Below are 115343 nucleotides of genomic sequence, written 5' to 3'. Positions count from 1 at the left end.
TAATAAGGATGGATTTCATTTTGCACAAGAGCCGGCATAACAGTTATCTGTGGTAAAAACTCCTCCATCTCCTCGATATACCAGTTTGACAAACCGATGGAGCGGATTTTTCCGTCTTTAACGGCCTGCTCCATAGCCTTGTAGGCATCCACATCCCCCTTTCCGGGATGATGCAGCAGCATGAGATCAATATATCCCAAATTAAGCTTTTCCATAGCCTCATCAATTGCCTCTGCAGCGCGGTCAAACTGACTTGGATACAGCTTTGTGGTTACAAAAATTTCTTCCCTTGGTACGCCGGATTCTCTGACAGCTTTACCTACCTCTGCCTCGTTGTGATACATATATGCAGTATCTATTAATCGAACACCACTCTTCAGTGCTGACACAACAGATTCCACGCATGTATCATCGAGCAGGCTGTAGGTGCCTATACCGGCAACAGGCATCCTGTATCCACTGTTCAGTAAGACAGCAGGAGCCTTGCCATTTTCTCCATTGTCCAAATCAAAGGAGCTGACTGATATATCTGATGATGTTTTAAGCACAAGCTCAAGGCTGTTTAACCATTCTGCGACATCCTCTCTGGATGTATCTGATGAAAATCTTTTGCCTTCTTTCCAGCTTGCACTTTCTGAGCATAGCTCACTTAAATTTTTGTCACTTGAGCCTATACCGCTGCTTCCTGACGTACAGAATGGTACAATTGTCTTTCCTGAAAAGTCATAGCTCTCCAAAAACGTGGAAACAATCTTTGACGCCTGTCCCCACCATATAGGATATCCCAAAATCACAATATCATATTTCTCCATATTTTCCACCTGTCCTGAAATCTCAGGTCTTGCAGAGGGATCATTTTGTTCCTTTGATGTTCTGGAAGAAGAATCATTATAGTTCAGATCTTCACTTGTATAGGGTGTCTGTGCCTGAATTTCATACAGATCCGCATTTAAAACATCTGCAGCGCATTCCGCCAAAACCCTAGTATTTCCTGTAGCCGAAAAATAGGCAACAAGTATATTTGCATCCCCTGAATCAGATCCGTCTTCAGAAGGTGTGCTGATTTCAGGTGCTTGCCTGGAAGGAGCAGCATACTGGATTTTTGAACCCGATTCCCCGGTATCACAAGCAGCGAGCGGAAAAAACAATGTAAAGCTTAAGATAAGTGATAATATTTGTTTCATATTCTATTTCCTCCTTTTCAAATTCCTTGGCCAATGCTTCAAAGTTGCTGACCTTGCGGAGACTTGTTGAGATAACAAGAGCTTTCTTACTCAATATTTACCCTCCTGGCAGCTCTTCTCAAATGATTTATTTATTATTATATATAACACAATTTATTATGTAAAATACTTATACCAAATATTGTTTTATGCTTAAAAGGCATTATCAAAGCAAAAAATGCCCGGCATATTCAACTATACCGAGCAATAATCATCTAAATTCTTCCTGCAGCCTTTTTAAGAAAACTTCTGTTGACTTTGAAAAGACCTGATATTTTTTCCAGACTATATGCCATTGAGCTTCAAGTCCTGGCTCCAGCGGTCGGAAGCATAATACGCTTTCCTCCGATGTGCTGACAATTTTATCAAGACACAGGGCACAACAGATATTGTCCTTTACCAAAAGGGATGCATTGTAAAGAAGTGTGTATGTACCTACAATATTCAGCTTTTCATAATCGTCCATCATCCAGTTTGAAAACGCATTGTCAGTTAATCGTTGACTTGAGCTGATAAGAGGTATACCTTGTAAATCACATGCCTCAATGTAATCTTTCTTTGCCAGAGGATGATCCTTACGCATGAGAAGTCCCCATGTATCAGCTTCAGGTAACAAAATTGAATCATACTTTGAGATATTAGACGGTTCAGCAAGGACACCAAAGTCTATCAATCCATTATCCAGTCGCTCGGTCACATTATCTGCATTTCCACTGAAAAAGTGAAAATGAATGTCAGGATGCTCTTCTCTGATATCTTTAATTACCTTGGACAACAGACTGATTACGTGGGTTTCTCCGCTGCCGATATATATGTCACCGCTTATGCTTTCTCCCGGTGCCACAAGCTCTGATTCCGTTTTTTCCACCAGGTCCAGTATTTCTTCTGCCCGCTTACGAAGAAGCATACCTTCTTCTGTCAATGTGATAGATCTGTTACCACTGCTGCGCAGGAACAGCTTTACACCCAATTCTGATTCTAATTCCATTAGCTGTCGTGAAAGTGTAGGCTGGGTTACATGAAGGATTTTCGCAGCATTTGATATATTTTCCTCTCTGGCAACAGCCAGAAAATAACGTAACACTCTTATATCCATAAGTTTTTCCTCCACTAATATATGTTTTATATTACCACAAGCGATAATGCCTTTCAAGCTAATAACGTCACAAATTTGACATATAAAATACCGGCACAAGTTATTTTGTACCGGTGTTTATACATAAATCTCATTATTCGAAATCGAATGCGTCGATTACCCATTTTTCATCGTATTTTTTAATGTTTAATGTTATGGGCTTACCGACCGCTATGCCGCCTTCCTTAAGCTCAGCACTTGTAAGTTCAATTATGTTGCCTTTAACCTCATATTCATCTTCGGATAGTTTTTCAATTTCCAAAATATCTATCCTTTCCGGCCAAGGGCTTGAAAGCAATCTGCCCGGTGCTTTTGCAGGATTATCAAGCCAATCTTCTATAAGCTTTGACGTAACGTATTCACAGTAATATTTCTCCATATTTTCTTTAATTATATCCTCGGGTGCTAATAATGAAACCATTTTTAACTGTCCGCCGAAATTCTGAACTAAATTTATTACTTCATTTCTTTCTGCCTCATCGCTCAGTTCGTTGCCGGACAAATCCCATTGAATGTTCACAATGTTGTTTTTATCAAATTTCAGCATCTTGTTTGGGAATGTCAGTGCCTGTGTCACAATGCTGTCTTTATCAGGTGAATTCAATATTGCATTAATATATGCAGTACCTGGAGTTACTTCGGTGATGCTGTCTATGGACAGGCTATAACCTCCTGTCGGCTTTTCCCCTGCAGATAAAAGAACATACATCCATTCATCATCCATCAGAAAATAAATTCCCTTTGACATGTAATTTTCGTTGTATAGATTTAATAAAAGCTCATTGTTTAATATGGTTTCCCTGTCAACAATTTCAAATTCTATCGGTCTTTCAACTGCCATAACATCACCTTCCTCTTTAACCTGAGCGGCACGCTGCCAATTATCCCACTGTACGTAAAAGCCTAAATTTTCTGCAACAAATCGCAGCGGCACGAAGTATACTGAATCAACATTTACAGGCGGCATATTTATTTCAGCTTCCTTCTCTGTCAATGTACCGCCGTCATTATTAATTACCTTGGCTGTATTTTTGCCTGTCTGCATTTCTATTATAATATCTTCCTTGTATATTTTAATATAACCCGTATTTAAATCTGTTTCAATCCTTGCATCTAATTTTTCTACGAATTCCAAAGGTATCATGATGCGGTCATTTTCAATAAACGGTTCATCCTTCAATTTTATCCATTCATTATTAAGATGTATTTTTATATCCGAATTTATATTTAAGCTATATGATAAGCCGAATACTGTACTTGTTGAAATAGTTATACAACACAATCCTATAACTAATACTCTTTTCATATTCATATTGACCTCCTATATTATAATAATATTAGTTTATTACTTTATTAGACTGATTAATTTAATTTTTGTTCCAATTTTTTTTGCAATATTATTAAGGGAATTTTAGGGGGGGAGCGTTAGGGACGGATTTTAAAATAACTCTAATGTTGCATTTTTTTTGGCTGTTTTTTCTGCGATTTTAATGACAAAATAACTAATTACATAAAATATAATGCCTACAAGCATTTCTTCTAATAATAACCATACGAATTTATATGTATCATATCCACCAAACAGCATATTTGCCGACTCTATGCTTCGTGTCAGAGGTATGATTTTTGATATTACTTGAAGTGTTTGTGGAAGCTGTGTTATAGGGAAATTCGCTCCGCTGAATATTATTAATATATTTGCTACTAAATTTAGTATAAAATGCATGGAATCTGTTATTAAACCAAATGATGATAAAAACAATGAAAATCCGGTCATTGAAAACATTCCTACTATAATTACAAATAAGAACAGCCATAAATTGATTGATGTAAAATCAACATTAAATATCAGGCTTCCTATCATAAACCCGAAAAATACAGTAATAACCGAAATTATCGCCGGAAAAAATCCCTTCTCCAAAACTATTAACAATTTGCTTACCGGAGATATAATTATTGACCTGATTCTGCCGGTATATCTTTCTTCATCAAATGCTGATCCCAAAGCAAATATACATATATTTGTGCATAGTAAAAACGAATTGCCTACAACCCATTTTGCAAGATTATTTGTATTGAAGCTATAAGCTGCCAATATACAGTAAAATGCTAATGTAATCAGCGGATATAAAGATTCAAGCAATAAAAATTCTTCAAAAGAAATTGCTGCATATCTTATTTTAAAGCTTAACCATGCTTGATTTATAAATCTTTTCATATTTACCTCCATTATTTCTTATTGCATTTCCAATGTTCCCAGTTTTCTAACTTGTTTATTTATTATTTTATAAAGTAAAATTACAATAATCACATAAATTCCTGTGATAAAAACAAGTTTATAAAATGTATCTAAGAATATGGATGCTTCAACTTCACCCGCAACACTCATCCTCAGAAGTTTTACAGCCCATGTAGGCGGTAATGAAAAGCTTATTTTCTGAACCCAATTTGGCAATATGTCTACGGGGAAAACAAATCCACAGACTAAAATTACCGGATATTCAATTAAATTCATGTATAATGTTGTCTTTCTTGACAATGTCAGTAAATAAGCTAAAAATATTGCTATAACTGCAAAGCTTAATATCATTGAAATAAAAGAAATAAGGAATTGATAAGCCTGTGGGGCATAGAAATTACCTTTGAAAAACAACCTTGCCGCAGCAAATGAAACAGCAAATGTAATCAGCGATAGAATTGTATTGCCAAGTATCTTTCCAATTATAACTAGTCTGAAATCTGCAGGGGCCGTATAGATTATCGAAAGAGTTCCGTACCATCTTTCTCTGTTGATATCTCCTGCCGATGAAAAGCAGATGCAGCTCCATATACCCATGAGACCGGCTCCAAGTATTACATAATTTATAAAATTAATTTGTCCGGAATTAATAAACATTTCATACAGAAGTATAGTATTTACCAAAGGATTTGCTAATAAGCAAAATCTAAACATAGGGCGAACAAATGAATTTTTCATTTGCAATGTCATGGTTGTCCATAAAACCTTTAAATTTTTCATAATGGCCTCCATTTTATCGTGATGCTTCCACAAGCTTGATATATACATCCTCTAAGGTTAATTCCTTTTGATTGAAAGATAATATTTTCAAGCCGCTTAACGAGTTCAATATATTCCCGCTTATATCTGCATCTTCTAAATATTTTATAATAAGCTTAATGCCCTTGTCTGTATCTGCTTTCTCGACGGAACGAACACTTTCAAGTTTTTCTATAACATCAATTGTCTCATTAGTTACTTTTTCTAAAACTATTTCTATAGTGTTCATTCCACTTATAATATTTCGTAGTTCTTGAGGTGTTCCAAGTGCTACAAGGTGTCCGTTATTTATGATAGCAATTCTATCGCATAACTCATCAGCCTCATAAAGGTAATGTGTTGTAAGCATTATAGTTTTACCATCTGTTTTTAGCTTTCTGATAATATTTCTTAGGATTTTTGCACCTAAGGGATCTAAGCCGATTGTAGGTTCATCCATAAAAATAATCTCAGGATCATTTATAAGGCCTCTTGCTATTTGAAGCCTTTGGACCATTCCTTTAGAGAATGTTTCCACTAATACATCTGCCTTATTTTTTAAATCTACTAATTCCAACAGTTTATCAATCTGCTTATTTGCCTTAGCTTCATCCATATAATATAGATTAGCAAAATATTTCAGATTATCTCTTGCCGACAGCCTTTTATAAACTCCCATTTCGCCGCCGAAGATGAAATTAATTTTATCTCTGAATTCCTTTTCTTCTCCGTATGTGTTATAGCCTAACACTTTACAAGTTCCTGAACTAGGTGCGAGCAGAGTTATAAGCATTTTAATTATAGTGGTTTTTCCGGCTCCATTTTGCCCTAAGAGTCCAAAAATTTCACCTTTTTTTACTTCAAATGAAATGCCGTCTACGGCCTTAACAATTTCTTTTTTCCTCTTAATCCAACCCTTTGTTATAACAAATTCACGCTTCAGGTCTTTTAATTCAATTAAGTTCTGCATTATTATAGATTCCTTCCTGTTGGTATCAAAGGTTAATAAATAGTTTTATATTTCGATATTAATCTAATTAGATAAATATAGTATAATTTTGATTTAATTTTTTGTCAACAAAAAACTACTAAAATTTTTAATTGAATTTTAGTAGTTTTTATTTTAATTATTTAATATTTATTCCTTAAACAATTCACTCAGATACTTAATAAGGTCATCCAAAGAATTTGTATTTATACTATAATATTTGGAATTTTTAACCCTTTCTTCATTTAAAAGGCCTGCTGTACTCAGCTGCTCTATATGATGGGAAAGAGTTGAATTAGCAATATTTAAGTTCTTTGCTAAATCCACTCCAATCATCGGACCGCTTTTTCGTAAAATTTCTATGATTTTTAATCTGCTTTCGTCTGATATAGCTTTTAGTTTATTAATCGCATCAGTATTTGTAAACTCATTTTTTCCAATTGAATAAATTAATGCCTGATAATCATAGAAAAATCTCATGGCTTTATAGGGTGAAAATACACTTGGTATAAATATAAATTTTTTATATGGACCTCTGTTTTTAAAGGTTTTCCCCATAATTTGCTGTGACACCTCTAAAGGTTCTTCTTTTCCTATACTTTTTTCGAATTTCTTTCTTTCATCATCAAAAATATTATTGATATATTCAATTCCATTTTCAAATTCTGTACCTTGCAAAGCTCTGGCACAACTGAAGAAATCTCTTATAAACATTTCTCTGTTATCAATAAGTGTCTTAAGTCCAATAAAGCTCTTAGTTATATAATTGTTTTTTTCGTATAATTCGCTTAACTTATAAGAATCATGTATAGCAGCCTTTATAATGTCTTTATCAATATCCTCTGAAAAAAGTTTATAGAAAAAGATATCAGCTTCCATATCTAAAAGGTATTTTTCATATTCAACTAAATTTTCGAAATCATTTATCGGAAAATTTAGTTTTTGGCTATCATATAAAAAAAATTCTGATTTTGAATCATCATTAAATAAACAATTAATCTCCTGGTTATTATATAAATCTTTTCTATTAAACAAAAACTCTAAAAGCGGCATACCGCTGTATTTTAGTTCATTTAAGATTTCATGCAAAAATCTATATTTTTTTTTAATTTCTTCTATAAATTCTAAGTTATAGAATTCTAAATATCTCTTATTACCTTCATCAAAAAAAATGCTTGAAATTAAGCTAACCATCTCTATGTTTTTCGAATTATATAAATAGCAATCCTTTGTAATTTCAATCAAGCTCATGATTTTTTATTCCTTAATATCAAATTTTCGAGCAGAAGTTAAAAAAACTCTTTATTTATGCTATCGTATTATTTACCTGCTGTCAATAGTATTATGCTGCTAATCCCAGCTCCAAAGAGCGAATTTATTGTATAGTATCTTGTCATAGAAAGGGGGATATTGTTAACCGTAATGAAATTTAGGTTGACAATACTTTATGCTATAATTTATAATAATGTAAGATTAGTACTTTTCAGAAAATAAAAGTTTTTAAAATAGAGGTGTCAATATTGTCTGTTAAAAATGATGTTTTACATATGCTGGAACAAAATAAGGGTAAAAGCATTTCAGGTCAGGAATTGGCAGAAAATCTGGGCGTTTCAAGAACTGCCGTATGGAAAGCAATAAATTTACTGAAGGAAGATGGCTTCCTGATTGAAGGAATATCCAACAAGGGTTATTCCCTGGCCATTTCTTCTGATTTGTTATCGTCAGAGGGTATTCGTCTTTATCTGAAGGATGAATATAAGGAACTGCCCGTTAAAGTATATAAATCTATAAATTCTACAAATACGGAAGCCAAATTGATGATAATGAATAATGCTGTTCACGGTACTGTTATACTCGCTGAGGAACAGCTGTCCGGCAAGGGACGTATGGGAAGAGGCTTTTATTCTCCTCCAGAATCAGGTATTTACATGAGTATCATATTGAAGCCGAAACTCAATATGAATGATTCTGTACTGATAACTACTGCTGCCGCAGTTGCCGTTTCACTTGCCATAGAAAAAACAACGGGTATTGTAACACAAATCAAATGGGTCAATGACATTTATTTAAATGACAAAAAGATATGCGGAATTTTAACAGAGGCCGTTACAGACATGGAAAGCGGAACTATCGAAAGCGTTGTGGTCGGCATAGGACTAAATATAAAAACAGAATCGTTTCCTGTAGATATAGAAAATACTGCAGGCTCCATATTTAAAATCGGCGAAACAAAATTTATAAGAAATCAATTAAGTGCGGAAATCATAAACAATGTTTTATCTGTCTTAAATGATATTTCCAGCAGAAAATTTATTGAAATATATAAAGAACGGTCCATGATTTTAGGTGAAAGAATAAGATACTTCAGGGATAATCAGTGGTTTGAAGGCTATGCGCAGGATATTGACTCTAATGGTGCACTCATAGTCTTTCACGATAATGGACATAAAGAAATACTAAACTCAGGAGAAATTACCGTAAGGAGAAGCTTATGACAACTATGAAATTAAGTACGAAAGATATTACTCAAATAGGTATGTTTACCGCATTGACGGCAATTGGAGCCTTTGTAAGTATACCGGTGGGACCGGTACCAATAACCTTACAATCTTTCTTTGTATTGTTATCGGGAATTATTTTAGGTTCAAAAAAAGCAATGTATTCACAAATTGCATATTTATTGTTAGGTTTGTCCGGACTTCCTATCTTCTCCAATTTTACCGGTGGATTTCAGGCAGTATTTAAGCCGAGCTTTGGATTTTTAATAGGGTATATCACAATTGCTTTCTTAATCGGAAAAATTACAGAATCAAAATCAAATAATACTAATAATTTAATTCTTGCCGTGTTTTTAGGTACGGTTGTTCTATACATCATAGGTATCCCCTACATGTATTATATTTTAAATATTATGCTTGATAAAAATTTAAATATTATGCAAGTTTTAAATATGGGAATGTTTATGTTTATTCCCGGAGATACAGTCAAAGCTGCTTTGGCAGTTTATGTGGGGAAAAAGATAAAGGGATATAAAGGGATATAAAACGCTTTGTATTCTCAATATAGGTTGTTGAAATAAGTTCATCCTGCTTCGTCGCCGTAACGGTGACGAAGCAGGCGGTCATTTTCAGCGACCTGTTTTTTTTTGCGCTAAACATATTCATACTATCTGCATATAATAAATATTATTATAATACATGATGCTGCAATTAATTTAAGTAGAAGGGTGTGACTATTAAGTTGCGAAAAAGAAATTTAATTTTTTTACATGAATCAAATTTAAATATTTTCCCATTCAGAAAATTAAATACACAATTTCCCGAAGGTGATGCTCCTGCAGTCCCTGCTCCACCTGAGGAAGTACCTGTTCAGGATGTCACGCAAGAAGAAGAAACAGGAGCCGTATCCGTAGGAGTTTATACCGCTTCACGCGCATTACCTGTACAAGATGCGGTAGTAACAGTATTTCATGTGGATGAAAACGGAGATGAGCATGTGCTGGCTCATTATGTAACAGACCGTAACGGACGAATTCCTGATATAATCCTGCCTGTTATTTATAATCCTTCCGATCCTATGGAAAGCACTGAATTTTATTTCAGCACCTATAACCTAAGAGTACAGGCATTTAACTATTATACACAAAATGTGCTGGATATACGGGTTTTTCCGAATACTACCACAAGATTCAACATTGATCTGATACCGGTTGCCGCAGGAGTACCAAGTGATGCAGCTCCTGAACAAACTATTGTTATTCCTCCAAGCCCGGCAGATTTTTCTAATGTAGGAGGTGCTTAATAATGAGTATACAAGTTCCGGGACTTACGGAAGTAGTGATACCAAGTACCATAACAGTTCATTTGGGGCCTCCCGATCAGGAGGCGGAAAATGTTACTGTACCGTTTATAGACTATATTAAAAATGTAGCATCAAGCGAACTGTATCCGACCTGGCCCGAAAATGCATTGCGTGCCAATATTTATGCAATTATATCGGTGGCATTAAATAGGGTTTTTACTGAATGGTACAGGTCGCAGGGATATAATTTTGATATTACGAATACGACTCAATATGATCAGGCCTTTGTAAACAACAGAGGTATCTTTGACAATATTTCCGAAATAGTTGACCAGATATTTGACAGTTACATTGCCAGACAGGGGCAATTAGAGCCGTTATTTGCACAGTTTTGCGACGGGCGAATAGTTCAGTGTCCCGGTTTGTCTCAGTGGGGAACTGTTAATTTAGCGGAACAGAATTTAACACCTTATAACATTCTTCAATATTATTATGGAGAAGATATAAACATAATGACTGACACCCCGTTAGTTGATCTTATAGAAACCTTTCCGGGACCCTTAGTTCTCGGAGACAACAATCCTTATGTATTATCTATGCAAATTTCGCTGAATACTATTGCAACAAACTATCCTGCTTTGCCAAGAATCCCGAATCCAACCGGAACCTTTGATGAAGCGACAGAGGCAGCAGTACGTACATTCCAAAGTATTTTTAACCTTCCGGTTACCGGTGTAGTGGATAAAGCAACCTGGTATCGGATAAGAAGAATATATATAGCCGTTACTAGTTTGGCCGAATTAACCTCAAGAGGAATAGGAATAGGCGAAATACCCGAATTTACTCCCACCCCTATAGAAGGAGTAGTACCGCGAGTCCAGATAGTACAATATTTCCTCAATGTTTTGTCGGCTTTTTATAACACTATACCTTCAGTTGATATAAGCGGTATTCTGGATACTCATACAAGAAATGCGATTATGGAATTCCAAAAAACTTTCAACTTGCCTGTAACCGGAATTGTAGACGAATCAACCTGGAATACAATGTACAACAACGTTATAGGAATATTGGATACGTTACCTCCTTCAGCCATAGCTCTTCCCAGCTTATTATGGCCGGGAACAGTTTACAGCTTAGGTTCCGAAGGACCGGCAGTATATCTTATTCAACAATACTTATCTTATATTGCTTCTGTTTTAGAAGGATTGCCGCCAACAGTTCCGGACGGTATTTACGGTCCTATGACAGAGGAAGCCGTAAGAGCATTCCAGCAATATTTTGGCATCGATGTAACAGGGGTTGTAGACCAATATACCTGGGACAGAATTGTTTTGATTTATCGCCAATTAAGGTTTGGAAACGCTCGGAGTGAAGGTCAATTCCCGGGCAATAATATTGGAGGTTAATATGCACCATAAGCCGTATTATGTAAAAAATTTAATAAAAAAATTGGAAGCAAACGTTGGATATATTGACGTCAATACATCTACAGGATTAGGTGCAATCCCTATAGGCAATGCCGAAGTTTCTGTATACGTATGGAACGAACAGGAAGGGGAAACACTCATAAGGACATTTACCACTGATGAAAGCGGTAAGGCGCCCAGAATTGAACTTCCCGTGCTGCTTTCAAATATAGATTTATCAGGAGAGGGAAGGACGCAATACCATTTAGTTGTTCGTGCACCGAACTATCATACAGTGATAATAATAAATGTTGAAATTTATCCTAACATCGCAAATCAATTCAATGTAAACTTAACCCCGTTAAGACCCGATGAGACCCATCGCGATGAGCGGGTCGATATTCCTATACAAACAAAAAATAAGTAAGGAGGTAAATATGAAAAATAGATTAGCCGCTGCAAATCCTGTTTTAGAAATTCAGCTCTACTTAAATGATATAGCGCAAGTACATCCTGAAATTCCCTTAGTATATCCCACCGGAAGATATGACGACAGAACTCGTAATGCAGTTACAGAATTTCAAAAATTTTTTTCATTGCCTGTGACAGGTGTAGTTGATTTGGAAACATGGAATAAAATTCTCAGTGAGCATAAAAGATGTTCTCATTGTATCAATACTCCAAGCACCGTAGCTTGCTTTCCAAGCAATATAACGGAATTTAAATTGGGAGACCAGAATAATTTTATATATATACTGCAAATTGTGTTAAACAATTTTAAAAGAAAATATGTTAACTATGTGGAGGTTCCTATAACAGGAATTTTCGATGAAAAAACCGAAGAAGCTGTTAAACAGTTTCAACGAATGAGCGATCTTCCTGTTACAGGCGTATTAGACCGGGAAACATGGAATACTTTGAATTTGATAAATAGTACCTGCCGTCTATATGATTAAAGAATAGTCATAAAATTTACTGAGGAGATTATAAGGTGCACATTAAGAAATTGAAAAATAAAAATAAAGTTATACATGCTTTGCAGGAAATAAATATTCCTCCAAGTATACCGGTAATTTCAATACCTACAAATATAACTGTTCATTTAGGTGCGCCAGGAGATGATGCCGAAAATGTAACGGTCCCTTTTATTGATTATATTAAGAATGTGTCTTCGAGCGAATTATATCCTACATGGCCTGATAATTCCTTAATTGCAAATATAATTGCTATTACATCTGTTACATTAAACAGAGTTTATACTGAATGGTACAGATCAAGAGGTTACAATTTTGATATCACTAACGATACCCGTTATGACCAGGCATATGTACATAACAGAGGTATTTTTGACAGTATATCACTTATAACAGATAGAATTTTTAATTATTATATAGCCAGAACAGGGCAAACCTTCCCCATTTATGCAAGATTTTGCGACGGAAGGATATCCGTATGCGATGGATTGCAGCAATGGGGAACGGTGGAATTAGCCGATGCCGGATATATTCCTGAAGAAATACTAAAATACTATTACGGTGAAAATATTGAAATTATAACGAACGCACCTCAAACCGATGTTCCGAGCACCTATCCCGGAGAACCGCTTTCATTAGGTGATTCAAGCTTAAATGTCCTGAAAATGCAAGGTTATTTGGAAAGAATCAGACGTAATTATCCCGCAATATCCGCTATTTCACCAATTGATGGTTTTTTTGGAGAAACGACTGAAGCTGCCGTAAAAACTTTTCAAAATGTTTTTCAATTGCCGCAAACCGGCGTTATAGATGAAGGGACGTGGTACAGAATAATCCGAACTTATACTGCGGTTACCAAATTAGCTGAATTATCAACAGAAGGATTACTGTTTAACGAATTATACGGCATAACATCCGGACAATTTTTAGAAGGTGATGTGAGGCCGGGAGTCGATCTGTTACAATTTGCTTTAAATGTTTTATCGGCATTTTACAACACAATTCCTGCTGTCCCGATTACATCAGTATACGATTATCAAACAAGAGATGCCGTTTTGCAGTATCAAAAAACTATGGACTTAGCACAAACGGGTATTGCCAATGAAGAAACAATAAATTCGATATATAGGACTATAATGGGCATATTGGAAGCAATTCCTCCCGAAGAGGTGTATATTCCTATTTTGCAATGGCCAGGTATAATATATTCATTAGGATATGAATCTCCCGGAGTTTATGTGATTCAAGAAATGTTATCTTATATTTCATTAATAATACCTGCAATCCCTTATATTGAACCCAATGGTATATATGACGAAAATACCCAAAGTGCTGTTACAGTATTTCAAAGCTTAAATGGTTTAGAACCTACCGGAACAGTGGATGAACGAACATGGAATTTAATAGTAAGCGTATACAGACAGCAAAGGTATAGTGGAGTCGCAACTTTACCAACCTTGTAGGCTGAGTGATATTATTATGCTCAAGATGATACAAACGAGCTTTTTCATCAGCCTAAGGGGAGGTTATCAAATCAATAAATACTTCAACTATATCAGGATCAAATTGTGAGCCGGAACACCGTTTTAATTCAGCCGCGGCCTCATCAATACTCATATTTTTCTTATACGGCATACCGTAAATCATATCATCATAAGCTTCAGCTATTGCAATAATTCTTGCCTGAATTGATATTTCCTCACCCTTGAAACCGCCGGGATAACCATTACCATCCCATCTTTCATGATGCTTAAGCACATAATCCGCGATTTCCGAATAATCATTGGACGTACTGAGCATTCTGTACCCGATTTCAGGATGCCTTTTTAGTTCATTGTATTCCTCATAACTTAATCTTTGAGGTTTATTAAGAATATTTTCATCAATTCCCATTTTACCTATATCATGCATTATTCCCGCTAACTTAACTTGTATTGTTTTTTCTTTATCAAAATTAAGCCTTAATGCAATTTTTTCGCAGATTTCACCGACTCTCTTAGAATGGAGCATCTCTCTGTTGCTTTTTTCATACAATGTGTTCATTATAATTTCAATTGTTTTGTTTCGTATGCAGGAGCTTTCATATAGCTTGTGTCTGTACATACGTGCTTCGGCAGATTTAAATACATCATTGAAGCTTTCTTCAATTCTTCTTTTGGTTTTATATCCAAAAGAAATTGAAACGTCAATTCCTCTGACCTTTTCTTTCAGCGCCAGAGAATTTATATTTTTAATAATTTCGACTGCCTTCCATGATTCTGTATTAGGTAAGATTATCAAAAATTCGTCGCCGCCTATCCTCACTAGCTTATCCGTGTTTCTGCAGCAGCCGGCTCTTATTACATCCGTGGCTTTTTTCAATAAATCATCACCTACTGAGTGACCAAACGAATCGTTTGTAAGCTTTAAACCATTCACGTCAGCTAAAATAACCGACATCGGAAGATTTTTTTCGACATCAATTTCTTTAAGATTTTCATCAAAATATCTTCTGTTATAAAATCCTGTCAGCTGGTCACGATAGCTTAAATACAAAACTTCTTCCTGCTTATTCCTTTTTGCGGTTATATCAGTGTGAGTACCGCTGAGCAGTAACGGGCTGCCATCTTCTGTCCATGATATCACCTTGCCTCTGTCTTGTATCCAAACCCAGTGACCGTCTTTATGTCTCATACGGTATTCGTCATCATAGCAATCTATCTTTTTATTATAAAGAAGCATATCCTTGTTCAGCTCCTGTTGTAAATCATCAGGGTGGACCAATCCTATCCATGTATCCTCATTAATTGGAGACAGCTCTTCAAGTGTATATCCCAAAATGCTTGCCCATCTTTCGTTGTAAATACGCTCACCTGTCTGCATATTTAACTCCCATGTACCAATATCAGTTGCCTCAATTATGTTTTCCATACGCCTTCTTGCGTTTTCCAGCTCAATCGTATGAAGTTTCTCTTTTGTTATATCTATTAGATAAGTTACCAAAAATTTTCTGCTAGGTGCTTTTAAATGAATCTTGTACCATTTGTTAACATGTTTATTATATATTTCAAATTCCTGCTGCTTACCCTTGTATATTGCCCTGGCCGCATGCAGCATAAGCTGTTCTGTTTTTTTATTATCAATGCATTCAAAGAATACAGATATATTTTCTCCTATTAATTCCTTTGATTTTAATCCCGACTTCTCTTCAAATATTGAATTAACTTCTATAAATTTATAATCATAAGGTTTATTATTTTCATCATAAATAATTTCAAAAAACGCATATCCGATTGGTAAATCCAAAAATAAGCTTTTGTATGAATTTTCATCAAAGTCGTATTTATTATTTGCTGTATACGTTTGCCGATTTAGCAATGCATTTTTTGTCATTATTCTACCTCCATTAAATTATTAATAATTATCAATATTTAGTATATTGTATCATATTATTCCATATTTTTCAATATTAAGTTATAAAAAAAACCACCTTGTATAAGGTGGAATAGCCCGATTTAAATTTATGGTTCAAAAGCGCTTCTTATCACTAAGACAGGGCTTGGAGCTTCTGCTATTACTCTTTGAGTAACAGACCCGACAAAAAATCTTTTCATTTTAGAAAACCCTCTGCTTCCCATGACTATAAGGTCAAAATTACCACTTTTAGCCTGCTCTATTATTTTTAAATACGGTTCTCCTACCAATACCTCTGTTTCTACCCTGATTCCGTTAAAATCAAGACGTGATATTATCTGGCTCAAAAGCTTTTCCGAGCTTTCAACATAATTGCTTTCCAACTTCTTTTCTAATTCTTCATTGATAATTATTGAGCCATCTACTGCACCCCATAAATTTTCATTTCTGTCTTTTCTTTTGTTTTCAGATGATTTTACCACAGATATCAATTTTATATACGAGTTATTATTTCTTGCTATCTCAATAGCCTTTTTCACGGCAGCAATTGATGCATTAGAACCATCAATAGGAACTAATAACCTTTTCATATGCATCCCTCCTCTTTTTATAATTATATCATAATTATATCCAAATTGGTATTATTTAAACAAAAATCACTCAAAAGAGTAATCAGATTGATGACAAAGTCATCAATCTGATAGGCGAAATTTGCCCTAACCCCGTTTCTCAGAGTCTTTTTTCTGAGAATAGAGGTAGGGCATTCGCAAAGAATTCCCAATGTTTGTAACCAAAGGGAACTAAAACTTTCTTGAGTGCTATTCAACAACCGGCTTGGCAAGATGCTTAAATATAATCCTTACTATATTATATATTGCTATCGTTATTACAACCCACTCTACAAGGAACAGCCAAAAGTAACCCAGTTCAGCCATATACAGCTTAATTCCCGTATATATTGAACCCAAAGCAGTTAATCCATAAACCGATTCGTTATTAAACTGTTTTTTTCTTGCAATAAAAATGTATAATAGAGCTAAAACAAACCATATTACATAATCCCTTATCAATAAAAGTACATATTTTATTTCATCTAAGTTCATTGAATCACTCAAAAGACCGAATATTATGTCTATTATCCAAAATGTTGTTATTATTATGAAAACAAATAATCCTATAGTTAATATATTATTTATCGATTCCTCTTTGTTTAAAGGCTTTAACAGTTTACCGGATAGCTTATTGATTAACTTAGTTTTAAACCTTTTCATTAAAATCCCCCTAATCATATATAAATTTGTCCTTATATAAATATATATTTAATAAGCAATATATATGACTAAATGCAATTTTTTTTTAGAAAACCTAGCTAATTTCTATTTTTACCTTGCTTCCGCCCATGCCTGCTACGGCCGGGGTTACAATAAGCTTAAGAGGTACCCTGCCTTTAATCGACTCAACGTGACTGATAATCCCCACAGACAGCTTATCGTTATGGATTTTTTCAAGTGAATCCATAACCACTTCTAACAGATTGTCATCAAGTGTGCCAAAGCCCTCATCCAAGAAAAAAAGTTCGAGAGGTGCCGTACCCTTTAGCTGAATCTGGGAAGAAAGAGCAAGTGCAAGAGCTAAGGATGCAACAAAGGTTTCTCCGCCCGAAAGTGTCGATGCATCTCTCTGAGCTCCACCATTCTTATAATCCCTGATAAGAAACTTACTATCCTGATCAACCTCTAATCCGTATGTGCCGCCGGAAATTTCTTTTAATCTCCTGCCTGCTTCTATCGACACATATTTAAGCTGATTGGCAGCTACAAATTCAACAAATTTTTTGCCTCTGAATAATTTCTCCAAGTCTCTTAACAAAGCCAATTTATGAGATAAGTCTCCTTTATTTTTTTCAAGTTCTTTTTTGTAAGTTAATTTTTCTGCCGCTTTTTTGGCTTCAGATTCAAGTATTATTTTTTCTTCATTTAATTTATCAAGCATTTCAGCCTTTTCACTTTTCATATTCCGGATATTGACCCACTGCTCTTCTGTCAGGAATCTGCCGTTAAGCTTATTTTTTAAATTTATGGATGCACCTCTTATTTGTGCTAAGGAATTTATATAAGCATCAATTTGCTTTTTGAAATTATCTAATTCGAATTTTTGTACATATTTAATTTTTGCCTCTTCAGCATCCTTTAAGCCCTCTTCCTCCAAGACATTTTTAAGCGAAGAGTTATCCTTTTCGCACCTTTCCTTTAAGCTTATGAGATTCCCCTGTGCTGACATTATTTCATTATTACAATCTTTAAATTGCGTTTCTGCAGCTTCTCTGCTTTTCTCAAGCTTTTCATATTCTTCTGATATCTGATTAATTAAAGCGGATATCTGTTCTTTTGCATCTTCTAAATCCTCGATACCACCGGACTTATTTTTTATACTTTCCGTCTTTTCATCAATGCTTTTATTCTTCTCGTAAATTGTTGTATGCATCTCTTTAAAAAATATTTTGAGCTCATTTAATTTGTTTAATGATTTATCCTTTAATCCAAGTTCTGTTTTTAAACTCTCGCGATGCTCCTTTATTTCCTTTTCAAGCAAGCTGCGTTCATTTTCCTTGTTGTTGATTTCTTCTTTCACTTTTACGAAATCGACAATTTGGAGCTCAGCTTTGACCTTATTCAGTTCTTTTTTCTTTTCCTCAGCTTCATCACTTTTAAGCTTAAGTTCATCCCCCAGCTTTTTTAGCTGAACTCTATTATGGTCTATGGAACTTGTTATCTTATTATATTTCAATAACAATTTGCTTTTTTCTTCCGATAAAGTCCTTATATTTTTTTCAAGCTTAGATTTATCATCGTTGTATCTATTGACTTCTATGATTTGTTTCTGGAAGTCATTTTTTAAATTCTCTAAAGATACTTTTTTATAATCTTCACCCAACTCATTCAACTTAGCTTCGCTTTGTTTTATAATATTTTCTTCTGTAACTAAATTAGTTTGAATTTTGATTATTTCTGCCGTTAATTTCTTTGCTTTTTCTTCTTTGGCATTCAAGCTGTTCCTGTATGTTTCAACATTGAAATCAAATTTTTCTAATTTAATATTTTCCTGATGATGAGATGTTGAACCGCAAACAGGACATACCTCCCCGTCTGAAAGCTCCTGTCTCAATATATGAGCGATATTTTCAGCTTCCTGTCTTTTTAATACGTCCTTTGATGACTCTATTTCTTTACTCAGGACAAGCGCTTCATCTTCCTTAGTTTTTAGCTCGATTTTCAATACATCGGTGTTATTCCTGGCTTTATTGATCAATTCGGTAAATTCCTTATTCTTTTCCCATTTATTTTTTACTTCGTCCAAATTTTCTTTTAATTTTAATAATGTATTTTGGTCTCCGGGACATTTTTCGTTTATGACATTTAGCGCTCTTTCATTACTTTTTAACAATTCATCCTTGTCATTTAATTCTTTGGAGCACATTTCACTTAAAGTTGATTCCTCATTTAGAATATCGCTTATTTCTTTTATTTCTTTGCTTATTTTATTTGTTTGACCGATTAGATTGTCATAGGAGCTTATAAGTAAAAAACCGGCATTAACTTTATCCTTAAATTCTTCAGCTACCTTCAATTGCTCGAATTTGCTTTCCTTGCTGTTAATATTGTCATTTAACTTTAAAATATTATTTTCACTTATCAATAATTGCTGATTTGCATTTTTTATTTCTTCTTCTGTTTTATTTTTAGATTCCTCAAGCCGGAGTTTTTCCGCAGTTAATTTTCCCAGAACACTTTTCTCTTCTATTGCATCAAGGATTTTCTGCTCCTTTACCTTAATAACAGGCAGGTTAATATCTTTTTTATTCTTCGCTTCAACATACAACTGTTCTACACTGTTTTTGTGGTTTTCAATTAATAACGCTTTTTGCTTCAGCTCTGACACTGTTTTAGAAACCGCTTCAATTTGTTTAAGTGTATTTTCGTAAGCTTCGATATAGGGCTTAACCTTGAGTGCACTTTCCCCTTTAATTACTCTGTTGTTAAGTTCTTTAATTTCATTTTCCTGTTCTTTCAGGGATTTTTCCTTCTCATCAATGGATATAAGCTCTTTTTGTAAATCCCATACTTCCTTGCCCTCGTTATATTCTTTTTCGGCCGATGCCAATTCCATAGAAAGATTTTCAATTTGTATTTTTGTTTCATTAAGCAGCTTTTCCGTACTTTCAAGAATTTCATCGCTTACATTCTCAAAGCCCTTCAATTCTCCCTCAAGTACATTCAGGCTTTGTACATCTTTACCGATTCTTAAAGAAAGTTTATTGGAAAGCTTGTCTCCGTATTTTTGAAGATTAAACAATCTCTCAAGCATTTCCCTTCTTTCCTTGCCCTGAAGCTTCAAAAACTCGCTGAAATTACCTTGTGGAAGAACCACCGTTCTCGTAAAGTCGTCTACCTCCAAGCCGATAATTTCCCTGCATTTACTGTCTACCTGCCTTACCATATCTTCCAGAACAATTTCATCCGAAGTAATATCAATAATTTTTGCCGATCGTGTCTTTATACTTCCGGATTTATCTCTTTTAAATTCTCTTTCAACTCTGTAGCGCTTTGCATCCTTTTCTGTTATCTGGAATTCAAAGCATACATTCATAGTATCGCAGTTAATATTCATAAAATTGGAGCTGTCTCTTGGCACGCAGCCGTATAAGCTCAGTATAATACCGTCAAGTATGGTTGATTTACCGCTGCCTGTAGGTCCGAAAATGCCGAATAATCCCCTTTCGGTCAATCTTTCAAAATTGACCTCCTGCAATTCAATAAAACTGTTAAGTCCTTTTATTTTAAGGTTAAGCGGTTTCATTTTCGGATTCCTCCTCATTCAATATTGATAACAATATATCTACCACCTCGTCATCCGGCTCCACATTTCTTTCCTTCATATAAAAACCCCTGAATATTTCTTCGAAAGATTTTTCCATATCAAGGTTGATTTCTTCCATTTCAACAGCTGATATCTTCGGTGCAATTTCAAGAATGTCTTTTTTTAGAACCTTCATCATTTTTATCTCATCTTCTCTTAAGTATCTGTCTGTAGTAATTTCGAGGTAAACCCAGCAATCCTTGTCCTTATTTTCCTCACACATATCTATTGCTTTTTCGATGCTTTCGCATTTCCAGATTTCAATCGGCTTATATATCTTAAATTCCAATTCATCTATACTACATTCTTGCCCTACATGCACATCCAGAACGTAGCATTTTTTCTTAAAGCTTATTTCTTTCTTGTTATAATGAATCGGCGAACCGGCATATCTCGCTTTTTTGTTTGTTCCCGGCACGATCTGAGGTTTATGTATATGACCCAATGCAATGTATTGGGCTTTTTCCGGGAAACAGCTTCCATCAACAATTATGCTTCCTCCAAGCTGTGCATTTCTTTCCGAGCCGGCCTCTTCACTTCCCATTGCAAACAAATGTGACACCGCTATGTTTATGGTATCATCCCTGTATTTTTCGTTAAGCGAGGAAAATAAAAGTTTCATTCTGTCCCCGTAAGATTTTACTCTTTCTTCTTCATTATCCATTGCAGCGTAAAGCACTTCATTTAACCTTTTTTCAGAAGGATACGGAACAGTAATTATAACGGCTTTTTCTCCGTTAATTTCTATCTCCACATAGCCTTCTCCGGCATCAATCACACGATGCTTTCCATATTCACCTATATCAGCTACAGACTTTGGTGTACCAAGCATTATGATCCCGTGGTCTCTTGCAAGAGGTCCTGCCGCAACCAACCTTTCGGGATTATCATGATTGCCCGCAATTACCAAAGTAATTCTTTCTCCGTCAGCCGAAAGCTTTTTCAATGTATCATAAAACATTTTTTCGGCTCTTGCAGGAGGGTTTGCGCTGTCATAAACGTCTCCGGCTATTATAATCATATCTATGTTATGTTCTTTAACTATTTCTATAAAGTCGTTCAAAAAGCTTTCCTGCTCGTCCATTCTGCTCACGCCTTCCAAGCTTTTGCCCAAATGCCAGTCCGAAGTATGCAATATTCTCATTTGTATCCTCCTCGTTTTGTAAATATCGTCATTGTTATGAATAACTCATATCGTCCGCTCATGTCATTGCTATGAATAAACCAATAACGTACATACCTTGTCATTCTGAGCGTTAGCGAAGGATCTCAGATTTTAAAGTTCTGAGATCCTTCGAGCTAAAGCTCTCAGGATGACAAGCCGTAAGATAATCGTAGATAGTATTTAATTTAAAAAGCCTGTCTATTTGCTATATATATAATAGCACATAAACAGGCTTTAAACAATATTTCACTACTCTAATTCAACGGCACCCATATTAAGCTGGTAGTATCTGCCTTTTTGTTCCATTAAATCATCATGGTCTCCTCTTTCGATTATTTCACCATGCTCCAGCACCATAATCGCATTTGAATCGCGGACAGTTGACAACCTGTGTGCTATAACAAAAGTAGTTCTGCCTTCCATCAGCTTATCCATTCCCTCAGAAATCAACTTTTCAGTCCTTGTATCGACTGATGATGTGGCTTCGTCTAATATCAGTATGATAGGATCGGCTACTGCTGCTCTTGCTATTGAGAGAAGCTGTCTTTCTCCCTGCGATAAATTCTGACCGTCGGCAGTAAGCACAGTATTATAACCGTCAGGCAGATTCTTTATAAAATAATGTGCATTTGCAAGCTTGGCAGCCGCTTTAACCTCTGCGTCGGTAGCATCCAGCCTGCCGTATCGTATATTGTCTGCAACAGTTCCTTCAAACAGATGAACATCCTGCAATACTATACTCATTGTACTTCTCAAATCAAATTTATTAATTCTTTTTATATCTATACCATCATAAAGAATTTCTCCGTCATTAATTTCATAAAATCTGTTTATTAAATTGGTAATTGTAGTCTTTCCTGCACCGGTAGAACCTACAAAAGCGATTTTTTGACCCGGCTTAGCATATAAATTAATATTTTTCAAAACCTTTTTATCATGTGTATATCCAAAGTCTACATTTTTAAACGTTATGTACCCCTTTAAAGATACCTTTTCAACTTCACCGTTCTCATTCGGAACAATCCAGCAAAGATTATTCTTGCCTTCACAATCTTCTTGTAATCTTACATCCCCTGTATCTATTTCAGATATTTCATCCAATACATTAAATATTCTTTCAGCTCCCGCCAAAGCAGCAAACAGGGTATTAAGTTGGTTTGATACCATGGTAATAGGTCTTGAAATAGTTCTCGTATATTGCAAGAAGGATGCAATGTTTCCGACGCTGAACCTGTTAAGCATTACCATGTACGCTCCAAGCATTGATATAATCGCATACAATACATATGACAAATTTCCCATAATAGGCATCATCATTACACCGTATGCAGATGCACGAGTACCCGCAATCCTTAAATCCTCGTTCCTTTTATTAAAATTATTTATGACTCGTTCCTCATAATTAAACACCTTAACAACTTTTTGCCCCGTCATTATTTCTTCTATATATCCGTTCATCCCTGCCAAGCTTGCCTGTTGGTAGCGGAAATTGCTTGATGATTTCTGCCCTATTATCTTGATTGCCAAGAACATTACTCCAAGCATTGCTACAACAACCATTGTCATCAAAGGACTTAAAATCAGCATCATTATAAAGGTACCCACAACTGTTATGAATGACATAATGACTTGAGAGGAGCTTTGCTCCAATGACTGGTTAAGCATATCCACATCATTTGTGAATGTTGACATTAAATCACCGTGAGTATGCTTGTCAAAGAAGGAAACAGGAAGCTGTTCCATTTTTGAGAACATTTCTTCACGTATTCTATGCACGGTTTTTTGAGCTAACTTAGCCATGGACAAATTACCTATATATTGGGATATTGCTATAGATACAGCCATTAAAATCATAATAGCTATATACATCAAAAATTTAGACATTACAAAATCGCCGATCAAAGTATCAATAACCGGGCTTAGCATACCATTTATAGCTATTTCAGCCACCGAACCAAGTATAATAAATATAATCCCCGTAAAAAACAATAATTTATTATATTTAAAATAACTGAACAATCTTATCAGTGTTCTTTTAGGATCGGTTGGTCTGAGCTTACCTGAAGCCTTACCGGATGAACTCTTCATTGCTCTCATAGACCTACCACCCCTTTCATCTGTGATTCATATATTTCTTTGTATATCAGAGAAGATTTCATTAATGTATCGTGTTTTCCGATTGATTCTATCTTTCCTTCATTCATAACTACAATTCTGTCTGCATGCTGTATAGATGAAATTCGCTGAGCTATTATGATTGTCGTAACATCGCCGAGCTCATCTTTAAAGCTTTTTTGAATTTTAGCATCTGTTGCCACATCAACCGCACTTGTGGAATCATCTAATATAATTATTTTGGGCGCTTTTAGCAATGCTCTGGCAATAGTCAATCTTTGTTTTTGACCTCCCGAGAAATTATCGCCGCCCTGCTCAACCTTGTGGTCCAATCCGTCACCGTACTTGGAAACAAACTCCCACGCCTGAGATTGCTTCAGTGCATTTATAATTTGTTCATCGGATGCATTTTCATTTCCCCACTGCATATTTTCCCTGATGGTTCCGGAAAATAGTACATTCTTTTGAAGCACAAACGCAATATTGTCTCTCAGCGCTTTTATATTGTAATTTTTTACATCAATACCTCCTACTTTAACTTCTCCTCCCGTTACATCATAAAGTCTGGGTATTAACTGAACCAGCGTTGACTTGGAAGAACCGGTAGAACCAATTATTCCTATTACTTCTCCTGTCTTTATATTCAAATTAATATCTTGCAAGGTTTTTTCCGCACTTCCCGGGTATTTAAAGCTTACATTATTAAAGCTGATTGACCCCTCCGAAATTTCTGAAACAGAATTTTCAATCTCAACAATTTCCGAATCGGTATTTAAAACTTCAACTATTCTGTTTACTGAAGCCGCTCCTCTCATCAGCTGCATGAAAAAGAATGACAGCATCATCAATGACATTAATATTTGAGTTATATATGTTATGAAAGATATTAAATCTCCGCTTCCCATATTTCCTGCAACTATCTGTTTTCCTCCAAACCATAATACCGAAATTATAGTTGAATAAATAATTATTGTTAATGCAGGCATGAAGAAAATAATTATGGATACTGCTTTTAATGCAGTATTTCTTAATGCATCATTTCTTTCTTTAAATTTACCTTCTTCAAACTTCTGTCTGTTAAAGGATTTAACCACTCTGATTCCTATAAGATTTTCTTGAATAATCCCATTAACTTTATCTACCCGAGTTTGCATTTGTAAAAACAAAGGTCTTGCCTTCGATAAAATTATAGTCAGTAAAATTACGGTAACCGGTATGGCAACCATAAAAACCTTAGCTAATGGAGCATTTATCCTCAGTGCCATAATAAGTGCAAATATCATCATAAACGGAGCTCTTACCGCCATTCTCAAGCTCATCATCGTTACCTGCCCCAAAGTGTTGCAGTCGTTGGTCAATCGCGTTATGAGAGATGATACGGAGAACTTATCCAAGTTTGCAAAGGAAAAGCCTTGAACCTTTTTAAAAAGCTCCTTTCTGACCTCAGCAGCAAATCCAAGACCTGCCTTGGCACCGAAGTGTGAGCTTATCACACCTAATATAATACCGAAAACCGCTGCCGAAATCATTATTAGTCCTAGTTTTACTATGTAATTTATATCGTTGTTTGCAATCCCGACATCCACTATCCTCGACATCAGATATGGAATTACAATATCTGCCAATACCTCCAGGATCATTAAAATTGGGCATAGTATTGCGTAAAATAAGTAATTCCTCATAAAAGGTAACAATTTTTTCAATCAATCACATCCTGTCTGTTGTTATTTGTATAAGTATATCATATGCAGTAAATTTGAGCAGTATTAAATATTATCTTCCTCCAATATTAATTTAATCTTAATTTTATCTATTTTGAATTATTTATTTAAAATTATCAAATAATATCCCATAGAAGGAAGTGATAATATGTCGGAAAACAAAAAAAGAGTTATACCATCTAAAGAAGCTAAAATTGCATTAGATCAAATGAAGGCAGAATATGCAAGAGAATTAGCCATTGCAAATCCACAAGCCGAGAACCGCGGTAATCTTACATCAAGGCAAAACGGCTATGTGGGCGGGTATATAAATAAAGATAAGCAGAAAAACAATAAAATAGACCGTATAATATTAGAGTAAAAAGGTTGCAACCTTTTTATTCAGATTTATGACAAAGTCATCAATCTGATAGGCTGTTCAAAAAGTTCATCCTGCAAGGCGCCGGAAGACGGGCAACCGCAGCGTATTCAGACATACGTGAGGATTGACCGGCGCAGCGGCAACGAAGCAGGGGGACTTTTTCAGCAGCCTGAGGTTGCTTGCAACCTTTACTCTAGTATTTTTGCCATATACAGTTCATCATAATATCTTCCATTCATAAATGTAGCTTTTTCTCTTATTCCTTCTATACTAAAACCAACTTTTTTATATAAATTCACCGCTCTTACATTTTCTTTTATTACGGTTAATTCCAGTCTCTTTACATTATTTTCAGCAGCCCAATTTATTATATTTCGAAAAAACATGGAGCCGATGCCCTTGCTGCAATAATCCTCAAGTATACCTATAACTATTGTAGCAACATGTTTTGTCCTGATGAAATTCTCCCTGACGGCAATAGCATACCCAACTATATTTTTATCATCCTTTGCAATATAGCATGCGTCCCCGCTATCTATAACAGCCCCAATATTACCGGAAATTACTTCTTCATCAATATTTCGTTCGCCTTTTTCAACAAGCATGTATTCAGCTTCATTATCAAGCCTATATAAAAACTCACAAAATTCATTAACATCTTCTCTTCTTCTATCACGGATTTCTATTTTCATAACTGTTTCCTTTCTGAATAAAGTTATCTTACTATATATTTTGACATTTTTACACTTACTAAACAATAATCATATACAATTATCGCTTAATAAACTCAGCAAACAGATACAACGGTATATCAGGAATTTTTTCTTCCTCATAAACCTTTGGTTCGAACATATTCTTCAATGAGAATCCTGCGTCTGAAATTTTATTGAAATAATAGGATATCGGTCTGTGATAGTGCATTGTATTGCCCCAAAAAGTTTGCTGCACGGCCTTAGATGTTATATAACCTGATACTTTTTTTGATAATGCAACACCTTCTTCGTTTCGTTCCCAGACAGCCTGATAAAATGCAGGATGAACAATAGAAAAAAAGAATGTACCATCATTTTTAAGAATTCTGTAAAATTCCGAAATAGCATTATCTACAGGGTCAATATCCATTAAAACTAAATTACATAGAACTATGTCAAACTCATTGTTTTGATATGGTATCCGGTTTAAAAGGTTAACATGGTCAAATCTATAAGATTGATACTTAAATTTAGCCAGTTTAAGCATTTCAACCGAACCGTCGCACCCCACTACATGTCCGCCCCTCTGTGACAAAATATGTGTGTGTTCACCATTGCCGCATCCTGCATCCAGTACGTTTTTATTCTTAATATCAAAAAAATAATTTGTAATAAATTCGCGGCAAAAGGCAGCATATTTTGATGCAGCCTCAAATTCAGAATATAATTTAGCAGCCTTGTCCCAATCCTGAATAACTTTATCCAACATATGTACCTCCATTATTATAGGTAATCTCTGTCACTTCTGTTCGTGACATTTTTTAAGAATATATCAAACCCTCCAAATGCCCGGTATCATTAACACACTTCACAATTTGTTTGTTATTTTTGATATCATAATTTACAATACTAATGCTGCAATTATATAATATCTATATGATATTTCTGTATTCTCTTTCCTAATAATTCAGCTTGCTTTCTTCCGAGTTCGTTTAACTCTTTGTCGGTATCTGCATGAAATATTCCGTCTCTGTTAATATTAGTTTGTCCATGCCTTAATAAATAAATATTCATAACCCACCCATATCTATACCTTTAATACTTTAATCACTGTTTTATTGTAACTTATTCCCAATACAAAATCAAATTTTATTCATTAAGCAGATGACGCAAATCTTTTCTTAGAAGTTTCTTGTATTTATATAATGTGCTATAATGAGGGTATGAAGAAAATTTGTATTTTTTGGGGTGAGATAATGACAAATGAATTGATTATCATAAGACCTTCTTATGAATTAAAAGAAGCCATTTGGGAATATCGACAAGAATATTTTGACTTTGGTGAAACTCAGATCAATGGAAGTTGCGGCATAGCTCAAGCTGATAATTTTGATGAATGGCTCAAACTTGTTCTTTCAATTGAAAAAGATAAACTGAGAAAAAATGTCCATGCAAGCACATTTTTTTCCGTCAGAAAAACTGATAATAAGATAATTGGAAGTATTCAATTGCGTCATTCTTTAACTCCCGAATTAGAAAAGCATGGCGGGCATATTGGTTATGGAATTCGTCCATCGGAACGAAGAAAAGGTTATGGGAAACAGCAGCTTTTACTGGCTTTAAATGAAGCATATAATTTAAAGATTCCAAAAGTTATGATTATATGTGATAAAGACAATATTCCTTCGATAAAAACTGCAATTAGCTGCGGTGGTATTTTAACCTGCGAAAATATTTACGAAGGCAAGGCTCAGCAAATCTACTGGATTGATCTCTGCTAATAAGCATTTTCTTCTTTATAATTGTATTACTAATAAATGTTTAGTATATACAGCGATTATTACTTAAAAAAAGCCCGTCATAATCATAAACGGGCTGATGTTGTTTAAAATATGTCTGTTAATTTTAATTCTAATCCATCGAATATTTCGGACTTGGCTGTTTCTGTTTCATCATATACTGTTACTGTTCTTTCCTTGAAGTTGTGTATTGTGACAGTTCTCCCTTTAGGGGAAATTATCCAATACTCATTAACTCCGGATACTTCATACTTATAAAGCTTCGTGAATAAATCCGTATGAGTTGTTGATGGGCTTAATATTTCTAAAACAATCGTCGGAGCACCATTATATCTTTGTTCCGAAAAATTAGAATCATCACAAATTACCGAAATATCAGGAACAAGAATATCTTCCTTCAGTTTTACCTCAATTTCCTGTAATGGTTCACATTCCGTATTGTCAAAATAATCTCCAAACTTTCTGATTATTTTGCCTGAAATTCTTTGATGCTCAATGTTTGGTTTTGACATACAAACTATGCCGTCAATCAATTCATATATGAATCCATCTTCAAAATCAATTTTATAAAATTCATTTATTGTTATATGTTTTTTATCTTGAATTTCAGACATAATTTAATCCCACCCTTCTTTAACACAATTATAGTATAATTTTATATTTTATTCAACCACTACTGCTGTTCCGGATGCGATAATCATCAGCATGTTGTTGGCACTTCCCAATACTTCGTAGTCTACGTCTACTCCTACAACCGCATTGGCACCCATCTGCATCGCTCTGTGCTTCATTTCTTCGATAGCATTTTCTCTGCCCTCTATAAGCTCTCCTTCGTAGGAATTTGATCTTCCGCCGAAAAAGTTTGTAAGACCTGCAGCAAAATCCTTTACAAAATCCACTCCTGAAACTACCTCTCCAAATACTATACCCTTGTACTCTATAATTCTTTTTCCTTCTAAAGTTGGTGTTGTAGATACTATCATTGTAACCTCCATTTTTTATCATTAAATTTTATGTCAGCAACCCCGTCCCCCGCGACACTTCGTCCCCCGCGACACTTTTGTCAGTTAAAGAGGATGCTTTTAGCTGATTCTATGCATTCTTCACCCTTTAAAGCAGTTCCCTGACCTTGTAGTAAGTAGTTGTTGCCTCCTCCCTTGGCATTAATTATGCCTTTGCATTTTTCAAATACTTCCTTTAAAGCAAGGTTTAAATTTTTTGCCTGACCCATAACCAAATTACAAGTGTTATCTTTTTCTGAAACCAATACGGACACATAATTTTCGTCTTCGGTTATTTTAGAACAAATATATCTTAAGTCCTTTATATCACTATTATATTTAGCAAAAACAAATTTAATATTACCTTTTATTACTGCTTCATTTTTTAATTCTCTTGCCTTGTATTCATTAAGTTCATTTGTTAAAAGATTGTAATCCTTTTTAATCATCTTATTTTCTGTCAATATTTTTTCTATATTATCCAAGAGCATATCCGTTCTGCAGGTAAGCATAGATGACAGCTTTGTTAACTCATTATTCTTGTTTATATAATCATCCAAGCCCCTCTTTCCGCATAAAAACTCTATCCTTGTTCCTGATTTATATTTTTCCGTCTTTGTTATTTTTATTATGCCCACTTCACCTGTATTTTTAACATGTGTTCCTCCACAGGCAACCGCATCATAATCTGCAATAGATACTATCCTTAAATTGTCTAATTCGGGTGGCAGTTTTCTTAATTTTAATTCCCGTGCTTCTTTATAATTGTATGTATCTGCTGTCATGGCTTTATTTTCATAAATTATTTTGTTGCTTAACAATTCAGCTTCCACAACCATATCATCAGTAAGTACCTTATCTATATCTATGGTTGTGTAGTTATCGCTCAAATGAAATCCCACTGTCGTTCCGTCATATAACTGTGCAATGGCGTATGACAGTATGTGCTGTCCTGTGTGCTGCTGCATGTAGTCAAATCGGATTCCATAATCTATGGAAAGAGAAGCTCTTCCGCTTACAGGCTCATCGAGCACATGTATTATTTCTTCGCCCCTTTCCTGCACATCAATTACCTTTATACCATTTATGGTTCCCTCATCCTTTGGCTGCCCTCCGGACATGTGAGGATAAAATATCGTTTTGTCTAAAATCACTTCATAATAGTCATCCTTTTGAACACAGCTCACAACCTCTGACTCCATAGATGTGAGATATGAATTTTCTCTATATATTTTTTCACTCGTTTTCAAAGTATTTCTCCAATCGTTTATTCTTTATAGTTATTTTATCAGATTTTAATAAAAAATAAAATTATAAAATTATAAAGAATATTTTATTGTAATTCTATCATTTTAATTATATAATAAGTATAGAATAAGACTATTATTTTGATAGGAGATAATTGTGAAAATAAAACCGTCTACAGCTTTAAGAAATGAATATAACGACATATCCTCATATTGCAAGGAACAGGACCAACCTGTCTATATAACAAAAAATGGTGAAGGCGATTTGGTAGTAATGAGTATAGACTATTACACTCGCAGAGAAGAACAATTGGATTTAAGAGAAAAACTCTTAGAAGCATTGATGAAGAAAATAAGCGGTGAAAAAACTTGTGACTTAGCTGAAGTAGATGAAAGACTGAAGGGTCTCATAGATGGAAATTTATAAAATTACTTTTCTGAAGGATGCATTGTATGACCTTGAAGAAATTATTTTATACATTGCTTCAGACAGCAGGGAAGGAGCTTTAAAGTGGCACAGCATGTTAATGAATAAAATTGATAAGCTTTCGACTTTCCCGAAATGGGTGCTGTTGTACCCGATAAAAAAATATCCGGATTAGGTTTTCGTATGCTGCCTATTGAAAATTATATTATTTTTTATAAAATGTTTGAACAGCATATCCTTAACTTCTTTTGCATATAATATTTCATTGTATTTATAGCACTTTAATTATATAATAAATTATGAAACAAATACATTGTTCAAAAGGAAGGAAGTGAATATATGAATTATAATACAAATATATCTTTTCCGGAGGAGATAGTACTTTCATTAAGGGAAAGTAGCGAAAATATCATTAAGGATATGAAAAGAACGGTAGCTGTAAAATATTATAAGGAAAAAAAATTATCTTTAGGACAATGTTCTGAGCTCGCCGAAATGTCAAAGGAAGACTTCATCCAGTTGCTTGCATCTTATAAAATATCAATATTTAACTTTACAGATGATAACGAATTATTAGAGGATATAAAAAATGCGTAAGATAATAGCTAATTCAACCCCAATAATAGCACTAAATAAGATTGGAAGATTAGATTTGTTGAAGCAGATATATGGAAAAATAATAATACCCTATGCTGTTTATGAAGAGATTATATTAGATTCAAATTTAAAAGAATCTAATGATTTTATTGAAGAAAGTGGCTTTATTAAAATAATTAAGATAAAAAATGAGGAAGCCAAAAAAATATTCGTAGCAAGCCTTCACAAAGGTGAAGTTGAGGTAATGATATTAGCGAAAGAAATAGAAGCTGACTTATGTATAATAGATGATTTGTTAGCCAGAAAATATGCAAGATATTACAAGCTTAATATAACAGGAACTATTGGAGTAATTTTAAAAGCTAAAGAATTAGGTATAGTTACTATAATAAAGCCAATATTAGATGAATTAATCATTTGTGGTATATATATTGATACAAAATTGTATAATAAAGTTTTGGAAATTTCAGGAGAATAATTCCTCCTTTATCTCCCGAATTATCGTAGATACAAAGTTATGAGACCATGTAAATTTACACAATCCCATAACTAATTTTAATTATATTTTTTTCTGTAAATCACATATGAATAAACCATAGGAACTATTACCAACACAGTCACCACCGTAAAAAACAATATCACTTTAAGCTGTGTCGGAAGTATTGCCGAAACCATCATCAATATACCGCCGACAAACCATAGCTTTCCTCCCAGCCTGTGGGTTTTATACCATACATCACTGTCTGCAATAGTCCAGCTCGTGCGTATACCTGCATAGAAGTTTTGTTTAAACTTAGGCATCATGTTACCTATTACGGTAAACAACAGACCTACCCCGAACGGCATAATGGCATTGATATTGAATATTTTCATATTCAGGCTGAATGCTATGGTATATAATTCTATCACCAGCATCAGCAATGAAACTAAAAAGAACAATAAATAATATTGCTTATTAAACTTTTCATATGCGCTTTTCTTTGGATCAATGTTTCTTACGACCTCTGCCAAAATAATCATCATTAAATTTATTGCGGGTGTTAAAAAAATACTTATTCTGTTTGCATAATTATCTACATTTCCGGCTGCATCAAAATGAACAGGTATCATCTCCGGTAAATATCCGTATGAAATAATCGCTATTAAAAGTGATACAACAAAGACTATCCACATTTTAAAGTTATTCTGATTAAATATTTTATTCATTTCTTTCCTCCTTTAGCGAAACCAGCCATGACAAAATTTCTTCGACAACGGATAAATTCAGCTCATAATAAATATACTTCCCCTGTTTATCATCTGTAACCAGACCTGCATTTTTTAATATAGATAAATGGTGGGAAATAGATGCTCCGGTCATATGAAATTTGTCAACTATTTCACCTGCCGTTAATTTTCCGTTTCTTAATAATTCTATAATCTGACGCCTTGTTGGATCTGACAAGGCTTTAAAGCTGTCTTGAAAACTCATTTATCAATCACCGCCCCTTATCATTTAGACATTTGTCTAAATATCTAAATATAGAATACCATTATAATATTAATTTTGTCAATAAAATTTTAAACAATTGACAAACAAAAATAATATGTATATAATATAAATATGATATCAAATTGATATCATAATCTTAATTGAGGTGATTAATATGTCAGAATTAAACAAACAAACTCTCCATAATGAAGAAATAACTCCAAAATCAGAAAACGGAATGATAGTATTAATAGCTAATATAGTGCTTATGATAGCAGCAATTGCTCTGTTTGTTTTTAGTGTCATTTATTTAACCAGACCTGAAAAAACTACTTTTATAGGCGTCACCTTTTTAATTATCGGTGCTCTGTATGCCTTTTTTGCAGGACCCATAATTTTTGGCGGGCTTAAAATTTTAAAGCCTAATGAAGCACTTGTTCTGACTTTATTCGGAAGGTATTACGGAACATTAAAGGGCGAAGGATTTTATTTTGTCAATCCCTTCGTATCTGCAGTAAATAACGGCTCACCGAAGGCAAATACCGCTGCAATCTCGGTTGACACTTCTATACGCGATAAAAGTATGAAAGATGTGAATATACAGCTACCGAACAAAAAAATATCATTGAAAGCAATGACTTTAAATAATGATAAACAAAAAATAAATGATGCATTGGGTAATCCTATAATCATCGGTATAGTAGTTGTCTGGAAGGTTGTTAACACTGCAAAGGCAGTTTTTAACGTAGATAATTATACAGAATTTTTATCGATCCAATGTGATTCTGCTTTAAGAAATATAGTAAGGTTATATCCATATGACACTTTTGGAGATGACAATGAAAAAACACTCAGAGGAAGCAGTCAGGAAATTTCAAGGAAGCTTCAGTATGAAATACAATCAAAGGTAGAAATGGCCGGTTTAGAGATAACTGAAGCAAGAATAACCCATCTGTCATACGCTCCTGAAATTGCTGCGGCAATGCTGCAAAGACAACAGGCATCAGCTATAATTGATGCGAGACAAATGATTGTTGAAGGAGCAGTTGGCATGGTTGAAATGGCTTTGGATAAGCTAAACAAGAACGATATCGTCCAGCTTGATGAGGAAAGAAAGGCGGCAATGGTAAGCAACCTGTTGGTTGTTCTATGCGGAAACAAGGATGCTCAGCCAATAGTAAATTCAGGATCTTTATACTAGGGTTATCGTTTTGGACAAAAAAGATAAAGAAAAAAAGCAATTACTTTTACGGTTATCGCCTACGCTTTGGGAAGAGCTTGCCGCTTGGGCTGAGGATGATTTTCGTTCCATCAACGGACAAATAGAATATTTGCTGAACGAATGCGTAAAGCACAGAAAGCGAACAAATAATAAAAAGAACGCGGAATAAAAAAATCTGGTATCCCCAGATTTTTTTGATTCTTACATTCCTCTTCCAAACATAGGTTGACTTTCTCTTTTTCTTTCAAGAACTTTCTGTAAATGCGACTTTTCTTCCTTTGATATAATTGCCATTTCCTCGGCAGCCATATCAGGATACAATCTTTGTAATTCTGACACAAATAATACTGCATCTCTTTCAGCTTGCTCAGCAATTTCAAATATTTGACTCTTATCCCACATTTTCTTTGCCTTCTCAATCAGCTCATCGTCAAAAGGATTATTAGCTTCAATCAATAAATCCATATACTTAGCATCACTTTCCTCAAGTTCAATTTCAATGTTTTTCTCGAATCTTTTTAACAATGCATTGTAAATTTTTTCGTGTTTTTCTTCATCTTGTGCCAAAAGTTCAAAAAATTTTTCACCAATTCTTGCCTCTTCAGCTATTGCTCTATAAAATTTTGTCGCTCCCGCTTCGTTTTCCGCTATAGTTTTAATTAAATTTGCTCCGTTCCATTTTACTGTCATATTACATCCTCCTTATAAATATTTATAGATTAAATACCCAACTGAGTAAATTTAAAACATAAATATCAATAAAATCAAGATTGATTTTAAAATAACCAAGATTGATTTTTTATAAAAACTATAGTAAAATGTGGATATATTAAATTACAGTTATGGAGGGCGTTATGGAAAAGCAATTGATCAAAAAATTTATTGCCGGTATATTAACTATATGCATAATTACAGCTTTCCTCTTTTCTGTAATCTATATTAATTTACATACATCTCATAGCTGCACCGAGCATGTGTGCTCGATATGCGAAAATCTTAATTTTGTACACAAGATTTTAAAATATGTAGGCATGTCAGTCAGGTCGTTTTATGCAGTCTCTCTCAGCCACATTTTAATTTTATTGTGTAACATACTTTTCTTATACTCAATTAACAAACACACTACATTAGTAAATTTAAAGGTAAGACTTGATAATTAAATCGCCAAATTATTTACAAAGCTTATAACTAAATAATTTGGAGGTTTACAATGAAAAAAATATTAACAGTCGTTTTGGTTATGCTTTTGGTCATAGCCCTATTTGGATGTACCCAAAATCAAAAGGCTTCTGATTTAAATGAAAATGATAATAATAATGAGAAAATAAAAATAGTAACTACACTTTTTCCGCAATATGATTTTGCACGTCAAATCGCAGGAGATAAGGCGGATATTGCTCTGCTGCTTCCTCCCGGAGCGGAAAGTCACTCTTTTGAACCTACTCCCGGTGATATTATAACTATAGGTAATGCTGATATGTTTATTTATACCGGAGAATATATGGAGCCGTGGGCAGACAGGATAATTCAAAGCATCGAAAATGAAAAGCTGAATATTTTGGATGTTTCAAACGGTATAACGCTTGTTAAAGAAGAGCACGACCATGATCATGAAGACGAGGATCATGAACATGAAGATGCTGACCATGAACATGAAGATATTGATCATGAACATGAAGATGAAGACCATGAACATGAAGATATTGATCATGAACATGAAGATGAAGACCATGAACACGAAAACGAAGAACACGGTCATAGCCACGAATATGACCCTCATATATGGACCAGTCCTGTTATAGCAAAGAAAATGGTTGATAACATTGCTGCTTCACTTTGTTATGTAGATCCTGAAAATGCTTCATATTACAAGGAAAATGCAGAAAATTACAAAAAACAACTGGATGAGCTAGATGCTGAATTTTCTGAAATAGTAAAGAATGGCAAGCATAATAAAATCTATTTTGGAGGAAGATTCGCCCTCTACTATTTCACGGAGGAATACGGATTGGAATATATGTCTGCCTATGACAATTGTTCCTCGGAAACCGAACCAAGTGCCCATGATATTGCTAAAATAATTGACGAAATGAAGGAAAATAAAATATCTGTAATATATCATGAAGAGCTTACGGATCCTAAGATTTCAAGAAGTATTTGTGAAGATACCGGAGCTGAAATGCTTTTGTTCCATTCGTGCCACAATGTATCGAAGGACGATTTTAATAAAGGCGTAACTTATTTGGATCTGATGAGTCAAAATGCAGAAAATTTAAGGAAAGGACTTAACTGAAATAACCATGACAAAATTGATTAGATGTGATAATTTGAATTTTTATTATGATAGGCACCAAGCGGTGAAGGATGTAAGTTTTTGTGTTAACGAAGGTGATTATTTATCTATCGTAGGTGAAAACGGCTCCGGGAAAAGCACATTGATGAAAGGACTCTTAGGACTTAAGAGTCCCTCCTCGGGAGAAATTTCATTCAATGAAATCAAGCAAACCCAAATCGGTTATCTTCCTCAACAAAATCCGGTAAAATTTGATTTTCCCGCTTCCGTATATGAGGTTATTCTGTCGGGTTGTCTAAGCTCAAGAGGACTAAAACCATTTTACAGCAGAAAGGATAAGCTAAAAGCCGCTGAAAATATGGAAAAACTGGGGATAAGCAGTTTGTCAAAAGCATCCTACCGTGATTTATCAGGGGGTCAGCAGCAAAGGGTTCTTCTTGCAAGAGCTCTATGTGCTACGGAAAAGCTTTTGTTGCTGGACGAACCTGTTTCAGGACTTGACCCTCTTGTAACCTCAGAGCTGTACCAACTTATATATAAGTTGAATAAGGATTATGGAGTTACAATAATTATGATTTCTCACGATATTTTAAGCTCTGTAAAATACTCAAATGTAATTTTACACATGAATACATCCTCCTTGTTTTTCGGGCACGTTACAGAGTACAAAGAAACAGCTGTTTACAAACGAATGATTGGGGGTAATGAAAATGATTAATATTATTGCCGAGCTGCTGTCATATACTTTTATTACCCGCGCATTGCTGGTTGGGATTTTAGTTTCACTATGTGCAGCCATACTGGGTGTAAGCTTGGTATTAAAAAGATATTCAATGATTGGTGACGGGTTGTCTCATGTAGGATTTGGATCCTTGTCAATAGCAATGGCTTTTAATCTGGCACCTCTTCAGGTTTCAATACCCATTGTGGTGCTTGCAGCTTTTTTTCTTTTGAGAATCAGCGAAAGCAGTAAAATCAAAGGTGATGCCGCGATTGCATTGATTTCCAGCAGTTCATTGGCAATTGGTGTAATTGTTACGTCACTTACCACGGGTATGAATACGGATGTGTGCAATTACATGTTTGGCAGCATTCTTGCGATGCAAAAAAGCGACGTTTATCTAAGTGTAACATTATCAGTTATTGTATTGATTCTATACGGCATATTTTACAACAAAATATTTGCGATTACATTTGATGAAAACTTTGCAAAGGCGACAGGCATCAAGGCGGGAAGATACAATATGCTTGTGGCACTGTTAACTGCACTTACAATTGTTATAGGAATGAGGCTGATGGGTGCATTGCTTATATCCAGCTTAATTATATTTCCTTCATTGACATCTATGAGAATATTCGGAAGCTTTAAGGGTGTAATAATAACCTCCGCCATATTATCGGTTATATGCTTTTTTATCGGTATTGTTATTTCCTTCCAATACAACATACCTGCCGGAGCAAGTGTGGTAGCTGTAAATCTATTGGCATTTATTGCAGCTTCCTGTTTTGTGGCTATAAGAAAGATCGGAGTGAATTCAAAATGAAAATAATATTTTTAACACTTATAACTATTTTTATATTTACAGGCTGCAGCAGCAATAAAACAATTGATGCAGAGCCGCCAATTAACGAACAAAATATTGAAGACAGTTCAAATGATTATAAAACAGCTGTTGAGCACATAATGGATAATGCATTGTTAGATTCCATGAAAAATTCCGAGGATGGTGTGATTACAATAAGGGAAAAGCTGTTTATTGCACAAACCAATGATATTTATCTTAACCCTGAAGATTATATGGACAAAACAATAAAATGGGAAGGAATTTACACCGAAGTCACAAATCCCGTATCAAACCAGGAATATAAATTCGTTATACGATACGGTCCCGGATGCTGCGGATACGACGGAACAGCAGGATTTGAAATATTGTACGACGGCGAGCTTCCCGAAAAAAATGATTGGGTTGAGGCAGTAGGTAAAATTGAAATGGTAGAGGAAAACGGAGAGGAATTTATTGCCATACGTCTTTCTGAGCTTACGATAATGGATGTTCGCGGTCAGGAATTTGTTGCAAATTAATATTTGATGACAATAAGGCTGTTTGAATCCTGAATTATGTGTTAAACTGCTTATTATGGGTAAAATACATGTAAGTTATATGATGGAGGAAGTATGAATACAAAATTGACAAAGCTTTTAAAAATTAAATATCCTATAATTCAAGGGGCCATGGCCTGGGTATCAGATGCGAACTTAGCTGCAGCAGTTTCAAATGCAGGCGGCGCAGGAGTCATTGCTACAGGCGGAAGAAATTTAACCTGGGTTAAGGAGCAGATAGACTTGGCTAAATCATTGACTGATAAACCCTTCGGTGTGAATATAGTGCTCATGGATAATGATAAGGATGATAAAATTGATTTAATCTGCAAAGAAAAAGTTGCCTTTGTTACTTTAGGTGCCGGTAACCCTGTGCCCTACTTTGAAAAATTAAAAGAAGCTGAAATTATAGCAATTCCCGTTGTGCCGAATTTAAAATTAGCTAAACGCGTTGAAGAAAAAGGTGCTGATGCACTGATTATTGAAGGTATGGAAGCAGGAGGGCACATTGGGAAACTTACAACATTATCTCTGATGACGCAGGTTGTACCTGAGATCAATATACCTGTAATTGCTGCGGGAGGTTTTGCAGACGGAAGAGGATTAGCTGCCGCACTAATAATGGGTGCATCAGGAATTCAAGCAGGTACGAGATTTTATGCTTCAAAAGAGTGCAGCGCCCATATAAATGCCAAAAATAAAATTGTTGAGGCCGGTGATACCGATACGGAGATTACAGGTTATCTGCGAGGTCATTCTGTAAGGGGCATAAAAAATAAAATGACTGAAAAATACATAGAGTTAGAAAAAGAACATGCTCCTTATGAGCAATTGCATGACTTAATTGCGGGAACAAGCAGAAAAGCACCTATAGATGGAGATGTTGAATGGGGTCTCGTTCAGGCAGGACAAAGCTTATCGGTTATCAAATCTGTAGACAGCTGTGAAGATATAATTAACAATATGATTAATGATGCTAAAAATGCTTTTTTAAAAATAAAATTCTGAAAAAATTAATATAAAATATAAATCCTGTTATGTCATTCTGAGAGTTTTAGCTCAAAGGATCTCATAACTTCAAAAGCTGAGATTCTTCGCTAACGCTCAGAATGACAGTGTTGTAACTATATTTTTTAATCATTTCGGTTTATTGGAAATAATTTTTAAGGATATAAAAAATCTTTCTGCAAAAAATAAACTCGAGGTGATTAATTTGAAAATGACAAACAGAGTTTGGATCGGAGTAGGTTTAGCAGCTGCGGCAGTCGCAGTTACTCCGGTGGTAAGAAATATGGCAAATAACAAAACCTTAAGCAATGCTTTATCAATGAATCAAAGTAAAAATTCAATCCACTAATCATCTTAAAAGGTAACCCGTTTGGGTTATCTTTTTTGATTTATCTGCTGTTTTATCGATTTTCACGCCTTAATTGCAATTAATCATTCGTTTTATTACGAATAATTTTCAAATATTGCTATTGATTGTTGTCGATTTTTAAGATACAATATTTATGAACTAATCAAAATATTGTAATATTAAAAATCGAAAGGGGAAATATGTTTACCATAGATAAATATGTTGTTGCTGAAAGCTTAGAAGAAGCATATGAATTAAACAAAAGCAAGCGAAATGCTATAATCGGCGGAATGCTGTGGCTCAGGATGGGAAGAAAAAAAATCCGGACTGCCATTGATTTATCTGCTTTAAATCTCAATAAAATAGATGAAGATGACGAAAGCTTCAAAATAGGATGCATGTGCACATTAAGAGATCTGGAAACACACGAAAATCTTAATAAATCATTTAATAATATTTTCCACAAATCATTAAAACACATTGTTGGAGTTCAAATGAGAAACCTTGCTACAATAGGCGGAAGTATTTATTCACGTTTTGGTTTTTCAGACATATTAACAGCACTCCTGTCCTTGGACAGCTATGTTGAATTGTTCAAAGGGGGTATCATTCCTTTAAATGAATATGTCAACATGCCCCTTGACAATGATATTTTAATGAAAATAATTATAAATAAAGACGGAAGAAAAGCTGCATGCAACAGCCATCGTATAAGTGCAACTGATTTCCCTGTTCTTACCTGTGCAGTTGCAAATAAAGAAAATGAATGGTTTGTAGTTGTCGGCGCAAGACCTATGAAAGCTAAGTTAAGTACATTTAATTTAAATAACAATTACGAAAAGGATGACATAGATAACGCAGTGTTAAAGATTATCGATAATATTTCTTTTGGGACAAACATTCGCGGCAGCAAAGAATACAGACAAATACTTGCCGACGCACTTATAAAAAGAAACATTGACGAAATTTTGAACGGAGGATATTATGCAGATTAAATTATGGATAAACGATAAAGAGTATGTAGATGATATATCGCCGGATACAATCCTTCTTGATTTTTTAAGATCAAAGGGATGCCTCAGCGTAAAGCGCGGTTGTGAAACCTCCAACTGCGGACTTTGTACCGTATTACTGCAGGGAAAACCGATTTTATCATGTTCAACATTGGCAGTAAGGGCAAATGGTCTTAAAGTCACTACCATAGAGGGAATACAGGATGAAGCATCAGAGTTTGGCGGATTTTTAGCTGATGAGGGTGCGGAGCAGTGCGGTTTTTGCAGTCCCGGATTTATAATGAACGTAATTGCTATGAAAAACGAATTGAAAAATCCTACCGAGGATGAAATAAAGAATTACCTCGAAGGTAATTTGTGCCGCTGCACCGGATACATGGGACAGCTGAGAGCGGTAAAAAAATACTTGGAAAAATATTCGGATATGAAGAAAGGAGCATAACATGAGGTACGTAAATAAGCCTGTAAGAAAAAAGGACGCAATGTCATTGGTAACAGGAAAACCTGTCTATACTGATGATATAACGCAGGGCAGCAGCCTTGTAGTTAAATTACTCAGAAGCCCTCATGCACATGCTCTCATAGAAGAAATAAATACAGAAAGAGCAAAAAAGGTTTCGGGTATAGAATGTGTTTTAACTTATGAGGATGTTCCCGAATCAAGATTTACTACCGCAGGTCAATCTTATCCTGAACCGAGCCCCTATGATAGATTAATTCTTGATAAAAGATTAAGGTGCGTGGGCGATCCTGTAGCCATAGTTGCTGGATTGGATGAAAAATCGGTTGATAAAGCGCTGTCGTTAATTAAAGTAAAATACAATCTCCTTGAACCGCTTCTTGACTTCAGAAAGGCAAAGGACAATGAAATTTTGATTCATCCCGAAGATAACTTCGTGAGTCTGGTAGAAGTCGGAGCCGATAATAAAAGAAACTTATGCTCCTCCGAAAGCATGAATATAGGAAATGTTGAAGAGGAATTGAAGAAGTGTGCTCATGTAATAGAAGAGACATATCACACAAAGGCCAACAATCAAACTATGATGGAAACTTTCAGAACCTATACGAGCATTGATGCGTATGGAAGGCTGAATGTTATAAGCTCTACCCAGATTCCGTTCCACGTAAGACGTATACTTTCTAATGCCCTGCAGATTCCTAAATCGCAAATACGTGTTATTAAGCCAAGAATCGGCGGCGGTTTCGGTGCAAAGCAATCTGTAGTGAGCGAGTTGTTTCCTGCCATAGTAACATGGATAACAAAAAAACCGGCAAAAATGATTTATTCCCGTAAGGAAAGCTTTACAAACGGAAGCCCCCGTCACGAAGCGGAAATAAAAATACGTCTCGGTGCCGATGAAAACGGCATTATTAAAGCAATACACATGTATTCATTATGGAATGCCGGTGCTTACGGCGACCACGGTCCTACTACAGTCGGATTGTCCGGACACAAGGCAATGACCATATATAATGCAAATGCATATAAATTTGATTTTGACGTTGTTTATTCAAACACCATGGGAGCAGGTGCTTACAGAGGCTACGGAGCAACGCAGGGATTCTTTGCTTTAGAATCTGCCGTAAATGAACTGGCTGCTAAGCTGAATATGGACCCTACGGTTTTAAGAATGAATAACATGCTTACAGAAAGCAGTGTCGGTAAAACAATGCCTACCTATTATAACGAAGAGTTAAAAAGCTGCACCCTGGATAAATGCTTAAAAAAAGCAAAGGAAATGATAAGCTGGGATGAAAAGTACCCCTGCAGAGATATGGGTAACAATAAGGTTCGTTCCGTGGGATGTGCCGTGGCTATGCAAGGTTCGGGAATTTCTTCTGTGGATGTCGGCGCCGTTGAAATAAGATTGAATGATGACGGATTCTACACCTTAATGATTGGTGCTACCGATATGGGTACAGGCTGCGATACAATACTTGCCCAAATGGCTGCTGATTGCATGGACTGCGAATATGACAGCATCGTTGTTCACGGTGTTGATACGGACCTTTCTCCATACGACACCGGCTCATATGCTTCAAGCACCACTTATATAACCGGCATGGCTGTCGTTAAGGCGTGTGAGTCCCTTAAAAATAAAATAATTGATGCAGGAGCAAAAAAACTAGGCTGTTCCGTTGAGTATGCAGATTTTGACGGAAAATCAGTTTGTAACATAAAAAATAACGAAAGTATTTCATTGATACAATTAGCAAACGACAATTATGTAGGATCAAATAATTATTTATCAGCAAGTGAATCTCATTATTCTCCTACTTCTCCGCCCCCTTTCATGGCAGGTTTGGTAGAAATTGAGGTTGATAAGCTTACAGGCAAGGTAGACATAATAGATTATGTAGGAGTTATTGACTGCGGAACCGTTATAAATCCTAATCTTGCGAGGGTTCAGGCAGAGGGCGGAATCGTACAGGCTATGGGTATGGCTATGTATGAAGATATAATTTATGACAGAAACGGCAGGATGCTGAACGATTCGTTCATGCAATACAAAATACCTTCAAGGCTGGATGTTGGAAATATAAGAATTGATTTTGAATCAAGCTATGAACCATCAGGTCCTTTTGGAGCTAAATCAATAGGCGAATTAGTAATAAACACTCCCCCTCCGGCAATAGCAAATGCTGTTTATAATGCAACGAAGGTTAATATCAGAAGCTTACCTATCACCGGCGAAAAGGTTATGATGGGTATGCTGAAAAATGCATAATATATGAAATTCAAAAGATGAGATTCCTCGCTATCTCTCAGGACGACTCATACTGTCATTCCGAGTGTAGCGAGGAATCTCATCTTTTCATCAGCCTATAATTTCTTCTATGCTTAAAATCCCATAAAACCAAAATTTAAATTTAACGGGGAAATCAGGCAGATTGCTTATTTCGACGTTAAAATCCGTACTGATGGATTCGAGAAAATTCACCTTTGCAATCCTTAACAAATTATCATTTAAATCATATAATCTATATTCATGTCTCAAGTCATTTTTAACAGGCATGTTGGAGCTGAAATGCAGTATAAACACATCTTTGTGAAGCAGGCTATCGTATACAATATTGTAATTCTTAATGTAATTCTTGTCATGAAAAAACATTTCAGGCTGAACCTTATACAATTTGTTTTTACCGAATAAATTGCATGCTCTTTTATAATCTGCATTACATCTGAAAATTATATTTTTCAGCTTAATTATAGGAACAGGCTCGTCAATTAACAATTCCATATTTTCCAGGACCGCATCTGCATTGAAAAGGACTGCTAAGTCATTATAAATTAAATCTTCATTAAACAAAAGGTACACGGGTATATTCAGTCGATTCATAATATTGTAATTATTCTTCTCAACAAAATAAAACCGTGTACATCTCTTAATCTTATCAGAAATATTATTAATTTCCTCTTCATCTAAAACATCTTCAAACTCGATGTTATTTGCATAGCATAAGGATCTGCTGCAAAGATAACCAATACTTATAATAGAATTTAAATTTGAAAAGTCAGTAAAATGAAGAGGACCTATAAAATTATATTTATCTTTTACCCTTTTAACCGTTTCACTTATCTGTTCATGATCTTCATTCACAATAATCCCCCCAATATAAACAGTAGCAAATATCTTTTACTATAATTTATATTGGAGAAGGTTTTTATTTATGTGATTAAATAAAATATTATTTAACGGATGATGCAGATAAAACCAAGGATAAATATTTTTCTTCCGTCGTTGCTCCTCTTGATGTTAAAACTATAGGCACTTTTGCACCGACTATCATCCCTGCCATCGTACCGTTGGCAAATTCCAGCAATGCCTTGCTCATTATATTGCCTGTTGTAATATTCGGAGCAATTAATATGTCGGCTTCTCCGGTTACAGGACTTTCATATCCCTTTATTTTAGCTGATTCCTTATTAAATGTTAAATCAACAGATATCGGTCCTTCAACGATGCAATTTTTAATTTCACCGTTCTGATTCATTTTTTTGAGATTGTCTGCATCTACCGCCTCAGGCATTTTGGGGTTAACTGTTTCTACTGCCGCTAAAACCGCTACCTTTGGCGATTCATAGCCCATCGCCAAAAATACATTAACTACATTTTCAATAATTTGTTTCTTTTCATCAAGATTAGGATACATCATCATTCCGCCGTCAGTAACAGCTATTAGCTTATGATAGGCAGGAATTTCTAAAATTGCCACATGGGACATTACGCTTCCTGTCCTCAGTCCTTTTTCTTTATTTACAACAGCCTTTAATAAATCCGCTGTTTGCAGCTTTCCTTTCATAATGAAATCAGCTTTGCCTTCATTTATTAATTCAACGGTTTTTTCTGCAGCTTCCGTATCATCCGATGTATGGATTATTTTATTCTCATCAAAATTAACAGAAAGATTATCAAGCATTTTTACTATTTTTTCCTTGTCGCCTATTAATACAGGCTCAACCAAATTATCATTTACAGCTTTAAATACTGCTTCTAAGGTATGTTCGTCATGTGCTGCTGCTACAGCAACTCTTTTTTTTGTATCGTTATTTTGGACCTTAGCAATTAATTCTTTAAAGTTTTTTAATTCCATACTTCCTCCACAATAGTTAATCTCATATAATCAATGATATTATACCAATAATTATATAATTGTTCAAATAACTTTTGTATGGTTTGCAAAATTAAATGTTCTTTACATTTAATGCCCTGAAAGAATTTAATACGGCTATAAAGGTAACGCCTACATCCGCGAATACCGCAGCCCACATCGAAGCATAACCGGCTGCGCTCAATAAAAGAATAAATGCTTTAATTCCTATTGCGAATACAATGTTTTGAGTAGCGATTCTCAACGTCTTTTTTGAGATATTTATTGCTGTTGCTATTTTAGAGGGCTCATCCGTCATTATAACTATATCAGCTGCTTCTATAGCCGCGTCTGAACCTAATCCACCCATTGCTATGCCTATATCGGCTCTTGCCAATACCGGAGCATCATTTATGCCGTCACCGACGTATGCAACCTTTCCTTTGTTGTTATAAATTATTTCTTCAATTTTTTCCACTTTGTCAACCGGCAGGAGCTCCGTATATACTTTATCTATTCCAAGCTCTTTAGCTGTTTCTTCTCCAATTTGCTTATTGTCACCGGTGAGCATAATTGTTTGCTTTATTTTTAATTCTTTAAGCTTTTTAATCGCCGCTGCGGAATCTTCCTTAACTTCATCCGCTATCAATATATATCCTGCGTAATCACCGTCAATAGCTACATGCACAACGGTTCCGCTTATATTCTCTTTTGAAAAACCGATATTTTCCTTAACCATTAATTTTTCATTGCCCGCAAGAATCTTCTTGCCGCCTACCACGGCAGAAACGCCATGTCCGGGTATTTCTTCAACATCTTTAATTATATCATTTACTATTTCTTTGTTATAAGCACGCTTTAATGATAATGAAATGGGGTGATTCGAATAATTTTCGGCATAAGCAGCATATTTCAAAAGTTCATCCTCACTTATATCCTTTGCATTTACTTCTCTGACGTTGAATACACCCTTCGTTAAAGTGCCCGTTTTATCAAAGACAACAGTTTCTGCCTGCGCCAATGCTTCTAAGTAATTGCTTCCCTTTACCAAGATGCCTTTTTTAGAGCTTCCTCCAATTCCCCCGAAAAAGCTTAAAGGAACTGAAATAACCAATGCACAAGGGCAGGAAACAACTAAAAATGATAAGCTTCTGTATATCCAATCCTTAAATATTTCCCCTTCAATTATAAGAGGGGGGACAATTGCAAGAATAGCGGCAATTATCACGACAGCAGGAGTATAATACCTTGCAAACTTAGTAATAAATCTCTCCGACTTTGATTTTTTGCTGCTTGCATTCTCCACTAAATCAAGAATTTTACTTACTGTCGATTCTCCGAATTCCTTTGTTACCTCAACAGTTATCAAACCATTTACATTAATAAATCCGCTTAAAATGTCACTTCCTGCGATAACTTCTCTCGGAACCGATTCTCCTGTCAGCGCAGATGTGTCCAGCAATGATACTCCTTCTGTAACCTTACCGTCAAGAGGCACCTTTTCCCCCGGCTTAATAACAATAATGTCACCAACCATAACATCGTCAGGGTCTTTTTTAACTAATTCCTCTCCCACCTTTACATTTGCGTAATCGGGGCGAATGTTCATTAAATTAGCTATGGATTTTCTTGATTCTCCCACAGCATAAGCCTGGAATGCTTCTCCTACCTGATAAAACAGCATAACAGCCACACCCTCGGGAGCTTCATTTATTAAAAATGCTCCGATTGAAGCTATTGCCATCAGGAAATTTTCGTCAAATACATTTCCTCTGAAAATATTTCGAATTGCTCTTTTTACAACATCTCCGCCTGCTAAAACATAACTTATTAAAAACAATATCCATTTGAGCACTTCACCTTCTGCGATGAAGCCGGATACAAAAAACAGAGCGCTTATTATCAATCTATAAATTAACTTTTTCATGTTCTCCCCTTATGCGGTCTTGAATATTACATCCGGCTCGTATTTATTTACAATCTTCCTTGCAGTTTCAATTACATCCTGCATTTTATCGTCTTCTGCTTCGATGGTTAATTTTGTTGTCATTAAATTAATTGATGCACTCTCTACTCCGGTAAGCTTATTTATGTCATTTTCAATTTTAGCTGCGCAGTTTGCGCAATCTAATCCTTCAAGTATAATTTTCTTTTTCATAACGTCCTCCCAATTTATATAAACTTAATTTATTCTTTAATATGTTCCATACCTGTTTCAAATATAGCCTTTACGTGATCGTCCTTCAGTGAGTAATATACGACCTTGCCTTCTTTTCTGAACTTAACTAAATTCGCTTGCCGAAGTGACTTAAGCTGATGAGATATTGCCGACTTTGTCATATTTAACAAAACTGCTATATCACATACACACATTTCATTTTCATCCAATGCCCATATGATTCTGACTCTTGTGCTGTCGCCTAAAACCTTAAAAAAATCCGCTAAATCATACAGATCATCTTCATTCGGCATCCTCTTTCTCACTTCTTCCACTACATCAGAGTGCAATACATCACAATCACAAATGATATCTTCTCTATCCATATTTTCCTCCTTTCATTAGTTGAACAGTTGTTCAATCGTTAAATTGATTATAGTTGAATGAGCGCTCAATTGTCAAGAGATATTTTAAAAATATTATGATTTCTGAAAATGTAAAAAGAGCACCTAAGTGCTCTCAGATTGATGACAAAGTCATCAAGATGGTAGGCTGTTGAAAAAGTTCATCCTGCAAGGCGCCGGAAGACGGGCAACCGCAGCGTATTAGACATACGTGAGGATTGACCGACTGAACGGCAACGACGCAGGGGGACTTTTTCAGCAGCCTGAGAGCACCTAAGTGCTCTCAGAATGATAGAATATGAAATTTATTTTTGCAGTAACCTGAGTTTTAACGTCCGGAATTCATCCATCCGGAAAAATCTATTATTTCCGATTGAGATAATATTGCACCGGTTTCTTCGAATTCTACAATTTCATCATCCTCCAACCCTTCTCCCCTAGGCATCTCTTCCGGAGTCGGACTTGATGTTCCTTCATATAAATTCGTTAATGAATCCTTCGCAATATTTCCGCTTTTATCCACTACCCAAAACCTGCTGAACGGTGAAATCCTTCCTGCTTTTAAATTATATTTTTTAATAATTTCTTCATCTAAAGGTATTAACCCATCTTCTGTTTTTAAAAATAATTCCTGCATGCTGCCTCCCATCAATACTATTGCTGTTAGTATTGCCTGAAAAGGCCAAATTCATTAAAAATTATACTATTTCTTCATTATTGTATACTTCACCGCCGGCGTTTGGTAAAATACCGTAAAGTTGTGTCCACAAAGTCTTATATTTAACTGCCTGTGCATGCATTTTGCTGACATCTTCCGAAAGCTGCTTTACCACCTTTCCCGGCATTCCAACAACCAAAGAATGTGGTGGTATCACATCATTTTCTTTTATCAATGCACCTGCTGCAATTATACTGCCTCTGCCTATTTTTGCTCCGCTTAAGACAATGGCTCCCATACCAACCAAGCAGTGATCTCCTACTTCACACCCATGAAGTATGGCACCATGCCCAACCGTCACATAGTCACCGATAAAAACATCTTTTTTATCCTCAACATGCAGAACAGAGTTATCCTGAATGTTTGTATATTTACCTATGTGAATTTTATTAATATCTCCTCTTGCAACTACATTGTGCCATACACTGCTGTATTCTTCCATTACTACGTCACCTACTAACTGTGCTCCCTCTGCTATGTATGATTTTTCGCTTATTACAGGCATTCTGCCTCTAAATTCCTTTAACATATAACTGACTACCTCTCTTTTCTTTTTTACTATTCGTAACGATTTGTCATCCCGAGCGATAGTGATGGATCTCAGGACTTCAAAAACTGAGATTCTTCGCTGACGCTCAGAATGACAGAAAGCACACAATATTCGCATATTCATAAAATTATGATATAAGCTATTGAAGATATGCGATTTCCATTATATAATTGATTATCAAATTATTACATGTCTTATCAGGAGTAATTTATGAATGCTTTAGTTATAAAAATTATTGCTCTTTCCACTATGATAATTGACCACTATGGTGCTGTCTTCCAAAGCGGAATTGATATTTACAGAATAATAGGAAGATTAAGCTTCCCTATTTATTGCTTTTTATTGGTTGAAGGTTATTTCAACACATCCAATGTTAAGAAGTATGCTTTAAGATTATTAATATTTGCTTTTATTTCCGAAATTCCTTTTGACTTGGCATTCTTTAATGAAATAGGCTTCGTTCATCAAAATATATTTTTTACATTATTTTTAGGACTTGTGACTATTTACATAATCGACGATAAAAGCATCAATTTAAAATACGTCAAATATGCTGCAATACCTGTATCTTGTATATTGGCAATAGTCTTAGCCGTAGATTACAATATAATAGGAATTATTTATATATTATCATTTTACTATACAAAAAAACATACAAAATTAAAAAGATTTTCATTAATCGGACTAATTATGGCTTCAGCAAATTTGGGCGCATATATACTTCAGCAATTTTCACTTCTCGCGTTGCCTGTTGTATATTTTTATAACGGAAAACCCGGTCCGAAAAATAGATTTCTGCAAGTGTCTTTTTACGCGGCATATCCATTACATCTGTTGTTATTTTACATAATTAAAAGTCGCTTCCTCTTTTAATTACCTCCTTCATCTTGGCCATTATTCTTTCATAGCTGCCGGATGAGTGAGGAACTAAGCAATTTGAGCAATCCTTTATTCCATGATTTTTAATATAATTTCCTCCGCATTCATCCTTCAGCATGTATAATGGACAATAGCAAAAAAGGCAATTGAAATTTTCTTCGTCATTTGTTTTATGGCACGGGAAATACTCGCATTTGTTATTTTGAAAAAACTTATAATTTTCTGTACTCAACTTATACTCCTATAAATTTTTTTATATATTCTATCATAAGTGCAAGACGCTTATCGTCTTGCTTCACACCGATACAATAAATACATAATCGGACAAAGGCCTAAGTCTTTGTATCCTTGATAATATTTATTATAACACAATAAAAGCTTGAGAGGAATACCCAAGCTTTTATTGCAAACATACTTATTGGATTCATGAAAAAAGATAATTGCAAAACATTATTTATGACCAATAATTTATGTTACCATATATATTATAGTAATATTATTGAATTTTGTCTATGTTAATTATGTAACAAGTTTATGGATATTATTTGAAGAAAGTATAATCAGCTGTACTTAGGCTGATTATACATCTTTGCGATAATATTGAACTTTTAACGCTTCAAGGCAATAGCAGCATTATTTATTTATGACATATGTTACATATGCTTAATATAATTCTTAACAAGGAATCCTTCTTGATTGATAAAAATTAATATATTGAATATTTTTTCAAAAATAGATTCAGGCATTCCGGAGGCGGACTGAAACCCAAATCAGATATTTAACAGAAAATTTTAATTGTATTTATATTTATAATATTGTAGAATAATTGTACATATTAACCGAAAGGAGTGTTGTATTATGAATTACAATAAATTAATGTATAGTGCGGTAACCCCGGAGGTGAATAAAAGCCTCCAATGATGAGTACAAAATTTCAGGAGGATAATAATTGAACAAAATTAATATGAAGGAATACGGACTCAACGAAAGATTTATCAATGAGTCAACTTTATACGAAAATCAAAGTATAGGAAGAATAGTTTCGCAAGACAAGGGTTTATATAAATTAATTTCCGAAAAAGGAGAATTAAGAGCTCAGGTTTCAGGAAAATTTCGCTACAATGCCGCAGGTATATCAGATTATCCGGCTGTAGGCGATTTTGTAATGTTTGACGAAAACGAAGGCGGCAACGCAATAATAAATCATGTCTTGACAAGGAAAAGTGCTTTTATCAGAAAAGCTGCAGGTACATCCAATAATGAACAAATTGTTGCTTCAAATATAGATACTGTCTTTATCTGTATGTCGCTTAATAATGATTTTAACGGCAGAAGATTGGAAAGGTATCTTGGTGTAGCATGGGATAGCGGCGCAACGCCGGTCATTGTTCTTACAAAGGCTGATATATGCAGTAATTATGATGATGCAATTGAAGAACTTGAAGATATTGCATTGGGTGTTGATATAATTGTAACCTCAAGCTTAAATGATGATATTCTATCAGTAAAAAAATATATCGAAGCAGGCAAGACAATAGCCTTTATCGGTTCATCCGGTGTAGGGAAAACAACCCTCATCAACAAGCTTATAGGTGAGGAGATTTTCGAAACACAGGGCTTAAGAAACGATGACAGAGGCAGACATACCACTACATCAAGAGAGTTGATTTTATTGCCTTCAGGCGGTGTTGTAATAGATACGCCGGGTATGAGAGAGCTTGGCTTAGAAGGCGCCGACCTTTCAAAAGCATTCTCTGATATCGATGAACTGTCGAAGGAATGCAAATTCAATGATTGCACTCACACCAAGGAACCGGGATGTGCCGTAAAACAAGCCGTTGAAAACGGACTTTTGTCGGAAGACAGGTTAGCAAGCTATTTTAAGCTTAATAAAGAATTAGGATACGATAACTTGAATTCTAAACAGATAGAGCAAAAGAAGCTCAACGAAATGTTTAAAAGTGTCGGTGGAATGAAAAGTTTCAAAAAAATGATAAAAAATAAAAAAAATATTAAGTAAGAGCATTTTGGGGACATCCCCAAAATGCCTTTGTTTTATATGTTGTATTTTTTCATTTTTCTCCAGAGGGTAGACCTGCTTATACCTAATTCCTCGGCTGCCTTTTGTATTGATAATTCATTATTCTTTAAGGCATTCACTATTCTGTCCGCTTCCCATCTTTCAAGATTTTTATCAGACTGTGCGGCAGTGGCGTTTTCTGCTTCTATCTTGATTTGATTGTTATTATTAAGAAAATCTTCAATAAGCTGGTCGAAATCATATAAGGTTCCCTGATATCGAAGCATAACACAAATTCTTTCAACAAAATTTTGTAATTCTCTTATATTTCCATACCATTGATAATTTTCTACCTTTTTCATAACTTCATAAAATCTGTCTAAATAATTTATATAATCTTTCCCTAGATTTCTTTCAAAGAAAAATCTGCTTAAAAGGATAATATCTCCTTTTCTTTCTCTCAGAGGCGGAATAGATAAATTCAGCACACCTATTCTATAGTATAAATCTTCTCTGAATGTTTTTGCCTTAACAGCCGCAATCAAATCCTTGTTGGTGGCTGTTATCACCCTGACATCAACAGGCAATCTGACCGTTGAACCGACCTTTCTTATTTCCTTTTCCTGCAAAACTCTTAGAAGCTGCGCCTGAATTTCTATAGGAATTTCGCCTATCTCGTCTAAAAATATTGTTCCCTTGTGGGCAAGCTCAAACAATCCCATTTTTCCGCCCTTTACCGCACCGGTAAATGCTCCTTCCACATAACCAAAAAGCTCAGATTCCAATAAATTAGAAGACAATGAGGCACAGTTTATCGCTACAAAGGGTCCATCACAGCGACTGCTTGAATTATGAATGCTTTGAGCAAACAATTCTTTACCTGTCCCCGTTTCTCCCCTGATCAGTATTGTTGAATCAGAAGAAGCATAACTTTTTGCTATTGATATAGTATTATTTAATATACTTGATTCTCCCTTAATATCTTTAAAGCTGTACTTGGCATATAAACCCTTTTCATTCAAACTTCTTCTTATTTTATTTTCACTTTCCTGGATAACTTTAACATCCTGAAAAGTTGCCACAACCCCTTTAACCTCATTATTTACTATTATAGGGATCCTATTGGTTGAAACCAATGTACCGTTCATATCCATCAGCTGGTTTAATTCTTTATCCTTTAAAGATAATGAATTAATCATGTCCGTATTTCGCACTATTTGTTTAATATTCTTGCCTAATGCATATCCCGGGCTGACCTTTGCTATTTTCTCAGCTATATGGTTGATTACATCAATGGTTCCGTTTTCATCAATGGCTATAATAGCATCATGTGTAAAATTAAGAACCGCCTTATATCTTTCAAGCTGTATTTTTAAATCGTTCTGCTTTTGCAATTCTTCTTTCTGAATTTGCAGAATTTGCTTTGCCGTATCTATGGCATTATTTATTGCTGCTTCAGAATTCTCAATTGTAATATGCTTCAATTTATAAATATCGGCATATTTTTGTGTCATAACTCCGCCTATGCCTAAAACAGCTCCGTGCTTCAATGCGTTTTTCACCTGAATTTCACAATCCTTATCTGTTTTAAACGTATAAAATTTTGCATCTATATCCAGCATTCTGCATATGCTCTTTACATCTTCGATCATTTCGCCATAAGTAAAAAAAGCTACTACACCATTTGCATTTTTAGCTATTTCTATTGAGTCAATATAATCGGACAGTGAAACATTAATTGCAATAACAGATACATTAAGTTTTGCTTCATTTATTGCAGCAGCTGTACCCTTCCTGCTTATTAATATTCCGGCACCGTTATTTACTAAATTTCCTGCAATATTTATAGCATCACTTAAAGCGTCTTCTTTTGAAACCGGAACAAAGACATTTATATCTTCATTTCTTTGCTTAATAATTTTCAAGGTTCGCTTAGCTAACTGCTCCGTAGGAGCTATCAACGATATTTCCGTAACCTTTTTGGAGCTTTTTTTCTCTTTTTTTGCAGTCAAAACGAACATCCTTTCATACGTTAATAAGTAAATTATAATATAGTTAATTTATTAAGTCCAGCAAATCAGCAGGTAACCAAAATTTTATATTTAGTGTCGGTCTCTTATGCTGTAAGTGAAAGCAAGGGACGAACACCTCGCTGAAAAATCATTCAGCTAAAGGTTCGTCCCCAAAATTCCTATACATCTTTAATTAATACATTGCTGGTCATTTTGAATATTAACTAAATGCCCGCTAAAGTTTCCGTTTATTATACTTTTTTCATACCTTGCAGCTTCAATTAATTTTTCGACATCTATGCCTGTATCATATCCCATATCATTCAGCATATATACCAAATCTTCAGTTGCCGTATTACCTGATGCACCCGGTGCAAACGGACAACCTCCCAATCCTCCCAATGTTGATTGAACTTTTGCTATGCCTGATTCTATGGCAGCCAAGGTGTTCACCATACCCATATTTCTTGTGTCATGAATATGAGCCTGGAATTCTACTTGCGGAAATTCCTTTACTGCAGCTGAAACAATCTCTCTCACTTGTTTCGGATTTGCTACTCCTATAGTATCCGCCAAAGACATTTCCTTTACACCCATATTTGCTACTCTGTCTAAGAATTTTAACACTGTATCTGTTGAATATTTTCCTTCAAAAGGACAGCCAAATACTGTTGCAACATCCACACACACGCTTAAATCCTTGTATGTGTCCATAATTGTTTTCAATTCAGCAAATGATTCATCATGTGTTCTGTTAATATTTGCTTTATTGTGACTTACGCTTAACGAAACAACGTACGAAACCTTTCTAAGTCCCAGTTCGTATGCACTTCTTGCTCCGTAAAGATTCGGAACCAATGCAAAGAAATCAAAATCAGAATATTTTTCTAATAATATTTTCGTTAATTCACCTGAATCTTTCAATTGAGGTATAGCTTTCGGGCTGACGAAGGATGTATGCTGTATGTGCTTAACCCCTGCGTCTATTAAATCTTCTATAACCTTTAATTTTTGCTCAACAGGTATATAATCTTTAAGATTTTGAAACCCGTCCCTTGGTCCAACTTCTACTATTTTAATCTTATTCATAATATACTCCCTTTTTAAATTAGAATACACCTTTTTCAATATATTCTTCTATTAATTCTTTACTTAAACCAATAAAATCTTCATATACATCAAAATTATGCTGACCTAATATTGGTGCAGGAGTTCTTATTTCAGCCTTTCTGTCACTGAATTTAATATGATCACCTGTAAGCGTTGTTTTTCCGGCAACAGGATGTTCTACTTCAACAAACATTTCTCTCGCTACTGCAATATGCGGATCCTTTACTACCCTGTCAATTGTATTTATCGGGCATGACGGAACTCCTACATCTAACAGGTTGTCAACTATTTCATCCACACCGTATTGAATTGTCCATGCTTCAATTAACGGTTTTAATTCCGCATGATTTTTTACTCTTTGAGCATTAGTTGCAAATTTTTCATCTGTTAATAATTCAGGTTGCTGCATAGCGTCAACTAAAAGCTTAAATAACTTGTCATTTCCACATCCTATTATTACATCTCCGTCTTTTGCCTTGAAAGAATCGTATGGATATGCTGATTCATACCTGTTTCCTATTTTTTCGGGTATTCTTCCTGTAGCAAGATAAATTTGAGTTATAATTTCCAATGAAGAAACAACAGAATCAACTAATGCAACATCTACTTTTTGCCCCTCACCTGTTTTTATTTTATTTATAACGGCTGCAAGAACACCTATTGCACAGCCAAGACCGCCTAAAACGTCTCCCATCGCTGTACCTGTTCTTGTAGGTTGACCGCCCGGCCATCCTGTTGTACTCATTAAGCCGCCCATTGCCTGCCCGATTATATCATAGCCTGCTCTTTGACTGTAGGGTCCGTAGTGTCCAAAGCCTGATACACAACCGTAAACAATTCCGGGATTAATTTCTTTTAATGTTTCATAACCTAAGCCAAGCTTCTCCATTGTGCCGGGTCTGTAGTTTTCAATAACAACATCAGCCTTTTTTATCATTTCTTTAAAAACTTCTTTTCCTTCGGGAGTTTTCAAATTTAAAGTAACCCCTAATTTATTTCTGTTTAAATTCATATAGTATGCGCTTTCACCGTTTATAAACGGTCCGAAAGCTCTGCTGTCATCACCTTTTTTTGGTTGTTCTATTTTATATACCGTAGCGCCCATATCTGCAAATAGCATTCCGCAGTAGGGACCTGCCAAAACTCTTGTAAGGTCAAGAACCACGATGCCGTCTAATATACCTTTTTTCATTTTTTCTCCTTTATATCTTTTATTTCAATACTAGTTATCTTAAAATTTTACTTTCTACATTCCTACTCCAAATAAACCAAATGTTATAAAATACATTATTAATGGGAATAGGATTAAGCCAATTATTTTCAATCCAAGTCCTGCCTTCATCAAGTCGGATATTTCAAATGCTCCTGTACTGTAAGCAATTGCATTCGGTGGTGTTGCAGGAGGCAGCATAAATGCAAAATTTGAAGCGACCATGCATGTCAGCATCAGTTGAAGAGGATCCATTCCTATACCTTTTGCAATACCCGCAAGAACAGGAAGGAATGATGCAACAACAACTGCATTTGTCGTAACTTCCGTAAGTATGGCAGTTACCACTCCTACGGCAATAATAATTACTAAAGGAGGCATATTGCTCAGAGCTCCTAAGTTAGAAGCAACCCACTGCGCCACACCGGCGTCCGTAAATGCATTTCCCATAACCATGGAGCCTCCCAAAAGAAGCATTGTACCCCAAGGAGCTTCCGCCAATGCCTGCTTACCTTCAAGAAGATATATTCCCTTTTTATAATCAACCGGAATGATCATTGTTGAAATTGCTATTGCAATTGCTATTGTTTCGTCGGTTGCAAACGGTACAAATCCTTTCCATAAGGAACGTGTAACCCAAAGCAGGACTGAAACCGCAAAAACAACAGATGTTAATTTCTCGCCTTTATTCATAGGCCCCAACGCTTCATATTCCTTGTCAACAACGTCAATTTTTATATCTGCCATTTTGTCTGTCTTGTAAAATTTACGAAGATATATCCACACTATAGGAAGCATTATTGCCGTAAAAGGAACTCCTATCTTCATCCACTCAAGAAAGCTTAGCTCAACACCGATAGTTTCCTGAATTATGCCTATACCCGTAGGATTTGTGGTTGTACCTATTACGGTAGAAAGACCCCCGAGAGTTGCGGCAAAAGGAATTGCAAGAACCAGTGCTTTTTTAAACCCGGTGTTTATCTGGTCACCCATTGTTGCAATTATAGATATTGCAACCGGCAGCATCATCGCTGTAGCCGTTGTATTCGACATCCACATTGATATAAAAGCTGTCGCCAGTATAAAACCTAAAATAATTCTGCTTGGCTTGCTTCCTACCTTTTTTACAATACCAAGCGCCATTCTTCTATGCAGTCCCCATCTCTGCATTGCCGAAGCCATAAATCCAACCCCCAGTACCAGGTACACTGTCGGATATGCATAATGCGTAAAAAGCTCAATTTCATTCTGTCCCTTTGATCCTGTAATTCCAAGCAACGGATATAATAAGATAGGTAACAATGCAGTCATTGGAATTGGTATAGCTTCCGTCATCCAGAAAATTATCATCATAACCGATACTGCCAGAACTTTTTGACCTAAGACAGTCAATCCTTCAGGAGTAGGCATCATTAATAATAAAACACACAAAATTATTCCTACTATAAGTCCTATTTTTCTAACTCTAAACTCACCCATTTAATCCTCCACGTTTTAGTTAATAAATTCCAATTTTTTATAAATGCGCTTTTATAAAATAATATACGAAAAGCCGTACACTTTTAATAAAGCAAGTTCCATGCCAACAACAAAAATATTCGAAATATTTTTTCGTAAAGCCTACAATATCTGTCTATACTTATTTTTAATGTATTTTGTATCTAAAATAAAAAAATATAATTGAATAAATATTTTGTTTTACATTGTTTCAAATCGTTTCATATGTATCACGTTGTTTCTCATCAAAGGAAGTTGCAACAAATTTTTAGAACAAAAAAAGAACCTTTATTCAAGGTTCGGATTTATGACAAAATCATAGGTTAGCAGCAGTCACCTGTAACAATGCGTTTATACTATCAATATCCATAGGTATTCCCAGGAAAAAACCCTGACCGTATTCACATCCTATGCTTATTAAATTTTCAAGCTGTTCCTTTGTTTCTATGCCTTCCGCTACAACCTTAAATCCAAACTCATGAGCTAAGGAAACGACAAATTTAATAATATGAATATCCTTGTCTTCCATATTCTTCATACATACATAACTTTTATCAAGCTTTATTATATCAATCGGGAGCATCATCAGGTAAGTTAAAGATGAAAAGCCTGTACCAAAATCATCTAAAGCAATTTTAAATCCTTTTTCTCTTAAAATATTTAATCTTTCGACTGCTAAATCAATGTTGGAAATTACAGCCGTCTCCGTTATTTCAATAACGATATTTGTATAATCCAAGTCATATTCGGATAATAACTCTTCAATTTGTTCGAATTTTGAATCTCTTATGAGAGATTTACTCGACAAGTTAAAGGATAACTCCAGGTCACTGAAGCCACGTTCTTCCCATTCCTTCTTTTGTGCCAAAACATTTCTGATTATCCTGTTTTCCAGCTCGTAAATTTGTCCCGTTGCTTCAGCCACACGAATAAATTCATTAGGGGGAACAAACCCTTCTCCAAGGTGATTCCATCTGACAAGTGCTTCCATACCGGTTATTTTTCCTGTACGAAGTTCAATTTGCGGTTGGTAAAAAAGTATAAATTCCTTATTGGTTAATCCTTTTTGAATTTTGTTGGACATAAGAATAAAATTATTTGATTTTTCATGGATATTTTTTTCGTAAAACGATATTTTGTTTTTACCTTCAGTCTTGGCATTATACATAGCGACATCTGAGTGTTTAAGAAGTGTATCAAAGTTTTGGCCGTCTTCCGGATAAAACGCTACTCCCATACTGACAGAAACGAAAAAATCTCTTCCTTCGTAATTCCATGTTTCACCCAAAATTCTTATTAAATTATCTAATTTTTTTAACAGCTTTTCTTTAGATTCATAATTTATAACCAACAATGCAAATTCATCTCCGCCAACCCGGGCAACCATATCAGGATGCACTAATTCTTCTGAGATTTTATCTCCCATGTATTTTAAAAATTCATCCCCGACATAATGACCCAATGTATCATTAATAAACTTAAAATTATCTATGTCTATAAATACAACGGCAAATTCCGTTTCAGGATCGTTAGCCATATTTGTAACCGTCTTATAAAACATAGTCCTGTTAGGAAGACCTGTCAATTTATCATAATATGCAATGTGCTCTAATTCTTTTGTTGCAAAATTACATTCATTTATCGCTTTATTACATTCCGTTATTGCATACTTAATTCTTTTTTCCCTGTTATTTATCAGAATATAAATAATAATCATGGTCAAAGCTACATATATCCATCCCTTAAAGGTTTGAATGTTTCTGTATTGCTCCGAATCACCTGCCAAAACATATAAAAAGGAGTCGGACAGTATAATCCACAGAACACCAAAGACACCATACTTTAATACAATGGTTAAGGCACCGTTACTTTTTATAAAGTTATTTAATTCATTAAATAAACCTAAATCCTCATTGCCGTTATTCTTCAATGACCCCACTCCCAACTGCCTTATATAATTTAAAAGTACCCATTAAATTACATTTAAAACAATAATATGACAAAATGATGGTAATTTAAATCAGTCAATAGCTTCAGTAAAACCAGCCGCCAAAAATAATATAAATTTACCCGAACATTCGTTTGACAGAATAGCACAATTATGTTAAAATGCAATTAAGATTTTAATGACTGTGGTGAATTATGAACGATAGTATATTCGAAAAATTAAGAATTTTATCTGATGCCGCAAAATACGATGTATCATGTGTTTCAAGCGGTGTTGAAAGAAAAAATAACAGTGTAGACGGAATCGGCAACGCTTCTGCTGCAGGAATTTGTCATGCATGGTCTGCCGACGGCAGATGTATTTCATTATTGAAAATCTTGCTGACTAACGATTGTATCTATGATTGCAATTATTGCTTAAACAGAGTAACCAATCCCATAAAAAGAGCATCCTTTACACCGGAGGAGGTTGCAGAATTAACCATACAATTTTACAGAAGAAATTACATAGAAGGTTTATTTTTGAGCTCGGCAATAGAAAAAAGCCCGGACAATACTATGGAAAATATCTTGAGAGTGCTTGAACTGTTAAGATATAAATATAATTTTTGGGGCTATGTACATGTAAAGGTAATTCCCGGTGCAAATAACATGCTCATTCAAAAAACCGGAATGCTTGCAGATAGAATGAGTGTAAACATTGAACTTCCTACAAAAGACAGCCTGCGTCTCTTGGCTCCTCAAAAAAGAATTGAAAATATAGTAAGGCCCATGTCTTTAATAAATAACGAAATAACAAGGACTATCGAAGACAAAAAACACTTCGGCAATACTCCCCGTTTTGTTCCGGGAGGTCAGTCAACCCAAATGATTATAGGAGCAACCCCCGACAGTGACAAAACTATATTAAGTGCATCGCAGGGTTTGTATGACAGCTATAGGATGAAGAGAGTTTTTTTCTCAGCATATATTCCTGTTATTTCTTCACCAAATCTTCCTGCAGTAAGCACCATGCCGCCATTATTGAGAGAGCATAGATTGTATCAAGCTGATTGGCTGATGCGATTTTATTATTTTCACAGCAATGAGCTCTTTACCGAAATAGAACATAATCTTGATTTGGAGTTTGACCCTAAAATGATGTATGCTCTGCGAAATATAGATAAATTTCCTATAGAAATCAACAGTGCATCATACGAAGAGCTGTTAAGAATCCCGGGGCTTGGTGTTACGAGTGCACAAAGAATTGTCAGGGAAAGGAAAAATGCTGAATTATCATATGATTCATTGAAAAAAATGAAAACAGTATTAAAAAGAGCTAAATATTTTATTACGGTTAAAGGCAAATATTACGGCAATATAAATATGGAACCAAATTTAATCAGAGAAGAATTGAGATTACGGGAAGCGCAAAAACAACTTTCAATTTTTGAACTTACATAGAGGTAAGTATGGATTATTTATATGACGGTACCTTTGAAGGTCTTTTAACTTGCATTTATTATCATTACAAAAAAGAAAACGCCGATGGTATATATTTATTATCTGAATATCAGCAGACCATACTTAATAATTATTTGACTGTTGATACGGATATTGAAGAGGCAAGAACTGTATCAAATGCAATAATCAATAAAATTTCAAACGAAGCATATATTTATATCTTTTATTGCTATTTATCTGATTTGAAATATAAAGAAAATATTATTCTTGATTTTTTGATATTTGCCTTTAAATACGGAAAGCAAACAATGAATTTCTATACCCATGAAAAGGTCCTTCCCCTTAACGAAGCTTATTCAAGGGTGGCAAAGGAGGTCCACAGGTTTTTAGGTATACTCCGATTTTCTGATGCAGGAGGACTTTTATATTCTAAATTTTCGCCTGACAATGATATTGTTTTATTATTAGCAGATCATTTCGCGGACAGGTATAAATACGAAAAATTTATTATATATGATGAAAAAAGAAAAAAAGGCTTGATATATGCCGATAATTCCTGGGAAATAAAAGAAAATATCAGCATAGATAATATTGAAACATCTCAAAATGAAAAAATTATACAAAGCTTATGGAAGCAATATTTTACTGAATTAGCCATTAAAGAAAGAATTAATAACAATCTTCAGTTTCAGTTCGTACCCGCAAGGTACAGAAAAAATATGGCTGAGTTTAAATGATTACCACCAGCCCCTTGCAATCTTGTTTTTGTAATAAACTTGTAATATATTAATTGTATTTCATAATCGTGTAATAATTATGTCACATTTTCCAGCACAGCAAATAATTGAGGGTTACATTTGATAACTGTATATGCTATACTTCATACACAACGAAACAAGAATGACGTAAAATTCTACTTTCGTTAACGTAAGGGGTATTTTTTTTAAATTTAAAACAAAAGGAGAATATGTTTTATGAAAAACAAAATTATTTCATTAGCTTTAGCAGCTATATTAGCGTTATCTACAACAACTGCTTTTGCAGCAGATATGAATACAGGATTTAACAATTTTAATGGTTTTTATAATTTCTTTAATTCATTTAATACGAATTACACTCAGCCTGCAAGAGATTATAACACTCAGGAAGAGGTTCAGCCTGCACAGACTTCAAGATCTGACAATACTGCGAGAACAACTCGTACAACACCACAAACAGAGACAAACTACGCACAGCCACAGCAAAATGCGGAAACTGCAAGTGCACCTGCCTCTTCAAACACGAGCTATGAAGAAAGAGTCGCTCAATTAGTAAATGCAGAAAGACAAAAGAATGGATTACAACCTCTTACATTTGATAGATCTATTTCTAACGTTGCAAGATTAAAGTCAAAAGATATGGCAGACAATAACTATTTTGCTCACCAATCTTCAAGATACGGCAGTGCCGGCGATATGATGAGAAACCAAGGAATTAACTGGTCCGCATGGGGAGAAAATATTGCCACAGGTCAAAGAAGTCCGGAAGCGGTAGTAACTGCATGGATGAATTCAGAAAGTCATAAATCTAATATTTTATCACCTGATTTCGGTAAAATCGGTGTAGGTTACGTTACAAATTCCAACGGAACTCCATACTGGACACAAATGTTCACAAATTAAGCAGATGACCCAAATCTTTGATTTGGTGTCAGTCGCTTATGCTGTAAGCGAAAGCAGACAACCCAAATTTTAATTTGGTGTCAGTCGCTTATCCTGTAAGTGAAAGCACTACCAAAAAGGGAAGTTCTTCTTATTGAAGCACTTCCCTTTTACTATTTTATCCTTAAAATTTTTCTTGCAATTGTTACAGCAGGTTTAAAAAATGCTCCTTCCATTTCCTTTTTTACTGTTTTTAATTCTTTCCTTATTTCAATATTTTGAGGACAATGCTTTTCACATTTACCGCACTCTTTACAGTTTGATGCAAATGCCGGTTCGGCAGAAAATCCCCCCAATGTCTGAATATACTTCCACTTTGAATTCTTATCCTGCAGCAAATATTTATCATTTATGCTTGAAAAGCATCCGGGTATGTTGACACCGTAAGGACAAGGCATGCAATACCCGCAGCCTGTGCACGAAACCTTGGTTCTATTTATTATAATGTCCTTAACTTCATCAAAAATTTTAAGCTCATCATCAGACAACGAATCCGGTCTTGCATCATTTGCTATCTTTATATTTTCATTTAATTGTTCAAAGCTATTCATTCCTGATAAAATCACGTTGACTTCTTTATGATTCCAAATCCACCTCAGTGCCCATTCGGCGGCCGATCTTTCTTTATCGTAGCAATTAAATCTTTCTAAAACCTTATCCGGCAAATTATTTACTAGCCTGCCACCCCTTAGCGGCTCCATAACAATTACCGGAATGCCCATTGCATGTGCCAGATTCAAGCCGGACTTTGTTGCCTGATTGTTTTCATCTAAATAATTATATTGTATCTGACAGAATTCCCAGGGATATGCTTTAATAATCAATTCAAAATCCTGCTTGCTGCCATGAAAAGAAAACCCAATATTTTTTACGGTTCCTTTTTCTTTTTCTTCCTCCAGCCATTCCATCACACCAAGACTGACCATTTTATCAAACATGGGCTTATCAGTCAGCATATGTATCAGGTAATAATCAATATAGCTTGTTTGTAATCTTGATAACTGCGTTGCGAATATTCTTTTCGCTGCATCCAAGCTATTTACCATATAAGGGGGAAGCTTTGTTGCTATTTTAACTTTTTCCCTATAACCACTGGAAAGTGCATTTCCAAGCACTACTTCATTTCTGCCGGCTTTATAAATGTATGCCGTATCAAAATAATTTACACCCTTTTCTATTGCATCCCTTATCAGTTTTATTGCTGCATCTTCATCTGATGGCAGCCTCATACATCCAAATCCAAGTATGGACAGCTCATCACCGTTTTTTATATTCTTTTTTGTTAACATGCATTTTCCTTTCAATTGCTCTATAACTCATATTATGCAGCAAAAATGTTAGAATTACAATATAAATTTCTTTGCTCTAACAGTTGAACAAATTAAGTTAGGTCATAAATAAAGCCGTGCTGCAAAGCAAAGCACGGCTTTATTTAAAACATTAAGTTGATTATCTGTTTAATACCACTGTCTCCTCTTCGTTTATCTTATCGAGATTATCATCCCACAAATATTCTTTTGTTTCTTTTACTAAGACTCCCGATAGTGCTAACAATGAAATTAAGTTTGGAATAGCCATCAATCCGTTGAACAGATCTGCCAAATCCCATACGAACGATAATGACATAACCGCTCCGAAGTATACCGCTATTGTATAAGCGATTCTATAAGGCAATATTGCTTTCTTTGAATGGAATAAGTATTCAAAGCATTTTTCACCGTAGTATGACCAGCCAAGAATAGTTGAGAATACGAATGTTAACAAACCGATTGTAAGAACTATAGGTCCAACCACAGGAATGTGTGTAAATGCCGCATTAGTTAAATCTCCGCCGTTAAGTCCTGAGTTCCATACTCCTGAGTTAACAATTGTAATACCTGTTATAGCACAAACTATAACCGTATCCCAGAATGTACCCGAAGATGCAACGAGAGCCTGACGAACTGGGTTTCTTGTTTGGGCTGCAGCTGCAACTATAGGAGCACTACCTAAACCGGACTCATTAGAGAACAGCCCCCTCGCGACTCCGAATCTTGCTGCCAGCATGATTGTTGATCCTGCAAATCCGCCTGTTGCCGCAGTTCCTGTAAATGCGTTAGAAACAATTAATCCGATTGTAGCCGGAATAGTTTTAGCAGTCATAACTAATATAATAGTACAACCTATAACATAAAATACTGCCATGAAAGGAACAAGCTTATCGCATACGCTCGCTATTCTCTTAACACCACCGATTATTACTATACCTGTCAATACAGCTAATGCAATACCTGTAATATGAGGTGACAAATCAAATTGATTAAACATCATATTGGAAATTGAATTTGCCTGAACTGTATTACCGATACCAAATGCTGCAACACTGCCGAAAAACGCAAAGGAATATGCTAACGGTTTATTTTTCATACCATACTCTAATACATACATAGGTCCGCCTGCCATAGTACCGTCAGCAGTTTTAACTCTGTATTTTACTGCAAGAAGTGATTCTGCATATTTTGTTGAAATACCGAAAACACCTGTCATCCAGCACCAGAAAACCGCACCGGGTCCACCTAACGCAATAGCCGTTGCAACACCAACTATGTTACCTGTACCTATTGTTGCTGCCAAAGCAGTTGCAAGAGCACTGAACTGACTCACATCGCCTGTTGCAAAATCATCCTTGGTAACTGACAATTTGATTGCCTTGCCGATGTGTCTTTGAATAAATTTAAGACGGAAAGTTAAGAATACATGAGTTCCAAATAGCAGGATTATCAGTGGCCAACCCCAGAGCCATCCATCAATAGTTGATACTAAGTTCGCAATTGCTTCCATTTTTTCCTCCATAATATAATATAATGACTAAAAACGCTCGTCCAAACGTTTTTATAACATTATATTCTTCTCTCCTGAAAATAGCAATGTGCGATTTTACCGAATTATACCAATTATTTGGCGATTATGATATTTTTTTAACCTTTTAATATACTTTACTCGACTCTGTTAGCTCTTAGATTATGTATCGTTACTATCCTATGCAACTGTTGATTTTTGCAAGATTTTCGACATTTTTCTACCATATATTATTAATTTTTAATGTTAAGTATATGTAATATTTATTAGATAATATAAATTTTATTTCACAAAAAAATCATCCTAAACTAAGAAAAGATGAAATTCTTCACTTGCGTTCGGAATGACATAGCGGCAGATTTACGTTTATTCATAGCAATTGATAAAACATTTATCTTATGCAATTATCTTTAACTATCTCTATCCAGCTCAATATATCTTCATATACCTGCTCCCTGTCTAATTCATTCAGGATTTCATGCCTGTACTCTTCATATAATTTAATCGATACATTTTTCATTCCCAAAGCTTTAAATATTTGATAAGATTTATTTACACCTTTTCCAAAATCTCCTACGGGATCCTTCTTTCCGGAAACAAAAAATATCGAAATATCTTCAGGTATATTGCTTAATCTTTCTTTTTCATTCATTTTCATCATAATCTTAAATAAATTATTAAAACCGTTTAATGTAAATATAAAATTTATTCTTTTATCAGCCAAATATTCATCTACGATTTTATCATCCCTTGTCAACCAATCACATTTCGTTCTTGTCGGTTTAAATTCATTGTTATTTGAACCTAATACAAGGTAGTTTACAAATCTGCTCCTATAATTCCACCCTTTCATTTTTGCCATGGCTCCGGTTAAAAACAGACCAAATTTGATTAATCCATTTGACTGCTGTCCGGTTCCCATTATTATTGCACCATCTGTTTTTTCTCCGTAGACGGTAATAAAATATCTCGTTAAAAATGAGCCCATGCTATGTCCAAGCAAAAAATACGGGACATCTTGATATTTCTCTTTGGTTTTCGTCATTAAGCTATGCATGTCCTCAATCAACGCATTGTATCCGTCCATATCACTGAAGAACCCCCTGTCTTCTTCATTATTAACAGAGCTTCCGTGTCCTAAATGATCATTGCCAATTACCAATACGCCATTATCAGCCATATAGCATGCAAATTCATCATACCTCTCCATGTGCTCCAGCATGCCGTGAGAAATTTGAAGAACAGCTTTTATTTCCGTTTCGGGAACCCACTTCAAAGCACGTATCTTGGTTCTGCCATCCTGAGAATTATAATAAAACTCTTCCATTACCATTCCTCCATATTTATTGTGAACAATCAAGCTTGGTGGAAATATTGTTTTAAAGCTTTAAAAAATCCATAAGTCTCTATCCTGATTTAAGACATATTAGTTTAATTATAAACGTCAATTGTTTTTTCGTCAACATAAGCGCAATGAAAAAAACGGCAGATTACTGCCGTTCAGGCTGCTGAAAAAGACTCCCCTGCATCGTTGCCGTTCATCCGGTCAATCCTCACGTATGTCTAATTGTCTGCCATATAAATCTCCCTATCAGCAATGATATGTGTTGTTGCCTCGTGTTACTTATGTGTGTTGCCGCTTTTCTTGCCGATTTATTTTTTAAGTTATTTATATTTTAACCTGAACGGTTTTTTTGATACTGATTTAAATTTTCCAAAGCTTTTATAATTTGCATGACACTAAAATTTAAAATTAAAATTACTTTTATTATTTATTAAATTGCAACAGAAACGTAAACTCAATAGGGGTAATGCACTTCCGTTACGGAAACCTTAACCCATAATTTCAATACATCGGATAATATTAATTTACTTACTGTCAGCTGATATTCTGCTGCATCAAATTTTAAAATTCTCTTGTCGATTACCTGCATCAATATATCTGCATCCAGATTCTTTACTTCCTTTCCCAATAATGATGTAAATTTCTCCTTAATTGCCTTTTCTATGGAAATGCTGTCTATCTTATCTATTTGCTCCATGCTGAAGCTTGAAAAATCCAAATCAATAATAATATCCTTCAAAACAATGCTTGATTGATTAATGGAGTTTTCCAATTTCTCAAGCTTTTTATCCTTATCTGTTATTGTATTTTCCAGATAAGCAATTTCTTCATAAAAACCATCCATCCTATAGCTTATAATTGCACTGATTCCTACTGCTCCTATTATCACGCCCCACAGCATACCCGTTAAAAAGCATATAAAGAACTTATATCCTGTACCTACCTTCCCCATATGTAACCACACCTTTGCAGCAATCTTATAAATTCATATCCAATATTTGCTCCCGACAAAGATATCAATATATAAAGGGCTTGTTTTGCCAAGGTTTTTATTTCACCGTCAAAAATACCTTTTTCTATAACCGCAAAGGAAGAAAATGTACCTCCTAAGGATGCCGCTATTGCCCAGATTTTAATTGAGCTTGCAACCTGCATCATAATTTTATAAGGAGGATGATTGGTTATTATAGCACCAATTCCCGAAAACAAACTGGCACCGATTACAACCCCGAAGCTTATCAAAAAATTTTGCACAATACTCGAATAAAAAGAAGACATTTCATCACCAACCTTCTATAAATGGTATGATTGATGAAATGTCTTTATGATTAAACTTACTGTTCTTTAATTAAGCCTATTCTGTATGCATCCAAAAGCATTTCCAAATCTTTTATTTGTTCGGTTATCTCCTTGCCGTTATCCGTATCTCTCACTCTTTTTCTTTCTAATTCCTTTTCAAGCACCATCGTTGTGGAATGGATATCCTTTTCTTCCTCAATGGCTTTTTGTGTGGATTCAAAAGGATCGTGAGAGACCAATAGCAAGCCGTAAGAATTATATGTCAGGGTATATCCTGCTATACCCGTTGTACCCTGGTAAGCCTTTGAAAAGCCGCCATCTATAACTATAAGCTTTCCGTTTGCTTTTATGGGACTTTCACCGCTTTTGCTTTTAACGGGTACATGACCGTTTATAATATGTGAGGTGTCAGGATTCAATCCGAATTCTTCAAATATTATCCGGCACATTTTTTCACTTTCTTCTAATTTAAAATAATGACTTTTCTTTTCTTTATGAGTTTCTTTGTCATCGATAAAATATCTTTCGAAGGTAGTCATTTTATCCTTGCCAAATAACGGAGAATCGGGACCCGTCCACAAATACCAAGTTATATCCATCCCGTACAGCTTTGCTTCAGGATTATTTTCATGGAAATATCCTTCCCTCACCAAGGTATCAAGCCGGTCAAAATACGCTTTTCCGCTATAGCATTTTCCTGAAGATCCGATTTTAACCTTCTTGAACGTTCCATCCTCATTAACGGGAATGCATCCGTGATACAAAAGATTTGAATTGAATTTCAAATACATACTTCCGTTTGACAACAAAAACCTGATATGCTTCTGCAGCTTTTCACTGTTTAAAAATGAAAACTTTAATTTATCGATTAAATCCCTTTCCTCTTTAGTCAGTTTATAAGGACTCATAGGGTCAACGGTTGGAAAATTTGTATCATTAAGCTTATATATCTTTCCGCTTAATTCAATTGTACCCTCATCGTAATTTATTTTTTCTAAAATCAGCCTGTCTTCCATGCAGAAATGAGGTCTTCTTTTGATGATTTCCCCTTCCAGCTTAAATTGTATAACAGAAATTGCCTTATGCATTTTAGCTATAAGCTTTAAATCATTGTCCGTACAGACTATGCCGTTTTCTAATTTTGGTTTAAACTGTACGCACTCGTCATCACCGTAAAATTCTAAGGCAAAGGTCGCAAGAGGCAGCATATTGATGCCGTATCCATCCTCGATCGTATCTAAATTCGCATACCTTGTGCAAATTCTGATTACTGTGGCAATGCTTGCTTCGCTTCCGGCAGCAGCTGCCATCCACAATACATCATGATTTCCCCATTGGATATCCACAGAGTGATAATTCAAAAGCGTCTCCATTACCTTTTCCGCACCGGGTCCCCTGTCAAATATATCTCCTACAATATGTAATCTGTCTATAACCAGCCTTTGAATAAGCTTTGACATAGCAATTATAAATTCATCGGCTCTGCCAACCCTTATAATTGAATTAATAATTTCGCTGTAATATTCTTCCTTGTCATACTCTTCAGGTCCTCTGTGCATTAATTCTTCTATAATATACGCAAATTCTGCAGGCAGTGCTTTTCTTACCTTCATCCTTGTGTATTTAAATGCTGCTTTTCTACTGACTTCAATAAGGCGGTAAATAGTAATCTTGTACCATTCTTCTATGTTTTCTTCTTGTTTATGAATGATTTCTAATTTTTGCTCCGGATAATAAATGAGCGTTGCGAGAGACTTAATTTCTTTTTCACTCATTATATCTCCGAAAACCTCGGTAATTTTACGTTTTATATTTCCCGAGCCGTTTCTCAGGACATGGTTAAATGATTCGTACTCCCCATGAATATCCGATAAAAAATGCTCTGTGCTTTTAGGAAGATTTAATATTGCCTGCAAATTAATAATTTCCGTACATGCGGAAGCAATTGTAGGGAATTGTTTTGACAGCAGCTTTAAATAACGAAGCTCTTGTTTTAAATCTAATACTGCATCCTCACTTGAATATGGCATGGCACACTCCTTAATTAGAATTCTCCATTAACTGATTATTACTTATACTATATTATAGCATAAATGTTAAAGAAAAAAAGCACCTAGGTGCTTTTTTTCTTTAACATTTATCGCTAAATTGCTGTCCACCCTCCGTCTACCGCAAGGTATTGACCTGTCGTAAAGCTTGATGCATCGGAAGCAAAGTACACTACTGCTCCGTCAAGCTCTCCTTTTTTACCTACTCTGCCCATGGGGCAATAAGCTTTTAATACCGGCTCAAATGTTGGGTCGGATACAATCGCCGATGTCATCTCACTCTCAAAATATGAAGGCCCTATTGTATTTACGGTAATGTTGTATTTTGCCCACTCAACCGCCAGTGCCTTGCTCATAGCCATAACTCCGCCCTTTGCCGTCATGTATGCCGATACGGGGAAGGCATTCATTGCAACCGTGCTGTGAATTGAACCTATGTTTATTATTTTGCCGTATTTTTGCTCAACCATTATCTTACCCACTTCTCTGGCTACGAAATAAACAGCATTCAGGTTGAGTCCGATCATTTTATTCCATTGTTCGTCAGTTTGCAGCTCGGCAGGCTCCGCAAATCCTACTCCGGCGTTATTGACAAGTATATCAATTCTCCCAAAGTGCTCCTTAACATTTTCAACAGCTTTCTTCACCTGCTCCACATCCGTTACGTCACATTGAACGGAAAGAACTCTGACTCCGAGCTTTTCCAGCTCAGACTTTACGTCATTCAGCCTTTCCACTCTCCTTGCAACTATGGCAACATCAGCACCTTCTCTTGCAAGCGCTGTCGCAAATTGTACACCTAACCCTGATGATGCTCCCGTTACAAGAGCAACCTTTCCTTTTAAACTAAATAAATCTGACATGTATAAATCTCCTTTCTCATTAATATCCAATAAGTTGTTAATAAGTATAACTTTATTATACCCTAATTAAGAATGTTAAACTTTTTTCTTCAATTATGCCTTACAACTTCAAACCTCTCCATGGTATAATCTTCATCTGGTTTGATTCCTGCCTTTTTTAAAGCGATGCCTACCTGCTCTTCGGGAGTATCCACACCTTCAAGATTTGGTAAGAGCAGACCGCTTCTTCTTCCCTTTCTTACTATTACACCGTATTTTTTTGTATCGAGCCGGACTATGGATTCGATTGGTTCTGCATCCTTTAAAACATCTACCGAATATTGTATTTTTTTCAGCTCTTTTACTGTCACCGGATTGAATCGAGGGTCCTCCAAGCCTGCACTTATGGCATTTTGTATGATTTCATCCGCTATGCATTCAGTTGTGGAAGAAACAGTTCCTATGCATCCTCTGAGCTGTCCGTCCATCTTCAGTGAGACGAACACACCTGCTTTGTTGTCAAGCATTTCTGCCGGCAAATCATCCGGTCGTTTAATTTTATCCTTATAAAGCACAAAGCTTTCAAGTGTGCTTCTTGCCAGACGAACGTATTCATCTTCATTTTCCCTCAGCAGTCTTAACCATTTTTCCTCTTCCATACTGTATAGCTTACCGAAGCACCTGTTTTCATCATTTCCAGTAACCTCAAAGGATGCGACTGCATAGCCCACACCGTAAGGGCCTTCGTATGACAAAAGCTGAGAGTTAACAGCCTTACCATCCAGGGCTCCTGCCATCATTATGAAGGAACGTAGTCCGCATTCGGCTGCGGCTTCGCAAAATTCTTCGTCGAATGTTAGAAAACGCATAAAATCACCATTGCTCATGGCTTCGGTAACTTCTTTATCAAATGCAGGTCCCTCATCCGAATATCCGTAGGGTCCTTCATCTTTAAGCATGTGAGACAAATCACCGCTTGCAATAAAAACAACATTCCTGTTAAGTTCCTCTGCCGCATCTGCAATGCATCTGCCAAAATCGTAATGTTCTATGGGTGACAGCCCTGAAATACCTATACGTACTAATTTATAGCCGGTATAATGCTTGTTGATGAAATATAAAGGTACCATAGTGCCATGATCTAATGATTTTTTTCTTTCACCCAACGTTCCCGCAGGTATATCCTGCCGTTCAGCCAGCTCCGATAGCTTATGCACAAATTCCGTATCATAATCTACCTCATATTTAACATCCGGTTCGCCAAATTCTCCGAAATCACCCTTTGCTCCCTTTCCCGGTGATATATGTATGTAGTCGGAGTACATGATTGAATGCGGAGTAGCCACAACAATCGTATCAGGTCTTAATTCAGCTATTTTCTTGGCTATCTTATCATAAGCTTTTACTGTTTCTTCGATTTTTATTTCCTGTCCTCTTCCGACCTTCGGAACAATCAATGGTGGGTGAGGAACTATAAAAGTATTTTTTATAGACAATAAAATCACTCCTTGCACAAATTATATGTATCGGCTGCAATTATTTTTTCTTCGTTTGCTTCGACAACTGCTATTTTTACTCTTGAATTATCAGAGCTGATAGTTCCCGCTCCTTTTAATTCAGAGTTTTTATCAGCATCAATTTCAATTCCCATATAATTTAATCCACTGCAGACTTTTTCTCTTATATAGCTTGCATTCTGCCCTACTCCTCCCGAAAATATCAGAACATCAATGCCTTCCATTATTGCACTGTATGCACCGATATATTTTTTAAACCTGTGACAAACTGCATCTATAGTAAGCCTTGCCCTATCGTTTCCATTCTCAGCCGCATTATAAATTTCTCTCATATCATTGCTGATACCGGAAAGTCCTTTCCACCCGCTTTTCTTATTAATTATTTCATCTGCCTGTTCTATTGTTAAGTTCTCTTTTTTCATTAAATAAAGTATTGCGGCAGCGTCAATGTCTCCTGCCCTTGTTGACTGTATCAATCCTTCGTGTGGGGTAAATCCTGTTGATACTTCTACCGATTCTCCGTATTTCAAAGCATTCGCCGTTGTACCGCTTCCAAGCATCATGTTAACAATTTTATAATTTTTGTATGAAGCATTCAATATTTTTTCAGCTTCTTCTGCCATGCTTCTGAAAGCTATACCGTGAAAGCCATATCTTCTTATACGATATTTTTCATAATATTCATAAGGAATTCCATAGGTATATGCTGATTGAGGTAAAGTCATATGAAACCCATTATCAAAAGCAACCACCTGAGGCACACCGGTAAGAAGCTTTTTACAGGCATAAATTCCCGCTAAATGATTTGGATTATGTAAAGGTGCTAAATCCTTTATACTTTCTATATAATTAATTACATTATCATCAACCATTACTGATATGTTTTGTTTATCTCCGCCTTGAACAACCCTGTGCCCTATGGCATTAATATCGTCGGTTCCTATCCCAGCAACTTTATCATTAAAAATAGTTTCAAGAATTAAATTAATACCCTGCTCATGGTTTAGAACAGGAGTAACCAAGGTTTGTTTGTTTTCTTTAACTGTGTATTTGAATTCGGCATCATTATATCCTATTCTTTCAACGCTTCCACTTACTAAAACATCATATTCAGGCATATCAGCTATCTGAAATTTAATTGATGAACTGCCGCAATTAAGTATTAATACTTTCATAAACCCTCCGTTGATTAATATTTTTCGTAATGAACCTTTGATACATCAATGTCATTTTCATCATATGGTCTCATATCATCATTTTTATAGCCTATTGCCAAAATACATACAATTCCGTAACAGTCAGGAATGTTTAAAATGTTCCGCACTTGATTTTCAGCATCTCCATTATCATTAAATCTCTTCCTCATCTGTATCCAGACAGAGCCTAATCCAAGCTCTTCTATTTGCAGCTGCATATATGATGCAGCAATGGATGAATCTTCCACCCACACATCGCTTTTATCACAGTCACAAGCAACAACTATGGCACATGCTGCCGTAGTCAGACCATCTCCACCTTTATTTTTACATTCCTTTAATTTGACTATAGTTTCTTTGTCTTCCACCACTACAAATTCCACCGGTTTTTTATTTTTAGAGGTAGGTGCCAGCAGTCCTGCTTTGAGTATTTCTACTATGATTTCCTTCGGTAGTTTTTCTTCTTTGAATTTTCTTATTGACCTTCTGCTCTTAATAATTTCCAACATATTTATTTCCTCCTATAGATTTTTAACAGGCTTTTGAAAAAGTTCATCCTGCAAGGCGCCGGAAGCCGGGCAACCGCAGCGTATTAGACATACGTGAGGATTGACCGGATGAACGGCAACGACGCGGGGGCTTTTTCATCATCCTATGTACGAATGTACCCATAGTATTTCAACAACATCATCAGACGGATTGTGCCATTTGTGCATTCTGTTTGATTTAAAATGAATGCTGTCACCTTCTTCTATTATAAATTCCGTCGTATTATCCAATGTTACTGTAAGCTTTCCTTTTAATACATGTATAAATTCTTCACCGCTGTGATGGTTGTGAGATTTAAAGTCACCACAATGCGGTTTTACAATAAATTTCACCGATTCAATAGAGCCGTTATCCGAATTAATTAATGACTCTATTGTAACACCCTGCAGTCCTGTTAACAATATTTTTCCTTTACCCTTTCTGATTACTTCACTTTCTTCGTTGTTTTTTACATCAAAAAACCTAAGTGTGCTCTCACCGTAAAAGGCTGCCAACTTGTCAAGTATTTCATATGTTACACCTGTTTTTCCGTTCTCTATACGGCTTAAATACGATGGAGAAATACCAACCGCACCGCTTACCTCTTCTAAGGTATAGCCTTCATCTTCTCTGTATTTTTTTAATTTAGCATGGTAAAATTCCTTGTCGTATACTGATTTTTCTTTACTGTATGAAACATCCTTTGACAACAACTGCTTAATTAATGATAAGCTCATATTTTTCTCATCGGCATATTCTTTTATTTTTTTCAGTATCTCAATATCATTGAAATTATACACCCTGTAATTGTTGCCCTTTCTTTTTGGCTGAATCAATCCTGCTTTTTCCCAATTTCTGACCGTAGCAGGAACAACCCCTACTATTTTTGCCACATCACTTATATTAAAAACAATTTCTTCGTTACTGCCATTAGTTAAATCGTTCATATTCTTCCTCGCAAAAGTTTTTGCATATCCTTGTAAAATAGTATTGACATATTAAGAAAGATATGCTATCTTTATTATATATTAATTGCATAACATTGTAAACTGATTTTAATGTTAAAAAAATAAGGGTGGTGCGTTATGTACAATTTTAATGATGGCTTAGATTTTGCCAGACAAATGGATTTCAATGATGAACTCAAAAATTTTAAGGAAAGATTTTATATCCGAAAAGATGTACTCTATATGGATGGTAATTCTTTAGGATTATGTTCAAAGGATGCTGAAAAGTATGTTTATAAAGCATTGGAAGATTGGAAAACTTACGGTATTGACATCTGGACCGATGAAAATGCAAATTACTTTTTATACCAGGATAAGCTTGGTTCAATGATGGCGCCTTTGATTAATGCGGATGCGGAAGAAGTTACCCTATGCGCAAGTACGACAATAAACATACACCAGGCAATTGCAACCTTTTATCATCCGACAGCAAGCAGAAATAAAATAATCATGGATGATATAAATTTTCCGACAGATAAATATGCCGTATACAGCCAGATTAAGCTTCACGGTTACAATCCGGATGAATGCCTGAAGGTAGTTAAAAGCAGAGACGGTAATTTCATATATGAGGATGATGTAATAGAAGCTATGACAGATGACGTATGCCTAGTACTGTTACCTTCAGCATTGTACAGAAGCTCTCAATTGCCTGATATGAAAAAACTGACAAAGGCTGCTCACGAAAAGGGTATTTATATCGGCTTTGACTTATGTCATTCAATAGGAAGCGTGCCTCACGATTTCAAGGATATTGACTGTGACTTCGCTGTTTGGTGCACTTATAAATATTTGAACGGCGGACCGGGATCAATTGCCGGCTTATATATAAATAAAAAGCATTTTGATATGGAACCCGGACTTGCAGGATGGCAGGGTAATAACAAGGAAACTCAGTTTGATTTAAATCAGGAATTTGAACATGCCAGATATGCAGGAGGATGGCAGACAGGAACTCAATCTATTCTCAGCATGGCTCCCATAGAGGGAAGCTTAAAATTGTTTGAAGAGGCCGGAATAAACAATGTAAGAAAGAAATCCTTAACGCTGACGGCTTATTTGATGTATTTAATAGATACAAAATTAAAAAAATACGGATTCAGCTACTCCAATCCTACGATTGACGAAAGAAGAGGAGGACACGTTGCTTTAGAGCATGATGATGCAATAAGAATCACAAAGGCAATGAAGGAAAATAAAATAGTCCCGGATTTCAGATTTCCTAACATCATCAGATTAGCACCTATTGCTTTATATACTTCTTTTGAGGATGTATATGAAATGGTTGAAAGAATAATGAAAATCATGGATAATAAAGAATATGAAAACTTTGACAGCAACAGAGGAATTGTTGCATAAGTTTAAGCAGATGACCCAAATCTCTGATTTGGTGTCAGTCGCTTATGCTGTAAGTGAAAGCAGATGACCCAAATCTTCCTATTTAGTATCGGTTGCCCATATTGTAAGTAAAAAAAAATCCCGCCTTCAATAAAATGAATCCGGCGGGGTTTTTTATAATATTTTAGCCATATAATACTCATCATAGTATTTGCCGTCAATCAGCGCAGCCATTTTTCTTGTTCCTTCAATTTCAAATCCAAATTTTCTGTATAAATAAATAGCTACTTTATTGTCGGTAATTACTGATAATTCAAGCTTCTTTATATTGCATTCATTTGCCCATTTAATAACATTTTGGTATAACGAATAACCAATTCCCTGATTACTGTATTCATTCAATAATCCTGACATTATTGTTGCTATATGATTATTGCTTGAGGAGTGACCTTTTATTGCAATAACATAACCTATTATCTTATTATTATCTGTAACAACATAACATATATCACCATTTTTTATTGCTTTTTCTATGTTTTGTGCTATTACTTTTTTGTTTACTTTTCTTTCTCCGCATTCAAAAAATATGAACTTGGCTTCACGTTCCAGCTTTTTTAAAAATTCGTAAAATTCATTTACATCATCGATAACTCTTTCCCTGATTATTATGTTCATAAGTATCCTCCATTTCTAAAGCTTTATATTTTTAAAAACCTTACCAATGCTATCATTTATGACCAAGTCAGCTATGCTGTCCATTGATGTAAAGGATTTATTAATCAATATTAATTTATTTCCATTGAAATAATTTATAAGTCCTGCAGCAGGATAAACAACGAGCGATGTTCCTCCGATAATAAGAACATCCGCACTTTTTATATAGCTAATGGATTTTTCTATTACTTCTTCATCAAGACCCTCTCCATACAACACTACATCCGGTTTAATAATTCCGCTGCATGTGCACTTAGGGATACCTCCGTTATTTTCAATATAATTTACTATATAATCTACATTGTAAAATTTGCCGCATTCCATACAATAATTCCTATGAACCGACCCATGTAATTCTAAAACATTTTTACTTCCTGCAGCTTGATGTAAACCGTCAATGTTTTGGGTGATGACGGCTTTAAGTTTGCCTGTAGATTCCATTTGCGCAAGTTTGATATGTGCCATGTTAGGTTTTGCATTTAAAAATATCATTTTATTTAAATAAAAATCGTAAAATTCCTCAGTCTGTCTCATAAAAAAGCTATGTGAAATTATTGTTTCCGGAGGGTATTTATATTTTTCATTATATAAACCGTCAACACTCCTGAAATCGGGAATTCCGCTTTCTGTTGAAACGCCTGCGCCTCCAAAAAAAACGATGTTATCATTACTGGATATAATGTTTTGAAATTCTGTCATCATATTAAGCTCCTTTCCTATAATAATCAGTGACATACTCAATGTTATTACATTTAAGCTTAGTGCTCCCCCATTATAAGATAATGCCTTGTCAATAAAATGTCAATCATAATACGATAAAAGTCCTCAATTTGTTGACTGAGGACTCAGTTTTATGAAAGTGCATCTCTAAGTTTTATTCCGGTATAATAAACAGGGTCTCTCGGTATAGAGTAAGGCGGCGAATAAGAAAGATCGAGATGAATCAAATTTTCCGGCTTTATTTTTAATGTAATGGCTGTAACTAATACATCTAATCTTTTATCAACACCTTCATAGCCTATGACCTGTGCTCCTAACAATGTATTTGTATCTTTATCGGCCACAGCTTTTATTATAATGGGTCTTCCTCCCAAGTACTCCGGTTTGTTCATTTTTTCATCTATAGTCACAACAACATTAAAGCCTTGCTTCTTTGCTTCTTCCTCGGATAATCCCGTTTGCCCCACCGTCATATCAAATATCCTGTAAATCCCTGTTCCCAACACACCCATAAACTCATCATTTCTTCCTGTGATATTGCTTCCTGCAATTGTTCCTGTTTTATTGGCAGTAGAGCCTAAAGGTCTGTACATTGGTTTTCCGGTAATCGTATTATAAACCTCTATACAATCACCACAGCTGTATACATCATCAACATTCGTTCTCATATTTTTATCAACCTTTATTGAATCATTTATACCAAGCTCAACTCCTATTTGCTTAGCAAGCTCTGTATTCGGCTTAATTCCTGCTGCCAGCAATACGATATCTGCCTCTGCTAAGCTGCCATTTCCCAATATTACGCCATTTTCAGTTATTTCCTGCGTGGTTGTATTTGTATAAACCTTTATTCCTTTTTCTTCTAAATACCTTTCAATAAATACAGACATATCCTTATCTATACCTTTTGATAAGGATGACCTCGCAATAATAGTTACATCCATTCCGAGGTTTACAAATCCCTCGCACATTTCCATACCAATGAAGCCGCTTCCTATAATTACCGCCTTTCGAGGCGCTTCTTTCTCTATGAAGCTTTTGATACGATTCATATCATTTATATTTCTCAAAAGAAACACATGGTTCCTGCCGGTACCTTTTATTTCAGGAACTTTTGATGTCGCTCCGGTAGCAATTACAAGCTTGTCGTAATTATCTTCAAATACTTCACCGTCTTTAATGTTTTTTACTGTTACTGTCTTTGTTTTTGAATCGATGGATAAAACCTCGTGCTCTGTTAAAATATCAATATTTCTTTTTGTTTTAAAAAATCCGGCATCCCTGGGCACCAACCCGTTAAAATCATTAAATTCATTACTTATATAAAAAGGCATGCCGCATCCTGCATATGAGATAAATTTATCCTTCTCATATACTATGATTTCTGCATTTTTGTCATTTCTTCTGATTTCGGTAGCAGCTGAAGTACCGGCTGCTACAGCACCTATAATTATTACTCTCATAAATCAACCCCCATGATATATTTTATACTTACATACCCATTATATAAGGTTCTAATCCCTATGTATTTACCTTTTCTCTCCCATAAAAACCATGCAAAGCATATTGGGTCCAGTATGAGAGCCGATTATCGGACCGACATAGTTAATAACAACATCCTTTACATTAACTTCTTTTAAAACCAATTCTCTCAGCTGCTCCGCTTCCTTCATGCAATCACCATGATTTATAAACAAAGTCTGTTCCTGTGGTTCTTTTATGTATTGAAGCACATCCAGTAAAGCTTTTATAGATTTTTTTCTGCCTCTGACTTTTTGCACCACGTTTAATCTGCCTTCATCATCAAGGTTCAGAATAGGCTTTACATCCAATATCGTTCCCACCGCTGCGCTTGCTGCTGATATTCTTCCGCCTCTCTTCAGATGATCTAAGCTATCGATTATAAACCAGTGATTTGATTTAAGCTTATTTTCTTCAACCCAATTTATTATTTCATTCTTTGTCTTACCTTGCTTTAATAACTCATTGGCATAAAACACAATTGCTCCAAGCCCGACAGACGCACTTTTCGTATCAATCAATGTTATGTCAGCTCCGGGTATTTCTTCTTGAATGGTATTCCGAGCAGTTATTGAATTATTAAAAGTCTGGCTCAATGCCGAAGAAAAGCCTAAATATATCACCGAATAACCTTCCGAAACATAATGCTTAAAAATCTTCTCAAAGGTATATACGCTAATCTGAGAGGTAGAAGGCATGCGTCCGCTTCTGAGCTCATTATAGAAATCACTGTAGCTTAATGATTTTCCGAAATCATCTACATATTCATTTCCGTCGATTGAATATGGAAATGGTATTACTTCTAATTTATTTTCTTTAATATAATCATAAGATAAATCGCAGCATGAGTCCGTAATTATTTTAATTTTCATATAACTTCCCCTTAAATAAAACTTCTACACACAATTTTAGCACGAAAAAAGGTTAATAGCAATAACAGGAAATACTAAAAAACAAAACCTCCTATGAAAATGTTACTATTCATAGGAGGTTTTATTAATATTAGGATTTTTTACTAAATTATAAATTTTGATACTAATTTCTGTAAATCCTGCGCCATATTTGTCAACTCTTGGCTTGTAGATGAAATTTCTTCCGCTGATGCAGCCTGTTCCCCTATAGTTGCAGTTGCTTGTTCTGTAGCTGCTGAATTTTCTTCGGCAACTGCAGATAAAGTTTCCATGCTTGACAGTATTTCATCTTTCATTGACTCCATCTTTTCGCTTGCATCATTTAATTGAGTTGCCACCCTTTCGGTTTCTTTCATAGACTGCGCAATTATTGTGTATTTATCCTTACTTTGTCCCACGCTCTTATATTGCTGATCTGTTATAACAGAAACTCTCTCCATTGTTTTAACCGCATTTTCGGAATTATGCTGCAACTCACTTACGATTCCGTCTATTTCTTTTGTCGATAATGATGACTGCTGAGCTAAATTTTTAATTTCTTCGGCAACAACGGCGAATCCTTTACCTGCACTTCCCGCCCTAGCTGCTTCTATTGCCGCATTTAACGCCAATAGATTGGTTTGCTGAGCTATAGATGATATAACATTGCTTGCCTGACCTATCTTAATTGAGCTTTCATTTGTTTGAATAATTACGCTTCTGACTTCATTAGTAGCAGAATTACTTTCTTCTGTAATCTTATGCAAATCTTCTATTTCAGTTAATCCTTCATAAACAATTTTTGATACACTGTTTGACTGTTCACTGAGATTTTTCGTGTACATATGATTTTCTTCCATTATGCGTCCTAATTCATTTGCATTTATTGAGCCTTCCTGAGTATGCTGAGCCTGATCGGCAGCTCCTTTGGCTATTTCCTCGATAGTATGTGAAATTTGAACTGAAGCTGAGGCTGACTGCTGCGAAGCAGAGGACAATTCTTCCGAAGCAGCTGCAACCTGCGCGGAAGTACTGCTGATTTCAGCTATAATTTCCTTTAAGCTGTTTATTATAACTTGCAGAGCATTGGCTAAATCTCCAACCTCATCCTTTCGCTTCATAAATTTTTTCGGGACATCCTGTTTCAAATCCAAGGAAGCAATTTTTTTCGAATGCTGTACGGATAAAACAATTGGATTGGCAATAGATCTGCCAATAATATAAACTAAGACAATACTTAATGCTAAAACAATAATCAGAATTCTGTATATTATTCTTTCCAGCTCCGGTATTGAGGACAATACTTCATCCTTTTCAGCAGTTATAATAAAAAACCAATCGCTGCCTTCTATAGGATAATAGCCGGCATACAGATCCTTACTTTCAAATGAATAATCACTAATCCCCGTTTTTTCGGCTGCAACCTTTTTAAACAAATCAGCCAGTGATGTAAGGCTGCTGTCATTCAAAGATTCTTCAACGGGATTAAATTGATTCATTACTTTTTCCCTGTCCGGATGGGCAACTATTACTCCTTTGCTGTTAATCATATAACCGTAGCCTTTATCGCCATATCCCGTATCGTCGGTAATTACGCTTAAGGTATTACCGTCTCTCCTTGCAATAAGCGCTCCTACCACTCTTCCACTTCTTTCTATAGGTGTTGCATACATTAAGACAGCTTCATTTGTTACTCTGCTTATTATTACGTCAGACACATTCGGCTCTCCGGCTAATGCTTTTTTAACGTATTCTCTGTCACCTAATTGATTAACCGTTCCGTCAGAATACTTTACGTTTCCTCCGGTATCCACAACCCCGATAGCTAAAAAATCGGTTTTACCCAATACATTTTGCAATATAGGTCTTTGCTTTTCCCAATCCATTGTATTCATATCCGGAATCAATGAAATCATATCAAGTGTTTTTTGTTGGACCTCAACTCTGCTTTCCGTTAATTTAGATGAATCCTCAGCTAATAACAAAAGAGCATTTTCAGCTTCCTTAGTTATTATATCAGAAGCTCTGTTTAAAGTAATTATTCCTAAAACTACCGTAGCCACTAAAATCAAAATTGTAAAGTAAATAATCAATTTAAACTTTATACTCCTTATTTTAAATCCTCTCATAGTCTTCCTCCTGCTTTATAGTTAATATAATTAATGATTCTCCCCTTAGTTCAATAATTGCATTGAATGTTAATATATTAACAAGACATTGTCTTCTCATTTATATTTCGACACATATCGACAAAATTTTACTTTTTTTTATAATTGGTGTCAGTCGCTTATGCTTTAAGCAAAAATAAAAAGTCCCCCTGCATCGTTGCCCGGCTTCCGGCGCCTTGCAGGATGAACTTTTTCAAGTAGTCATTATTCTAAATTATAAATCTTGATATTAATTTCTGTAACCCTTGTGCCATGTTAGATAATTCTTCACTTGTAGATGAAATCTCTTCAGCGGACGCGGCTTGCTCCTCTATAGATGCTGTTGCCTGTTGAGTAGCAGCAGAATTTTCTTCAGCAACTGCCGAAAGAGTTTCCATACTTATAAGTATTCGCTCTTTCATAGACTCCATCTTTTCGCTTGCTTCATTTAATTGCTCTACCGCTCTTTCAGTTTCTTTCATGGACTGCGCAATAATCATGTATTTATCTTTACTTTGACCTACGCTCTTATATTGCTGTCCCGTTATAGCGGAAACTCTTTCAATTGTCTTGACCGCATTTTCAGAATTATGCTGTAATTCACTTACAATTTCGTCTATTTCTTTTGTCGAAACGGATGATTGCTGAGCCAGGTTTTTAATTTCTTCCGCAACAACCGCAAATCCTTTGCCCGCACTTCCTGCCCTTGCTGCTTCAATCGATGCATTTAATGCCAATAAGTTGGTTTGCTGAGCTATAGATGATATAACATTGCTTGCTTGTCCTATTTTGATTGAACTGTCATTTGTTTGGATAATTACGTTTCTTACTTCATTAGTAGCTAAATTGCTTTCTTCTGTAATCTTATGTAAATTTTCTATTTCAGTTAAACCATCATAAACAACCTTTGACACACTGTTTGACTGTTCATTGAGATTTCCCATATACGTATGGTTTTCTTCTATGATATGTCCTAATTCATTTGCATTTATTGAGCCATCCTGGGTATGATGCGCTTGGTCTGCAGCACTTTTAGCTATCTCCTCAATAGTTTGCGAAATTTCAGATGAAGCCGAAGCAGATTGCTGTGATGCGGATGATAACTCCTCAGATGCCGCTGCAACCTGTGCGGAAGCACCGATAATTTCAGTTACAATTTCCTTCAGGTTATTTATTATAATTTGAAATGAATTTGCCAGATCTCCGGCTTCATCCTTCCTCTTCATAAATTTTTTCGGTACATCCTGTGTCAAATCTAAAGAAGCGATTTTTTTTGCATGTTGTGCAGCAGCTATTACCGGGTTCGTAATTGAGTTCCCTATTATTAAAACAAATACAATGCTGACTGCTAAAACCATTAATATAATTTTTATCATCAGGGACTGTAATTCCGGTATTGCCGATAATACCTCATCTTGATTAGCCGTTATAATGAAAAACCAATCACTGCCTTCTATGGGAAAATACCCGGCATACAAATTATTGCCTTCAAATGTATAGCTGTTTACACCTGTTTTTTCAGATAATATTTTTTTAAATAAATCAGATACCGATATTAAACTGCTGTTACTTGATGATTCTTCAATAGGATTAAATTGATTCATCACCTTATCTTTGTCAGGATGGGCAATTATTGTTCCATTTTTGTCAATCATATAACCGTAACCACTTTGCCCATAACCTGTATCTCCTGCAATTGAGCTTAAGGAATTTCCATCTCTTCTTCCTAAAAGTGCTCCAACTACTTTTCCATCTCTTTCAATTGGTGTTGCATAAGTTAAAACAATTTCATCAGTTATTCTGCTTACTATTAAGTTTGATACATTAGCTTCACCTGCCAATGCTTTTTTTACATGTTCCCTATCACCTAATTGAGCGGTGGAGCCATCTGAATATTTAGCATTACCGTTAAGGTCGACAACTCCTATATCCAGGAAATTTGTTCTTTGCACTTGATTTTGGAGCATCGGTCGTTGTATCGCCCAGTCCATTGTTTGAATATCCTGACTCATTGCTATCATGTCTAATGTTTTTTGTTGAGTTTCGATTCTGCTTTCTGTTAATTTTGAAGCATCCTTAGCCAATAACACAAGGGAATTTTCTGCTTCACGGGTTATTGTTGCGGCAGCTCTGTTTAATGTTATCATTCCTAAAATTATAGTAGATATTAATATTAAAACCGTAAAATAAATAATTAATTTAAACTTTATACTTCTTAAGTTAAAGCCCTTCATTATTTTCACCTTTATTTACCATCCTTTTTGAAAAATTCTTCAATTTCCTCTACCGTTAACGGCTTACTAAAGATAAATCCTTGACCAAGCTGACATCCCAAGCCTCTTAAATGGCTTAACTGCTCACTCGTTTCAATACCTTCGGCTACGGTTACCAAGTTTAAACTCTTTGCCATCGCTATTATTGATTTGACTAAATTTTGCCTTTTATACACCTGTACAAAATCATCAATAAAAATTTTATCTATTTTCAATTTATCTAACTCAAACAAATCCAATTGCCCGAGAGAAGAAAATCCTGTACCAAAGTCATCCATGGATATTTTTATACCATACCTTTTTAATTCTTTTATATTCTTTACAATTCTGGTAATGTCACCTGAGGATACACTTTCAGTTATTTCAAATTCTATAAATTCAGGAATAATATGCTTATTATTCATTATTTCGATTGCTGCTTTTGCAAAATTGATATTTTCTAACTGTTTTACGGAAATATTAATGGATATCGGAATCAAATCAAACCCCTTATCTTCCCATAGCTTAATTTGATTGCATACTTCCTTTAAAACCCATTCTCCCATAGAAATTATTAACCCTGTTTTTTCGGCAACAGGTATAAATCTTTCAGGCGGAACTTGCCCTAAAACAGCATTATCCCATCTTAATAATGCCTCTGCCCCGACAATTTTTTTATCATTGATATTAAATATAGGCTGATATTTTATGGATAATTCATTGTTTGATATTGCACTGAACAAATAATTTGCAAGAAAAAATTTCTGTTCAATTTTTTCAGAAATTTCATTTATATAGAAACTGATTCTATCGTTTGATTTCATTTTTGCCTGATGCATGGCGGCATCTGCAAATCTTATTAGATTTTCGGAATTAGTGCCGTCTTTAGGAAAGGTGCTGATTCCAACATTGAAATTCAGATAAATTTCAGTTTTTGATATGATATATGGCTTACTTAAAACATTTAAAATCAATTCAGCTAGATTTAACAGCAAATTCCTGTTTGCATTATTGATTAATACTGCAAATTCATCCCCATCTATACGAGATACTATGTAGCTGTCATCTAGTACAAAATTTAACCTTTTTTTAATCTCAATTAAAAACCTGTCCCCGATAATATGACCGAGAGTATCATTGATATTCTTAAATCCCTCAATATCGATAACAATTACAGAAAACATTTCATCGGTTTCAGCATAGTTTTTTATATGCTTATCTACTGATTCAATAAAATAATTTCTGTTATATAAACCTGTTAAGGAATCTCTTAATTTATGTGATATATCAATATATATAATATATACCCCTATAATAGTTTCACGATAAAGAACCGGATATCCGACAAGTTCTACGTCAACTAACTTTCCGTCCTTTCTCCTTCTTTTTACTTCTTGTTGTACAATTTGGCCCTGATATATTATTTCAAGATTTTTATCAATTTGATTTTCACTTTCATAAGAAGATACTAAATTGCCTATTAATTTACCTTCTGTTTCACTAAATGTATACTGAAACAATTTTGTAAAGTTATCATTTATACTTACAATTTTCTGATCTGTATCCAATATAACAACCGCAAAAGGCGAAGCGAGCAAAAGCTGGTCAAACATAAGCTTTTGCTTTACTCTTTCATCTAAAAGCTCTTTAAATTCATATTCATAAAATTTGTTCTTCTCATCCATTTCGTACTCCTTACATACTCAAAATAAAAGAGTTCCAAAACCTGCTCCAGTTCATATCAATTTCATGAGAAGCCGGCTTAATATTATTAGTTACCATATTTATTGTCTGATGCTGTAAGAAGCTTTTATACGAGTATAAGAAGTCATTTATAACCGCATCATTTTTAAGAACAATATCACCCTTGCACTTATAAACCAATTTCATCAACAATGAGTTTTCTTCGTTCTTCCAAAAAATATATCTGTCTTTAATTAAAATATTTATTTCTTCGGCAGGAAACAGATGATACCTCAATAAAAATTTTTCATTTACTATATTTTCCGAATGATAATTCAAAATAATTTTAAATAACTGCTTTAACTTTTTTTCAGCAGAGGCGCTGTCGTTTAATTCAATATTTTCATAAAACTTAATTTTCAGCTTCCATATTTCATCGTATATACTTAAAAATAATTCTTGTTTAGATTTGTAGTAGAAATATAAGGAAGAAGGTTTTATGTCAACCACCTTGCAAATATCTCTGATGTTTGTTGCCTCATATCCTTTTTCTAAAAAGAATACGAAAGATGTGCGTCGTATATTTTCATTTGTTTCATTTATCAATATTTTCAGCTCCCTACCGTACATTTGTTAGGTTGACGTATAATAACTATATCGGCATTAAAATTAAAAAGTTTAATTTAAAAACAGGCTGTTGAAAAAGTTCATCCTGCAAGACGCCGGAAGACGGGCAACCGCAGCGTATTAGACATACGTGAGGATTGACCGGATGAACGGCAACGATGCAGGGGGACTTTTTCAGCAGCCTGATCGGTGCTCGGAGCACCGATTTATATTATTTTATATATTTTTCAATCATATTATACAAGGTATCCACCTCAAAAGGCTTTGGTATATAATCATCCATTCCTGCACTTAAGCATTTTTCTTTATCCTCAAACATAGCGTATGCCGTAATGGCGATTATGGGAATTTTAAACTCGGTGTCATATTTTTGTCTCATAATTTTAGTAGCTTCAAATCCATTCAGTTCAGGTAATTGAATATCCATTAAAATTAAATCAATTTTATTTTCTTTTAGCAATTTAAAAGCTTCATTACCATTGTATGCAGATATGCACCTGTATCCTTTTTTAGTCAATAAATTATGAGTAACTTCCTGATTTATTATATTATCTTCAACGTTTAATATTGTATAATTACTATTTATATTGTCATAGACATTAATATCTGATTTTTCACTTGCTTTTTCCGGGATATTATCCTGCATATATTTTTCAAATTCACAGATAAACGTAAACGTTGAGCCGTGTCCGTCTTTACTTTCAAAAGATATACTTCCATTTAACAACTCTGCAATTTGTTTAGAAATAGCAAGACCTAAGCCGGCTCCATGGTATTTTTTGTTTTGAGATATATTATCCTGACTAAAATACTGAAAAAGGTTATCCTTATAATCTTCACCGATGCCTATACCGGTATCTTTTACACGAAATTCTATTTTTACTTTATTATCATGTTCGGATATAACCTTAGTTCTGAATGAGATATAACCTTCATCCGTAAACTTTACTGCATTACCGGCCAGATTGGCAAGTATTTGTTTTAATCTCAATTCATCACCTAAAACAAAATAATTGATATCAGGATCTAAATAGTAACTTATTTCCAGCCCTTTTGCATTTCCTGCAATCAAAAGCGTATTATATATATTGCTTATTACCTTTTTCAAATCAAAGGGTTCAATATTTATTGACAAATTACCTGATTCAATTTTTGAAATATCTAAAACATTATTTATTATTTTAGAAAGATGATTCAATGAATCCTGCATTAATTTTAAATATCTTTCCTGCTCCTGATCAAGCTTGGTGGATTGAAGCAATTGAGCCATCCCAAAAATGCCGTTCATGGGAGTACGTATTTCATGACTCATATTTGCCAAAAATTGTGATTTTGCTTTATTTGCATTATCAGCTTCTTCTTTTAGTTTTTCTAACTGCCTATACCTTTCTTTTATTTCTTCCGTCAGCTTATTTTCCAAGTTTATTTTCTCGGATATGTCTTTATAAATACCAAGGGCACCCATAAATTCACCCTTACAATCATATATGGGAGATATTATAACGGAAACATCTAAAAGCTTACCATTTTTATCAATTCTTTGAGTCCTGTATCTTTCTATGGTTACACCTTGTTTCAAAATATCAATTTTATGTTCAAACTCATCATATCTGTCTTCAGGAATCAGAAATTTAATGTTTTTCCCATAAATTTCATCTATCGTATATCCAAATTTCTTTTCAGAGCTTTTGCTCCATAAATACACATCTAAATCTTTTGTCAGTACAACAATTGCTTCATCAATAATATCAAGATATTTTGATACAATGTTATTTTCTAAAATTTCTTCAAGCAAACAATATGAGTCCTTAGAAATGCTTACTACGGTATAATCATCACCATGATAGATTGCTTTTACATCTGCAATAAATTTTGAGCCATCCTTTCTGTAATGAAATAAGTTAATTCCTCCTTTACTAATCAGCTCATTTAAATCAAACGGGCTGATTAAATCCGAAAAATTCAGATCAATCAATTCATTACGCGAATATCCATAGAGCTTAATTGCGCTTAAGTTTGCATATATAATTTTTCTATCTCCATTTAAAATTAGAATATTATCTGCAACTTTATCTAATAAATCCAAGCAAAGTTCATTTAAACAATCAATATTTAACATCATGAATGACCCCTTTGACTTTATTTATTTGTTAACAATTTCATTATATATTGATATTTGTTTTTTTTCCATATAAAAATAAATTTATATGCAACTAAGAACATGACCCATTTAAGACATCAAAGATGTCGGACAGGTACACCAGAACTTTGTTGTTCCTACAAAAAAACTTCCTATTAATAATAATTTCATAGAAAGTTGAATTTATGCATTTTATTTGTACTGAATTTTGCTGTTTTGCAGATATATCTTTTGCTGTATGCTTCATTATTTCTTCACAATTTATTTGTATAATAACTTCAGTTTAATTTATGTTCCGCATTAATTAAATAAAAACTTTACCTAAAAAATAAGTCCTTCTTTACGTACGGGTCTTATTTTTTTGTATTCTTTTCTCCAATCGGTGAACTTCATTTCTTATTTGTATCCTTTGCAGAAGTCTGCATCTTTGTGTTTTTTTGTTTGTTCAAATCACAGCAATCCAATCTGTCGTTTCCGAAGCTTTTTTCATTTTCCTTTGCCAATCTGTCCAACCAGTCTTTTATGAATTTAAACATTCATATCACTCCTTTTCACAATAAATACTTTCTCATTATTATAAAGCATAATAATGAAGATATTATGAAAGCAGGAACCGAAAATCACCAATTCCATATACCGTGAGGATGTCTTATTTTCTATTTTACTAAATTCAAAACACTGTTCATAAAGCTGTCAAAGTTTGTTGTAAGTATATAGTTTAAAAACATTACTTCTCCGATATTATTATCCTTAACTAAATCGACTATGCTCTCTTTATAATGCCTTGGGTCAACTACGTATATTTCCTTGTAATGAGGTGTTAAAAACGGAATGAAAGCATTACCGTAGGAATCCTTTATAACCATAATTTTTCTATCTGATTTCGCATTAGTTTTAATAACGCCGAGAGGAAAATCTCCGCCTAAAAAAACACCGTATTTTTGGTCTAAATCTACGTATGTTTTATTGATTACCTTACCGTTATATGATTTCTTTTCCCCCGTTTCCTTGTCATAATAAAAAACCTTCATTTCAGTTATAACGGGTGGATTGTAATAAATTACATTATCCGGGTTATTGTTTACCTTTTCGGACGGATTTACGGTTGAAATATGACCGAGGAATCCCGGAGCTTCACCCTTCTTATAGCTGTCTAAGGGCACAGCTTCATGTCCTGCCTGCTTAGCAAAGCCGGTATATGCATAATATGCCCCAAGAGACGTCCAATGATGATCTGTCCTGTAGTAAACATATTCATCAATATGTTCCTTAATAGGCGTATACGCATCAACTGCAACTATATCCCCGGAAAAATTATTATTGACAAATTCTATGGCGCTATGCTGAGAATCCGATAAATTCTTATATTTTTCATTGTTTATAAATTCTATCTGAATAGGTGCCAGCAAAGAATAAACCGTTACTTCTTCACCTAAGCTGCTGCTGACAGTATTAACCATGTCCGCGTACAGCTTTGATTTATCTTCTTTAAATTTAAACAATTCCATCACGGTATCATTTAAAATCAACAAATTTCCCTTTGTATTTCCCTCGGCAGTATCTTCAGGTTTTTCAGTCTTATCTCCGGTGTCTTCGTTTCCACCCACATTTTGACCGTCAAAGCCAACCAAAAACACTTCCTCTTCCCTTTTTATACCTTTTAAAGACGTTATTCCCTTGCTTATTTTAACTAACTTTTCCCTGTTAAAGAAATGATCGGCAAAAAAATCTTCAAAATCTCTGAAATATTTCCCGGACAATAGATTTTCCACACTGAAAACAGGCTTCTGTGCTAAGGTTCTGTTTTCAACCTCCGAAATTGTTTTATTCTTAGGAGCCATTATATTCAGAATTGCTATTATATAAATTAAAAATATAAATATAAATATATTTAAAAGTGACAATTGATTTTTCTTATTCATCCTTCTGCCTCACTTAAAATCTAAAGTATAAAAACGGATTATAAGTTTGTCCGACTAACAATATGGTACTGATGATTAAAATTAAAGCATTGAATGCTATTACTGTCAACTTGGACGGTCTATAATTGTTAATAACTATAAGCTCATTTAATTTTCTGTATATAACCTTAAATACAGGAGTGCTCGCAAATGCCGCAAATATTAAAAATATAACATTGTTAAAAAACTCAACCTCAAATTTGATGTCATATAAAGGATTGCTGCCATAGCCAAACAATATACCGATAAATTTTAATCCTTCTTTAATATCGATAAAATAGAAAAACACCCATCCGATTATAACTATAAGCATCAAATAAACGTGCTTCAATACAGACGGAATTTTATCCAATATTTTTGATAAAATCATTCTTTCCAGCAATAAGAAAACACCGTAATACAAGCCCCACATAATAAAGTTCCAGCTTGCTCCATGCCAAAATCCGGTTAACATCCAAACTATCATAACGTTGCGGATAAAGTTTTTCCTGTTGCCTCCTAGAGGAATATATACATAATCCCTGAAGAATGAGCTCAAGGAAATATGCCATCTCCTCCAAAAGTCCTGTACACTTTTTGCGATGTATGGATAATTAAAGTTTTCTTTATAGGTAAACCCAAACATCCTGCCGAGTCCTATAGCCATGTCCGAATAGCCTGAAAAATCAAAGTAAATTTGAATTGAATACATTATTATTCCAAGCCAGGCGCCTAAAACTGATATTTCACTCAAATTACTGTCCAAAAACATAGTTGCAACCTGACCCGCCGTATTTGCAATTATTACCTTCTTTAACAGGCCGATTATAAATCTGTTGATTCCATAACTGAACTTATCCGACGGTATAGCTCTGTTATCTATTTCATTAGCCACGTCAATATATCTTACTATGGGTCCCGCTATCAATTGATGGTAGAGTGACATATATAAAAGCAGCTTGTAAAATTTCTTTTGAGCAGGTACGTCCTGTCTGTATACGTCTATAACGTATGAAATTATCTGAAACGTATAAAATGATATACCAATCGGTAATCCGATAGAGCTGAAACCTATATTTGTATTTAAAACAAAGTTTATATTGCTTACAAAGAAATTGTAATACTTAAATATCCCGATCATTGATAAATCAAATATTATTGCCGTGTACAAAAAAATCCTGCTCTTAAATGTACCCTTATGCTTATCTATCAATAAAGCAAAGGAATAATTGACGATTCCGCTTAACAGCAATGCGAAAATAAAAAAAGGTTCGCCCCAAGCATAAAAAAACAAAGAAAAACCCAACAGAATAATATTTCTATATGTGTTGTTTTTACTTATAAAATAAAAAATTAAGTTGATAGGGAAAAACAAATATAAGAAAACTAAACTCGAAAATACCATTTATTCTATTTTATCCTCCAATTTACTACATAATTCTACTTAAATACTATATCATTTGTTTTCAATAAATACAACGGTAATAAACTCTAATGCTGCTATTCACAATCACCTGACAATTCGTCATTCTGAGCGTAAGCGAAGAATTTACCAATATCTTTTACTGAATTTATAAAAATTTTATTGTTTGCTTTCAACTCTTCATATCCCGCACAGTTTCTGCTGCATCCGTTGATTATCAATATGTGATCATAACGGGTATCATGTTTTGCAGGCTCAAATTCTATTTCGGGATACCTGCTCACTATTCGACTGACCGCCTCACTTCTGTTGTAGTTCGGGTTGCACCCTCCGCAGTATTTTATACCTATCTTCATTTATCTTCCTCTTTATTCAATACCTTTCTTGCAAAGTCCAGAGCTCATTATACTATTTTGTCGATTGCTTTTGCAAGTTAATCTTACCATGCCATTTATTCATCAAGGTATAAGACGGTTTTATTGCGTAAAATGTTTCAATATTTCATATGTTTTCTTCTAATCGACACAGTATTGATTTCTTACCGTTTATTTAGTATACTTTAATATGTAACAATATAAATTCAGGAGCAGTATTATGAACAATCCGATTTGATATTCCGATAGTTTTTAAGTGATAAGATGTTTTTTGTCATGCGAAAAATTATTCGGAGGATTAAATTGGATAATAAAAAATCAAATATACGTTTACTCTATGCTATTGCTTTATTGCAAGGCTTAATATTCTATGGTCCCATAGCCACCTTATATCGTCAGATACAGGGACTTTCTGTGTTTGATATCACGTTAATAGAAAGCATATCCTTGATTATTATGATTTTGCTTGAGTTGCCGTGGGGTTATGTATCAGACAAAATTGGCTACAAGAAGACCATACTCATATGTAATATTCTTTACTTCATATCAAAGATAATATTTTGGAAAGCAGACAGCTTTTCATTATTCCTTGCTGAAAGACTTGTTTTGTCAATTGTTATATCAGGTCTTTCAGGTTGTGATTCTGCCTATCTGTACATGTGTGTAAACAAAAGGGACAGTCAGAAAGTATTTGGAATATACGAGGCCATGAATACGACAGGCTTGATTTGTGCTTCAGTGATATTTTCTGTCATCATAAAAGATAACTATAGTCTAGCTGCTTTTCTTACCATTATATCTTATGGTACAGCCATGGTACTTTCTCTTTTCCTCAGTGAAGTCAAAATAAATACAACAAGACACATTGGATTTAATGAACAAATAAAAATTATTTTTTCAGCTATTACACAGAACAAATCATTCTTTATGTTTCTGTTTGCTGCTGCTCTCCTTGCAGAAAGCAACCAGACTATTACTGTTTTTCTGAATCAGCTTCAGTATCTGCGCTCGGGAATCGAGCCCCGCTACATGGGATATATATACATCCTGGTTACAATTTCAGGCCTGTTTGCAGCTTATTCCTACAAAATTTCAGAACGTCTGGGTGAAGCTGCTACCGTCAAGCTTCTGTTTTCTGCGGCGTGTCTTGCCTGCATCGTGCTTGCATTGTATTCAAATCCAATTACTTCAGTGATGGGAATATTGATTTTGAGAATATCAGCATCACTTTTCGTACCTATGCGAATGGATATTGAAAATCGGCAAATAAATTTATCCTGCCGTGCCACAATTTTATCCGCATATTCGAGTGCTATGAATTTAATGGCTGTGGGCACAAATCTGATCTTTGGTAAAATGGCAGATATCAACATAAAGTACGCCATGATATCCGGTGCAATTTTTTGCTTCATAGGGCTGATTGTTTATTCTGTATGGAACCTGAAACTCAGAAATACAAAATGATGAAGCAAATACGTAAATATTTTGCTTCATCTATTGAAAAAATCTGCACATAATAATATAATATATGTACTCGATCACATAATCTAAATATCTTAGAATATACTAATCGGGAGGAGTACATGAAATTAAATTATTCTAAAGATGCTATTAAATTTTTAAAAAAACAGAATAAAATAATATCTACACGTATTATTGAATCTATAAATCGCTTACCTTCAGGTGATGTAAAAAAACTTCAAGGTAAAGAAGAATACCGATTACGTGTAGGTAGTTTTCGTATTGTTTTTACTAAAGAAGATAATGAACTATATATAAAGAAAATAGATAACCGAGGTCAAGTTTACAAGTAGGAGGTTAAAGATGAGCAATATTAAAGAAAGAATTTTAGGAGCAATAACTGTTATGACTGATGCTGATGCTAAAAAATTATGGAAGATTATAACGGAACAATTCCCCAATGAATGGGATAATATTGAATCTGTTGAACCAGATGAATGGGATTTGGAACTGATTAAGGATATTGAAAACAACCCGGATTGCAATGAATTTGTCCCTATTGACGATGCAATGAAAGAATTAGGATTATTATAATATTTAATTTTAGGACTCCTGTCGGAGTCCTTGTTTTTTATTTCCTGTATTATTTTAAAAAGTCTGTGTATCTGAATATCTCCTCCAATTTAAAATAGAGATAATTGCTGATTTTTCGGTTCAAACGTCTGAAGATATTCAAATACATCGTCAGTCTTCCAAAGTATGTTGTGCTTCTCACACAGTTCCGTGAAAACAGTCATCAGATGACGGTTGTTTTTGCTGTTACACACATAGGAATTTCCAAAGGCACTTATATACCTTTGCTTCATCCCCGGAAAAAGTCGGTCGAGCTGCTTATAAAAATACTCTCTGTTACCCTCCCGTAATGTCAAGCCGAAACCAAAGCATATAATTCCGTGGACCTTTGCCCGTATACAGTAATCCATTAATCCAAGAAGATTCTCTTCCGTGTCATTGATAAAGGGCAGAACGGGGTCAAGCCATACGACGGTTGGTATTCCGTTATCACGCATGACCTCAAGAACATGGAACCTCTCCAATGTTGTGGAAACATTGGGTTCAAGTTTTCTGCATAAGTTCTCATCATAAGTAGTCAATGTCATCTGAACAACACATTTCGTTTTTTCGTTTATGGCTTTCAGCAAATCTAAATCACGAAGAATCCGAGATGACTTTGTCAGAATTGCAAGCCCGAAGCCGTATCGCTCAATAAGAGCAAGACACTGCCTTGTAAACTGTAATTCTTCTTCAATATGTACATAAGGGTCGGTCATTGCTCCCGTGCTTATCATACAAGGATTTCTTTTACGACGAAGCTGCTCTTCCAAAATCAACGGAGCGTTTCTCTTAACCTCTATATCCTCAAAGATATGATTGATTTGATAACACAAGCTTCGGCTGTCACAATAAATACAACCATGAGAGCAGCCCCGATACAGATTCATACCGTTTTTCGGCGAAAGTATGGTTTTATAATCGGCATAATGCATAGTCTTCTTCCTTTCGGATTATGTGATACAATCATCATACAACATATATCGTGACAACAGTATGTCATATTTACATATACATTATAATTTTACAGCAAACAAAACTCAAGCCAAGAAATATTATTATTATCTATTTTTTATTAATTAAATTAACTTTCATGACGATAAATATATTACTAAAAGTATAGGACGGTAAATATGAACGAAAGAAATCATTTAAATGTATTGAATACATTATATAAAAAATCTTTGTCATTCAGGGGAAAAATACTGTATCTCCCTCTTGGTATCGTATTTCTGGCGATAGTAACCATTACCGGAATCTCATCTTACTTTACAAAAGAAGCTATGCTTAATAATATGAAAACTCACGGGTTTCATATTGCACAGCAGTTTATTGGACGCCTGAAATCCAACGAAGCAGCAGAAGATGTGTTAAACGACATGATCGAAGACCGCATCCGTGCAGTATGCAATATAGTTATAAAAAACAAAGGCATTTTGAGCAATGATTATTTAAATGAATTGTCTGAAGATTTTGATATTGACGAAATTTATTGGTTTGATAAGGATGGAGAAATCATTTATGCGACCGTGCCGGGATATTTGGGCTGGAGACCGGACAGTAATCATCCCCTGAGCACAATTATGCAGGGACAGTCGGAATTAATGGAGGATATAAGGAAGGATGCGGAATTCGGTAATTATGTAAAATACGGTGCTGTAAGAAGTGCTGACGGCACATTCGTACAGGCAGGAATTTCTGCAGATAAAATATACGAGCTGACAAATCAATTCAGTTATCAAACAATTGTGGAGGATATGGCATCAAATGAGGATATTTCATACATTCATGTCGTAGACAATAATAATGTTGTTATTGCATGCAGCAACCCGGAAGATATCGGAATGCAAAAAAGCATTGAAAACTTCATTTCCGTTGTTCAAAACAGAGCTCCTCATGCTTCGGAATATTATTCGGCCTCACTGGGCGAAAGTATCTACGATGTAGTATATCCCATTATTATTGACGAAAATTTTATCGGTTTTGTCAATATAGGTTATAAGATGGAAGATGCACAGGCAGCCATATCAGGCATCATTAGATTAATTTTGGTTGTAGCAGCCGTAGTATTTGCCGCACTTATTTTAATATTGAACAGAATATCTGACGGAGTAATAAAATCAATTGAAAATATCAAAAATCAGCTTGGGATTATGGCAGCCGGAAACTTCGACAATGAGGTTCCTGAAAGCTTAATTAATAAAAAAGATGAGTTTGGTGATATTGCCAAATCTCTTAATACTACTCAGAAATCCATTAAAAATATCATCACTGACCACCAAATGCTTGTAGAAAAAATGCAGTTTGGACTGGCTGTTCATGAAATTATTACGGATGAAAAAGGTACGCCTGTTGACTACCGCTTCCTGAGTGCAAATAGCAGCTTTGAAAAATTAACAGGTTTAAAGCCTGAAGAAATAGTAGGAAAAAGAGCTTTGGAGGTACTGCCTCATTTAGAACCCTACTGGTTAAACACATACGGCGAGGTTGCACTGACAGGTGATTCTCAGGAGTTCGAAAACTATGCCGATGAGCTTGGCAGATGGTACCAGGTTGTTGCCTATTCACCCGGCAATAATCAGTTTGCAGTTATTATTGATGATATTTCCAACCGTAAAAGGATGGAAGAGCTTCTGTATATGGAAAAGGAAAACTTCAGGACAACATTGCTGTCCATAGGTGACGGCGTAATTTCAACCGACAATAAGGGAAAGATTATATTGATGAATGTAATTGCCGAACAGCTTACAGGCTGGAAGGAAGAGGAAGCTATAGGCAGTGATTTTGCCGAAGTCTTTACAATAGTTCATGAATATACAATGGAACCTTGCAGAAATTTAGTTGAGGATGTCCTTAGAACCGGTGAAATCAAGGAACTTGCAAATCATACCGCTTTGATACGAAGAAACGGTACTCTGCTTCCGATAGAAGACAGCGCTGCCCCGATTTGGAGCAAAAACGGAAAAATAACAGGTGTTGTAATTGTTTTCAGGGATTTTACCGAAAAGAGAGAAAAGCACAATCAAATAGAATATCTCAGCTATCATGATTATCTCACTGGATTATATAACCGAAGATATATGGAGGAAGCAATGAAACGCATGGATACGGTTGAAAACCTTCCTGTCTCCATAATGGTGCTTGACATAAACGGATTAAAGCTTACAAACGATGCATTTGGTCATGAAATGGGAGATAAGCTTCTTAAAAAAGTGGCAGGTATATTGAAGAAAACGTGTCGTCCTCAGGATGTCATAGCCCGCATGGGCGGTGATGAATTTTCTATATTAATGCCGAATACAAACTCTGAGCAGGCACTGAATATAAGAGATTCCATTATTAAAGAAACCTCCAAAATTGAGCTTGAATCTGTTATCGTCTCCATTGCTGCCGGTTATGACATAAAGACCGATACAAGTCAGGACATAGATGTAATTATTAAAAATGCCGAAAACTCCATGTATGAAGGAAAAATGAAGTACGGCAGAGCAATGAGAAGTCAGGTCATAGAAAATGTGCTCCGCAGCATTAATCTGAAATACGATAACGAGCAGATACATACCGAAAGAGTTGCGGAATATTGCGAGCTTATGGCAAGGGAAATGAATTTCAGCGAAAGAGAAATCTATACCATAAAGCATGCCGGCATACTGCATGATATAGGAAAAATAATAATTCCTCCCGAGCTTTTGAACAAGAAAGAAACATTGACAAATGATGAATTTGATATAATTAAAAAGCATTCAGAAACAGGATACCACATACTCAGAAACACATATGAATATGCCGGATTAGCAAAAATTGTGAGGCATCACCATGAAATGTTTGACGGCAACGGATACCCCGACAAGCTGAAAGGTCATGAAATTCCGTTAGAATCAAGAATTATAGCCATTGCGGACGCTTATGAAGCAATGACGGCCAACCGACCATACCAAGTAGCAAAAAGTAAGGAAGAAGCGCTCTTGGAAATAAAACGATGCTCCGGAACACAATTTGATCCTGAAATAGCAGAAATATTTTTAAAGATTATGTAGAAAAATGGCTTCAAGGGCCCCATATCGGCCCTTGTTTTTTTATTGCATAAACAACTGACAATAAGGCCATCTGATTGATTTTACATTATCAATATGGTACAATTTAACAAACATTGATTATGAGGGATATAAGTATGTTACCGTTTGTCTGCTTAGGTATTGGTATAATGTTAGGAGTGACTATAAAAAACGAAAGGTTTTTTATATATTCCGAAAAAGCATCGACTGTTGCTTTGATATTATTGATGCTTTTTATCGGTTTGGGTATCGGCCTTGATAAATCCATCTCAGATAATTTTATAAAGATAGGTATAAACTGCGTAATTATTGCATTCTCAGCCATTGCATTCAGTGTGTTTTTTACATTTATTGCAGAAAAGACCGTACTTCCATTAAGTAAGCTTTCTTTTGCTTTAACAGAAAGCAATGCGCAACTGAATGATTTGAATAAAGAAGAACAAAAGAAAAGCAATCTTGTGTGGGTAATGCCTGTCAGTATTATTTCAGGGCTTGCAACAGGTATATTGCTGAGACCCGTAATTCCTGTCTCGTATACAGATTCATTTTTTACTTTTGCATTAATAGTTTTGTATATTTGTGTGGGAATTTCTCAGGGCGCTAACAAGAAAGTATTCTCTTATTTTAAGCTTATCGGATTCAAAGTTATTTTGATTCCGATTGCCATCTTATTGGGAAGCTTAATCGGAGGCATAGTCTCGGGACTTATATTAAATTTACCGTTATATATTTCCGTAACATCATCTGCAGGTATGAGTTTTTACAGCTTAACAGGCGCATATATGACGCAGCAACACGGCGTGGAAACAGGAACATACGGATTTATAGTAAATGTAATGCGTGAGTTCTTTACTATACTTACCATGCCATTGTTAATCAAAATAAGTCCCGGAGCACCAATTGCCGGAGGTGCAGCAGGAAATATGGATACGATGCTTGCACCGATAACAAAATTCGTAGGCATAAATTTAAGTCTGGTTACATTGTTGACAGGAGTGATTCTTACATTTATAGTACCGTTTCTTCTGCCTGTTATTTCCTTATTTTTTCAGTAATGTTTCTTCTATAGCTTCAAATGATCTATTTCTTCAATGAAATTTTTAGTTGCAATAAAAAAACATTTGACTGTGAACATACTTGATGGTTTATCATTAATATAATAAATGACAGAGGGTGAATGATATGATGATAAAAGAAATTGAAAAGTTATCCGGTATGGACCGGGCAAATATACGATTTTATGAATCAGAGGGGCTTATTGCACCAAGACGTATGGACAACGGATACAGAGATTACTCAGAGGATGATCTCCAAATTCTATTACGTATTAAATTGCTGCGAAGCCTTCATATTTCTTTGGATGAAATTATGGATCTGAAAAACGGAAGCAAGGATCTGATGGATACTCTTTCTAATCAAATAATCAGGTTAGAACAGGAAAAGCAGGATGTCTCATATGCTAAGGATATGTGTCATGCCATGCAGGAAGACAGGGTGTCTTTTGCAGATTTGGATGCCAAAAAATATATAGATGGTATTAACCAAGCAATAAAAGCAACAGGCAGCACGTATTTTTCTGTAAAGGGTGATGAATATCCCCAGGTATATTACCCATGGCGCAGATATTTAGCAAGGGCTCTTGACATATTTATATACGGCGTAATATGGTCAGCCTTTCTTGCATTTGTATTTCATGTAAACGTGTTGGAAAGAAGTACTCCGGAAAACATACTTGACACATTAATAGAGTTTATTATGATGTTGTTTTTAGAGCCGCTATGGCTCCGTTTATTTGGCACTACACCCGGAAAATTTATCTTCGGACTGAGGATAGAAAACCCCGATGGCGGGCATCTTTCCTATACGGAGGGTTTGGAGCGAACGCTGGGAGTAATAGCTAACGGCATGGGATACAATATACCGATTTATAACATTATCCGCCTTTGGAAAAGCTACAATCTCTGTATCGAGAAGGAGGTGCAGCCATGGGATGAATCAGTATCATATACCATCAAGGACACAAAATGGTATAGAGGTGTAATATATATTGCTGCATCTGCAATGATGTTTTTTGTTATGCTTATAATATCATCTGCACAGATGCTTCCTCCCAACAAGGGTGATTTGACTGTAGCAGAATTTGCCGACAACTATAATTATTACGCTAAGCTTTTCGAAATCGATTTGGGTGATGAATACATGAGCGAAACAGGAAAATGGGATAAGAAAAAAACCGATGGATCTGTAATATATATTGGCTTTGCTGAAAAACCGGAGTATCATTTTACAACAGAAGACGGATATGTTACCGGAGTTTCATTTGCAATTGAAGTCGTAAATAACGAGAGCTTCATTACTTCCTATCGCCATCAGATGTTTTTAGCTTCTCTTGCATTTGCAGGTGCACAGGATGAAATTAGAATATTTTCAAAGATACCTAAACGAATAGAGGACCAAATCAGTAACAACCTCTTCAAAGACTATAGCTTTGAAGAGGCAGGAATCACCTTTATATGTGACGTTGAATATTCCGGCTACAGAGGTACTCAATCTCAGTTACTGTTTCCGTCAAATGAGGATGAAAATTATTTCAGCCTGAAATTTTCAATGAACCTCCTCAGGTAAGAGCGATAACCTTCCCCTCATATATCTGCCACATTTACACCATGGGATTCGGGCAGTATTGGACTTCCACCACCGGGTTATCGCCCATGCTGGGCGCACGCACAAATGGGAATAGTTCCGTAAAAAACTGTCCCCATCTATGTTAAAACTGACTTTTTGAATATCGTACCGTAACAACAAGAACCATCTTTTTTTCTTCTTCAACACGATAAATGATAGTAAAATTACCCACAAAAAGCTGACGATATCCTTTATTTGCATAAGCACCAGTTTTTCTTAATGCCCCGCGATGCGGCATGCTTTCCAGACTGAAAATGGATTTCTCCAATGATTCCACTAACTTTAAAGCAATTCCGTATTCCATTAGAGTTTCTGTAATATATTTATATATACCATCCAAATCGCGGTATGCACGAGGCAATAATTTTACTGAATATTTATTTTCCAAAGTGTTTCCTCTTTAATTTAGATAGAGCTTCTCTTGCGTCTACAAGCTGCTCATCCGACGTATACTCGGCTTCAGCTTCCGCGATAGCCATATCGAGTTCACGATCTTCCAGAATGGAATCAAAAGTTTCAATACTCATAATAACTAAGTCACCATAGCCATTTTTTGTTATGAATATAGGTTCTTTTTTAGCATGACATAAATCAGATATTTCATTTGTATTTCTTAAATCAGTGATCGGTCTTATATGGGGCATAATTATCGCCTCCCTTCATGTACATTATTATATCATTATTATGTACATCTTACAAGGAATTATTTTTGAAGATTAAAACCATACTCTCTGTAAATCAAAGGTCCAATGAAAACCTGTTCTTGAAAAGCTTTATGTATCGTAACATATTCCACTCCGTAAACGTCATAAAATAAATATGTCACAGCTACCGAAAGTTACCTTTCAATGACTGTGACATTAATCTTACAATAATCCTTTTACTAACACAAGTAATTATTTTGCTGCATTTTGTCCCGCTATTCTCCCAAATACGGTTATATCTGCAAGAGCATTGCTTCCTAACCTGTTATTTCCCTGAATTCCTCCTGTTACTTCACCTGCTGCAAATAACCCATCTATAACATTTCCTTCTTTATCTAATACCTGAGCGTTTTCGTTAATCTCTATACCACCCATTGTATGGTGAACAGCCGGTGCTGCTTTTAAAATGTAGAATGGTCCCACTTCAATCTTTGATGGCAGGCTCCTCTTATTAAATTCCGGATCATTTCCTGAATCTACGTAGCTGTTATATCTGTCAACTGTATTTTGCAATTCAACTGCATCAATTCCAAAGAAGTCAGCAGCTTCCTCCAAAGTATCTGCTTTAACCAATAATTCATTTTTATATAAATATTCAAGCTCAGGTCCGTGGTTTTCCTGCAATTTGCTTGCAACAAATCCATTTTGATCAAGCAGTTCATAGCACACATTACCTGTCTGAGCTTTGATAGCCATGGACATTTCATCACGTCTTCCCAATTCTTCTACAAACCTTTTGCCTTCTTTGTTGGCAATAATCGTATGTCCGTACAGTCTTGCATCATCATAATAGAGCAATGTTCCTGTTAATGGATCGCATATGGGATATGTCTGGATGTATTCCATACCTAATAAGTTGGCTCCAATTTCTTCTGCCATTACAATTCCGTCTCCGGTACTGCCTGTTGTGTTGGTCGATAAAATAGTTTCATCAATTTCGAAATTATATTTTACTCTCATTTCAACATTTGATCCGAAGCCTCCTGATGCTATAATTACGGCTTTGTTTGTGTTAAATGTATAATTGGTGTCCTCACTTGTTGCCTCCACACCAATTACCTTTCCACTTTCATCGGTAATTAATGCTGTAGCTTTTGTGTTCAGCAAAATAGGAATTTCCAATTCTTCAGCTTTGGCAACCAGCTTAGTTACAATTTCTCTTCCGCTTGCTCCTAATGGTATTAAGCTTCTTTTAACTGAATGTCCGCCAAAAAACATCAATTCATCTTCCCATACCACACCGACCTCATCTCTCAGCCATTCTGCACCGGCAAGAGCATTTTCAGCCATAATTCTTACTAACTCTTCTTTCGCCTTGTAGTCTCCGCCCTTTAACGTATCCTGAACATGAAGTTCGACATTGTCTTCTATCCCTTCCTTTTTTTGCAGCCAGTTGTTGGCAGCTGCATATTCAGCACCTGATATCAAAGTATTTCCGCCTGCCATGGGCATTTTCTCTAAAATTATTACATCTGCACCTGCTTCTTTTGCTTCAATGGCTGCGGTAATACCTGCTCCGCCTGCTCCTATTATTACAATATCATGTTTCTGTGCAACTTCTTTTTTAGCTTCATCTTTAAGTTTTACATCGGTTTTTCTGAGCATATCCTTTGTCGCACCTGCAGAAATCAATGCAGCATTTACCGCCTCTTTTACTCCGTTTGAAGTAAGAGTGCATCCGGAAACTATATCCACATCCGGAGTATTTTCAGAAATTATATTTTCTGTTATGGTTTTAATTGCATTATCAAAACCGGGTGTTTCGTTGTGGCTTACTGTCTTTATGTCAGTAACAGCATCTTCCCGGATAGTTACTTCAACCCTTATTTCTCCGCCCTTACCAAATCCTGTGCCTTCATAAACGCCATCCTTTATCTGTGTTGTTTTTCCACCTGCAATTTCATTTGGACCCGGATCCGGACCTGAACCCTCAGCCGTATTGCATCCCACTAAGCTTAAAGCTAATGCAGCAATTAATAATAATGATATAATCCTTTTCAATTTTTATTCCTCCTGTTTGTTAAATAATTACCTAAGTCTCAGTCAGTTTATCACAATATCTTTAATAAGTATTTGCACTATATAACAATTTTTTTGTACTTTAAGATACTTTGCATATAAAAATGCGTTGAATTTTATTAATCATTTTAATATAATGATTATTGTGCTCAATGAAAAATCAGAAAGGTATAAGGTCATGTCCCTTCGTTTAAAAATTATCATAACCTTTGTTATGTGTATAGCAATTATAATCTTTCCCTTACTTTATGTTCTGGAAACAACCGTAAAGCCCTTTAACATGGAGAATGCGGAAAATCAGACATTACAGCTGGTTGATTCTAAATCAAACGAAATAAGTTTATGGTTAAACCAACGTATAAGCGAAATACGTATAATACATGAATACGCTTTGACTAACGGAATGAATTTGCAATCCTTAAAACCATACCTGACCCGTTTGAACAAAACTCTCAGTACACAGTATGGAAACCTGAATGAAACTTTTGCAATCGGAGCCATTGACGGATACGGCTGGGTAAATGACAGCATTACCATAAATATTTCCGGACGTGATTATTTTGAAAGGGTAATGATGCATGATATGGAATACATCATTTCCAAGCCAATAATTTCTAAGTCCGACGGTGCTTCTGTATTTATCATCTGCTATCCTATTGTTGATAATAATGAAAAAATAGGATTTATTAACGGGGCTGTAAATTTGGATAAAATTTCTGAAATAGCAGGCGGTATTGATGTTTACAACGGCTTCTCATGGATTATGAATAAGGATCTGGACATATATTCTATTGATAAAATTGACTTGACTAAAGAATATATTTCATATGAGGGTTTAGCAAAAATAGTGGACAAGTCAACGGAGAAAAATTTAGGTACAATTCACATAGGAAATAAATCCGGCAATGATTCAACTGTGTTTTTTTCCTCTGTTCCATATACAGAGGACTGGCTTTTATGCACCATGATTGAAAATAAAAATATACATGCTCAAACTAACTACATAATAGAATTGGTGGTAATCATAGGTATAATATTATTAATACTTGCAATTCTGTACGCAGTCATTGTATCAGGAACCATTGTACGACCGATTTATAAGCTAAAGAATCACATGCTGGAGGTTTCCGAAGGCAACCTTGATTCATTCTACGAATACAAGGGCAAGGATGAAATAGCAGTATTGGTTAAAGTGTTCAATCAGATGCTGACTGATATTAAAAAACTGATAACCCAAGTCTACAAGGCGCAGGCACAGAAGAGGACTACTGAACTAAGAGTATTGCAGTCCCAGATAAATCCTCATTTTTTATATAATACTCTTGATACCATTCAATGGAAGGCCCTGGAGCATAATGCTTATGATGCAGCTGACATGCTCAATTTATTGTCGGTATTTTTCAGAACTTCATTAAGTGACGGCAAGGAATTCATAACTGTTGAGGATGAGGTTAAGCATGTGAGAAGCTATCTGGAAATACAGAAAATACGTTACAAGGATAAAGTGAATTATGACATTCATATGGAGGAATCAATCTTTCAGAATTTTGTGCCGAAAATGATAATTCAGCCGTTAGTTGAAAACTCCATTTATCATGGACTTAAGCTTAAGAAACAAGTTGGTTATATTAATATAAATATATTGTCTGAAAATGATTATATAGTTATTGATGTTACAGATAATGGATTGGGCATGAGCGAGGAAAAATTATGTAAGCTCAGGAATGATCTTGCCAATTCAGTTGAATCTGAGCATTATGGATTGTACAATATCAACGAACGCCTGAAGCTTACATTTAAAGACAAATACGATATAAAAATTGAAAGCGAACTCAATAAATGTACAATGGTGTCGCTTAAAATACCAAAGATAAGGGAGGGTTTCCAATGTTCAGAGCAGTTATAGCAGATGATGAAGAAACTATTCGAAATGGCCTGAAAAAGCTGATTGAGTCTTATGATTTGAATTTGACTGTATGTGGAACTGCCAAGGATGGCGAAGAAGCCCTGCAGCTGATAAAGAAATACCAACCCGAAATAATATTGATGGATATTAATATGCCTTTTATGAACGGCCTTGAGGTTATAGAAAAAGTAAAAGAACTGGATTCTGATGCAAAAATAATTATAATATCGGGTTATGATAAATTCAACTATGCACAAAGAGCATTGGAGCTTGGTGTCTACAGCTATCTGCTGAAACCAATACAATTCAGAGAATTTAAAAATATAATTACCAAGGCTATGGATTCCTACAGTAAAAGAATGTGGGAAATAAACAAAATAAAAGAATCCGGCCATGATAATGCAAATCATAAAAATATAGGCTTTCAGGTTTTAAATTATATAAAAGAACATTTTACTCAAAATGATCTGACATTGAACTTAATGTCTGAAAGACTGCATATAAGTCAATCATACATAACAAAAATTGTTAAAGAAAAAACAGGTGCTAACTTCACGGATTACCTTAACAACTTAAGAATCAATATGGCAATTAAAATTCTGCTGGATAAAGACAACGACTATACCATAAATGAAATTGCTGAAATGGCAGGTTACAGCAGTCAGCATTATTTCAGCAGAGCTTTTAAAAATTACACCGGACTTTCACCGCTGCAATATAAAACTAAAAACAAATTATAGCCTGCGTTACCGTCGAATTTATTGATTTTCTGTTCCAGCCCCGGACTTCTCCGAAATCATCCGAACGTCGGCAATTATTTGCGATACTTTCTCAAGTTATCGGTTCTACAACTTTAAATTCTTCTATATCTAATTTTAATATGACGATGATATTTTTTCTAATATTTTAAATTTATCATCATGTCATAAATTATTTTAAATAATTTGTTGATTTTATGACACGGATTGCATATAATAGTAATATAGGAGGAACTATCATGGAAAATTCAATGTTTAAAGTTGGTAAAAATATAAAAACCTTAAGAGAACAAAGCGGTTTCACACAAAGTAACCTTGCTAAATATTTAAATGTTGATCAGAGTTTAATATCGAAAATTGAGAAAAACGAACGATCTATTACGTCAGATATGCTCGACAAGCTGTCTGCGCTATTTGGAGTAGCAACAGATAGCCTCAATAAAGAATCAATATTGGAAAATCAAATTTCAATTGCTCTCAGAGCCAGCGAGATTAATGAAGGCGATTTAGAAACAATCGGTGCCATAAATCGAATTGCTTTAAATTTAAATTTTATGACACAATTGTTGGGAGGTCGGGAAATTGATAGATAAATTAGACCTTTGTACAAAAGCTTTGGGCTTGCGAAAAGAATTAGGAGAAGATACTACATCACCAATTGATATTTTTTCTCTTGCTCATACAATCGCAAAACTAACTATAGTTTTTTATCCAATGGGTGACCATTTAAGCGGAATGTGTATTAAGAATGGTGGCAATCCAGTAATTGCCGTCAATTCTTCCATGTCTGTTGGCAGACAGCGTTTTTCAATGGCTCATGAACTATATCACTTATATTTTGATGAAAACAAACAAACGACGGTAAGCGCAATAAAAATAGGTATCGGTGATGATACCGAAAAGGCTGCCGATCGATTTGCTTCCTATTTTCTCATGCCACCGGTTGCTTTGTCTGAATCAATAAAAAAAATGCACAATATTTCAACAGAAATTTTAGGAATAAAAGAAATTGTCAAGCTTGAGCAATATTTCGGGGTAAGCAGACAAGCTCTTCTGTATAGGTTGATAGAAGATAATAAATTGACCATTCAGCAAGCTGATCAATTTCGCCAAGGAGTAATTCGTTCAGCCGTTAATTTAGGTTATGACGACTCTCTTTACAAACCTCTTCCGGAGGATAAGCAATACAAAACATATGGATATTATATTCAACAAGCCGAAGAGCTGCTTCAAAAAGACCTTATTTCAATCGGTAAATACGAGCAACTATTATTGACTGCATTTAGACCCGATCTTGTTTATGGAGATGAATTTGAAGGAGGCGAATTAAATGATTGATTCGCTTTTCTTTGATAGTGATTGTATTTCTGCGTTTTTGTGGGTAAACGAACAAAATTTGTTGACTCTGCTTTATCCGGGAATGGTTATGATTCCAAAGCCAGTATATGACGAATTGTCGTATCCAACTACACCTCATCTAAAACAACGAATTGATTATTTAATTAGTAATAAGCAAGCGAGTTTAGCCACCATAGACGTTGATAGCGATACTTATGCTTTGTATCAGAAACTTACAACCTCCCCAGATAAAGGATATAAGATAATAGGTCCTGGAGAAGCTTCCTCTATTGCATTAGCAAAAACCAATAATGGCATTGTAGCAAGTAATAATTTAAAAGATATCAGCTCATATATTAATGAGTTTGCATTGAAGCACATAACCACAGGAGATATACTAATCAAGGCTTTGGAAAAAGGCTATATTACGGAGAATGATGGAAATACTATTTGGTCTTCAATGCTTGCAAAACGTCGAAGGTTAGGAGCATCATCATTTTCTGAGTATATAAAAACTAAGAATAAATGACAAAGAATATCAAGCATGAAAGAAAAATCAGTATCCAGAAGTAAATGTAATCCCAAATAAAGTTGTAAACCAAAAGAAAAGTATGTTAGGCGCCAAGGTAATAGAAATAATAGAAAAGGGATGTGTGGTTTGTTATGGCTTATATAGGAAAAAAAATGAGTGAAAATGCATATCAGGCTCATAAAGATGGATTATTGGTAAAATCTCAAGTGGATTCAAGGTTGTTGAAAAAATATGGTTTTAAATATTCTGTGGGCTTTTTCAGATGGTTGTGTGATAAAAAATATATAAAACCTGTAGCATTTCATCATACATCAGCCTCTTGTAAATTGACACCGTTCTATTCCCCCAAAGCTATTAGCTTTATGCAAAATTATTGCAATCTTGACATTTTGTATAAGCAATATTTGAATAAAACAACGAGAGAAGAAATAAAAAAGCAATTAGGAATTAAGTATGCAAAAGCCTACGTTTCAGCAGATGTGCTAGGTATAAAATGCGATCCTATTGAATTTCATTGTGTAAAATATAAAAATTTATTATTCTGGTCCACAGAAACTGCTTTTCATCACAAATCAAACAAAGTAAAAGTAATAGAAGTTTTTGATGATAGACCTTCAAATAACTGGAATAACAAAAACACAAGGAAAATTATTAATAAAATAATTTTATATAAGAATCCGGATGTAAAAGTAATGGGGTGAAAATATTTTCCGGATATTTCTTTAGTACAACCATACCAAGAATTAGTCCAGCCTTTAGCGCCTTATTGATAATAAATGATGGGTAGGGGTGGATAGAGTACGTATTACCAGTTTGCGATGCATCTCCTTCAAAGTAAATAGATGTATATTTTTCTTAAACAATAATTAGTCTTTCAATATAATCCATCTTTCTTTATAATCCGTAATATGAAATCATATCAAGTGTATGCTGCATTACATCGTCATTTATCCATATATCCGGTGAAAATCCGGTTTCTTCGGTAAACACGGTATCATCATAATAAAAGCCTAATCCGGTGCCGCATTGGATGTTGATTCTTGAATCGGGAAGTACAACATTAATAGAGCTATCGCTCATCAAGCCTCCACCGCTGTTGGTTCCGACAAAAATTACGTTGTCCTTATTACGCAAAGCTGCAATAAGCCATTCTCCGGCGGAAAATGTATAATTGTCAACAAGAACAAATAATAAATTACTGTTTTCACTTCGCACAAAAGCCGATGCTTCACTTATTCCCCAACCATTACTTCCCGAGCGGTAGTTATTCAGTAACTGTTCTGTTTCCTGATCTGAAAAATATTCCCCAAGATTTTTGTATTTCAGGTAATCCGCAGCCCTACTCATCCGATATGCGTGCACATTGCCTGTGGCATATTTTGACAGCACCGGATCATATATATCCAGCCAGTCTATAACATATTTGGACATTCCTCCGCAGTTTCCACGCACGTCCAAAACTGAAACCTTACTATTTTTTACAGTCTCTGCCGATTTTACAAATCTTCTGCCGTCATGTTCATGCATGAATGAACTTATAGAAATAACGGGAACACCGTTTACTTTATAGTCGGAATAATATGTACCGTTATCTGTATAATTTTCTAATTTTGGAGGCACCAATACAAATTTTTTGATCCTGTTATTAAGCACAACCTCCACCATTCCTCTTACATCCGTAGAAAGCATGCCAATCTTATAGACAAGCATCCCTTTATCATTTATGGAACGCTTCATGTATTTTTCAATCTCATGGCTGCCGTCTACCATGGACACATAGCTTCTCTTTCCATCTTCCTCAACATAGTATCCCTTTTCATCCTTAAAAAATGCCGTTTCTTCATTAGAGTAATACACTGCTTTTTCTAAAACAGTCTCATTGCCAATGCGAAAGTGACCATCCTTTACAAAACTGAGATTCCTTTTAAGCGATTCACGTAAAATACCGACAGATAACCTCGCTCCCGCATCCTTACAATCGGAGAGGACATTCTCTTTTGCTCTTTCAAAGGCCTCATCTCCCCCGAAATAGAAGTATGCCCCATAGCAATCTTTCAGGACTCTGAATATAAGGTCTGCATCATCCTCTGCTTCTTCATATGTAAGACGGCTTGCACTTCCCCTGAACTTGCTGTATTCAGTCATACTTTCAAGCTCTTCGGCGGTAAAACCTACTTCAAATGCTTTCACGTCAGGTGTATAAGCCTTAATATCAACGTCAGGTATACGCACGGTTTCAAGCGCATGCTGCTCATTAATCATTTTCATCTCACTATAAAAATCATCCTGCCCATTATAGCCATATACAGGAACAACCAGCATTAACAAACTTATCACAGCACACAATATCTTTATCATTACTATATTTCCTTTCATCACAAAATATCTTTCTTATAAAAAATTCATTTATTTTACCATGTTTATAAATCATAACACAATATTACATTAAACTCCAATACATTTATATTGTGGATTTTTTAATCACCGCATTCAACATAAAACAATACAATCAGCTTGATGTTTTGAACGAATAAGGTCAAATATCAGATTATGCAAGTATATATATTGTTGACTTTTTATCATTATCTTTTTAATTTCTACACATTCTACCAATTTTCTTTGCATTGTCATATATCTCTTCCAAAGTCATTTCGTACTTTTACCATAGTGTATATATTATGAATTGTACATTTAGACATAGATGTAGATGATGATTACGAAGCTGTTATAAGTAAATTAGGAACACCCTATTATGATAATTCAGAATCTTCTCCTCCTTCAATTGTTTATTTAAGAATGGATAAAACATATGCAGAGATTTTCTTTAACGAAGAAACCGGGAAAATATCTTATGTTTCTTGTTTTAAAGAATAATGCCATAACATATAGATCGGTACCACCAACTTTTCGTCGTTTCCGTATAAGGCAATTTCCTGTTGATTTTCCTTAAGGGGGGTTATATACATTCATCATCTTATGCCCAAAAGGCATTATTGAAATAAAAAAACGCCCGGTATGTTCAAAACATACCAAGCAATAATTACCTGAATTCCTCCTGCAGCCTTTTTAAGAAAACTTCTGTTGACTTTGAAAAGATCTGATATTTTTTCCAGACTATATGCCACCTAGCTTCGAGTTGTGGCTTCAACGGTCTGAAGCATAAACCGCTATCCTCTGATGTGCTTACAATCTTATCAAGACACAGCGCACAGCCTATATTGTCCTTTACTAAAAGAGATGCATTGTAAAGAAGTGTGTATGTACCTACAATATTCAGCTTTTCATAATCATCCTTCAGCCATTTTGAAAACGCATTGTTGGTTAATCGTTGACTTGAGCTGATAAGAGGAATACCATGCAAATCGCTTGCCTCAATATAATTTTTCTTTGCCAGTGGATGCTCCTTACGCATGAGAAGTCCCCATGTATCAGTTTCAGGTAAGGAAATTGAATCATACTTTGAAATATTAGATGGTTCAGCCAAGACACCAAAGTCTATCAATCCATTATCCAGTCGCTCGGTTACATTGTCTGCATTTCCACTGAAAAAGTGAAAATGCATGTCAGGATGCTCATCTCTTATACCTTTGATTACCTTGGACAACAGACTGATTACGTGGGTTTCTCCGCTGCCTATATATATGTCACCGCTGATGCTTTCTCCCGGTGCAACAAGCTCTGATTCTGTTTTTTCTACCAAGTCCAGTATCTCTTCAGCTCGCTTACGAAGCAGCATGCCCTCTTCTGTCAATGTGATAGATCTGTTACCACTGCTGCGCAAGAACAGCTTTACACCTAATTCTGATTCCAAGTCCATAAGCTGTCGTGAAAGTGTGGGCTGAGTTACATGAAGGATTTTCGCAGCATTTGATATGTTTTCTTCTCTGGCAACAGCCAAAAAGTAACGCAACACTCTTATATCCATAAGTTTTCCTCCCCTAATATATTATATGATAACACAAGTAATAATGCCTTTCAAGCATAATTAATTATTAAATATAAGTATTTTATATGTTTATGCTTTAGCGATATAATAAGGGCATAAAAAAGTTAAAAGGAGATAAATTAATGCGAAATATATTGGTTGTTGTAGGAAGTGGTATGAAATCCGGAAACACCTATCGGTTAACTGACGCTTTCTGCAAGGGAGCTGAAGAAGCAGGTCATGTGGTCAACAAAGTATTCCTTGGCGACAAGAAAATTGTAGGATGCAGCGGCTGCGGTGCATGTCAGAAAAATGGTAACAAATGTTCAATACAGGACTCTATGCAGGATATTTACCCTTCGTTTACACAATGTGATACGCTGCTGCTTGCATCTCCCCTGTATTTCTGGTCAGTTTCTGCCCAGACAAAAGCGTTTATTGAGCGCCTATATGCTATATCTAAAGAAGACAGCTATCCTCATAGAGACACATTGTTATTAATGACTGCAGGAGATGATAATTTCTGGACCTTTGAGCAGCCTGTTTCTTACTACAGATTTTTTACCAAAGCTTTGGGATGGACAGATGTAGGAATATACACAGCCGGTGGATGTGACGGTTGTGAAGGAAATAGACATATTGACGAAAAGCATTTGACAGCGGCATACAAAATGGGGCTATCACTTTCATAAGGAGGCACAGCTATGACAAATGTCAACAAAGAGAATATATACAGAAACCTTTTGGATGCAGGGTGCAGCCGGGATTTCGCAGATGATTTCATACATCTTGAGGATAAACAAAAGAAAATGAAGCTGCTGTCATGCCACAGATGTTCTCTCCTGGATAAAATCCACGAATATCAGAAGCAGCTGGACTGTCTGGACTATTTAATTTATTCAACAAAAAACAAGTAATACTATGAAATGAAAAGGAGTAAACAAAATGCAATATGTGAATTTAGGAAAATCAAGAGTCCCCGGCAGCAGTTGCCCTTGCATGGTTACTTCACAATCCTTCTGTAACCGCACCAATTATGGGACCGGAAACAGCAGAACAACTAAACCAGAATATTTCAAGCGCTGAATATTAGGTTATCTGACGAAACTCTCCATGAACTTGATGAAATCTGGCCCGGACCAGGTGGAGAAGCACCTCAGGCTTACGCTTGGTAGGAGGATTTAAATGAAGAAGAAAATTTCAATATTGATACTTGCATTATTTTTGATTACCCTTTTGGATAATTTCCGTATCTCCGT

The 115343-nt window shown here is 35.1% G+C and carries 112 protein-coding genes and 1 pseudogene (2 of these 113 cut by a window edge); 45 read left to right on the top strand and 68 right to left on the bottom strand.

The genetic code is table 11. The annotated features are described in order from the left end of the window. The 8 genes from HZF24_RS02230 to HZF24_RS02195 form a co-directional block, all read right to left on the bottom strand. A protein-coding gene (locus HZF24_RS02230; RefSeq protein ID WP_179236621.1) for a flavodoxin crosses the window boundary here: on the bottom strand, window positions 1-1184 show its 5' portion. Its footprint begins 316 nt before the window's first position; only the first 1184 of its 1500 coding nucleotides appear in the window; its start codon is at window positions 1182-1184; the stop codon falls past the left edge of the window. Beyond that, window positions 1123-1278: a hypothetical protein gene (locus HZF24_RS18875; protein ID WP_246345913.1), complete on the bottom strand. Its 156-nt coding sequence runs from the start codon at window positions 1276-1278 to the stop codon at window positions 1123-1125. Before HZF24_RS18875 ends, HZF24_RS02230 begins: the two co-directional genes overlap by 62 nt. Before the next feature lie 156 nt (window positions 1279-1434). Then, window positions 1435-2319: a LysR family transcriptional regulator gene (locus tag HZF24_RS02220; RefSeq protein ID WP_179236620.1), complete on the bottom strand. Its 885-nt coding sequence runs from the start codon at window positions 2317-2319 to the stop codon at window positions 1435-1437. Between the two features lie 133 nt (window positions 2320-2452). Continuing rightward, window positions 2453-3670 carry a stalk domain-containing protein gene (locus HZF24_RS02215; RefSeq protein WP_179236619.1) on the bottom strand — a complete coding sequence of 406 codons (1218 nt, stop codon included), beginning with the start codon at window positions 3668-3670 and terminating at the stop codon, window positions 2453-2455. Between the two features lie 126 nt (window positions 3671-3796). Further along, window positions 3797-4576 carry an ABC transporter permease gene (locus HZF24_RS02210; RefSeq protein ID WP_179236618.1) on the bottom strand — a complete coding sequence of 260 codons (780 nt, stop codon included), beginning with the start codon at window positions 4574-4576 and terminating at the stop codon, window positions 3797-3799. Window positions 4577-4594: 18 nt separating this feature from the next. Next, a complete protein-coding gene (locus tag HZF24_RS02205) occupies window positions 4595-5377 on the bottom strand; it encodes an ABC transporter permease (protein WP_179236617.1) in 783 nt (260 codons plus the stop codon). Window positions 5378-5390: 13 nt separating this feature from the next. Next, complete coding sequence (locus tag HZF24_RS02200; RefSeq protein WP_179236616.1) at window positions 5391-6365, bottom strand: ABC transporter ATP-binding protein; 975 nt, start codon at window positions 6363-6365, stop codon at window positions 5391-5393. Between the two features lie 168 nt (window positions 6366-6533). Next, window positions 6534-7634: an ArsR/SmtB family transcription factor gene (locus HZF24_RS02195; RefSeq protein ID WP_179236615.1), complete on the bottom strand. Its 1101-nt coding sequence runs from the start codon at window positions 7632-7634 to the stop codon at window positions 6534-6536. 260 nt (window positions 7635-7894) lie between these two features. Here HZF24_RS02195 and HZF24_RS02190 point away from each other — a divergent pair, with 260 nt between their 5' ends. The 7 genes from HZF24_RS02190 to HZF24_RS19320 all read left to right on the top strand — a co-directional run bounded on the left by HZF24_RS02190 (window position 7895) and on the right by HZF24_RS19320 (window position 14030). After that, complete coding sequence (locus HZF24_RS02190; protein WP_322790708.1) at window positions 7895-8878, top strand: biotin--[acetyl-CoA-carboxylase] ligase; 984 nt, start codon at window positions 7895-7897, stop codon at window positions 8876-8878. Then, window positions 8875-9426, top strand: a complete 552-nt coding sequence (locus HZF24_RS02185) for a biotin transporter BioY (protein ID WP_246345911.1) — start codon at window positions 8875-8877, stop codon at window positions 9424-9426. Before HZF24_RS02190 ends, HZF24_RS02185 begins: the two co-directional genes overlap by 4 nt. A 185-nt stretch (window positions 9427-9611) precedes the next feature. After that, entirely contained in the window at window positions 9612-10184 is a 573-nt protein-coding gene (locus HZF24_RS02180) for a carboxypeptidase-like regulatory domain-containing protein (RefSeq protein WP_179236613.1), read from the top strand. Window positions 10185-10186: 2 nt separating this feature from the next. Next, entirely contained in the window at window positions 10187-11593 is a 1407-nt protein-coding gene (locus HZF24_RS02175) for a peptidoglycan-binding domain-containing protein (RefSeq protein ID WP_179236612.1), read from the top strand. Window position 11594: 1 nt separating this feature from the next. Continuing rightward, the gene (locus HZF24_RS02170; protein ID WP_179236611.1) at window positions 11595-12020 is read left to right on the top strand and encodes a hypothetical protein; all 426 of its coding nucleotides are present in this window, start codon (window positions 11595-11597) and stop codon (window positions 12018-12020) included. A 10-nt stretch (window positions 12021-12030) separates the two neighbouring features. Further along, complete coding sequence (locus tag HZF24_RS02165) at window positions 12031-12549, top strand: peptidoglycan-binding domain-containing protein (RefSeq protein ID WP_179236610.1); 519 nt, start codon at window positions 12031-12033, stop codon at window positions 12547-12549. 35 nt (window positions 12550-12584) lie between these two features. Further along, entirely contained in the window at window positions 12585-14030 is a 1446-nt protein-coding gene (locus HZF24_RS19320) for a peptidoglycan-binding domain-containing protein (protein ID WP_179236609.1), read from the top strand. Between the two features lie 52 nt (window positions 14031-14082). Here HZF24_RS19320 and HZF24_RS02155 read toward each other — a convergent pair whose 3' ends face one another. The 7 genes from HZF24_RS02155 to HZF24_RS02125 form a co-directional block, all read right to left on the bottom strand. After that, entirely contained in the window at window positions 14083-15939 is a 1857-nt protein-coding gene (locus tag HZF24_RS02155; RefSeq protein ID WP_179236608.1) for an HD domain-containing phosphohydrolase, read from the bottom strand. A gap of 128 nt (window positions 15940-16067) precedes the next feature. Then, window positions 16068-16550: a universal stress protein gene (locus tag HZF24_RS02150; RefSeq protein ID WP_179236607.1), complete on the bottom strand. Its 483-nt coding sequence runs from the start codon at window positions 16548-16550 to the stop codon at window positions 16068-16070. A 228-nt stretch (window positions 16551-16778) separates the two neighbouring features. Continuing rightward, window positions 16779-17231, bottom strand: coding sequence for a hypothetical protein (locus HZF24_RS02145; protein WP_179236606.1), 453 nt, complete (start codon window positions 17229-17231; stop codon window positions 16779-16781). A gap of 94 nt (window positions 17232-17325) precedes the next feature. Next, entirely contained in the window at window positions 17326-20817 is a 3492-nt protein-coding gene (locus HZF24_RS02140; protein ID WP_179236605.1) for an AAA family ATPase, read from the bottom strand. Then, on the bottom strand, window positions 20804-22021 hold the full coding sequence (locus tag HZF24_RS02135; RefSeq protein WP_179236604.1) for an exonuclease SbcCD subunit D: 1218 nt from the start codon (window positions 22019-22021) through the stop codon (window positions 20804-20806). The genes HZF24_RS02140 and HZF24_RS02135 overlap by 14 nt, the downstream gene beginning before the upstream one ends. Before the next feature lie 270 nt (window positions 22022-22291). Next, the gene (locus tag HZF24_RS02130) at window positions 22292-24130 is read right to left on the bottom strand and encodes an ABC transporter ATP-binding protein (protein ID WP_179236694.1); all 1839 of its coding nucleotides are present in this window, start codon (window positions 24128-24130) and stop codon (window positions 22292-22294) included. 5 nt (window positions 24131-24135) lie between these two features. Next, window positions 24136-25839, bottom strand: a complete 1704-nt coding sequence (locus tag HZF24_RS02125) for an ABC transporter ATP-binding protein (protein ID WP_179236693.1) — start codon at window positions 25837-25839, stop codon at window positions 24136-24138. 187 nt (window positions 25840-26026) lie between these two features. Between HZF24_RS02125 and HZF24_RS02120 the strand changes: the two genes are divergently transcribed. Further along, window positions 26027-26239 carry an alpha/beta-type small acid-soluble spore protein gene (locus tag HZF24_RS02120; protein ID WP_179236603.1) on the top strand — a complete coding sequence of 71 codons (213 nt, stop codon included), beginning with the start codon at window positions 26027-26029 and terminating at the stop codon, window positions 26237-26239. A 188-nt stretch (window positions 26240-26427) separates the two neighbouring features. Here HZF24_RS02120 and HZF24_RS02115 read toward each other — a convergent pair whose 3' ends face one another. The 3 genes from HZF24_RS02115 to HZF24_RS02105 all read right to left on the bottom strand — a co-directional run bounded on the left by HZF24_RS02115 (window position 26428) and on the right by HZF24_RS02105 (window position 28005). Further along, window positions 26428-26931 (bottom strand): GNAT family N-acetyltransferase, encoded by a 504-nt coding sequence (locus HZF24_RS02115; RefSeq protein WP_179236602.1) that lies wholly within the window; start codon window positions 26929-26931, stop codon window positions 26428-26430. A 79-nt stretch (window positions 26932-27010) separates the two neighbouring features. Further along, entirely contained in the window at window positions 27011-27700 is a 690-nt protein-coding gene (locus tag HZF24_RS02110) for a class I SAM-dependent methyltransferase (protein ID WP_179236601.1), read from the bottom strand. Between the two features lie 152 nt (window positions 27701-27852). Further along, a complete protein-coding gene (locus HZF24_RS02105; RefSeq protein WP_179236600.1) occupies window positions 27853-28005 on the bottom strand; it encodes a histidine phosphatase family protein in 153 nt (50 codons plus the stop codon). 182 nt (window positions 28006-28187) lie between these two features. On the opposite strand from HZF24_RS02105, the gene HZF24_RS02100 reads away from it, so the two are divergent. Continuing rightward, window positions 28188-28712 carry a GNAT family N-acetyltransferase gene (locus HZF24_RS02100; protein ID WP_179236599.1) on the top strand — a complete coding sequence of 175 codons (525 nt, stop codon included), beginning with the start codon at window positions 28188-28190 and terminating at the stop codon, window positions 28710-28712. A gap of 104 nt (window positions 28713-28816) precedes the next feature. Here HZF24_RS02100 and HZF24_RS02095 read toward each other — a convergent pair whose 3' ends face one another. From HZF24_RS02095 to HZF24_RS02085, 3 genes are all read right to left on the bottom strand, one after another. After that, window positions 28817-29344, bottom strand: a complete 528-nt coding sequence (locus HZF24_RS02095) for a Uma2 family endonuclease (protein WP_179236598.1) — start codon at window positions 29342-29344, stop codon at window positions 28817-28819. 48 nt (window positions 29345-29392) lie between these two features. Then, window positions 29393-29713, bottom strand: a complete 321-nt coding sequence (locus tag HZF24_RS02090; protein WP_179236597.1) for a putative heavy metal-binding protein — start codon at window positions 29711-29713, stop codon at window positions 29393-29395. Between the two features lie 80 nt (window positions 29714-29793). After that, complete coding sequence (locus tag HZF24_RS02085) at window positions 29794-30981, bottom strand: alanyl-tRNA editing protein (RefSeq protein WP_179236596.1); 1188 nt, start codon at window positions 30979-30981, stop codon at window positions 29794-29796. Between the two features lie 154 nt (window positions 30982-31135). On the opposite strand from HZF24_RS02085, the gene HZF24_RS02080 reads away from it, so the two are divergent. From HZF24_RS02080 to HZF24_RS02065, 4 genes are all read left to right on the top strand, one after another. Then, window positions 31136-31405, top strand: a complete 270-nt coding sequence (locus HZF24_RS02080) for a type II toxin-antitoxin system prevent-host-death family antitoxin (protein ID WP_179236595.1) — start codon at window positions 31136-31138, stop codon at window positions 31403-31405. Further along, window positions 31392-31580, top strand: a complete 189-nt coding sequence (locus HZF24_RS02075) for a type II toxin-antitoxin system RelE/ParE family toxin (RefSeq protein WP_179236594.1) — start codon at window positions 31392-31394, stop codon at window positions 31578-31580. The genes HZF24_RS02080 and HZF24_RS02075 overlap by 14 nt, the downstream gene beginning before the upstream one ends. A gap of 164 nt (window positions 31581-31744) precedes the next feature. Then, window positions 31745-32002 (top strand): UPF0175 family protein, encoded by a 258-nt coding sequence (locus tag HZF24_RS02070; protein WP_179236593.1) that lies wholly within the window; start codon window positions 31745-31747, stop codon window positions 32000-32002. After that, window positions 31995-32480, top strand: a complete 486-nt coding sequence (locus tag HZF24_RS02065; RefSeq protein WP_179236592.1) for a DUF3368 domain-containing protein — start codon at window positions 31995-31997, stop codon at window positions 32478-32480. The genes HZF24_RS02070 and HZF24_RS02065 overlap by 8 nt, the downstream gene beginning before the upstream one ends. 77 nt (window positions 32481-32557) lie before the next feature. Here HZF24_RS02065 and HZF24_RS02060 read toward each other — a convergent pair whose 3' ends face one another. Together HZF24_RS02060 and HZF24_RS02055 are read right to left on the bottom strand one after the other, a co-directional pair. After that, complete coding sequence (locus HZF24_RS02060; protein ID WP_179236591.1) at window positions 32558-33208, bottom strand: SdpI family protein; 651 nt, start codon at window positions 33206-33208, stop codon at window positions 32558-32560. After that, a complete protein-coding gene (locus tag HZF24_RS02055) occupies window positions 33201-33473 on the bottom strand; it encodes an autorepressor SdpR family transcription factor (RefSeq protein WP_179236590.1) in 273 nt (90 codons plus the stop codon). The genes HZF24_RS02060 and HZF24_RS02055 overlap by 8 nt, the downstream gene beginning before the upstream one ends. Before the next feature lie 175 nt (window positions 33474-33648). On the opposite strand from HZF24_RS02055, the gene HZF24_RS02050 reads away from it, so the two are divergent. Then, window positions 33649-34674: an SPFH domain-containing protein gene (locus HZF24_RS02050; protein WP_179236589.1), complete on the top strand. Its 1026-nt coding sequence runs from the start codon at window positions 33649-33651 to the stop codon at window positions 34672-34674. Window positions 34675-34684: 10 nt separating this feature from the next. Next, window positions 34685-34864, top strand: coding sequence for an Arc family DNA-binding protein (locus HZF24_RS02045; RefSeq protein WP_179236588.1), 180 nt, complete (start codon window positions 34685-34687; stop codon window positions 34862-34864). A 32-nt stretch (window positions 34865-34896) separates the two neighbouring features. On the opposite strand, the gene HZF24_RS02040 is transcribed toward HZF24_RS02045, so the two are convergent. Beyond that, window positions 34897-35385: a ferritin family protein gene (locus HZF24_RS02040; protein WP_179236587.1), complete on the bottom strand. Its 489-nt coding sequence runs from the start codon at window positions 35383-35385 to the stop codon at window positions 34897-34899. Window positions 35386-35905: 520 nt separating this feature from the next. Here HZF24_RS02040 and HZF24_RS02035 point away from each other — a divergent pair. From HZF24_RS02035 to HZF24_RS01995, 9 genes are all read left to right on the top strand, one after another. Beyond that, window positions 35906-36988: a metal ABC transporter solute-binding protein, Zn/Mn family gene (locus HZF24_RS02035; protein WP_179236586.1), complete on the top strand. Its 1083-nt coding sequence runs from the start codon at window positions 35906-35908 to the stop codon at window positions 36986-36988. Between the two features lie 7 nt (window positions 36989-36995). Beyond that, window positions 36996-37706: a metal ABC transporter ATP-binding protein gene (locus HZF24_RS02030; protein ID WP_179236585.1), complete on the top strand. Its 711-nt coding sequence runs from the start codon at window positions 36996-36998 to the stop codon at window positions 37704-37706. After that, complete coding sequence (locus HZF24_RS02025) at window positions 37699-38532, top strand: metal ABC transporter permease (RefSeq protein ID WP_179236584.1); 834 nt, start codon at window positions 37699-37701, stop codon at window positions 38530-38532. Before HZF24_RS02030 ends, HZF24_RS02025 begins: the two co-directional genes overlap by 8 nt. Further along, a complete protein-coding gene (locus HZF24_RS02020) occupies window positions 38529-39071 on the top strand; it encodes a TIGR03943 family putative permease subunit (RefSeq protein WP_179236583.1) in 543 nt (180 codons plus the stop codon). The genes HZF24_RS02025 and HZF24_RS02020 overlap by 4 nt, the downstream gene beginning before the upstream one ends. 93 nt (window positions 39072-39164) lie before the next feature. Continuing rightward, window positions 39165-40097, top strand: coding sequence for a nitronate monooxygenase (locus HZF24_RS02015; RefSeq protein WP_179236582.1), 933 nt, complete (start codon window positions 39165-39167; stop codon window positions 40095-40097). A 211-nt stretch (window positions 40098-40308) separates the two neighbouring features. Beyond that, the gene (locus tag HZF24_RS02010) at window positions 40309-40446 is read left to right on the top strand and encodes a hypothetical protein (protein ID WP_179236581.1); all 138 of its coding nucleotides are present in this window, start codon (window positions 40309-40311) and stop codon (window positions 40444-40446) included. Between the two features lie 200 nt (window positions 40447-40646). Then, window positions 40647-41441 carry an FAD binding domain-containing protein gene (locus HZF24_RS02005; RefSeq protein WP_179236580.1) on the top strand — a complete coding sequence of 265 codons (795 nt, stop codon included), beginning with the start codon at window positions 40647-40649 and terminating at the stop codon, window positions 41439-41441. Then, window positions 41431-41901, top strand: a complete 471-nt coding sequence (locus HZF24_RS02000) for a (2Fe-2S)-binding protein (protein ID WP_179236579.1) — start codon at window positions 41431-41433, stop codon at window positions 41899-41901. Before HZF24_RS02005 ends, HZF24_RS02000 begins: the two co-directional genes overlap by 11 nt. A gap of 1 nt (window position 41902) precedes the next feature. Next, window positions 41903-44188: a xanthine dehydrogenase family protein molybdopterin-binding subunit gene (locus HZF24_RS01995; protein ID WP_179236578.1), complete on the top strand. Its 2286-nt coding sequence runs from the start codon at window positions 41903-41905 to the stop codon at window positions 44186-44188. 90 nt (window positions 44189-44278) lie between these two features. Here the strand turns inward: HZF24_RS01995 and HZF24_RS01990 are convergent, their stop codons facing one another. From HZF24_RS01990 to HZF24_RS01960, 7 genes are all read right to left on the bottom strand, one after another. After that, window positions 44279-45061, bottom strand: a complete 783-nt coding sequence (locus HZF24_RS01990; protein WP_179236577.1) for a DarT ssDNA thymidine ADP-ribosyltransferase family protein — start codon at window positions 45059-45061, stop codon at window positions 44279-44281. 88 nt (window positions 45062-45149) lie between these two features. Then, window positions 45150-46055: a bifunctional enoyl-CoA hydratase/phosphate acetyltransferase gene (locus HZF24_RS01985; protein ID WP_179236576.1), complete on the bottom strand. Its 906-nt coding sequence runs from the start codon at window positions 46053-46055 to the stop codon at window positions 45150-45152. Window positions 46056-46146: 91 nt separating this feature from the next. Continuing rightward, entirely contained in the window at window positions 46147-47979 is a 1833-nt protein-coding gene (locus HZF24_RS01980) for a heavy metal translocating P-type ATPase (protein WP_179236575.1), read from the bottom strand. Window positions 47980-47988: 9 nt separating this feature from the next. Then, window positions 47989-48210 carry a cation transporter gene (locus HZF24_RS01975; protein WP_179236574.1) on the bottom strand — a complete coding sequence of 74 codons (222 nt, stop codon included), beginning with the start codon at window positions 48208-48210 and terminating at the stop codon, window positions 47989-47991. Between the two features lie 29 nt (window positions 48211-48239). Then, window positions 48240-48596, bottom strand: coding sequence for an ArsR/SmtB family transcription factor (locus HZF24_RS01970; protein WP_179236573.1), 357 nt, complete (start codon window positions 48594-48596; stop codon window positions 48240-48242). Window positions 48597-48942: 346 nt separating this feature from the next. After that, complete coding sequence (locus HZF24_RS01965) at window positions 48943-49251, bottom strand: hypothetical protein (protein WP_179236572.1); 309 nt, start codon at window positions 49249-49251, stop codon at window positions 48943-48945. 61 nt (window positions 49252-49312) lie between these two features. After that, the gene (locus HZF24_RS01960; RefSeq protein WP_179236571.1) at window positions 49313-49861 is read right to left on the bottom strand and encodes a gamma carbonic anhydrase family protein; all 549 of its coding nucleotides are present in this window, start codon (window positions 49859-49861) and stop codon (window positions 49313-49315) included. Window positions 49862-50092: 231 nt separating this feature from the next. Between HZF24_RS01960 and HZF24_RS01955 the strand changes: the two genes are divergently transcribed. After that, window positions 50093-50755, top strand: a complete 663-nt coding sequence (locus tag HZF24_RS01955; RefSeq protein WP_179236570.1) for a TraX family protein — start codon at window positions 50093-50095, stop codon at window positions 50753-50755. Here HZF24_RS01955 and HZF24_RS01950 read toward each other — a convergent pair. Then, a complete protein-coding gene (locus HZF24_RS01950; RefSeq protein WP_179236569.1) occupies window positions 50733-50993 on the bottom strand; it encodes a cysteine-rich small domain-containing protein in 261 nt (86 codons plus the stop codon). The two genes, HZF24_RS01955 and HZF24_RS01950, sit on opposite strands and share 23 nt — an antisense overlap. A gap of 717 nt (window positions 50994-51710) precedes the next feature. Here HZF24_RS01950 and rsgA point away from each other — a divergent pair. Continuing rightward, window positions 51711-52781: a ribosome small subunit-dependent GTPase A gene (gene rsgA / locus HZF24_RS01945; protein WP_179236568.1), complete on the top strand. Its 1071-nt coding sequence runs from the start codon at window positions 51711-51713 to the stop codon at window positions 52779-52781. A 35-nt stretch (window positions 52782-52816) separates the two neighbouring features. Here the strand turns inward: rsgA and HZF24_RS01940 are convergent, their stop codons facing one another. The 5 genes from HZF24_RS01940 to HZF24_RS01920 all read right to left on the bottom strand — a co-directional run bounded on the left by HZF24_RS01940 (window position 52817) and on the right by HZF24_RS01920 (window position 60540). After that, a complete protein-coding gene (locus tag HZF24_RS01940) occupies window positions 52817-54793 on the bottom strand; it encodes a sigma-54-dependent Fis family transcriptional regulator (RefSeq protein ID WP_179236567.1) in 1977 nt (658 codons plus the stop codon). Between the two features lie 189 nt (window positions 54794-54982). Continuing rightward, complete coding sequence (locus HZF24_RS01935; protein ID WP_179236566.1) at window positions 54983-55882, bottom strand: hydroxymethylglutaryl-CoA lyase; 900 nt, start codon at window positions 55880-55882, stop codon at window positions 54983-54985. Window positions 55883-55901: 19 nt separating this feature from the next. Continuing rightward, on the bottom strand, window positions 55902-57095 hold the full coding sequence (locus HZF24_RS01930; RefSeq protein ID WP_179236565.1) for a CaiB/BaiF CoA transferase family protein: 1194 nt from the start codon (window positions 57093-57095) through the stop codon (window positions 55902-55904). Window positions 57096-57149: 54 nt separating this feature from the next. Next, a complete protein-coding gene (locus tag HZF24_RS01925) occupies window positions 57150-58592 on the bottom strand; it encodes an SLC13 family permease (RefSeq protein WP_179236564.1) in 1443 nt (480 codons plus the stop codon). Between the two features lie 334 nt (window positions 58593-58926). Next, window positions 58927-60540, bottom strand: a complete 1614-nt coding sequence (locus HZF24_RS01920) for a putative bifunctional diguanylate cyclase/phosphodiesterase (protein WP_179236563.1) — start codon at window positions 60538-60540, stop codon at window positions 58927-58929. Window positions 60541-60752: 212 nt separating this feature from the next. On the opposite strand from HZF24_RS01920, the gene HZF24_RS01915 reads away from it, so the two are divergent. The 3 genes from HZF24_RS01915 to HZF24_RS01905 all read left to right on the top strand — a co-directional run bounded on the left by HZF24_RS01915 (window position 60753) and on the right by HZF24_RS01905 (window position 63661). Next, window positions 60753-62000, top strand: a complete 1248-nt coding sequence (locus HZF24_RS01915) for a putative DNA modification/repair radical SAM protein (protein WP_179236562.1) — start codon at window positions 60753-60755, stop codon at window positions 61998-62000. An 8-nt stretch (window positions 62001-62008) separates the two neighbouring features. Beyond that, window positions 62009-62737, top strand: coding sequence for a TIGR03915 family putative DNA repair protein (locus tag HZF24_RS01910; protein ID WP_179236561.1), 729 nt, complete (start codon window positions 62009-62011; stop codon window positions 62735-62737). A 237-nt stretch (window positions 62738-62974) separates the two neighbouring features. After that, window positions 62975-63661 carry a CAP domain-containing protein gene (locus tag HZF24_RS01905; protein ID WP_246345908.1) on the top strand — a complete coding sequence of 229 codons (687 nt, stop codon included), beginning with the start codon at window positions 62975-62977 and terminating at the stop codon, window positions 63659-63661. Between the two features lie 152 nt (window positions 63662-63813). Here the strand turns inward: HZF24_RS01905 and HZF24_RS01900 are convergent, their stop codons facing one another. The 11 genes from HZF24_RS01900 to HZF24_RS01850 all read right to left on the bottom strand — a co-directional run bounded on the left by HZF24_RS01900 (window position 63814) and on the right by HZF24_RS01850 (window position 76260). Further along, window positions 63814-64989: an aldo/keto reductase gene (locus HZF24_RS01900; protein ID WP_179236560.1), complete on the bottom strand. Its 1176-nt coding sequence runs from the start codon at window positions 64987-64989 to the stop codon at window positions 63814-63816. A 160-nt stretch (window positions 64990-65149) separates the two neighbouring features. Next, window positions 65150-66520: an alanine/glycine:cation symporter family protein gene (locus HZF24_RS01895; protein WP_179236559.1), complete on the bottom strand. Its 1371-nt coding sequence runs from the start codon at window positions 66518-66520 to the stop codon at window positions 65150-65152. A 409-nt stretch (window positions 66521-66929) separates the two neighbouring features. Further along, window positions 66930-67865, bottom strand: coding sequence for an alpha/beta fold hydrolase (locus tag HZF24_RS01890; protein WP_246345907.1), 936 nt, complete (start codon window positions 67863-67865; stop codon window positions 66930-66932). A 472-nt stretch (window positions 67866-68337) separates the two neighbouring features. Then, entirely contained in the window at window positions 68338-68835 is a 498-nt protein-coding gene (locus HZF24_RS01885) for a hypothetical protein (RefSeq protein ID WP_179236557.1), read from the bottom strand. Continuing rightward, on the bottom strand, window positions 68823-69161 hold the full coding sequence (locus HZF24_RS01880; protein ID WP_179236556.1) for a YtrH family sporulation protein: 339 nt from the start codon (window positions 69159-69161) through the stop codon (window positions 68823-68825). The genes HZF24_RS01885 and HZF24_RS01880 overlap by 13 nt, the downstream gene beginning before the upstream one ends. A gap of 56 nt (window positions 69162-69217) precedes the next feature. Beyond that, entirely contained in the window at window positions 69218-71212 is a 1995-nt protein-coding gene (locus tag HZF24_RS01875; RefSeq protein WP_179236555.1) for a fructose-1,6-bisphosphatase, read from the bottom strand. A 113-nt stretch (window positions 71213-71325) separates the two neighbouring features. After that, a complete protein-coding gene (locus tag HZF24_RS01870; protein ID WP_179236554.1) occupies window positions 71326-72093 on the bottom strand; it encodes an SDR family oxidoreductase in 768 nt (255 codons plus the stop codon). 89 nt (window positions 72094-72182) lie between these two features. Further along, the gene (gene amrA, locus HZF24_RS01865; protein WP_179236553.1) at window positions 72183-73568 is read right to left on the bottom strand and encodes an AmmeMemoRadiSam system protein A; all 1386 of its coding nucleotides are present in this window, start codon (window positions 73566-73568) and stop codon (window positions 72183-72185) included. Window positions 73569-73573: 5 nt separating this feature from the next. Beyond that, window positions 73574-74764 (bottom strand): acetate/propionate family kinase, encoded by a 1191-nt coding sequence (locus HZF24_RS01860; RefSeq protein ID WP_179236552.1) that lies wholly within the window; start codon window positions 74762-74764, stop codon window positions 73574-73576. 14 nt (window positions 74765-74778) lie between these two features. Continuing rightward, window positions 74779-75294, bottom strand: a complete 516-nt coding sequence (locus tag HZF24_RS01855) for a nitroreductase family protein (protein ID WP_179236551.1) — start codon at window positions 75292-75294, stop codon at window positions 74779-74781. Window positions 75295-75432: 138 nt separating this feature from the next. After that, window positions 75433-76260, bottom strand: coding sequence for a helix-turn-helix domain-containing protein (locus tag HZF24_RS01850; RefSeq protein WP_179236550.1), 828 nt, complete (start codon window positions 76258-76260; stop codon window positions 75433-75435). Window positions 76261-76398: 138 nt separating this feature from the next. Between HZF24_RS01850 and kynU the strand changes: the two genes are divergently transcribed. Continuing rightward, window positions 76399-77679: a kynureninase gene (kynU, locus tag HZF24_RS01845; RefSeq protein ID WP_179236549.1), complete on the top strand. Its 1281-nt coding sequence runs from the start codon at window positions 76399-76401 to the stop codon at window positions 77677-77679. A 153-nt stretch (window positions 77680-77832) separates the two neighbouring features. On the opposite strand, the gene HZF24_RS01840 is transcribed toward kynU, so the two are convergent. The 13 genes from HZF24_RS01840 to HZF24_RS01780 all read right to left on the bottom strand — a co-directional run bounded on the left by HZF24_RS01840 (window position 77833) and on the right by HZF24_RS01780 (window position 94071). Beyond that, a complete protein-coding gene (locus HZF24_RS01840) occupies window positions 77833-78333 on the bottom strand; it encodes a GNAT family N-acetyltransferase (protein ID WP_179236548.1) in 501 nt (166 codons plus the stop codon). Between the two features lie 15 nt (window positions 78334-78348). Beyond that, window positions 78349-79074, bottom strand: coding sequence for an NAD-dependent protein deacylase (locus tag HZF24_RS01835; protein ID WP_179236691.1), 726 nt, complete (start codon window positions 79072-79074; stop codon window positions 78349-78351). A 149-nt stretch (window positions 79075-79223) separates the two neighbouring features. Continuing rightward, window positions 79224-80555: an FAD-dependent oxidoreductase gene (locus HZF24_RS01830; protein WP_179236547.1), complete on the bottom strand. Its 1332-nt coding sequence runs from the start codon at window positions 80553-80555 to the stop codon at window positions 79224-79226. A gap of 66 nt (window positions 80556-80621) precedes the next feature. After that, window positions 80622-81485, bottom strand: coding sequence for a DegV family protein (locus HZF24_RS01825; protein WP_179236546.1), 864 nt, complete (start codon window positions 81483-81485; stop codon window positions 80622-80624). 143 nt (window positions 81486-81628) lie between these two features. Further along, on the bottom strand, window positions 81629-83632 hold the full coding sequence (locus HZF24_RS01820; protein ID WP_218835234.1) for a methyl-accepting chemotaxis protein: 2004 nt from the start codon (window positions 83630-83632) through the stop codon (window positions 81629-81631). Window positions 83633-83880: 248 nt separating this feature from the next. After that, window positions 83881-85884: a methyl-accepting chemotaxis protein gene (locus HZF24_RS01815; protein WP_179236545.1), complete on the bottom strand. Its 2004-nt coding sequence runs from the start codon at window positions 85882-85884 to the stop codon at window positions 83881-83883. Window positions 85885-85895: 11 nt separating this feature from the next. After that, window positions 85896-87587, bottom strand: coding sequence for a sensor domain-containing protein (locus tag HZF24_RS01810; RefSeq protein WP_179236544.1), 1692 nt, complete (start codon window positions 87585-87587; stop codon window positions 85896-85898). 10 nt (window positions 87588-87597) lie between these two features. Further along, entirely contained in the window at window positions 87598-88191 is a 594-nt protein-coding gene (locus HZF24_RS01805; RefSeq protein WP_179236543.1) for a TetR/AcrR family transcriptional regulator, read from the bottom strand. Between the two features lie 232 nt (window positions 88192-88423). Then, a complete protein-coding gene (locus HZF24_RS01800) occupies window positions 88424-90334 on the bottom strand; it encodes a PAS domain-containing hybrid sensor histidine kinase/response regulator (RefSeq protein WP_179236542.1) in 1911 nt (636 codons plus the stop codon). A 407-nt stretch (window positions 90335-90741) separates the two neighbouring features. Beyond that, window positions 90742-90888, bottom strand: a complete 147-nt coding sequence (locus HZF24_RS01795; protein WP_179236541.1) for an LDCC motif putative metal-binding protein — start codon at window positions 90886-90888, stop codon at window positions 90742-90744. A gap of 120 nt (window positions 90889-91008) precedes the next feature. Then, complete coding sequence (locus HZF24_RS01790; RefSeq protein WP_179236540.1) at window positions 91009-92274, bottom strand: DHHW family protein; 1266 nt, start codon at window positions 92272-92274, stop codon at window positions 91009-91011. Between the two features lie 13 nt (window positions 92275-92287). Beyond that, window positions 92288-93505 (bottom strand): MBOAT family O-acyltransferase, encoded by a 1218-nt coding sequence (locus HZF24_RS01785; RefSeq protein ID WP_322790707.1) that lies wholly within the window; start codon window positions 93503-93505, stop codon window positions 92288-92290. Window positions 93506-93792: 287 nt separating this feature from the next. Next, window positions 93793-94071, bottom strand: coding sequence for a hypothetical protein (locus tag HZF24_RS01780; protein ID WP_179236538.1), 279 nt, complete (start codon window positions 94069-94071; stop codon window positions 93793-93795). A gap of 321 nt (window positions 94072-94392) precedes the next feature. Between HZF24_RS01780 and HZF24_RS01775 the strand changes: the two genes are divergently transcribed. The 3 genes from HZF24_RS01775 to HZF24_RS01765 all read left to right on the top strand — a co-directional run bounded on the left by HZF24_RS01775 (window position 94393) and on the right by HZF24_RS01765 (window position 96144). Continuing rightward, on the top strand, window positions 94393-95553 hold the full coding sequence (locus HZF24_RS01775; RefSeq protein WP_179236537.1) for an MFS transporter: 1161 nt from the start codon (window positions 94393-94395) through the stop codon (window positions 95551-95553). A gap of 119 nt (window positions 95554-95672) precedes the next feature. Further along, window positions 95673-95903: a type II toxin-antitoxin system RelE family toxin gene (locus tag HZF24_RS01770; RefSeq protein ID WP_179236536.1), complete on the top strand. Its 231-nt coding sequence runs from the start codon at window positions 95673-95675 to the stop codon at window positions 95901-95903. Between the two features lie 10 nt (window positions 95904-95913). Then, complete coding sequence (locus HZF24_RS01765) at window positions 95914-96144, top strand: hypothetical protein (protein ID WP_179236535.1); 231 nt, start codon at window positions 95914-95916, stop codon at window positions 96142-96144. 89 nt (window positions 96145-96233) lie between these two features. Here HZF24_RS01765 and HZF24_RS01760 read toward each other — a convergent pair whose 3' ends face one another. Beyond that, window positions 96234-97097, bottom strand: a complete 864-nt coding sequence (locus tag HZF24_RS01760; protein ID WP_179236534.1) for an SPL family radical SAM protein — start codon at window positions 97095-97097, stop codon at window positions 96234-96236. A gap of 198 nt (window positions 97098-97295) precedes the next feature. Here HZF24_RS01760 and HZF24_RS01755 point away from each other — a divergent pair, with 198 nt between their 5' ends. The 3 genes from HZF24_RS01755 (at window position 97296) to HZF24_RS01745 (ending at window position 102842) form a co-directional block, all read left to right on the top strand. Continuing rightward, window positions 97296-100199, top strand: a complete 2904-nt coding sequence (locus tag HZF24_RS01755) for an HD domain-containing phosphohydrolase (protein WP_179236533.1) — start codon at window positions 97296-97298, stop codon at window positions 100197-100199. Between the two features lie 134 nt (window positions 100200-100333). Continuing rightward, complete coding sequence (locus HZF24_RS01750) at window positions 100334-101272, top strand: lysine exporter LysO family protein (RefSeq protein ID WP_179236532.1); 939 nt, start codon at window positions 100334-100336, stop codon at window positions 101270-101272. Between the two features lie 127 nt (window positions 101273-101399). Beyond that, window positions 101400-102842 carry a MerR family transcriptional regulator gene (locus HZF24_RS01745; RefSeq protein ID WP_179236531.1) on the top strand — a complete coding sequence of 481 codons (1443 nt, stop codon included), beginning with the start codon at window positions 101400-101402 and terminating at the stop codon, window positions 102840-102842. A gap of 142 nt (window positions 102843-102984) precedes the next feature. On the opposite strand, the gene HZF24_RS01740 is transcribed toward HZF24_RS01745, so the two are convergent. From HZF24_RS01740 to HZF24_RS01730, 3 genes are all read right to left on the bottom strand, one after another. Next, window positions 102985-103290 (bottom strand): type II toxin-antitoxin system RelE/ParE family toxin, encoded by a 306-nt coding sequence (locus tag HZF24_RS01740; RefSeq protein ID WP_179236530.1) that lies wholly within the window; start codon window positions 103288-103290, stop codon window positions 102985-102987. Beyond that, window positions 103280-103546 carry a type II toxin-antitoxin system prevent-host-death family antitoxin gene (locus HZF24_RS01735; protein ID WP_179236529.1) on the bottom strand — a complete coding sequence of 89 codons (267 nt, stop codon included), beginning with the start codon at window positions 103544-103546 and terminating at the stop codon, window positions 103280-103282. Before HZF24_RS01735 ends, HZF24_RS01740 begins: the two co-directional genes overlap by 11 nt. A 252-nt stretch (window positions 103547-103798) precedes the next feature. Then, a complete protein-coding gene (locus tag HZF24_RS01730; protein WP_179236528.1) occupies window positions 103799-105607 on the bottom strand; it encodes a flavocytochrome c in 1809 nt (602 codons plus the stop codon). Window positions 105608-105905: 298 nt separating this feature from the next. Between HZF24_RS01730 and HZF24_RS01725 the strand changes: the two genes are divergently transcribed. From HZF24_RS01725 to HZF24_RS01700, 6 genes are all read left to right on the top strand, one after another. Further along, complete coding sequence (locus HZF24_RS01725; protein ID WP_179236527.1) at window positions 105906-107531, top strand: sensor histidine kinase; 1626 nt, start codon at window positions 105906-105908, stop codon at window positions 107529-107531. Next, window positions 107513-108271 (top strand): response regulator transcription factor, encoded by a 759-nt coding sequence (locus HZF24_RS01720; protein ID WP_179236526.1) that lies wholly within the window; start codon window positions 107513-107515, stop codon window positions 108269-108271. Before HZF24_RS01725 ends, HZF24_RS01720 begins: the two co-directional genes overlap by 19 nt. A gap of 257 nt (window positions 108272-108528) precedes the next feature. Continuing rightward, window positions 108529-108882: a helix-turn-helix domain-containing protein gene (locus HZF24_RS01715; RefSeq protein WP_179236525.1), complete on the top strand. Its 354-nt coding sequence runs from the start codon at window positions 108529-108531 to the stop codon at window positions 108880-108882. Beyond that, entirely contained in the window at window positions 108872-109627 is a 756-nt protein-coding gene (locus tag HZF24_RS01710) for an ImmA/IrrE family metallo-endopeptidase (RefSeq protein ID WP_179236524.1), read from the top strand. Before HZF24_RS01715 ends, HZF24_RS01710 begins: the two co-directional genes overlap by 11 nt. Further along, the gene (locus tag HZF24_RS01705) at window positions 109620-110156 is read left to right on the top strand and encodes a hypothetical protein (RefSeq protein ID WP_179236523.1); all 537 of its coding nucleotides are present in this window, start codon (window positions 109620-109622) and stop codon (window positions 110154-110156) included. The genes HZF24_RS01710 and HZF24_RS01705 overlap by 8 nt, the downstream gene beginning before the upstream one ends. A gap of 134 nt (window positions 110157-110290) precedes the next feature. Beyond that, window positions 110291-110860 (top strand): hypothetical protein, encoded by a 570-nt coding sequence (locus HZF24_RS01700; RefSeq protein WP_179236522.1) that lies wholly within the window; start codon window positions 110291-110293, stop codon window positions 110858-110860. A gap of 193 nt (window positions 110861-111053) precedes the next feature. Here HZF24_RS01700 and HZF24_RS01695 read toward each other — a convergent pair whose 3' ends face one another. Next, on the bottom strand, window positions 111054-112517 hold the full coding sequence (locus HZF24_RS01695) for a S41 family peptidase (protein ID WP_179236521.1): 1464 nt from the start codon (window positions 112515-112517) through the stop codon (window positions 111054-111056). Between the two features lie 682 nt (window positions 112518-113199). Then, entirely contained in the window at window positions 113200-114084 is an 885-nt protein-coding gene (locus tag HZF24_RS01690) for a LysR family transcriptional regulator (protein WP_179236520.1), read from the bottom strand. Between the two features lie 143 nt (window positions 114085-114227). On the opposite strand from HZF24_RS01690, the gene HZF24_RS01685 reads away from it, so the two are divergent. From HZF24_RS01685 to HZF24_RS01675, 3 genes and pseudogenes are all read left to right on the top strand, one after another. Beyond that, a complete protein-coding gene (locus HZF24_RS01685) occupies window positions 114228-114776 on the top strand; it encodes a flavodoxin family protein (protein ID WP_179236519.1) in 549 nt (182 codons plus the stop codon). Window positions 114777-114788: 12 nt separating this feature from the next. Continuing rightward, a complete protein-coding gene (locus HZF24_RS01680; RefSeq protein ID WP_179236518.1) occupies window positions 114789-115001 on the top strand; it encodes a hypothetical protein in 213 nt (70 codons plus the stop codon). A gap of 56 nt (window positions 115002-115057) precedes the next feature. Continuing rightward, window positions 115058-115259: pseudogene (locus HZF24_RS01675) on the top strand (aldo/keto reductase); the annotation flags it as partial. Window positions 115260-115302: 43 nt separating this feature from the next. Here the strand turns inward: HZF24_RS01675 and HZF24_RS01670 are convergent. Continuing rightward, a protein-coding gene (locus HZF24_RS01670; RefSeq protein ID WP_179236517.1) for a hypothetical protein crosses the window boundary here: on the bottom strand, window positions 115303-115343 show its 3' portion. It continues 298 nt past the right edge of the window; the window shows 41 of its 339 coding nt (coding positions 299-339); its start codon lies off the right edge, out of view; the stop codon is at window positions 115303-115305.

The sequence above is a fragment of the Sedimentibacter hydroxybenzoicus DSM 7310 genome (assembly GCF_013403245.1).
GTDB lineage: Bacteria > Bacillota > Clostridia > Tissierellales > Sedimentibacteraceae > Sedimentibacter > Sedimentibacter hydroxybenzoicus.
The sequence above is the reverse complement of the archived record's forward strand: the minus strand, read 5'-3'. Positions and strand labels throughout refer to the sequence as shown.

Bases quoted from the DNA above. Each gene is read 5' to 3' on its own strand.
- HZF24_RS01720 (WP_179236526.1), top strand. From the start codon at position 107,513: ATGTTCAGAGCAGTTATAGCAGATGATGAAGAAACTATTCGAAATGGC.
- HZF24_RS01955 (WP_179236570.1), top strand. From the start codon at position 50,093: ATGAATGCTTTAGTTATAAAAATTATTGCTCTTTCCACTATGATAATT.
- HZF24_RS02000 (WP_179236579.1), top strand. From the start codon at position 41,431: ATGCAGATTAAATTATGGATAAACGATAAAGAGTATGTAGATGATATA.
- HZF24_RS01765 (WP_179236535.1), top strand. From the start codon at position 95,914: ATGAGCAATATTAAAGAAAGAATTTTAGGAGCAATAACTGTTATGACT.
- HZF24_RS01880 (WP_179236556.1), bottom strand. From the start codon at position 69,161: ATGTCTTCTTTTTATTCGAGTATTGTGCAAAATTTTTTGATAAGCTTC.
- HZF24_RS02025 (WP_179236584.1), top strand. From the start codon at position 37,699: ATGATTAATATTATTGCCGAGCTGCTGTCATATACTTTTATTACCCGC.
- HZF24_RS01895 (WP_179236559.1), bottom strand. From the start codon at position 66,520: ATGGAAGCAATTGCGAACTTAGTATCAACTATTGATGGATGGCTCTGG.
- HZF24_RS01850 (WP_179236550.1), bottom strand. From the start codon at position 76,260: ATGAACGATTTAACTAATGGCAGTAACGAAGAAATTGTTTTTAATATA.
- HZF24_RS02060 (WP_179236591.1), bottom strand. From the start codon at position 33,208: ATGAATAAAATATTTAATCAGAATAACTTTAAAATGTGGATAGTCTTT.
- HZF24_RS02215 (WP_179236619.1), bottom strand. From the start codon at position 3,670: ATGAATATGAAAAGAGTATTAGTTATAGGATTGTGTTGTATAACTATT.
- HZF24_RS02150 (WP_179236607.1), bottom strand. From the start codon at position 16,550: ATGAAAAGGTTATTAGTTCCTATTGATGGTTCTAATGCATCAATTGCT.
- HZF24_RS01970 (WP_179236573.1), bottom strand. From the start codon at position 48,596: ATGGATAGAGAAGATATCATTTGTGATTGTGATGTATTGCACTCTGAT.
- HZF24_RS02075 (WP_179236594.1), top strand. From the start codon at position 31,392: ATGGAAATTTATAAAATTACTTTTCTGAAGGATGCATTGTATGACCTT.
- HZF24_RS01685 (WP_179236519.1), top strand. From the start codon at position 114,228: ATGCGAAATATATTGGTTGTTGTAGGAAGTGGTATGAAATCCGGAAAC.
- HZF24_RS02050 (WP_179236589.1), top strand. From the start codon at position 33,649: ATGTCAGAATTAAACAAACAAACTCTCCATAATGAAGAAATAACTCCA.
- HZF24_RS02200 (WP_179236616.1), bottom strand. From the start codon at position 6,365: ATGCAGAACTTAATTGAATTAAAAGACCTGAAGCGTGAATTTGTTATA.
- HZF24_RS02195 (WP_179236615.1), bottom strand. From the start codon at position 7,634: ATGAGCTTGATTGAAATTACAAAGGATTGCTATTTATATAATTCGAAA.
- HZF24_RS01875 (WP_179236555.1), bottom strand. From the start codon at position 71,212: ATGCCATATTCAAGTGAGGATGCAGTATTAGATTTAAAACAAGAGCTT.
- HZF24_RS01755 (WP_179236533.1), top strand. From the start codon at position 97,296: ATGAACGAAAGAAATCATTTAAATGTATTGAATACATTATATAAAAAA.
- HZF24_RS01745 (WP_179236531.1), top strand. From the start codon at position 101,400: ATGATGATAAAAGAAATTGAAAAGTTATCCGGTATGGACCGGGCAAAT.
- HZF24_RS02130 (WP_179236694.1), bottom strand. From the start codon at position 24,130: ATGAAGAGTTCATCCGGTAAGGCTTCAGGTAAGCTCAGACCAACCGAT.
- HZF24_RS02165 (WP_179236610.1), top strand. From the start codon at position 12,031: ATGAAAAATAGATTAGCCGCTGCAAATCCTGTTTTAGAAATTCAGCTC.
- HZF24_RS02220 (WP_179236620.1), bottom strand. From the start codon at position 2,319: ATGGATATAAGAGTGTTACGTTATTTTCTGGCTGTTGCCAGAGAGGAA.
- HZF24_RS01985 (WP_179236576.1), bottom strand. From the start codon at position 46,055: ATGGAATTAAAAAACTTTAAAGAATTAATTGCTAAGGTCCAAAATAAC.
- HZF24_RS01925 (WP_179236564.1), bottom strand. From the start codon at position 58,592: ATGGGTGAGTTTAGAGTTAGAAAAATAGGACTTATAGTAGGAATAATT.
- HZF24_RS02110 (WP_179236601.1), bottom strand. From the start codon at position 27,700: ATGTTGGATAAAGTTATTCAGGATTGGGACAAGGCTGCTAAATTATAT.
- HZF24_RS02145 (WP_179236606.1), bottom strand. From the start codon at position 17,231: ATGAAAAGGTTTAAAACTAAGTTAATCAATAAGCTATCCGGTAAACTG.
- HZF24_RS01915 (WP_179236562.1), top strand. From the start codon at position 60,753: ATGAACGATAGTATATTCGAAAAATTAAGAATTTTATCTGATGCCGCA.
- HZF24_RS02135 (WP_179236604.1), bottom strand. From the start codon at position 22,021: ATGAGAATATTGCATACTTCGGACTGGCATTTGGGCAAAAGCTTGGAA.
- HZF24_RS01975 (WP_179236574.1), bottom strand. From the start codon at position 48,210: ATGAAAAAGAAAATTATACTTGAAGGATTAGATTGCGCAAACTGCGCA.
- HZF24_RS01930 (WP_179236565.1), bottom strand. From the start codon at position 57,095: ATGAAAAAAGGTATATTAGACGGCATCGTGGTTCTTGACCTTACAAGA.
- HZF24_RS01690 (WP_179236520.1), bottom strand. From the start codon at position 114,084: ATGGATATAAGAGTGTTGCGTTACTTTTTGGCTGTTGCCAGAGAAGAA.
- HZF24_RS01910 (WP_179236561.1), top strand. From the start codon at position 62,009: ATGGATTATTTATATGACGGTACCTTTGAAGGTCTTTTAACTTGCATT.
- HZF24_RS01960 (WP_179236571.1), bottom strand. From the start codon at position 49,861: ATGTTAAAGGAATTTAGAGGCAGAATGCCTGTAATAAGCGAAAAATCA.
- HZF24_RS02005 (WP_179236580.1), top strand. From the start codon at position 40,647: ATGTTTACCATAGATAAATATGTTGTTGCTGAAAGCTTAGAAGAAGCA.
- HZF24_RS01820 (WP_218835234.1), bottom strand. From the start codon at position 83,632: ATGAGAGGATTTAAAATAAGGAGTATAAAGTTTAAATTGATTATTTAC.
- HZF24_RS01855 (WP_179236551.1), bottom strand. From the start codon at position 75,294: ATGTTGGAAATTATTAAGAGCAGAAGGTCAATAAGAAAATTCAAAGAA.
- HZF24_RS01735 (WP_179236529.1), bottom strand. From the start codon at position 103,546: ATGCCCCATATAAGACCGATCACTGATTTAAGAAATACAAATGAAATA.
- HZF24_RS01965 (WP_179236572.1), bottom strand. From the start codon at position 49,251: ATGCAGGAATTATTTTTAAAAACAGAAGATGGGTTAATACCTTTAGAT.
- HZF24_RS02140 (WP_179236605.1), bottom strand. From the start codon at position 20,817: ATGAAACCGCTTAACCTTAAAATAAAAGGACTTAACAGTTTTATTGAA.
- HZF24_RS01795 (WP_179236541.1), bottom strand. From the start codon at position 90,888: ATGTTTAAATTCATAAAAGACTGGTTGGACAGATTGGCAAAGGAAAAT.
- HZF24_RS01700 (WP_179236522.1), top strand. From the start codon at position 110,291: ATGGCTTATATAGGAAAAAAAATGAGTGAAAATGCATATCAGGCTCAT.
- HZF24_RS01800 (WP_179236542.1), bottom strand. From the start codon at position 90,334: ATGATGTTAAATATTGATTGTTTAAATGAACTTTGCTTGGATTTATTA.
- HZF24_RS01815 (WP_179236545.1), bottom strand. From the start codon at position 85,884: ATGAAGGGCTTTAACTTAAGAAGTATAAAGTTTAAATTAATTATTTAT.
- HZF24_RS01715 (WP_179236525.1), top strand. From the start codon at position 108,529: ATGGAAAATTCAATGTTTAAAGTTGGTAAAAATATAAAAACCTTAAGA.
- HZF24_RS02015 (WP_179236582.1), top strand. From the start codon at position 39,165: ATGAATACAAAATTGACAAAGCTTTTAAAAATTAAATATCCTATAATT.
- HZF24_RS02205 (WP_179236617.1), bottom strand. From the start codon at position 5,377: ATGAAAAATTTAAAGGTTTTATGGACAACCATGACATTGCAAATGAAA.
- HZF24_RS01890 (WP_246345907.1), bottom strand. From the start codon at position 67,865: ATGGAAGAGTTTTATTATAATTCTCAGGATGGCAGAACCAAGATACGT.
- HZF24_RS01695 (WP_179236521.1), bottom strand. From the start codon at position 112,517: ATGATAAAGATATTGTGTGCTGTGATAAGTTTGTTAATGCTGGTTGTT.
- HZF24_RS01810 (WP_179236544.1), bottom strand. From the start codon at position 87,587: ATGGATGAGAAGAACAAATTTTATGAATATGAATTTAAAGAGCTTTTA.
- kynU (WP_179236549.1), top strand. From the start codon at position 76,399: ATGTACAATTTTAATGATGGCTTAGATTTTGCCAGACAAATGGATTTC.
- HZF24_RS02090 (WP_179236597.1), bottom strand. From the start codon at position 29,713: ATGATAGTATCTACAACACCAACTTTAGAAGGAAAAAGAATTATAGAG.
- HZF24_RS02065 (WP_179236592.1), top strand. From the start codon at position 31,995: ATGCGTAAGATAATAGCTAATTCAACCCCAATAATAGCACTAAATAAG.
- HZF24_RS01935 (WP_179236566.1), bottom strand. From the start codon at position 55,882: ATGAATAAGATTAAAATAGTAGAAGTTGGACCAAGGGACGGGTTTCAA.
- HZF24_RS01825 (WP_179236546.1), bottom strand. From the start codon at position 81,485: ATGAAAATTAAAATAATTACGGACTCATGCTGCGATTTATCTTATGAT.
- HZF24_RS02040 (WP_179236587.1), bottom strand. From the start codon at position 35,385: ATGACAGTAAAATGGAACGGAGCAAATTTAATTAAAACTATAGCGGAA.
- HZF24_RS01770 (WP_179236536.1), top strand. From the start codon at position 95,673: ATGAAATTAAATTATTCTAAAGATGCTATTAAATTTTTAAAAAAACAG.
- HZF24_RS02170 (WP_179236611.1), top strand. From the start codon at position 11,595: ATGCACCATAAGCCGTATTATGTAAAAAATTTAATAAAAAAATTGGAA.
- HZF24_RS02010 (WP_179236581.1), top strand. From the start codon at position 40,309: ATGACAAACAGAGTTTGGATCGGAGTAGGTTTAGCAGCTGCGGCAGTC.
- HZF24_RS02035 (WP_179236586.1), top strand. From the start codon at position 35,906: ATGAAAAAAATATTAACAGTCGTTTTGGTTATGCTTTTGGTCATAGCC.
- HZF24_RS02105 (WP_179236600.1), bottom strand. From the start codon at position 28,005: ATGAATATTTATTTATTAAGGCATGGACAAACTAATATTAACAGAGAC.
- HZF24_RS01725 (WP_179236527.1), top strand. From the start codon at position 105,906: ATGGAGAATGCGGAAAATCAGACATTACAGCTGGTTGATTCTAAATCA.
- HZF24_RS01905 (WP_246345908.1), top strand. From the start codon at position 62,975: ATGAAAAACAAAATTATTTCATTAGCTTTAGCAGCTATATTAGCGTTA.
- HZF24_RS02055 (WP_179236590.1), bottom strand. From the start codon at position 33,473: ATGAGTTTTCAAGACAGCTTTAAAGCCTTGTCAGATCCAACAAGGCGT.
- HZF24_RS02070 (WP_179236593.1), top strand. From the start codon at position 31,745: ATGAATTATAATACAAATATATCTTTTCCGGAGGAGATAGTACTTTCA.
- HZF24_RS01980 (WP_179236575.1), bottom strand. From the start codon at position 47,979: ATGAAAAAGTTAATTTATAGATTGATAATAAGCGCTCTGTTTTTTGTA.
- HZF24_RS02100 (WP_179236599.1), top strand. From the start codon at position 28,188: ATGACAAATGAATTGATTATCATAAGACCTTCTTATGAATTAAAAGAA.
- HZF24_RS02020 (WP_179236583.1), top strand. From the start codon at position 38,529: ATGAAAATAATATTTTTAACACTTATAACTATTTTTATATTTACAGGC.
- HZF24_RS01750 (WP_179236532.1), top strand. From the start codon at position 100,334: ATGTTACCGTTTGTCTGCTTAGGTATTGGTATAATGTTAGGAGTGACT.
- HZF24_RS01870 (WP_179236554.1), bottom strand. From the start codon at position 72,093: ATGTCAGATTTATTTAGTTTAAAAGGAAAGGTTGCTCTTGTAACGGGA.
- HZF24_RS01860 (WP_179236552.1), bottom strand. From the start codon at position 74,764: ATGAAAGTATTAATACTTAATTGCGGCAGTTCATCAATTAAATTTCAG.
- HZF24_RS01840 (WP_179236548.1), bottom strand. From the start codon at position 78,333: ATGAACATAATAATCAGGGAAAGAGTTATCGATGATGTAAATGAATTT.
- HZF24_RS02125 (WP_179236693.1), bottom strand. From the start codon at position 25,839: ATGAGGAATTACTTATTTTACGCAATACTATGCCCAATTTTAATGATC.
- HZF24_RS01900 (WP_179236560.1), bottom strand. From the start codon at position 64,989: ATGTTAACAAAAAAGAATATAAAAAACGGTGATGAGCTGTCCATACTT.
- HZF24_RS02030 (WP_179236585.1), top strand. From the start codon at position 36,996: ATGACAAAATTGATTAGATGTGATAATTTGAATTTTTATTATGATAGG.
- HZF24_RS01790 (WP_179236540.1), bottom strand. From the start codon at position 92,274: ATGAATAAGAAAAATCAATTGTCACTTTTAAATATATTTATATTTATA.
- HZF24_RS01835 (WP_179236691.1), bottom strand. From the start codon at position 79,074: ATGATGACAGAATTTCAAAACATTATATCCAGTAATGATAACATCGTT.
- HZF24_RS01995 (WP_179236578.1), top strand. From the start codon at position 41,903: ATGAGGTACGTAAATAAGCCTGTAAGAAAAAAGGACGCAATGTCATTG.
- HZF24_RS02120 (WP_179236603.1), top strand. From the start codon at position 26,027: ATGTCGGAAAACAAAAAAAGAGTTATACCATCTAAAGAAGCTAAAATT.
- HZF24_RS02095 (WP_179236598.1), bottom strand. From the start codon at position 29,344: ATGTCTGAAATTCAAGATAAAAAACATATAACAATAAATGAATTTTAT.
- HZF24_RS02185 (WP_246345911.1), top strand. From the start codon at position 8,875: ATGACAACTATGAAATTAAGTACGAAAGATATTACTCAAATAGGTATG.
- HZF24_RS02210 (WP_179236618.1), bottom strand. From the start codon at position 4,576: ATGAAAAGATTTATAAATCAAGCATGGTTAAGCTTTAAAATAAGATAT.
- HZF24_RS01680 (WP_179236518.1), top strand. From the start codon at position 114,789: ATGACAAATGTCAACAAAGAGAATATATACAGAAACCTTTTGGATGCA.
- HZF24_RS01885 (WP_179236557.1), bottom strand. From the start codon at position 68,835: ATGGGGAAGGTAGGTACAGGATATAAGTTCTTTATATGCTTTTTAACG.
- HZF24_RS01780 (WP_179236538.1), bottom strand. From the start codon at position 94,071: ATGAAGATAGGTATAAAATACTGCGGAGGGTGCAACCCGAACTACAAC.
- HZF24_RS02115 (WP_179236602.1), bottom strand. From the start codon at position 26,931: ATGAAAATAGAAATCCGTGATAGAAGAAGAGAAGATGTTAATGAATTT.
- HZF24_RS01830 (WP_179236547.1), bottom strand. From the start codon at position 80,555: ATGAGAGTAATAATTATAGGTGCTGTAGCAGCCGGTACTTCAGCTGCT.
- HZF24_RS01705 (WP_179236523.1), top strand. From the start codon at position 109,620: ATGATTGATTCGCTTTTCTTTGATAGTGATTGTATTTCTGCGTTTTTG.
- HZF24_RS02155 (WP_179236608.1), bottom strand. From the start codon at position 15,939: ATGACAAAAAATGCATTGCTAAATCGGCAAACGTATACAGCAAATAAT.
- HZF24_RS01760 (WP_179236534.1), bottom strand. From the start codon at position 97,097: ATGCATTATGCCGATTATAAAACCATACTTTCGCCGAAAAACGGTATG.
- HZF24_RS02175 (WP_179236612.1), top strand. From the start codon at position 10,187: ATGAGTATACAAGTTCCGGGACTTACGGAAGTAGTGATACCAAGTACC.